Annotated in this window: 102 protein-coding genes (1 of these 102 only partly in view); 43 read left to right on the top strand and 59 right to left on the bottom strand. The window is 69.0% G+C overall.

Going from position 1 to position 114894, the window contains the following annotated elements:
* Positions 1-355 carry the 3' end of a ribonuclease D gene (locus tag ACT3S3_RS07625; protein WP_301443269.1) on the top strand. 1043 nt of this gene lie to the left of the window's left edge, so 355 of the gene's 1398 nt are visible here — the last part of the coding sequence; the start codon falls outside the window, past its left edge; the stop codon is at positions 353-355.
* Positions 356-701: 346 nt separating this feature from the next.
* On the opposite strand, the gene dxs is transcribed toward ACT3S3_RS07625, so the two are convergent.
* From dxs to dut, 5 genes are all read right to left on the bottom strand, one after another.
* Complete coding sequence (gene dxs, locus ACT3S3_RS07620; RefSeq protein WP_301444199.1) at positions 702-2675, bottom strand: 1-deoxy-D-xylulose-5-phosphate synthase; 1974 nt, start codon at positions 2673-2675, stop codon at positions 702-704.
* A 123-nt stretch (positions 2676-2798) separates the two neighbouring features.
* Positions 2799-4082, bottom strand: a complete 1284-nt coding sequence (locus ACT3S3_RS07615) for a class I SAM-dependent RNA methyltransferase (protein ID WP_444626558.1) — start codon at positions 4080-4082, stop codon at positions 2799-2801.
* A complete protein-coding gene (locus tag ACT3S3_RS07610) occupies positions 4079-4753 on the bottom strand; it encodes a DUF3159 domain-containing protein (protein WP_367620331.1) in 675 nt (224 codons plus the stop codon). The genes ACT3S3_RS07615 and ACT3S3_RS07610 overlap by 4 nt, the downstream gene beginning before the upstream one ends.
* Positions 4750-5535, bottom strand: a complete 786-nt coding sequence (locus ACT3S3_RS07605; protein ID WP_301444154.1) for a DUF3710 domain-containing protein — start codon at positions 5533-5535, stop codon at positions 4750-4752. Before ACT3S3_RS07605 ends, ACT3S3_RS07610 begins: the two co-directional genes overlap by 4 nt.
* A 62-nt stretch (positions 5536-5597) precedes the next feature.
* Positions 5598-6056, bottom strand: coding sequence for a dUTP diphosphatase (gene dut, locus ACT3S3_RS07600; RefSeq protein ID WP_441579476.1), 459 nt, complete (start codon positions 6054-6056; stop codon positions 5598-5600).
* Between the two features lie 66 nt (positions 6057-6122).
* Here dut and ACT3S3_RS07595 point away from each other — a divergent pair, with 66 nt between their 5' ends.
* Positions 6123-6686 (top strand): DUF3093 domain-containing protein, encoded by a 564-nt coding sequence (locus ACT3S3_RS07595; RefSeq protein WP_441579477.1) that lies wholly within the window; start codon positions 6123-6125, stop codon positions 6684-6686.
* Between the two features lie 30 nt (positions 6687-6716).
* Here ACT3S3_RS07595 and ACT3S3_RS07590 read toward each other — a convergent pair whose 3' ends face one another.
* Positions 6717-7016 (bottom strand): DUF4193 domain-containing protein, encoded by a 300-nt coding sequence (locus ACT3S3_RS07590; RefSeq protein ID WP_301443956.1) that lies wholly within the window; start codon positions 7014-7016, stop codon positions 6717-6719.
* A 345-nt stretch (positions 7017-7361) separates the two neighbouring features.
* A complete protein-coding gene (locus ACT3S3_RS07585; protein WP_444626565.1) occupies positions 7362-8300 on the bottom strand; it encodes an inositol monophosphatase family protein in 939 nt (312 codons plus the stop codon).
* A gap of 91 nt (positions 8301-8391) precedes the next feature.
* Here ACT3S3_RS07585 and ppgK point away from each other — a divergent pair, with 91 nt between their 5' ends.
* Positions 8392-9183, top strand: a complete 792-nt coding sequence (ppgK, locus tag ACT3S3_RS07580; protein ID WP_301443954.1) for a polyphosphate--glucose phosphotransferase — start codon at positions 8392-8394, stop codon at positions 9181-9183.
* A 102-nt stretch (positions 9184-9285) separates the two neighbouring features.
* Entirely contained in the window at positions 9286-10980 is a 1695-nt protein-coding gene (locus ACT3S3_RS07575; protein ID WP_444626557.1) for an RNA polymerase sigma factor, read from the top strand.
* 112 nt (positions 10981-11092) lie between these two features.
* On the opposite strand, the gene ACT3S3_RS07570 is transcribed toward ACT3S3_RS07575, so the two are convergent.
* Genes ACT3S3_RS07570 through ACT3S3_RS07560 form a run of 3 tightly spaced genes read right to left on the bottom strand, consistent with a single transcriptional unit; the run spans position 11093 to position 13479 of the window.
* The gene (locus tag ACT3S3_RS07570; RefSeq protein WP_301443510.1) at positions 11093-11461 is read right to left on the bottom strand and encodes a hypothetical protein; all 369 of its coding nucleotides are present in this window, start codon (positions 11459-11461) and stop codon (positions 11093-11095) included.
* 39 nt (positions 11462-11500) lie between these two features.
* Positions 11501-13240, bottom strand: a complete 1740-nt coding sequence (locus ACT3S3_RS07565) for a DEAD/DEAH box helicase (RefSeq protein ID WP_441579507.1) — start codon at positions 13238-13240, stop codon at positions 11501-11503.
* On the bottom strand, positions 13237-13479 hold the full coding sequence (locus ACT3S3_RS07560; RefSeq protein ID WP_301443508.1) for a DUF3039 domain-containing protein: 243 nt from the start codon (positions 13477-13479) through the stop codon (positions 13237-13239). The genes ACT3S3_RS07565 and ACT3S3_RS07560 overlap by 4 nt, the downstream gene beginning before the upstream one ends.
* Positions 13480-13591: 112 nt before the next feature.
* Between ACT3S3_RS07560 and ACT3S3_RS07555 the strand changes: the two genes are divergently transcribed.
* The 6 genes from ACT3S3_RS07555 (at position 13592) to galE (ending at position 19317) form a co-directional block, all read left to right on the top strand.
* Positions 13592-14041, top strand: coding sequence for a DUF3099 domain-containing protein (locus tag ACT3S3_RS07555; RefSeq protein ID WP_301443507.1), 450 nt, complete (start codon positions 13592-13594; stop codon positions 14039-14041).
* Positions 14031-15617: a DUF7782 domain-containing protein gene (locus ACT3S3_RS07550; RefSeq protein ID WP_441579509.1), complete on the top strand. Its 1587-nt coding sequence runs from the start codon at positions 14031-14033 to the stop codon at positions 15615-15617. The genes ACT3S3_RS07555 and ACT3S3_RS07550 overlap by 11 nt, the downstream gene beginning before the upstream one ends.
* A complete protein-coding gene (locus tag ACT3S3_RS07545; protein WP_301443505.1) occupies positions 15614-16117 on the top strand; it encodes a D-aminoacyl-tRNA deacylase in 504 nt (167 codons plus the stop codon). Before ACT3S3_RS07550 ends, ACT3S3_RS07545 begins: the two co-directional genes overlap by 4 nt.
* A gap of 203 nt (positions 16118-16320) precedes the next feature.
* Positions 16321-17478: a sigma-70 family RNA polymerase sigma factor gene (locus tag ACT3S3_RS07540; protein ID WP_444626555.1), complete on the top strand. Its 1158-nt coding sequence runs from the start codon at positions 16321-16323 to the stop codon at positions 17476-17478.
* A 144-nt stretch (positions 17479-17622) separates the two neighbouring features.
* Positions 17623-18312, top strand: a complete 690-nt coding sequence (locus ACT3S3_RS07535) for a metal-dependent transcriptional regulator (RefSeq protein ID WP_301442375.1) — start codon at positions 17623-17625, stop codon at positions 18310-18312.
* A gap of 6 nt (positions 18313-18318) precedes the next feature.
* Positions 18319-19317, top strand: coding sequence for a UDP-glucose 4-epimerase GalE (galE, locus tag ACT3S3_RS07530; protein ID WP_301442374.1), 999 nt, complete (start codon positions 18319-18321; stop codon positions 19315-19317).
* Here the strand turns inward: galE and ACT3S3_RS07525 are convergent.
* Positions 19274-20599, bottom strand: a complete 1326-nt coding sequence (locus ACT3S3_RS07525) for a DUF4192 family protein (protein WP_301442373.1) — start codon at positions 20597-20599, stop codon at positions 19274-19276. The two genes, galE and ACT3S3_RS07525, sit on opposite strands and share 44 nt — an antisense overlap.
* A gap of 162 nt (positions 20600-20761) precedes the next feature.
* Between ACT3S3_RS07525 and ACT3S3_RS07520 the strand changes: the two genes are divergently transcribed.
* Together ACT3S3_RS07520 and ACT3S3_RS07515 are read left to right on the top strand one after the other, a co-directional pair.
* Positions 20762-21817 carry a PAC2 family protein gene (locus ACT3S3_RS07520; protein ID WP_444626553.1) on the top strand — a complete coding sequence of 352 codons (1056 nt, stop codon included), beginning with the start codon at positions 20762-20764 and terminating at the stop codon, positions 21815-21817.
* 8 nt (positions 21818-21825) lie between these two features.
* Complete coding sequence (locus ACT3S3_RS07515) at positions 21826-24381, top strand: DEAD/DEAH box helicase (RefSeq protein WP_301442371.1); 2556 nt, start codon at positions 21826-21828, stop codon at positions 24379-24381.
* On the opposite strand, the gene ACT3S3_RS07510 is transcribed toward ACT3S3_RS07515, so the two are convergent.
* Positions 24378-25352, bottom strand: a complete 975-nt coding sequence (locus ACT3S3_RS07510) for a hydrogen peroxide-inducible genes activator (protein ID WP_301442370.1) — start codon at positions 25350-25352, stop codon at positions 24378-24380. The two genes, ACT3S3_RS07515 and ACT3S3_RS07510, sit on opposite strands and share 4 nt — an antisense overlap.
* 183 nt (positions 25353-25535) lie before the next feature.
* Between ACT3S3_RS07510 and ACT3S3_RS07505 the strand changes: the two genes are divergently transcribed.
* The 3 genes from ACT3S3_RS07505 to hrpA all read left to right on the top strand — a co-directional run bounded on the left by ACT3S3_RS07505 (position 25536) and on the right by hrpA (position 30872).
* Positions 25536-26132 (top strand): peroxiredoxin, encoded by a 597-nt coding sequence (locus ACT3S3_RS07505; protein ID WP_301442369.1) that lies wholly within the window; start codon positions 25536-25538, stop codon positions 26130-26132.
* 1 nt (position 26133) lies between these two features.
* Positions 26134-26658, top strand: a complete 525-nt coding sequence (locus ACT3S3_RS07500; RefSeq protein WP_301442368.1) for a carboxymuconolactone decarboxylase family protein — start codon at positions 26134-26136, stop codon at positions 26656-26658.
* 98 nt (positions 26659-26756) lie between these two features.
* Positions 26757-30872 carry an ATP-dependent RNA helicase HrpA gene (gene hrpA, locus ACT3S3_RS07495; protein WP_301442367.1) on the top strand — a complete coding sequence of 1372 codons (4116 nt, stop codon included), beginning with the start codon at positions 26757-26759 and terminating at the stop codon, positions 30870-30872.
* A 13-nt stretch (positions 30873-30885) separates the two neighbouring features.
* Here hrpA and nrdR read toward each other — a convergent pair whose 3' ends face one another.
* Together nrdR and ACT3S3_RS07485 are read right to left on the bottom strand one after the other, a co-directional pair.
* The gene (nrdR, locus tag ACT3S3_RS07490; protein WP_301442366.1) at positions 30886-31347 is read right to left on the bottom strand and encodes a transcriptional regulator NrdR; all 462 of its coding nucleotides are present in this window, start codon (positions 31345-31347) and stop codon (positions 30886-30888) included.
* A 93-nt stretch (positions 31348-31440) separates the two neighbouring features.
* Positions 31441-31722: a hypothetical protein gene (locus ACT3S3_RS07485; protein WP_301442365.1), complete on the bottom strand. Its 282-nt coding sequence runs from the start codon at positions 31720-31722 to the stop codon at positions 31441-31443.
* Between the two features lie 512 nt (positions 31723-32234).
* On the opposite strand from ACT3S3_RS07485, the gene lexA reads away from it, so the two are divergent.
* Positions 32235-32984 (top strand): transcriptional repressor LexA, encoded by a 750-nt coding sequence (gene lexA, locus ACT3S3_RS07480; RefSeq protein WP_301442364.1) that lies wholly within the window; start codon positions 32235-32237, stop codon positions 32982-32984.
* An 88-nt stretch (positions 32985-33072) separates the two neighbouring features.
* Here lexA and ptsP read toward each other — a convergent pair whose 3' ends face one another.
* A complete protein-coding gene (gene ptsP / locus ACT3S3_RS07475; RefSeq protein WP_301442363.1) occupies positions 33073-34791 on the bottom strand; it encodes a phosphoenolpyruvate--protein phosphotransferase in 1719 nt (572 codons plus the stop codon).
* Positions 34792-35031: 240 nt separating this feature from the next.
* Here ptsP and ACT3S3_RS07470 point away from each other — a divergent pair, with 240 nt between their 5' ends.
* Positions 35032-35820 (top strand): DeoR/GlpR family DNA-binding transcription regulator, encoded by a 789-nt coding sequence (locus tag ACT3S3_RS07470; RefSeq protein ID WP_441579561.1) that lies wholly within the window; start codon positions 35032-35034, stop codon positions 35818-35820.
* Positions 35821-35954: 134 nt separating this feature from the next.
* Positions 35955-36224 (top strand): HPr family phosphocarrier protein, encoded by a 270-nt coding sequence (locus ACT3S3_RS07465; RefSeq protein ID WP_441579562.1) that lies wholly within the window; start codon positions 35955-35957, stop codon positions 36222-36224.
* 94 nt (positions 36225-36318) lie between these two features.
* On the opposite strand, the gene ACT3S3_RS07460 is transcribed toward ACT3S3_RS07465, so the two are convergent.
* Positions 36319-37662, bottom strand: a complete 1344-nt coding sequence (locus ACT3S3_RS07460) for a uracil-xanthine permease family protein (protein WP_301443578.1) — start codon at positions 37660-37662, stop codon at positions 36319-36321.
* Between the two features lie 19 nt (positions 37663-37681).
* Positions 37682-39136, bottom strand: coding sequence for a GTPase HflX (hflX, locus tag ACT3S3_RS07455; RefSeq protein WP_301443573.1), 1455 nt, complete (start codon positions 39134-39136; stop codon positions 37682-37684).
* Between the two features lie 48 nt (positions 39137-39184).
* On the opposite strand from hflX, the gene ACT3S3_RS07450 reads away from it, so the two are divergent.
* Positions 39185-39961, top strand: coding sequence for a hypothetical protein (locus ACT3S3_RS07450; RefSeq protein ID WP_301443574.1), 777 nt, complete (start codon positions 39185-39187; stop codon positions 39959-39961).
* Positions 39954-40457 (top strand): hypothetical protein, encoded by a 504-nt coding sequence (locus ACT3S3_RS07445; protein ID WP_444626552.1) that lies wholly within the window; start codon positions 39954-39956, stop codon positions 40455-40457. Before ACT3S3_RS07450 ends, ACT3S3_RS07445 begins: the two co-directional genes overlap by 8 nt.
* Positions 40458-40477: 20 nt before the next feature.
* Here ACT3S3_RS07445 and dapF read toward each other — a convergent pair whose 3' ends face one another.
* Positions 40478-41416 carry a diaminopimelate epimerase gene (gene dapF, locus ACT3S3_RS07440; protein WP_301443576.1) on the bottom strand — a complete coding sequence of 313 codons (939 nt, stop codon included), beginning with the start codon at positions 41414-41416 and terminating at the stop codon, positions 40478-40480.
* Positions 41417-41465: 49 nt separating this feature from the next.
* Positions 41466-42389: a tRNA (adenosine(37)-N6)-dimethylallyltransferase MiaA gene (gene miaA / locus ACT3S3_RS07435; protein WP_301443577.1), complete on the bottom strand. Its 924-nt coding sequence runs from the start codon at positions 42387-42389 to the stop codon at positions 41466-41468.
* A 68-nt stretch (positions 42390-42457) separates the two neighbouring features.
* On the opposite strand from miaA, the gene ACT3S3_RS07430 reads away from it, so the two are divergent.
* Positions 42458-43765 carry a DUF349 domain-containing protein gene (locus ACT3S3_RS07430; RefSeq protein ID WP_441582080.1) on the top strand — a complete coding sequence of 436 codons (1308 nt, stop codon included), beginning with the start codon at positions 42458-42460 and terminating at the stop codon, positions 43763-43765.
* A 101-nt stretch (positions 43766-43866) separates the two neighbouring features.
* Here ACT3S3_RS07430 and ACT3S3_RS07425 read toward each other — a convergent pair whose 3' ends face one another.
* Together ACT3S3_RS07425 and miaB are read right to left on the bottom strand one after the other, a co-directional pair.
* Positions 43867-44610, bottom strand: a complete 744-nt coding sequence (locus tag ACT3S3_RS07425; RefSeq protein WP_301443262.1) for an Rv2732c family membrane protein — start codon at positions 44608-44610, stop codon at positions 43867-43869.
* A gap of 13 nt (positions 44611-44623) precedes the next feature.
* The gene (miaB, locus tag ACT3S3_RS07420) at positions 44624-46171 is read right to left on the bottom strand and encodes a tRNA (N6-isopentenyl adenosine(37)-C2)-methylthiotransferase MiaB (RefSeq protein ID WP_444626551.1); all 1548 of its coding nucleotides are present in this window, start codon (positions 46169-46171) and stop codon (positions 44624-44626) included.
* A gap of 209 nt (positions 46172-46380) precedes the next feature.
* Here miaB and gluA point away from each other — a divergent pair, with 209 nt between their 5' ends.
* From gluA to ACT3S3_RS07400, 4 genes are read left to right on the top strand one after another with little or no spacing between them, the layout of a single operon-like run.
* The gene (gluA, locus tag ACT3S3_RS07415; RefSeq protein WP_301443268.1) at positions 46381-47109 is read left to right on the top strand and encodes a glutamate ABC transporter ATP-binding protein GluA; all 729 of its coding nucleotides are present in this window, start codon (positions 46381-46383) and stop codon (positions 47107-47109) included.
* 13 nt (positions 47110-47122) lie between these two features.
* Complete coding sequence (locus ACT3S3_RS07410; protein ID WP_301443264.1) at positions 47123-48049, top strand: glutamate ABC transporter substrate-binding protein; 927 nt, start codon at positions 47123-47125, stop codon at positions 48047-48049.
* A gap of 31 nt (positions 48050-48080) precedes the next feature.
* Positions 48081-48770 carry an amino acid ABC transporter permease gene (locus ACT3S3_RS07405; RefSeq protein WP_301443265.1) on the top strand — a complete coding sequence of 230 codons (690 nt, stop codon included), beginning with the start codon at positions 48081-48083 and terminating at the stop codon, positions 48768-48770.
* The gene (locus ACT3S3_RS07400; RefSeq protein WP_301443266.1) at positions 48770-49708 is read left to right on the top strand and encodes an amino acid ABC transporter permease; all 939 of its coding nucleotides are present in this window, start codon (positions 48770-48772) and stop codon (positions 49706-49708) included. The genes ACT3S3_RS07405 and ACT3S3_RS07400 overlap by 1 nt, the downstream gene beginning before the upstream one ends.
* On the opposite strand, the gene ACT3S3_RS07395 is transcribed toward ACT3S3_RS07400, so the two are convergent.
* The 3 genes from ACT3S3_RS07395 to ACT3S3_RS07385 all read right to left on the bottom strand — a co-directional run bounded on the left by ACT3S3_RS07395 (position 49705) and on the right by ACT3S3_RS07385 (position 51996).
* A complete protein-coding gene (locus ACT3S3_RS07395) occupies positions 49705-50352 on the bottom strand; it encodes a regulatory protein RecX (RefSeq protein WP_444626549.1) in 648 nt (215 codons plus the stop codon). The genes ACT3S3_RS07400 and ACT3S3_RS07395 overlap by 4 nt on opposite strands.
* A 14-nt stretch (positions 50353-50366) precedes the next feature.
* Positions 50367-51524 (bottom strand): recombinase RecA, encoded by a 1158-nt coding sequence (gene recA / locus ACT3S3_RS07390; protein WP_444626548.1) that lies wholly within the window; start codon positions 51522-51524, stop codon positions 50367-50369.
* Between the two features lie 265 nt (positions 51525-51789).
* Positions 51790-51996: a DUF3046 domain-containing protein gene (locus ACT3S3_RS07385; protein WP_444617203.1), complete on the bottom strand. Its 207-nt coding sequence runs from the start codon at positions 51994-51996 to the stop codon at positions 51790-51792.
* Positions 51997-52177: 181 nt separating this feature from the next.
* Between ACT3S3_RS07385 and ACT3S3_RS07380 the strand changes: the two genes are divergently transcribed.
* The 3 genes from ACT3S3_RS07380 to ACT3S3_RS07370 are packed head-to-tail and all read left to right on the top strand — an operon-like array spanning position 52178 to position 54047.
* Positions 52178-52732: a biotin transporter BioY gene (locus tag ACT3S3_RS07380; protein WP_444626563.1), complete on the top strand. Its 555-nt coding sequence runs from the start codon at positions 52178-52180 to the stop codon at positions 52730-52732.
* Positions 52729-53421, top strand: coding sequence for an energy-coupling factor ABC transporter ATP-binding protein (locus ACT3S3_RS07375; protein ID WP_301443435.1), 693 nt, complete (start codon positions 52729-52731; stop codon positions 53419-53421). The genes ACT3S3_RS07380 and ACT3S3_RS07375 overlap by 4 nt, the downstream gene beginning before the upstream one ends.
* Positions 53418-54047, top strand: coding sequence for an energy-coupling factor transporter transmembrane component T family protein (locus ACT3S3_RS07370; protein WP_301443436.1), 630 nt, complete (start codon positions 53418-53420; stop codon positions 54045-54047). Before ACT3S3_RS07375 ends, ACT3S3_RS07370 begins: the two co-directional genes overlap by 4 nt.
* Positions 54048-54059: 12 nt before the next feature.
* Here ACT3S3_RS07370 and ACT3S3_RS07365 read toward each other — a convergent pair whose 3' ends face one another.
* The 16 genes from ACT3S3_RS07365 to ACT3S3_RS07290 form a co-directional block, all read right to left on the bottom strand.
* The gene (locus tag ACT3S3_RS07365; protein ID WP_301443437.1) at positions 54060-54794 is read right to left on the bottom strand and encodes a DUF1707 SHOCT-like domain-containing protein; all 735 of its coding nucleotides are present in this window, start codon (positions 54792-54794) and stop codon (positions 54060-54062) included.
* A 10-nt stretch (positions 54795-54804) separates the two neighbouring features.
* Entirely contained in the window at positions 54805-55650 is an 846-nt protein-coding gene (locus ACT3S3_RS07360; protein WP_301443438.1) for a PspA/IM30 family protein, read from the bottom strand.
* Positions 55651-55731: 81 nt separating this feature from the next.
* The gene (locus ACT3S3_RS07355) at positions 55732-56109 is read right to left on the bottom strand and encodes a helix-turn-helix domain-containing protein (RefSeq protein WP_301443439.1); all 378 of its coding nucleotides are present in this window, start codon (positions 56107-56109) and stop codon (positions 55732-55734) included.
* A 103-nt stretch (positions 56110-56212) separates the two neighbouring features.
* Positions 56213-56788 carry a CinA family protein gene (locus ACT3S3_RS07350; protein ID WP_301443440.1) on the bottom strand — a complete coding sequence of 192 codons (576 nt, stop codon included), beginning with the start codon at positions 56786-56788 and terminating at the stop codon, positions 56213-56215.
* On the bottom strand, positions 56781-57407 hold the full coding sequence (gene pgsA, locus ACT3S3_RS07345; protein ID WP_301443442.1) for a CDP-diacylglycerol--glycerol-3-phosphate 3-phosphatidyltransferase: 627 nt from the start codon (positions 57405-57407) through the stop codon (positions 56781-56783). The genes ACT3S3_RS07350 and pgsA overlap by 8 nt, the downstream gene beginning before the upstream one ends.
* Positions 57408-57518: 111 nt before the next feature.
* Entirely contained in the window at positions 57519-58607 is a 1089-nt protein-coding gene (locus tag ACT3S3_RS07340) for a TerC family protein (RefSeq protein WP_444626544.1), read from the bottom strand.
* Positions 58608-58817: 210 nt separating this feature from the next.
* Positions 58818-62354: a DNA translocase FtsK 4TM domain-containing protein gene (locus ACT3S3_RS07335; protein WP_444626542.1), complete on the bottom strand. Its 3537-nt coding sequence runs from the start codon at positions 62352-62354 to the stop codon at positions 58818-58820.
* Positions 62355-62444: 90 nt separating this feature from the next.
* Complete coding sequence (locus tag ACT3S3_RS07330; protein WP_444626541.1) at positions 62445-63059, bottom strand: TIGR03085 family metal-binding protein; 615 nt, start codon at positions 63057-63059, stop codon at positions 62445-62447.
* A gap of 77 nt (positions 63060-63136) precedes the next feature.
* On the bottom strand, positions 63137-65350 hold the full coding sequence (locus ACT3S3_RS07325) for a ribonuclease J (RefSeq protein ID WP_444626539.1): 2214 nt from the start codon (positions 65348-65350) through the stop codon (positions 63137-63139).
* 7 nt (positions 65351-65357) lie between these two features.
* Positions 65358-66260, bottom strand: a complete 903-nt coding sequence (gene dapA / locus ACT3S3_RS07320; protein WP_444626538.1) for a 4-hydroxy-tetrahydrodipicolinate synthase — start codon at positions 66258-66260, stop codon at positions 65358-65360.
* Between the two features lie 66 nt (positions 66261-66326).
* Positions 66327-67085 carry an FAD-dependent thymidylate synthase gene (gene thyX / locus ACT3S3_RS07315; RefSeq protein ID WP_301444239.1) on the bottom strand — a complete coding sequence of 253 codons (759 nt, stop codon included), beginning with the start codon at positions 67083-67085 and terminating at the stop codon, positions 66327-66329.
* Between the two features lie 21 nt (positions 67086-67106).
* A complete protein-coding gene (dapB, locus tag ACT3S3_RS07310; protein ID WP_441582087.1) occupies positions 67107-67874 on the bottom strand; it encodes a 4-hydroxy-tetrahydrodipicolinate reductase in 768 nt (255 codons plus the stop codon).
* Between the two features lie 66 nt (positions 67875-67940).
* The gene (locus ACT3S3_RS07305; RefSeq protein WP_444626561.1) at positions 67941-70232 is read right to left on the bottom strand and encodes a polyribonucleotide nucleotidyltransferase; all 2292 of its coding nucleotides are present in this window, start codon (positions 70230-70232) and stop codon (positions 67941-67943) included.
* A gap of 342 nt (positions 70233-70574) precedes the next feature.
* The gene (locus ACT3S3_RS07300) at positions 70575-71123 is read right to left on the bottom strand and encodes a hypothetical protein (protein ID WP_444626537.1); all 549 of its coding nucleotides are present in this window, start codon (positions 71121-71123) and stop codon (positions 70575-70577) included.
* Positions 71124-71759: 636 nt separating this feature from the next.
* Positions 71760-72029, bottom strand: coding sequence for a 30S ribosomal protein S15 (gene rpsO / locus ACT3S3_RS07295; protein WP_441578739.1), 270 nt, complete (start codon positions 72027-72029; stop codon positions 71760-71762).
* A gap of 99 nt (positions 72030-72128) precedes the next feature.
* Positions 72129-73148, bottom strand: a complete 1020-nt coding sequence (locus tag ACT3S3_RS07290; protein ID WP_301444026.1) for a bifunctional riboflavin kinase/FAD synthetase — start codon at positions 73146-73148, stop codon at positions 72129-72131.
* Between the two features lie 46 nt (positions 73149-73194).
* Here ACT3S3_RS07290 and truB point away from each other — a divergent pair, with 46 nt between their 5' ends.
* Positions 73195-74145, top strand: coding sequence for a tRNA pseudouridine(55) synthase TruB (gene truB / locus ACT3S3_RS07285; protein WP_444626535.1), 951 nt, complete (start codon positions 73195-73197; stop codon positions 74143-74145).
* A 145-nt stretch (positions 74146-74290) separates the two neighbouring features.
* Entirely contained in the window at positions 74291-75082 is a 792-nt protein-coding gene (locus ACT3S3_RS07280) for an L-threonylcarbamoyladenylate synthase (protein WP_301444024.1), read from the top strand.
* A 28-nt stretch (positions 75083-75110) separates the two neighbouring features.
* Here ACT3S3_RS07280 and ACT3S3_RS07275 read toward each other — a convergent pair whose 3' ends face one another.
* From ACT3S3_RS07275 to rimP, 8 genes are all read right to left on the bottom strand, one after another.
* Positions 75111-75869, bottom strand: coding sequence for a 4'-phosphopantetheinyl transferase family protein (locus ACT3S3_RS07275; protein ID WP_444626533.1), 759 nt, complete (start codon positions 75867-75869; stop codon positions 75111-75113).
* Positions 75866-76753: a metallophosphoesterase family protein gene (locus ACT3S3_RS07270; RefSeq protein WP_301443634.1), complete on the bottom strand. Its 888-nt coding sequence runs from the start codon at positions 76751-76753 to the stop codon at positions 75866-75868. Before ACT3S3_RS07270 ends, ACT3S3_RS07275 begins: the two co-directional genes overlap by 4 nt.
* A 36-nt stretch (positions 76754-76789) precedes the next feature.
* Entirely contained in the window at positions 76790-78139 is a 1350-nt protein-coding gene (locus tag ACT3S3_RS07265; protein WP_444626531.1) for an MATE family efflux transporter, read from the bottom strand.
* Complete coding sequence (gene rbfA / locus ACT3S3_RS07260; protein WP_301443632.1) at positions 78136-78579, bottom strand: 30S ribosome-binding factor RbfA; 444 nt, start codon at positions 78577-78579, stop codon at positions 78136-78138. Before rbfA ends, ACT3S3_RS07265 begins: the two co-directional genes overlap by 4 nt.
* Positions 78580-78770: 191 nt before the next feature.
* Positions 78771-81719 carry a translation initiation factor IF-2 gene (infB, locus tag ACT3S3_RS07255; RefSeq protein ID WP_444626529.1) on the bottom strand — a complete coding sequence of 983 codons (2949 nt, stop codon included), beginning with the start codon at positions 81717-81719 and terminating at the stop codon, positions 78771-78773.
* Positions 81720-81844: 125 nt separating this feature from the next.
* Positions 81845-82255 (bottom strand): YlxR family protein, encoded by a 411-nt coding sequence (locus tag ACT3S3_RS07250; protein ID WP_367620333.1) that lies wholly within the window; start codon positions 82253-82255, stop codon positions 81845-81847.
* Positions 82256-82387: 132 nt separating this feature from the next.
* Positions 82388-83497 carry a transcription termination factor NusA gene (gene nusA, locus ACT3S3_RS07245; protein ID WP_441578731.1) on the bottom strand — a complete coding sequence of 370 codons (1110 nt, stop codon included), beginning with the start codon at positions 83495-83497 and terminating at the stop codon, positions 82388-82390.
* Complete coding sequence (gene rimP / locus ACT3S3_RS07240; protein ID WP_301444236.1) at positions 83494-84051, bottom strand: ribosome maturation factor RimP; 558 nt, start codon at positions 84049-84051, stop codon at positions 83494-83496. The genes nusA and rimP overlap by 4 nt, the downstream gene beginning before the upstream one ends.
* 42 nt (positions 84052-84093) lie before the next feature.
* Between rimP and ACT3S3_RS07235 the strand changes: the two genes are divergently transcribed.
* Entirely contained in the window at positions 84094-85062 is a 969-nt protein-coding gene (locus tag ACT3S3_RS07235; RefSeq protein ID WP_444626527.1) for a hypothetical protein, read from the top strand.
* Between the two features lie 326 nt (positions 85063-85388).
* Here the strand turns inward: ACT3S3_RS07235 and ACT3S3_RS07230 are convergent, their stop codons facing one another.
* Positions 85389-87143 carry a proline--tRNA ligase gene (locus tag ACT3S3_RS07230; protein ID WP_301443741.1) on the bottom strand — a complete coding sequence of 585 codons (1755 nt, stop codon included), beginning with the start codon at positions 87141-87143 and terminating at the stop codon, positions 85389-85391.
* 51 nt (positions 87144-87194) lie between these two features.
* On the opposite strand from ACT3S3_RS07230, the gene yaaA reads away from it, so the two are divergent.
* Positions 87195-87974, top strand: a complete 780-nt coding sequence (yaaA, locus tag ACT3S3_RS07225) for a peroxide stress protein YaaA (RefSeq protein ID WP_301443742.1) — start codon at positions 87195-87197, stop codon at positions 87972-87974.
* Positions 87975-88015: 41 nt separating this feature from the next.
* On the opposite strand, the gene cobA is transcribed toward yaaA, so the two are convergent.
* Together cobA and mqo are read right to left on the bottom strand one after the other, a co-directional pair.
* Positions 88016-89029 (bottom strand): uroporphyrinogen-III C-methyltransferase, encoded by a 1014-nt coding sequence (gene cobA / locus ACT3S3_RS07220; RefSeq protein ID WP_444626525.1) that lies wholly within the window; start codon positions 89027-89029, stop codon positions 88016-88018.
* Positions 89030-89051: 22 nt separating this feature from the next.
* The gene (mqo, locus tag ACT3S3_RS07215; RefSeq protein WP_444614701.1) at positions 89052-90554 is read right to left on the bottom strand and encodes a malate dehydrogenase (quinone); all 1503 of its coding nucleotides are present in this window, start codon (positions 90552-90554) and stop codon (positions 89052-89054) included.
* 202 nt (positions 90555-90756) lie between these two features.
* Between mqo and ACT3S3_RS07210 the strand changes: the two genes are divergently transcribed.
* From ACT3S3_RS07210 to ACT3S3_RS07200, 3 genes are all read left to right on the top strand, one after another.
* Complete coding sequence (locus tag ACT3S3_RS07210) at positions 90757-91908, top strand: alpha/beta hydrolase (RefSeq protein ID WP_444626523.1); 1152 nt, start codon at positions 90757-90759, stop codon at positions 91906-91908.
* A gap of 213 nt (positions 91909-92121) precedes the next feature.
* Positions 92122-93567 carry a mycothione reductase gene (gene mtr / locus ACT3S3_RS07205; protein WP_444626521.1) on the top strand — a complete coding sequence of 482 codons (1446 nt, stop codon included), beginning with the start codon at positions 92122-92124 and terminating at the stop codon, positions 93565-93567.
* A gap of 64 nt (positions 93568-93631) precedes the next feature.
* Positions 93632-94483: an SDR family oxidoreductase gene (locus tag ACT3S3_RS07200; RefSeq protein WP_444626520.1), complete on the top strand. Its 852-nt coding sequence runs from the start codon at positions 93632-93634 to the stop codon at positions 94481-94483.
* Between the two features lie 102 nt (positions 94484-94585).
* Here ACT3S3_RS07200 and ACT3S3_RS07195 read toward each other — a convergent pair whose 3' ends face one another.
* From ACT3S3_RS07195 to ACT3S3_RS07175, 5 genes are all read right to left on the bottom strand, one after another.
* Positions 94586-94789 (bottom strand): hypothetical protein, encoded by a 204-nt coding sequence (locus tag ACT3S3_RS07195; RefSeq protein ID WP_301442902.1) that lies wholly within the window; start codon positions 94787-94789, stop codon positions 94586-94588.
* A gap of 114 nt (positions 94790-94903) precedes the next feature.
* Positions 94904-95938: an ABC transporter substrate-binding protein gene (locus tag ACT3S3_RS07190; RefSeq protein ID WP_444626518.1), complete on the bottom strand. Its 1035-nt coding sequence runs from the start codon at positions 95936-95938 to the stop codon at positions 94904-94906.
* The gene (locus tag ACT3S3_RS07185; RefSeq protein ID WP_444626516.1) at positions 95932-96708 is read right to left on the bottom strand and encodes an ABC transporter ATP-binding protein; all 777 of its coding nucleotides are present in this window, start codon (positions 96706-96708) and stop codon (positions 95932-95934) included. Before ACT3S3_RS07185 ends, ACT3S3_RS07190 begins: the two co-directional genes overlap by 7 nt.
* A complete protein-coding gene (locus ACT3S3_RS07180) occupies positions 96705-97472 on the bottom strand; it encodes an ABC transporter permease (protein WP_444626514.1) in 768 nt (255 codons plus the stop codon). Before ACT3S3_RS07180 ends, ACT3S3_RS07185 begins: the two co-directional genes overlap by 4 nt.
* The gene (locus ACT3S3_RS07175; RefSeq protein WP_444626512.1) at positions 97469-98557 is read right to left on the bottom strand and encodes a LacI family DNA-binding transcriptional regulator; all 1089 of its coding nucleotides are present in this window, start codon (positions 98555-98557) and stop codon (positions 97469-97471) included. Before ACT3S3_RS07175 ends, ACT3S3_RS07180 begins: the two co-directional genes overlap by 4 nt.
* A gap of 131 nt (positions 98558-98688) precedes the next feature.
* On the opposite strand from ACT3S3_RS07175, the gene ACT3S3_RS07170 reads away from it, so the two are divergent.
* Together ACT3S3_RS07170 and ACT3S3_RS07165 are read left to right on the top strand one after the other, a co-directional pair.
* Complete coding sequence (locus ACT3S3_RS07170) at positions 98689-99939, top strand: aryl-sulfate sulfotransferase (RefSeq protein WP_444626510.1); 1251 nt, start codon at positions 98689-98691, stop codon at positions 99937-99939.
* 69 nt (positions 99940-100008) lie between these two features.
* Positions 100009-101388, top strand: coding sequence for an acetamidase/formamidase family protein (locus tag ACT3S3_RS07165; protein ID WP_444626508.1), 1380 nt, complete (start codon positions 100009-100011; stop codon positions 101386-101388).
* 41 nt (positions 101389-101429) lie between these two features.
* On the opposite strand, the gene ACT3S3_RS07160 is transcribed toward ACT3S3_RS07165, so the two are convergent.
* The 3 genes from ACT3S3_RS07160 to ACT3S3_RS07150 form a co-directional block, all read right to left on the bottom strand.
* Positions 101430-102245: a TM2 domain-containing protein gene (locus ACT3S3_RS07160; RefSeq protein ID WP_444626506.1), complete on the bottom strand. Its 816-nt coding sequence runs from the start codon at positions 102243-102245 to the stop codon at positions 101430-101432.
* A gap of 68 nt (positions 102246-102313) precedes the next feature.
* Entirely contained in the window at positions 102314-102874 is a 561-nt protein-coding gene (locus ACT3S3_RS07155) for a putative molybdenum carrier protein (RefSeq protein ID WP_444626504.1), read from the bottom strand.
* Positions 102871-103164, bottom strand: coding sequence for a helix-turn-helix transcriptional regulator (locus tag ACT3S3_RS07150; protein ID WP_444626503.1), 294 nt, complete (start codon positions 103162-103164; stop codon positions 102871-102873). Before ACT3S3_RS07150 ends, ACT3S3_RS07155 begins: the two co-directional genes overlap by 4 nt.
* 195 nt (positions 103165-103359) lie before the next feature.
* Here ACT3S3_RS07150 and ACT3S3_RS07145 point away from each other — a divergent pair, with 195 nt between their 5' ends.
* From ACT3S3_RS07145 to ACT3S3_RS07120, 6 genes are all read left to right on the top strand, one after another.
* Positions 103360-106938 (top strand): DUF4011 domain-containing protein, encoded by a 3579-nt coding sequence (locus tag ACT3S3_RS07145; RefSeq protein ID WP_444626501.1) that lies wholly within the window; start codon positions 103360-103362, stop codon positions 106936-106938.
* On the top strand, positions 106935-109772 hold the full coding sequence (pglZ, locus tag ACT3S3_RS07140) for a BREX-2 system phosphatase PglZ (RefSeq protein ID WP_444626499.1): 2838 nt from the start codon (positions 106935-106937) through the stop codon (positions 109770-109772). The genes ACT3S3_RS07145 and pglZ overlap by 4 nt, the downstream gene beginning before the upstream one ends.
* An 11-nt stretch (positions 109773-109783) precedes the next feature.
* A complete protein-coding gene (brxD, locus tag ACT3S3_RS07135; RefSeq protein ID WP_444626497.1) occupies positions 109784-111091 on the top strand; it encodes a BREX system ATP-binding protein BrxD in 1308 nt (435 codons plus the stop codon).
* Between the two features lie 103 nt (positions 111092-111194).
* Complete coding sequence (locus tag ACT3S3_RS07130) at positions 111195-111497, top strand: type II toxin-antitoxin system RelE/ParE family toxin (protein ID WP_444626495.1); 303 nt, start codon at positions 111195-111197, stop codon at positions 111495-111497.
* A 62-nt stretch (positions 111498-111559) separates the two neighbouring features.
* Positions 111560-112654 carry a HigA family addiction module antitoxin gene (locus tag ACT3S3_RS07125; protein WP_444626493.1) on the top strand — a complete coding sequence of 365 codons (1095 nt, stop codon included), beginning with the start codon at positions 111560-111562 and terminating at the stop codon, positions 112652-112654.
* Positions 112655-114894: DEAD/DEAH box helicase (locus tag ACT3S3_RS07120; protein ID WP_444626491.1), on the top strand; the 2240-nt coding region annotated here is incomplete at its 3' end.

The raw sequence follows: 114894 nt of genomic DNA, 5'->3' as shown, positions 1-114894 counted from the left end.
CCGCGAGGCACTGTCGGACGTCTCGGAGTCCACCGGCATCAGGACCGAAGACCTGCTGACCGTGCGCTCACTGCGCTCGGTGGCCTGGGAGACCTCGCGCGCCGTCGCTGACGGTTTGCTGGCCGATGCGGCCTCGGAACACCTCGACGAGCCCGGTGACGATCAGGTTATTGACCTGGACACCGTTCTGGATGCCGACCCGGTCGGCGCAACGGTGGACGTTGCGGTCGCCGACCCGGTGGGTGCACTGGAGGACGCGCTGGGCCGCGCTCTCGAGTCGAGGGAATGCCGTGCCTGGCAGCGTGACCTCCTGGTCGACGCCTTCCTGCCCGTGCTCGCGGGGCAAGTCACCTGAGCCGGCTTCCCCCCCCCCCCCGGCACCCGACTCCCGACCTGCCCCCTATCCCCTGCCCTCTGCCCCTCGCACAGGGGCAAATAGTCGCCCCTCCAGGTAGCATTTCGGGTCGAAATCCTACCTGGAGGGGTGATCGCTCGACGGGGGCGGACCGGGGCGGACGACTGCGCACAGTGGGGGACCTCAGCGTCGCACCGCCGACCCCCTCCACTCCAGCGTGTAGACACATCACCCCTCCAGGCAGCATTTCAGGCCGAAAGCCTGCCTGGAGGGGTGATCGCTCCACCGTGGAAAGGGCGAGGGAAGAGCGCGGGAAGGGGGCGGGGCGAAGAGCTAGCGCAAGTCGCTAGCTCAGGTCGCCGGCCTCGGCGCGGCGGTGGGCCTCCTGGGACGCCCAGTCGCGCACCTGCTCCACCACCGAATCGACGTCCAGGCCGACCTCGGCGAGGACCTCACCACGCGAACCGTGGGCGAGGTAGCGCTGGTCGACGCCCAGGTAGCGCACCGGGGTGGGCACCGAGGCCTCCGAGGCAGCGCGGGCGAGCATCTGGCCCGCACCGCCGTGCACGCCGTTGTCCTCGACGGTGATGACCAGGTCGTTGTCGCGAGCCAGTTCGACGACGGAGTCCGCGACCGGGGTGACCCACAGCGGGTCGATGACCGCCGCCGCGTGTCCGTCGGCCGAGAGTGCCTCCGCCGCGGCGAACGCCTGGGCGGTCAAGGGACCGTAGTTGACGATGAGGACGCGCAGTGACTTTCCACCGCCGAACACGCCACCGTCAGACCCGGCCGACCCGTCAGACCCAGCATCATCAGCACCCCCGGAGGTCTCGGCGAGCACGTCGTAGTCGGCGGTGGAGTACACCGCGTCGACGTCCTTCGGGACTGCTCCCTTGGAGAACCTGACCACCGAGGGCCCGTCGGAGATCCCGACACAGCGGTCGAGCGCCTCGACCAGGCGTGCACCGTCGCGCGGGGCGGCGACGTGGATCCCCGGGACGATGCCGGCGATGGAGAGGTCCCACATCCCGTTGTGGCTCGCCCCGTCCGACCCGGTGATCCCGGCCCGGTCGAGGACGAAGGTCACGGGCATGTGCAGCAGGCCGACGTCCATCAGCATCTGGTCGAAGGCCCGGTTGAGGAAGGTGGAGTACACCGCGACGACCGGGTGCAACCCGCCGAGGGCCAGCCCGGCGGCGGAGGTCACGGCGTGCTGCTCGGCGATGCCCACGTCGAAGGTGCGCTCCGGGAAGACCTCGCCGAAGCGGGCCAGACCGGTGGGCCCGGCCATCGCGGCGGTGATGGCGACGACGTCCTCGCGGCGCCTGCCGATCTCGATGAGCTCGTCGGCGAAGACGTCCGTCCAGCCGCGGGCGCTGACCTGCACGGCGCGTCCGGTGAGCGGGTCGATGACGCCGGTGGAGTGCATCTGGTCGGCCTCGTCGTTCTCCGCGGGGCCGTAGCCGTTGCCCTTCTTGGTGACGATGTGCACGATGATCGGTCCGCCGTAGTCGCGGGCGTAGGTCAGGGCGGCCTCGACCGAGCGCACGTCGTGGCCGTCGACGGGGCCGACGTACTTCAGCCCGAGGTTGCTGAACAGCTCCTGCGGGATGACGGCGTGCTTCACGCCCTCCTTGAAGCTGTGCAGCAGCTTGAAGGCGTGGTCGCCGACGGCACCGAGGCGGCCGAGGGAGTTCTTGCCCTGCTCCATGACCTTGTCGTAGGCCGGCTGCATGCGCATGCCGGCGAGGCTGTGGGCGAGCCCGCCGATCGTCGGCGAGTAGGACCGGCCGTTGTCGTTCACGATGACGGTCAAGGGCCTGTCCTTGCCCTCGGCAATGTTGTTCAAGGCCTCCCAGGCCATGCCACCGGTGAGTGCACCGTCGCCGATGACCGCGGCCACCCGGCGGTCGGACTGGCCGGTGAGCTCGAAGGCCTTCGCCAGCCCGTCCGCGTAGGACAGCGACGCCGAGGCGTGCGAGGACTCGGTCCAGTCGTGCGGGCTCTCGGCCCGGTCGGGGTAGCCGGACAGCCCGTCACGCTGCCGGAGGGTGTCGAACAGGTTGCGCCGCCCGGTGAGGATCTTGTGCACGTAGGACTGGTGTCCGGTGTCGAAGATGATCGGGTCCGACGGCGAGTCGAAGACCCGGTGCAGGGCGATCGTGAGCTCCACGACCCCGAGGTTGGGCCCCAGGTGCCCGCCGGTGGCCGAGACCTTGGCGATGAGGAACTCCCGGATCTCCCCGGCGAGGGTCTCCAGCTGGCCAGGCGTCAGCGTCCGGAGGTCCGCCGGTGACGATATCTTTTCGAGAATCGACATACCCGTTCTCACTTCTCCGTCCCAGTCGTCGGACGAACGACTACCTACGCTTCACACTTGCTGCCTGAGTCACAGGCACTGCGACCATCTTACGGGCAGTGCCCGGGTTCACATCATCGGACCTCAACAATTCCCGTGACCGGGGGTTCTGACGTACCTCACGAGGACCTCGACGTGGTGGGTGAGCCCGAACGCGTCGACCACCTCCACCGCCTCCGGCTCGTAGCCGTGGGCGAGGAAGGACGCCGCGTCGCGCGCGGCGGTCGCGGGGTCGCAGCCGATGTGCAGCACCACGGCGGGTTCCCTGGCGGCGATCGCCTCGACGACCTCGCGTCCGGCTCCGGTGCGCGGCGGGTCGAGGACCACGACCGACGGTGCGCGCAGCGTCCCGATGGCCGAGCCCACGTCGGCGGTGACGAAGGAGACGTCCCGCCCTGCGAGGCCGGTGCGTCCTGCGCCGGTCGCCGGCGAGGCGATGTCCACGCAGTCCACCGCGATCCCGGGCGCTGCCGACAGCATCGCCGCGGCCAGGACGCCGGCACCGCCGTAGAGGTCCCAGCCGACCGTGGCGTCCTGCGCGGTGTTGCGTGCGACCCAGGCGGCGTAGTGGGCGGACGCACCGGCGTGCGCCTGCCAGAACGACTCCACCGGCACCGGGCAGGCGCGGTCACCGATGGTGCGCGTCACGTTCCCGTCACCGGCCAGGACACTACGGGGTGCGGCGGCAGGACGCTTGGCGCCGCGACGCCGACGGCGTGTGTGTGCACGCGGCGGCCGCGGCGGGACCTCGACGATCCCGCGCACCCCGTCGTCACCGAGCGCGACGCAGACCTCCGCGCCCGGGGTCAGCTCGTGGGCGGCGAGTTCCTCAGCCAAGCCCTCGGCCAGGCCCGGGGCCCACTGGGCACAGACACCGGAACCGTCCGCCCCCAGGGCGACGACCCCGTTGCTGCCCCGGCGACGCAGCCCGACCTGGCCGGACGCGTCGACGCCGAGGCGCACGCGGGTGCGGTAGCCGGTGAACGGCGTGAGCGACCGGGACTCCAGCACCTGCGGGCCCAACTCGATCCCGCCGATGCGCTGGAACTGCTCGACGACCACCTGCCGCTTGAACTCCACCGAGCCCTGCGCGTCGACGAAGTCGAGGTCGCAGCAGCCCGCGCCGGCGGCCGCGGCGGCACACACCGGGGCGACCCGGTGCGGCGAGGGCACGGCGATCGCGTCGGCGTCGACGACCTCACCCGTGAGGAAACGTGCCTTGTCCTTCGCCTCGTCGAGGGCCACCGGGACGCCCTGCTCGCCCGGCAACGCACCGCGCACGAACACCGCGCGGCCGTCGACCCGGGCGACGGACGTCCCGCCGTGTGCCGGGCCGAGGACGTCGACCGTCTGCATGCCCCCGCTCATGCCGCACGCTCCGAGGCGTCGGCCTTCTTCACGGCCCACACCGTGACCAGCACGACCACCGCGGTCAGCGGCAGCCCCATGATGATGCGCGCCACGCCGAGGGCGCCGACCGCGTCATCCTGGACGTAGAGCCACTGCTGCACGACGAAACGTCCGAAGAACACCACCGACCAGGCCAGCGTGGCGATGCTGTACACGCGCACCGCCGTGCGGTTGCTGCGCCAGCGGTGCCCGGAACCGTTGACACCGTTCCAGATCACCGCGACCAGCGGCCAGCGCACGACGACCGAGCCCAGGAAGACGATCCCGGCGACCAGCGAGTACCAGATGCCGTAGGCGAAGTAGCCCTTGGCGTCGCCGAGCCACCAGGCGATCACCGCGCAGATGCCCACGCCCATCAGACCGGAGACCGCCGGCATCAGGGTCTCCTTGCGCGCCAGGCGCCACAGGAACACCACCACCGACACCGCGACGGCGGCGATCAGGGCGGCGGTCAGACCCCACCGGGAGTTCACCGGCACGAGCACCAGCACCGGCAGCACCGAGGCGACGAGCCCCGACAGTCCGCCGAGCTGCTCGAGGACGGTGGGTGTGGCGTCCTCGGTCTCCACCGTGTGCTCGGTGTCGACCGTGTCTTCTTCGGCCGGGGTGCGGCCGTCGTCGTGCGTCACTGTGTGTCCCCGTCGGCGGCGTCCTTCTGACGCTGTTCGACAACCTTGCGCAGTTCGGCGGCCATCGCCGCGGGGATCGTCACCGGCAGCGCCTGGCCGACCGGGTGCGGCTCGGTGCCGCGGTAGACGAACGTCCGGGAGATCACCTCGTAGGCGAGTTCCGCGAGTTGGTCTGCCTTGTCCGCCGGGCCGGCCAACGTCATCCGCAGCATCCACCGCGGACCGTCCACACCGATCACCCGCATGGTGCCGGCCTTCATCGTCCCGATGATCTCGGTGCCCCACAGGTTCCGGCCCCACTCGACCTGCAGGCCGTCGCCGTTCATGCCCGCAGTGACCTCGGAGATGTTCTCCTCCCACTGCCGGCCGGTGCGCGGGGCGGCGAGGGCGACGGGGGTGAGCCGTCCGAACGGGGTGAGGATGTGGATCATCTGCGGCCCCTTGGGCCCCATCTCCACCTGCACCTCCCCGTCGTGCGGCACCGGCACGCGCACAGAGCCGAGGTCCAGCCCGCTCTTGGCGAAGTCGGAGTAGTCGAAGGTGGTGTAGTCCACGCTGTCGCCGTCGAACGGGCCGAAGTCGCCGTTGACCGGGTCGTAGGACGCACTGGGGCCGGCGACGGCGGGGTCGCCGCCCGCCGGCGCGGCGTCCGGTGCGTCCTGCGCGTCCGGCACAGCGCCCGCAGCATCCGGCGCGTCCTGCGTCGGCGCCGTCGGCACCTGCGCGTCCGTCGCGGCGGTAGCGGTGGAATCTTCGTCACTCTTCTTGTTGAACGGCCACATGGCTCGGACTCTCCTCAAATCTCGACGTAACGGGTGTACAGCTCAGGACGTGGGAAAACGGGTCAGGCCCCGGTGGAACCGTGGCCCCCGGCGCCGCGGGCGGTCTCACCGAGGGCGTCGACGTCGGCGACCTCCTCGACGTCGCACAGCGACACCTCCTGGACGAGCAGCTGCGCGATGCGGTCTCCGCGGTGGATGACGACCGAGGTGTCCCGGTCCAGGTTGATCAGACAGACCTTCACCTCGCCACGGTAGTCCGCGTCGATGGTCCCGGGGGCGTTGACGATGGAAACCCCCTGCTTCCAGGCCAGTCCGCTACGCGGGTGCACCAGTCCCACGGTGCCCACCGGCAGGGCGAGGGCCACGCCGGTGCCCACCAGCGCCCGCTCACCCGGGGCAAGTGTGAGGTCCTCGGCGCTGGACAGGTCCAGGCCCGCGTCACTGGGGTGGGCGCGGCTCGGGAGGGGGAGGTCGGGGTCGAGTCGCGCGATGCGCAACGGTGCGTCGTGACTGTCGGTCATGCCCGTGAAGTCTACCGGCGCGGTCCGGTTACTGACCTAACGGCCCGCAGGATAGACTAAGGGATCGTGAGCGAGCCCGAGCCGACAGGAGATGACGTGCCACAGGAACCCGGAGAGAGCCGTGCCGGTCAGGCCGGCGATGCCGGCGAGGCAGGCAGGGTCCGTGCGGACGTCCTCTACCGCGAGCGTCAGCGCGTCCCGATGTCCTGGTGGCTCATCGGCCTCGGGGTGACCACCCTGGTCGGGTTCCAGGGGCAGATGGGCCGCGAGTGGTACTGGGGCGTCGTGGTCGGCGCGGTCGTCCTCGCGGCGGTCGTGTGGGCGCTCCTGCACCTGTCCAGCAATGAGCTCGTCGTGGAGCGCGACGAGAGCGGCGAGACCTGGCTGCACGCCGGGGAGGCGTCGCTGCCGATGTCGGTGGTCAGCCGCAGCCTCCCGGTGCCGCCCAGTGCCCGCAGTGCGGCGATGGGCCGGCAGCTCGACCCCGCCGCCTTCCTCTACCACCGCCCCTGGATCCCCTCCATGGCGATGCTGGTCCTCGACGACCCGGACGACCCCACCCCCTACTGGCTGGTCTCCACCAACGAGCCCGAGCAGCTGCTCGACGCCCTCGGCACCCCCCGCGCCTGACCGGGCGACCCCCGCCCGGTCACTCCCCGGTCACTCGCAGTCGATGCAGACGAGGTTGCCCTTGCCGTCGTCCTCGGCGATCCGGGTGCGGTGCTGCACGAGGAAGCAGACCGAACAGGTGAACTCGTCGTCCTGACGGGGCACCACCGACCCGCTGAGCTCCTCGCCGGACAGGTCCGCCATCGGCACGTCGATCGGCTCGACGATGTCGCCGTCGTCGTTGTCGTCGACGGCGGGCTCCGCCTTCTCCGCGGCCTTCAGCCCCTCGAGGGAGTCGGTCTCGATCTCGTCCTCCGAGCGGGTGCGGGGGGAATCGTAGTCAGTCGCCATGATGATGCTCCTAGGGTCGTCCGTTATCCGACCGTCACCGGTTGCGGCGGTGGATAAGGCTGTGCTGTTTCTTGGCTGTTGCTGGTGTGCAGTCGTGCAGGTGTGGTCTCACGTGTCGGCGAGGTTGCGGTGCCCGTCGAGTCACCGGCTCAGCCTCACCCAACGACCGGGGTTTACCCTGCCGGCAACGACGTGTCGGCGACGGATATTCCCGACGTTTGACGCGCATAGTAAAGCAGCGGGGAACCATTGTCACGTTGCCTATCGGCACGACCGGTGGAGCACCACCCGAGAACGCCTACCGTGCCCCCGGAAAAGGGGGCCGTACGGCCGTCCGTGCCCCCGTCAGGGAACGTCCACGGGCGCCGGGAAGATGGTCGCCAGGACGCGTTCAGCGAGGTCGTCGACGATTCCGGGGACCGCGGCAAGAACACCCACCCCCTCGTCGTACCCCCGCTCCAGCGGGGGCATGTGCACCACCGCCCCCGCACGCGCGGCGATGAGGCTCCCGGCGGCATGGTCCCAGGGCCCCAGCCCGTGCTCGTAGTAGGCGTCCAACGCACCGTCCGCCACCGCACACAGGTCCAGGGCGGCCGAACCGATGCGCCGGATGTCCCGGATCTCCGGCAGCAGGTCGCCGAGCAACCCGGCCTGGGCGCGACGGCGCGAGGCGAGGTAGGAGAACCCCGTGCCGACCAGCGCCGACGACAGCGACGACAGTTCCGGTAACGCCGACCGCTCGCGGTCTGCCGTGCCTGCCGTGTCCGCCTCGTCGATGACCAGGTCGCCGCCGGTGCACGCCGAGTACACCCGCTTACGGGCGATGTCGGCGACGGCGCCGGCGACCGGGACCCCGTCGACACACGCCGCCATGCTGACCGCACTGGCGGGGATGCCGTAGACGAGGTTGACCGTGCCGTCGACAGGGTCCACGACCCACGTCACACGGTCCTGCGCCAGCACGCCACCGTCCTCCTCCCCCAGCACGGCGTCGTACGGTGCGAGCTCGCCGAGGCGCCGGCGGATCAGCCGTTCACTCGACCGGTCGATGGCCGTCACCGGGTCGACCTCGGAGGACTTCGTCGCCTCGACCCGGATGCGCCCGTCGCCCCCGGCACTGCGTGTCCGCGCCTCGGCCACGTGCAGCGCCGCCTCGGACGCCACCGTCACCGCGACCCGACGCAGCTCGTCCGGCGTGCGTCCTGCAAGTGCGCGGCCCGCCGAGGGCGGGGGGACGTCCGTGGTGGTCCGGTCCAGTCTGATCTGTTCACCCATGGGCCCCATCCTGCCAGCAGGCCCGCGGGGCTGGCGGTGCACCCACGGCGTCGGTTCGGCGCACTGTCCGGTGTCCGCGGCTGCGGTAGCATGGGTACCCATGACAGACACAGCCAGCAATGGGCAGGAGTCGACCGCATTCGGGGTCGACATCGGGGGCAGTGGCATCAAGGGCGCACTGGTGGACCTGGGCACCGGAGAGTTCATCGGCGACCGCATCCGCATCGACACTCCCCGGCCCGCCACCCCGGAGGCCGTGGCGGACACGGTCGCCGACCTGCTCGACGAGGCCGGCTGGACGGGGCCCGTCGGCGTGACCGTGCCCGCCGTGGTGCGCGGCCAGGTCGCCCGGACGGCCGCGAACATCGACCCCGCGTGGATCGGCACGGACTGCCAGGAGCTCTTCGGCGGCCGGCTGACGGTCGACGGCTCGCCGCGCGCGGTCAGCGTCCTCAACGACGCCGACGCCGCCGGCATCGCCGAGACCGCCTACGGCAGCTCGGCGGATGGTGAGGACGGGACCGTCCTGTTCCTGACCTTCGGCACCGGCATCGGTTCGGCGTTGATCTACAACGGCACCCTGTTCCCCAACTCCGAGCTCGGCCACCTGAACTTCCCGGCCATGGACGCCGAGAAGTGGGCGTCGTCGGCGGTGCGCGACAACGAGAAGCTCAGCTACAAGGAGTGGGCCCGCCGGGTCGACCGGGTGCTCCACGAGTACGTGCGCATCCTCAACCCGTCGCGGATCATCGTCGGCGGCGGTATCTCCAAGAAGCACCACAAGTGGGTTCCTGAACTCACCGTGGACGTGGACGTGGTGCCCGCCACCCTGCTCAACCGGGCCGGGATCGTCGGGGCCGCGTTGGCCGTGACCCACGGAATGCGGCCCTGAACGCTGAAATTCAGCCCAACTGGGTTATAATGGGGGGTCGATTGTGCTCCTGACAAAGGACCACGCACTGCAAGTCCCCTGACCCCGCAAGAAAGGTCTTTCGTGGCGGCCCACACCAGTTCCACCTCCGGTAGCGACACCGAGGGCACCGACGCTCCCGGAACCCCGGCATCGTCGGCCGGTCGAAGGGTGGCCAAGAAGACCACCGCGAAGAAGGCCGTCCGTACGGCCACCCGCAAAGCAGCGTCGCCGGTGACTCCGGCGGCACAGCCGGCACCGGCCGCGAGCCCTGCCGCTGACGCCTCCCCCGCGGCGTCCACCGCCGGCGTCAACGCAGCGTCCCCGCAGGCCACGTCCGCCGAAGATGCGCCGAAGAAGACCGCCGCGAAGAAGGCGGCCACCAAGACCGCCAAGAAGACCGCGGCGAAGAAGACGGCCGCGAAGAAGACGACCCGCAAGTCCACGCGCAAGGCGGCGACCAAGACGGCCGCCCCCGCGTCCGGCGCCAAGGGTGCGTCCGCCACCAAGGACGCCGACCCGGCGGCCGGGGACGCGACCCTCGACAAGACCGCCACCGACGGCGTCACCGAGGACTCCGACGACGAGGACATCGACGGCCTCCCCGGCGACATCGAGATCGACGAGGACGACGTTGACGACGTTGACGACGTTGACGATGTCGATGACGTCGACGACGTCGAAGAGGCCTCGGACGGCGACGAGGACGCCGCCTCCCCCGCGGTCGTCACCCCCGCCGGCGCGGTCACCGACGGTGACGACGACGAGGAGGACGACAAGCCCGAGGCCGGCAGCTTCGTCTGGGACGAGGACGAGTCCGCCGCACTGCGCCAGGCCCGCAAGGACGCCGAGCTCACCGCCTCCGCCGACTCCGTGCGCGCCTACCTCAAGCAGATCGGCAAGGTCGCGCTGCTCAACGCCGAGCAGGAGGTCTCCCTGGCCAAGCGCATCGAGGCCGGCCTGTACGCCCACCACAAGATGGACGAGCTCAAGGCGAGCGGCGAGAAGGTGTCGCCGATGCAGCGCCGCGACTTCCGCGAGATCGAGCGCGACGGCCGCAAGGCCAAGAACCACCTGCTCGAGGCCAACCTGCGACTCGTGGTCTCCCTGGCCAAGCGCTACACCGGACGTGGCATGGCGTTCCTGGACCTCATCCAGGAGGGCAACCTCGGCCTGATCCGCGCGGTGGAGAAGTTCGACTACACCAAGGGCTACAAGTTCTCCACGTACGCCACCTGGTGGATCCGTCAGGCCATCACCCGTGCGATGGCCGACCAGGCCCGCACCATCCGCATCCCGGTGCACATGGTGGAGGTCATCAACAAGCTCGGCCGCATCCAGCGCGAGCTGCTGCAGGACCTCGGCCGCGAGCCCACCCCGGACGAGCTGGCCCGCGAGATGGACATCACCGTGGACAAGGTGCTGGAGATCCAGCAGTACGCCCGCGAGCCGATCTCCCTGGACCAGACCATCGGCGACGAGGGCGACAGCCAGCTCGGCGACTTCATCGAGGACTCCGAGGCCGTCATCGCCGTCGACGCGGTCAGTTTCACCCTGCTGCAGGACCAGCTGCAGGACGTGCTGCACACGCTCTCCGAGCGCGAGGCCGGCGTGGTCAAGCTGCGCTTCGGGCTCACCGACGGCATGCCGCGCACCCTCGACGAGATCGGGCAGGTCTACGGGGTCACCCGTGAGCGCATCCGTCAGATCGAGTCGAAGACGATGTCGAAGCTGCGCCACCCGTCGCGCTCCCAGGTGCTGCGCGACTACCTCGACTAGTCCGGCCGCGGCTCGGTCCGGACCGGCCCCGACACCACAGAACCCCTCCCGCCGTTCACGCGGCCGGAGGGGTTCGGTGTCTGTCCCGTCGGTGTCTGTCCCGTCGGGGTCTCTAGTCCTCGCCCCTGTTCTCCATGCAGGCGCGCACCTCGTCGGCGTCGTTCGACGAGCAGTCCTGCAACGTCTGCGCCGTGCTGTTGGTCACCACGCCGGACAGGGCCACCGCCACGATCGCCACGACCACCGCCGCCATCGGGTAGCCGCGCCCCAGACGCGGGGAACGTACCGCCACGATCAGCGCGACCAGGGCGATGGCCAGGACGACCACGCTGATGATCAGCCCGAGCCACGGGAACAGCGCGGCCGGCAGCGCGAGCACCGCCAGCACGATCGCCACCAGGCCGAGCCTCCCCTGTACCCGGGGCTGCTCCCCCGCCCCGTCTCGTCCGGTCGGTCGTGCTGCTCCCGTATTCTTCGCCATGCGGTCCAGCCTATCGGACGCCCCCTCGCGTCCCCACGCTCACCAGTCGCGCAGGTAGGCGATCCGGTCGTGCAGCTGCTCGGCGGTGCACAGCGCCGTCGGCGGGCCGCCGCAGTTACGGCGCACCTCGTTGTGGATCGCACCGTGCGGACGCCCGGTACGCTGCGACTTCGCGCCGACGAGGGCGTTGAGCTTCTTCCTCAGGCCCGGCAGCTCCTCGCTGGCGACCTTCTTCGTCTCGGCCTCCCCCGACTCCCCGGCGGAGTCCTTGCCGGAGTCCTTGCCGGCGGCGGCCGTCTCGGCCGCCTGCCTGGCCGCCTTGTCCCGGTTGTCCAGCTGGGAGGACTGCCGGGCACGCAGCAGCGTCCTCATCTGCTCGGCGTCCAGCAGGCCGGGCAGGCCGAGGTACTCCTGCTCCTCTGCGGAGCCGGTCATCGTGGCGGTGCCGTAGGTGGAGCCGTCGAAGATGAGGCTCTCCAGCTCCGCCTCGGCACCGAGGGTCTCGTAGCCGCCGAGCTCGTCCGGCTCGGACTCCTCCTTGTTGGCCTGGGCGAGCAGCTCGTCGTCCCAGCCCTCGTTGGGCCGGTCGGGCTTGCCGAGCACGTGGTTGCGCTGGCGTTCCATGTTGGACGCCAGGTCGAGCAGCACCGGCACGCTCGGCAGGAACACGCTGGCGGACTCGCCGGGGCGCCGCGAACGCACGAAACGTCCGATCGCCTGGGCGAAGAACAGCGGGGTGGACGCCGAGGTGGCGTACACGCCCACCGCCAGGCGTGGCACGTCCACGCCCTCGGAGACCATGCGCACCGCGACCATCCACAGGTCGGTGGAGTCGGAGAACTCCTTGATCCGGTCACTGGAGCCCTGCTCGTCGGAGAGCACCACGGTGACCTTCGTGCCGGTGAGCTTCTCCAGCATCGCGGCATAGGCGCGCGCGGTGGTGGTGTCGGTGGCGATGACCAGGCCGCCGGCGTCCGGGATCGACTCGCGCAGCTGCATCAGGCGGGTGTGCGCTGAGCTGAGCACCGCGGGGATCCACTCGCCCTTCGGGTCCAGGGCCGTCTTCCAGGCGCGCGCGGTCTGCTCCGCGTTCAACGGGGTGCCCAGGCGAGCCTCGTACTCCTCACCGGCGCTGTCTCGCCACCGGGCCTGCCCGGAGTAGGCCAGGAAGACCACCGGACGCACCACGCCGTCGGCCAGCGCGTCGGAGTAGCCGTAGGTGTAGTCGGACTGGGAGACCAACGACCCGTCGACGTCCTTGTACTCCACGAAGGGGATCACCGAGTCATCGGAGCGGAAGGGCGTACCGGTCAGCGCCAGCCGGCGTTCGGCCTGCTCGTAGGCGAACCGCACGCCGTCGCCCCAGCTCTTCGCGTCACCGGCGTGGTGGATCTCGTCGAGGATGACCAGGGTCTTGCGCGCGGTGGCGACCTGGTAGTGCTTGGTGGGCTTCATGCCGACCTGGGCGTAGGTCACCGCCACCCCGTCGTGGGCGTTGTTGACCGCCGAGGAGTTGGTGAACTCGGCGTCGATGGAGATGCCCTGGCGCGCCGCGGCCTGGGACCACTGCGTCTTGAGGTGCTCGGTGGGCACCACGATCACCACGCGCTGCACCGTGCGCGCGTCGAGCAGCATCCGCGCGACCGTCAGCGCGAACGTGGTCTTGCCCGCGCCCGGGGTCGCGACGGCGAGGAAGTCCTGCGGGGCGGTGTCGATGTAACGTCGGAGTGCGGCCTGCTGCCAGGCACGGAGCGTGCCGTATGCGGTGGCCCCACTCACTTCTTGCGGAGTCCCTGGTAGATGCTCTCGCAGTCGGGGCAGACCGGCGAGCCGGGCTTTGCCTGCTTGGTCACCGGAAAGGTCTCGCCGCAGAGTGCGACGACCATGCGTCCGTTGATCGCGGAGTCGACGATCTTGTCCTTCTTCACGTAGTGGAAGAACTTCGGGGTGTCGTCCGAGGTCTGGTCATCGGTCCGGACGTCGGGCCGCTCAATCGTTGTCGTTCCAGGAGTAGTCACGTCACCATAATGCCCCGCCCCTGCCGTGTTTTCCAGCCGTGCCGGTCGCGTGGCAGGTCGGGTGGCCGCACCGTTGGTTGTGGTTCGCGACGACAGGACTACGGTTGTCCCCATGTCCAACCACTCTGCCCGTCGCCGTCGTGGGGACGACGTCTCGGTGATCACCGACGCCCGGCGGTCCCCGTTGGACGACTGGCGTCACCGCCGTCGGCTCTACGCGGGCCTGCAACTGTCGCGTATCCCGTTGCTGGGTGCGGCGGTCGGCGCCTACGCGTGGTTGCACAGTCCCGCCCTCGCCGCGGTGTTCGCGGTGATCTCGCTCCCGCTGCCGTGGGTGGCGGTGCTGCTGGCCAACGAGAAGAGCGACGACCGGGAGAAGGGCGAGCCGAAGGTGTACAAGCCGGCGCTGGCCCGGCAGTACCGTGCCGCGGCCGCCGGACCACAGCTGGACGGCCCGGCCCGTGAGGAACTCGAGGGCCCGGCGGCGACGGGGTACACGGTGATCGACGCCGAACCTGAAGACACAGTAGATAAGGAACAGACAGAGGATCATGACCGTTGACGCACACTCCCCGGCCCTCGGGGATCTCGTCCTGGCCCTGACCACCCTGGACTACGGCACGCCCCTGCTGTTGTCCGCCCTGGGACGCGAAGGCTACGCGGAGGCACTGGCCGGCAACCCCGGCGGCGCGGTATGGCACCTCAACGAGCGCGACCAGCGTGAGGTCTGCGACGCCCGCGGCGTCCTGCTCACGCGCGCGTTCTTCCTGCGCGAGCCGGTGCCGCGCACCGCGCTGGCGGACGTCCTGGGCGCCGCGCTCGTCGACGCCCTCATCGACGCCGGGGCCCTGTTGGCGCAAGACGCTCAGGACACACAGCCCACTGTGCGCGCGCACGTCGACGTGCGGCCCGTCACCCACGACGTCCACGGTGCCCACGGCGCCGAGGTGCTCGTGGTGTCCGACCCGGACGCCTCGCTGGAGGAGTTCACCCCCGGCGACGACCACGTCCCCGGCGTCGGGCAGGCTCCGTTGACCCTGTTCAACCAGGTCCCGTCCGGGCCGGTGGACAGGCTGCTCGACCTGGGCACCGGTTCCGGTGTGCTGGCGCTGATGCTGGACGCGCGGCACACCGTGGCCACCGACGTCCACGACCGTGCGCTCGGTTTCGCCCGGGCGTCGCTGCGCTCGAGCACCGGCAGGGAGGTCGACTGGCGTTGCGGCAGCTGGTTCGAGCCGGTCGAGGGCGAGGAATTCGACCGGATCGTCTCCAACCCACCGTTCGTCGTCGGGCCGGCGCAGGACGGCCAGATCTACCGTGACTCCGGCCTCGGGCTGGACGACGCCACCCGCACCGTGGTGCAGGGGGCCGCGGCCCACCTCTCCCCCGGTGGCACCGCGCACCTGCTCGGCGCGTGGGCCACCTCCCTGTCGGAGTCCGCGGCCAGCCGCGTCGCCGGCTGGATCCCCGCCGAGGGCGTCCGCGCCTGGGTCGTCCAGCGCGACGAGGTCTCCCCCTCCGTCTACGTGCGCACCTGGACCGCCGACGCCTCCCTCGACCTGCGCTCGCCGCAGGGGCGCAGGCGGGTGGCCGACTGGTTGTCCTACCTCAAGGAGCACGACATCGCCCGGATCGGGATGGGCTACGTGCACCTGCAGCGTATCGACGGGCCCTCCGAGGTCACCTTCGAGGCGCTGGACTCCCCCGACCTCGGTTTCTTCGGCGACGAGGTCGCCGAGTACTTCCTGCGCGCGGGGTGGCTGGCCGAACAGGACGGCGACGACCTCCTGGACGCCCGCTACCAGGTGCGTCCGGGCCTGGCCCGGGAATCCGTGGAGCTCTCCCGCAGCGGTGCCCAGGCCGACGACGGGTTCACCGAACCGGGTTTCGTCCCCGAGGTCGTCCGTGTCACCCGCACCGACGGTCCCGGTTTCAGCCATGACATCGACGCCCCGCTGTCGGCCGTGCTGGCCGGGCTCACGCCGGACGGGCTGACCCTGCGCGACACCGCCGAACTGTACTGCGCCGTCAACGACCTCGACGAGGAGGCGTTCACCGGGGCCCTGACCCCGCTCGTCGTGGACCTGGTGCGACACGGCGTGGTGCTGCCCGCCGAGTTGGTCGAGGTGCAGCGGTGAAGGCGGTCGTCAGCACGGTGAAGGACGCCAGCGTCACCGTGGACGGCGAGGTCGTCGGCGCGGTCGACGGCAACCGCGACGGCGCCGGGCGCGGCGCGTTGCTCGCGCTCGTCGGCGCCGGACGCGAGGACGGCCCGGACGCCTGGCGCACCGTGGCGCGCAAGATCGCCGAGCTGCGGCTGCTCGTCCCCGCCGGACAAACAGAAGACGCAGAAGACGCCGGTGCGTCCGGTACCGTGCGGCGCGATGCCGGCGCGCAGGACAACGGCGCCGAGGTCCTGGTGGTCAGCCAGTTCACGCTGATGGGGAGCACCGCCAAGGGCCGCAGGCCGTCCTGGTCGGCGGCCGCGCCCGGGCCGGACGCGGAGACCGCGATCAACCTGATCGTCGAGGAGCTGCGCCGGCGCGGACTGCGGGTGGAGACCGGCCGGTTCGGCGCGATGATGGACGTGGCGTCGACGAACGACGGGCCGTACACCGTGATCGTCGAAGCGTCCTGAGGACGGGCGACCTCCCCGCCCCACCACCCCCGGATGAGGGGTCCCGGAAGTACTTTTACCCGCGTACTCACCTGCGGTTTCCTGCGATCACACCGCGATCGTAATCTGCCCGTGACCAAGGACACGTAGCCCCGGAACATTTCGACGCGATCGCCCGTTGGACTGTGCAGAGCTTCCGACACCTAACCCAGGAGGTCAACCAGATGGGCACCCGCACGACGAAGAACTCCGGCACACCGGAGGAGAACGACATCCTGGAGACCACCCGTGACACCGGGGACGCCCCGGCGGAGATCGGGGACACCACCACGTCACACGCAGATACCACGCCCGGGGAGACCTCCGGCGAGGCGAGCACCGAAGCGACCGACGAGACGTCCACCGAGGATACGGCCGAGGACACCACCGAGGTCACGGAGGACAAGGGCCGTCGACGGGGCAACAACGAGAACCCCTCGGCCGACCTGGTCCGCGTCTACCTCAACGGCATCGGCAAGACCGCACTGCTCACCGCGGACGACGAGGTTGAGCTGTCCAAGCGGATCGAGGTCGGCCTCTACGCGGAGCACCTCCTGGAGAACGGTGACAAGCTGACCCGTGCCGCCAAGCGCGACATGAAGGTCCTGGCCCGTGAGGGTCGCGCCGCCCGCACGCACCTGCTGGAGGCCAACCTGCGTCTGGTGGTGTCGCTGGCCAAGCGCTACACCGGTCGCGGCATGCCGCTGCTGGACCTGATCCAGGAGGGCAACCTGGGGCTGATCCGCGCGATGGAGAAGTTCGACTACGCCAAGGGCTTCAAGTTCTCCACCTACGCGACCTGGTGGATCCGCCAGGCGATCACCCGCGGCATGGCCGACCAGTCGCGGACCATCCGACTGCCCGTGCACCTGGTCGAGCAGGTCAACAAGCTCTCCCGGATCAAGCGCGAGATGTACCAGCACCTGGGCCGTGAGGCCACGAACGAGGAGCTGGCCGACGAGTCCGGCATCGACGAGTCGAAGATCGAGATGCTGCTCAAGCAGTCCCGTGACCCGGTGAGCCTGGACATGCCCGTCGGCTCGGACGAGGAGGCGCCGCTGGGCGACTTCATCGAGGACTCCGAGGCCACCGACGCCGAGGCCGCCGTGGTCGCCTCGCTGCGCCACTCCGACGTGCGCGCTGTGCTCGACACCCTCGAGGAGCGCGAGCAGGACGTCATCAAACTGCGCTACGGCCTGGACGACGGGATGCCGCGCACCCTGGACCAGATCGGCCGCAGCTTCGGGCTGTCCCGCGAGCGCGTCCGCCAGATCGAGCGCGAGGTCATGACCAAGCTGCGCGAGGGCGACCGGGCCGCCCGACTGCGCGAGTACGCGGTCTAGAAGCGGCGGGCCGTACACCCGCCGGACCGCGCTCCCACCTGCCCGGTGAACCGTGTACGTTATAGGGCACCACTGTGTGAACAAACCCCTGAACGCGCCCGTCGTACTGCACGGTCGTGTTAGTCAGAGAAAGGCCATGGTCGAGTGAAGGACCTCGTCGATACCACCGAGATGTACCTCCGGACGATCTACGAACTGGAGGAGGAGGGCATTCCCCCGCTCCGCGCACGCATCGCCGAGCGTCTTGAGCAGTCCGGCCCGACCGTGAGCCAGACCGTGGCCCGCATGGAGCGCGACAACCTCCTGTGGATCGCGGACGACCGCTCCCTGAAGCTCACCGAGGAAGGCCGCGACCACGCGACCGCCGTGATGCGCAAGCACCGTCTCGCCGAGCGACTGCTGGTCGACGTCATCGGACTGCCCTGGGAGTCCGTCCACGACGAGGCCTGCCGCTGGGAGCACGTGATGGGTGACGAGGTCGAGAAGCGGCTGCTGGCCGTCCTCGACGACCACAGCACCTCCCCGTTCGGCAACCCGGTCCCCGGCCTGGAGAAGCTGGGCGAGGCGTCCATCGCCGACCCCGCCGACTCCCATCGCGCCTCGGACATCGACCTGAGCTCGCCGCGCAAGGCGACGATCGTCAGCTTCAACGAGATCGTCCAGGTCGAGCACAAGGTGATCGGCAAGCTGGGCCAGTACGACATCCGCCCGGGGACCTCGGTCACCATCCAGGACACCCCGGACGGTCTCACCCTGGAGAACCCGGAAGGTGCCAGCGTGGTCGTCCCCGAGGAGCTCGGGCACGCCATCCGTATCGTCCTCGAAGGGAACTAGTCGCTGATGGGACTCATTGACGGCGGGCACGTGCTCGTCACCGGCGGCGCCGGCTACGTCGGAAGCGTCTGCGCCACCGTGCTGGTCGAGCAGGGCTACCGGGTGACCGTCATCGACGATCTGTCAACCGGCAACCGTGAGGCCGTCCCCGCCGGGGCGACCTTCCTGGAGGGCGACGTCCTGGACCGCGCCCCGGAGGTCCTGGCCGACGACTGCGCGGCGGTCTTCCACTTCGCGGCGAAGTCCCTGGTGGGCGAGTCCGTGCAGGCCCCCGATATCTACTGGCACGGCAACGTGGTCACCTCGTTGAAGCTGCTGGACCTGATGCGGGACAACGGTGTCGACAACCTGGTCTTCTCCTCCACCGCCGCCTGCTACGGCGAACCCGCCTCGGTGCCGATCACCGAGGACATGCCCACCGCACCGACGAACCCCTACGGGGCGTCGAAGCTGTCGATCGACCAGATCATCACCTCCTACGCCGACGCCTACGGGCTGGGCGCGACGAGCCTGCGCTACTTCAACGTCGCCGGCGCGTACGGCTCCACCGGTGAGAACCGTGCCGTGGAGACCCACCTGATCCCCCTGGTCCTGCAGGTCGCCCTGGAGGCCCGGGAGCAGATCATGATCTTCGGCGACGACTGGCCCACCCCGGACGGCACCTGTGTCCGCGACTACATCCACATCAGGGACCTCGCGGACGCCCACCTGTTGGCCGCCCGGTCGAACACCTCCGGTGAGCACCGCATCTTCAACCTGGGTTCCGGCGACGGCTACAGCGTGCAGCAGGTCATCGACACCTGCCGCGAGGTCACCGGCCACCCGATCCCCGCGGTGACCGCACCTCGTCGTGCCGGTGATCCCGCGACCCTGATCGCCTCGTCCGCCCGCGCGGTGGACGCGTTGGGGTGGACCCCGACGCGCAGCGACCTGGGCACGATCGTCCGGGACGCCTGGGACTTCACCTCCCAGCTCGGCGATCGAGCGCACTTCGCACGGCGCTGACCGCCCTGCGGTCCACCAGCGACGCCAGCGTGCCCGCCCGGTCGGTGTCCTTCCCACCGGAGCGGGCGATCTGCGCGTCGATGTGTTCCATTCCCTGACCGACCACGCCGCCCACGAGTCTGGCGGCGGTCCCGTCTGCCACGCCCTCCCACAGCACCCCTGCCAGTGAGAGGGTCAGCAGGTCGTTGCGCAGCGCGCCCGCGTCGGTCGTCGGCTCCGGCGCCGGAGACGCCCCACCGTCGCTCCACATCTCCTCCGTGCAGCGCCGCGCCGCCCGGTGCCCCAGGGCGCCGTGGTTGCCGCACCACCCCAGGAAGGCGATGAGCAGCAACGCCCGGCCCCGGAGCGAACCCCGACCCAGGGTCGCGGCCTCCAACAGGATTCCGAGCACCACCCCCGACTGCCCTGCGGCGCCGAGGGCGACCAGCGTCGGGAACAACGACGCACTGGTGCAGAACTCGAACAACCGCTCAGCCGTTCCAGGGCGCTCCGCCAGCATCCGGCGCACCTCCCGGCGGGTGAGGGTGACCCGCTGGCGGCCCACCGGCATCCACCGGTCCACCGTCACGGCGATCTGCGCGACCGTCTCGCACACGTCCGCGGAGTTCCAGGGTCCCCCGTCCGACTTCGCGGCCGCTCCCGTCGTCCAGCTCGCCGGCAGGAGTGCCGCGAGGTCCTCGTCGTCCTCGGGATCGAGCTCCCGGTCCATCGACTCCGAGGTGCGCTGGGGGTCTCGCACCGTGGAGCACCCCGACGCCACGACGGGGCCCTCGGCGGGATCGTCCACGGTGCCCTCATGGACCACCGTCCACCCGCAGGCGGCGCCGGACGGTTCGACCTGACGCCACCGGGCGCCGGCGGTGATGCCGTCGGTGACGAACATGGCGTTGATCTTCACCGCGGCGTCGCCGAGGGTCAGCGCGGCACCGGCCAGCACATCCACCACGGCGCTGCGCAGTGGCCACGACCGTCGAGTGGTCACCACGACCATGGCGGAGGCCCCGGGCATGTCGTAGAGCGAGCGCGCCAGCGCCTCGGCGCCGGTCCGGGCCGCCCCCTCGACGAGGTCGGTGCGCACGACCGGGCCGAGGGACTCGAGCTGCTCACCGTGACTGCTCAGACCGACGAGCACGATGCTTTCGGTAGGCGTGAAGCCCAGCAGGGCGGGGACGGCGCCGATGAGTCCGCCGGGACCGCCGTCGATCACGACGGGGCCGTCCGTGGCGCCCGGGCGTGCGGGAATGTCGCGGGTTCTCGGGGTGTTGTGGTGTGTGGAAGTCATGGAGACATCCTCCACCGGAGGGCCGGTCACGACCCCTCCGTGCGACTGGTCCGACCAGGAGCGTGTGGATAAACCGGACCCTGTGGATATCCGCCGGGTCGACAGGCGCGACTGGTAGAGTAGATCCACTGCGTCGCACGTCAGTGAAGGGAGTACGCGCACATGTCCGACAGCAACCGTATGTACGAACTCGAGTACCCGGGCCCCTCGGCCCACTCCGTCGACGGTGAGGACGGACTCTCGATGGTCGTCGCGCTCCAGGGCTACGCCGATGCCGGTCGGGGCGTGCAACAGGCCAGCCAGCACCTGCTGCAGGCACTCGACCACGCCACCGTGGCAACCTTCAACGTCGACGAACTCATCGACTACCGCTCCCGGCGTCCCGGCGTCACCCTCGACAACGGGCGCGTCGTGGGCCGCGAGAGCCTGGCACTGACCCTGCACCGCATGGAGGACTCCGACGGTCGGCCGTTCATGCTCCTCTCCGGCCCCGAGCCGGACCTCCGCTGGGAGGCCTTCAGCCGGGCGGTGGCAGAACTCGCCGCACGTTCCGGTGTGGACCGGGTGGTGTCGATGTACGCCGCGCCGATGACGGTGCCGCACACCCGGCCGCTGATCGTCTCGGCGCACTCCTCCGACCCCTCGCTGACCGAAGGGCTGCACACCTGGGACTCGCGGATGATGGTCCCCGGGGCGGCGATGCTCGACGTGGAGCTGCTGCTGTCGCGCAAGGGACTGACCACCGTGGGGCTCACCGCGCACGTGCCCCACTACATCGCGGCCTCCGACTACCCGGAGGCGGCGTACGGTCTGCTGCACGCGCTGGAGTCCGTCAGCGACCTCAACCTCCCGCTGCGTGCCCTGGAAGCCGACATGGACAAGGTCCGCCAGCAGCTCGCCGACCAGGTCGACGACTCCACGGAGATCGCGTCCGTGGTCGGGGCCCTGGAGCGCCAGTACGACGAGGAGCAGTCGCGCCTGCGTCAACGCGACGACCGCCGCCGTGGCCTCGACAACGCCGGTGACGACGGCGACGCAGGTCAGAACGCCCTGCTGGCACCCGGTCAGGAGGTGCCGTCCGGCGAAGAGATCAGCGCCGAGGTCGAGCGCTTCCTCGCCGGCACCACCGACGATTTCGACGGCGACGACACCGGCGACGGCGAAGACCCCGACGACTCCGACGACCCCGACGACCCCGACTCCGACTCCGACAGGTAACTACCCAGGTGACGACCCCCGTATCCGACCCCACGCTCTCCGGACTCCTCCCCGATCTCGCCGAGGTTCCGGAGAGTCTCGTCGACGACGCCGTCCTCGAGTCCTTCCTCGCCTGGGCTCGCGACCGGGGGTTGAGCCCCTACCCCGCCCAGGAGGAGGCGGCGATGGCGCTGGCCTCCGGCGACAACGTCATCCTGGCGACACCGACCGGCTCGGGCAAGTCCCTCGTGGCGACCGCGGCACACTTCATCGCCCTGGCCCACGGGAAGCGCACCTTCTACACCGCGCCGATCAAGGCCCTGGTCAGTGAGAAGTTCTTCTCCCTGTGCGAGATCTTCGGCCCCGCCAACGTCGGCATGATGACCGGTGACGCCACCGTCAACGGCAAGGCACCGGTCATCTGCGCCACCGCCGAGGTCGTGGCGAACATCGCCCTGCGTGACGGTGCTGCGGCCGAGATCGACCAGGTGGTGATGGACGAGTTCCACTACTACTCCGAACCGGACCGCGGCTGGGCCTGGCAGGTCCCGCTGCTGAGCCTGCCCAAGGCACAGTTCCTGCTGATGAGCGCCACCCTGGGCGACACCGCCTGGCTGGAGAAGGACCTCACCCGCCGTACCGGACGGCCCACCACCCCGGTGACCGGCACCGTGCGCCCGGTGCCGCTGGACTTCGACTTCGTCTACACACCCGTCCACGAGACCCTCGAGGAGCTCGTCGACAAGGGCCGGGCGCCCGTCTACATCGTGCACTTCTCACAGCGTGAGGCCGTGGAACGCGCCCAGGCGCTGACGAGCATGAACTTCGTCGACAAGGAGCGCAAGGCCGCGATCGCCGAGGCGATCGGCGGCTTCCGGTTCACCTCCGCCTTCGGCAAGACGCTGTCCGGTCTGCTGCGCAAGGGCATCGGCATCCACCACGCCGGCATGCTGCCGAAGTACCGACGGCTCGTCGAGAAACTCGCCCAGCAGGGGCTGCTCACCGTGATCTCCGGGACCGACACACTGGGTGTGGGCATCAACGTGCCGATCCGCACGGTCCTGATGACCGGGCTGGCGAAGTACGACGGGATCAAGCACCGCATCCTGAAGTCCCGGGAGTTCCACCAGATCGCCGGACGAGCCGGACGCGCCGGCTACGACACCGAGGGCACGGTCATCGTCGAGGCCCCGGAACACGAGATCGAGAACTTCCGCCTCCGCGAGCGCGCCGGCTCGGACCCGAAGAAGCTGAAGAAGCTCCGCAAGAAGTCCGCCCCCGAGGGTCGGGCCACGTGGTCGAAGTCGACGTTCGAGCGTCTGACCACCGCCGAGCCGGAAGAACTCGTCAGCCAGTTCCAGATGTCGCACTCCATGCTGATCAACGTGATCGCCCGCGACCAGTGGACGTATGACGCGCTGAAGGGCCTGCTGCGCGACAACCACGACACGCGAGCGAAGCAGAACCGCGACATCCTGACCACCATCGACCTCTACCGGGGCCTGCTGCGCACCGACATCGTCGAGGAGTACGACGCCGACACCCCGTCCGGCAAGGACGCCAGGCTCACCCGCGAGTTGCAGCGTGACTTCGCGCTGAACCAGCCGCTGTCCCCTTTCGCCCTGGCGGCGTTCGACCTGCTGGACCCGGAGTCGGACAGCTACACCCTCGACGTGATCAGCACGGTCGAGGCGATCCTGGACAACCCGAACCAGATCCTGTCCGCCCAGCAGCGCGAAGCCCGCGGCCAGGAGATCGCGGCGCTGAAGGCCGAGGGCGTCGACTACACCGAACGCATGGCCCTCGTCGAGGACATCACCTGGCCGAAGCCGCTGGAGGAGGAACTCGAGCAGGCCTACGACATCTTCTGCGAGTCCAACCCGTGGGCGTCCGAGTTCGACCTCTCCCCGAAGTCGGTGGTCCGCGAGATGATCGAGAAGGCGATGACCTTCTCCGACCTCGTGGCGACCTACAACCTGGCGCGGTCGGAGGGAGTCGTGCTGCGGTACCTCACGGACGCCTGGCGCACGCTGTCGCACACCGTACCCCCGGAGCACCGCAGCGAGGAGCTCGAGGACATCGTGGTGTGGTTGGGCGAGCTCATCCGCCAGGTGGACTCCTCCCTGGTCGACGAGTGGTCGGCGATGGCCGACCCGGACGCCCCGGCGACCGAGGAACAGGTCGCCGAGCACGCCTTCGGCGTCGACGACCCCTCCCTGCTCAGCTCCAACCCCCGCGCGCTGCGGCGCATGGTGCGCAACCACTTCTTCCGCCACGTGGAGCTCTTCGCCTTCGAGAAGGAGGGCCAGCTGGCGGAGATGGACGACTACCTCACCGCCGCCCCCGACTGGCCGGCGGAGCTGGACGCGTACTTCGACGAGTACTCCGACATCGGCGTCGACGCCGCCGCCCGCTCACCCGAACTCATCCTGGTCAAGGAAGAGGGACGGCACTGGACGGTGCGGCAGATCCTGGACGACCCGGAGGGCGACCACGGGTGGGCCTTCGAGGGTGTGGTGGACCTCGACGCCTCCGACGAGGCCGGTGACGTGCGGCTCAGCGAGTTGCGCGTGGTCCGCGGCTAGCTTCTGGGTCCCAGGTTCGACTCCAGCACCTCACGGTTGCGGGCCAGCGCCGACTCGTAGGCCGACGCAACGACCGCCCCGATGGCGTGGAAGGCATCGGCACGGTTGGAGCTGGTGCGGTGGCTCAACGTCACCGTGCGTCCGGCGGTGGCCGCGCCTCCCTCGAAGGTGGCCAAGGTTAATCCGGGCCGGTCGCACTCTGCGGACACCGCGCTCAACGGAACCAGGGTCGATCCCAGGCCACCGATCACGCACTGCACCACCGTGGACAGGCTTGCCGCCCTGGTCACCGAGTGCGCCGGGTCGACCGTCAACGACACCGAGCGGCACAGGTCCAGGACCTGGTCGCGCAGGCAGTGGCCGTCGTCCAGCAGCAGGAAGTCCAGGTCCTGGAGGTCGTCGAGCGAGAGGTCGCGCCGCCCGGCGAGCGGGTGTCCCTCGGGCAGGACAACCACGAACTCCTCGCGGTACAGCTCGATCTGTTCGACTCCCGCACCGGAGACCGGCGACGCCACGACGACGGCGTCCAGTCCCCCGTTCTTCAGCGAGTCGATCAGGTTGGTCGTCTTGTCCTCGACGATCTTCGGTTCCAGATCCGGTGCCGTCGTCGGCAAGGACCGGAGGAACGCCGGCAGGACGAACGGGGCGATCGTGGGGATCATGCCCAGCGACATCGAGCCCGACAGCCCGCCCTGGGCCCCGCGCGCGTGGCCGGTGAAGCTGTCCATGCTGTCCAGCGTGGCTTGGGCGAACGGCAGCAGCTCGCGTCCGATCTCCGTGACGATGACCCGCCGGGTCGAGCGCTCGATGAGCTGGACACCCAGGCCGCTCTCGAGTGCCGCGAGCCCCTGCGACAGCGACGGCTGGGAGATCCCCAACTGTTGGGCGGCGACGCCGAAGTGTCCGTGCTCGGCAACGGTGGCGAAGGTCCTGAGTTGAGCGATCGTCGGCCGGTAATCCTTATTGACCATGCCTATGACTCTACATCACGATCCTTGCAGGACCCTATCTACGAGCGACCATAAGGCCTCCCTATCAAGCTCTCCCAATAAATCAGTTATACCTTTGCATCAGTTCTGATTTCATGGCATAATCGTTGTTGCTCAAGACGAAGCACGAGCGTCATATTTTCACGAAACCAGGAGGCATTCACCGTGTCCATTCTCACCGTCGGCGACCAGTTCCCCGAGTTCAACCTCACCGCCCTCAAGGGCGGGGACCTGCACGAGGCCAACGCCCAGCAGCCGGACGACTACTTCGAGGACGTGAACCTCGGCAAGTACCAGGGCAAGTGGAAGGTCGTCTTCTTCTACCCGAAGGACTTCACCTTCGTCTGCCCCACCGAGATCGCTGCATTCGGCAAGCTCGATGAGGAGTTCCAGGACCGCGACACCCAGATCCTCGGTGGCTCCACGGACAACGAGTTCGCGCACTTCAACTGGCGCGCGACCCACCCGGAGCTCAAGGGTGTCCCCTTCCCGATGTTCGCTGACGTCCGCCACGACCTGATCCGCGCCCTGGGCGTGGAGAACGCCGGCGGCGTGGCCGACCGCGCGACCTACATCGTCGACCCGGACAACGTGATCCAGTTCGTCTCCGTCACCCCGGACGCCGTCGGCCGCAACGTCGACGAGGTCCTGCGTGTGCTCGACGCCCTGCAGTCCGAGGAGGTCTGCGCCTGCAACTGGCAGGCCAACGACCCGACCAAGAACATCAACAAGATGGACGTCGTCCAGGAGGCGCTGAACTAATATGTCGATCGACAACCTGAAGTCGGGTCTCCCCGACTACGCCAAGGACCTGAAGCTCAACCTCAGCTCCCTCGCCCGCTCGACCGAGCTCACCGAGCAGCAGCTCTGGGGCACCTTCGTTGCCGCGGCCGCCGCGTCGCGCAACGACCAGGTTCTCTCCGAGATCTCCGACGAGGCCAAGGCGCACCTCTCCGACGAGGCGTACGACGCCGCGCTGGCCGCCGCCTCGATCATGGCGATGAACAACGTCGCCTACCGCGCCCGTGGCTGGCTCGGTGACGACTACGCCCAGGTCCGGATGGGCCTGCGGATGAACGTCATCAGCAAGCCGGGCATCGAGAAGGTCGACTTCGAGCTCTTCTCCCTCGCCGTGTCCACCATCAACGGATGTGACCACTGCACCATCGCTCACGAGAAGACCGTGCGCGACGAGGGACTGACCAAGGAGCAGGTCTTCGAGGCGGTCAAGGTCGCCGCCGTCGTCCAGGGCGTCGCCCAGGCGATCGAGATCGAGGACGCACGCTAGGACGCATCAGTCCGCCTGCGGATCCTCCGCTCTGCCGCGGCCCCGCCCCCTGGTGACAGGGGGCGGGGCCGCAGTCATGTCAGTGGTAGGATCACCGGGTGGTTTCCGAGGACAAGAACGCAAGTGGCACCCCACGTTCGGGCAGGAAGCGCGGACGCGGTAAGGGACGGGGACGAGGGTCGGGACGAGGTTCCGGCCGTCCCCCGCGCCAGACCCCACGGGCGAACCTGACGCAGAACCTCAACTTCCCGGAGTCCCTGCCCGTCTCCACGCGCCGCGACGAGATCATGGAGGCCGTGCGCGACAACCAGGTCGTGATCGTCGCCGGTGAGACCGGTTCCGGCAAGACGACCCAGCTGCCGAAGATGTGCCTGGAGCTCGGCCGGGGCGAGACCCGTCGAATCGGTCACACCCAGCCGCGACGTATCGCCGCGCGCAGTGTCGCCGACCGTATCGCCGACGAGTTGGGTGAGAAGGTCGGCGAACCCGGTAGCCGTGTGGGCTACAAGATCCGGTTCGACGACCACGTCAACGACTCCACCGCGGTGAAGTTGATGACCGACGGTATCCTGCTCGCCGAGATCCAACGCGACCGGATGCTGCGCGCCTACGACACGATCATCGTGGACGAGGCGCACGAGCGCAGCCTCAACATCGACTTCCTGCTCGGTTACCTGCGCGAGATCCTCCCGAAGCGACCCGACCTCAAGGTCATCATCACCTCGGCGACGATCGACCCGGAGTCCTTCGCCCGCCACTTCGCCGACGCCGACGGCAACCCTGCCCCGGTCATCGAGGTGTCCGGACGCACCTTCCCCGTCGAAGTGCGCTACCGCCCGCTCACCCGTACCGAGGACCGCACCGAGTCCGGCGGTGGGGTGCGTGAGATCGAGACGGACCCGTTGGACGGTCTTCTCGACGCCGCCCGCGAACTCATCGCCGAGGGGCCCGGCGACATCCTCTGCTTCTTCTCCGGGGAGCGGGAGATCCGCGACGCCGCGGACGCGCTGTCGGACCAGCAGTGGCGCGGGGTCGACGTCCTGCCCCTGTACGGACGTCTCTCCTCTGCAGAACAGCACCGGGTCTTCAGTACCGGGTCACGGCGTCGGATCGTCCTCGCCACGAACATCGCCGAGACGTCGCTGACGGTGCCGGGGATCAAGTACGTGATCGACACCGGCTACGCCCGGATCTCGCGTTACTCGCACCGCACGAAGGTGCAGCGCCTGCCCGTCGAGGAGATCAGCCAGGCGTCGGCGAAACAGCGATCGGGCCGTTGCGGACGTACCTCCGACGGCATCGCCGTGCGCCTGTACTCCGAGGAGAACTTCGAGGCACGGCCCGAGTTCACCGACCCGGAGATCCTGCGTACCCACCTCGCCAGCGTGATCCTGTCGATGACCGCCCTGGACCTCGGCGACATCCGGGAGTTCCCCTTCCTGCAGCCTCCGGACTCCAAGTCGGTGCGCGACGGCGTCCAGCTGTTGCGCGAACTCGGCGCACTGGCCAACGAGCCCAAGGAGAAGGACAAAGAGAAGGAGAAGGGCAAGGACGGCGGCCCGACTCTCACCGACATCGGGCGCGACATGGCGCGCATCCCCACCGATCCCCGTCTGGCGCGCATGTTGTCGGCCGCCCACGCCAACGGCGTTCTGGAACAGGTCGCCGTCATCGTGGCGGCACTGAGCATCCAGGACGTCCGCGAACGTCCTGCCGAGCACCAGGCCCGCGCCGACCAGCTCCACGCCCGGTTCGCCGCGAACTCCGACTTCATCTCGGTGCTGAAGCTCTGGAACTACCTCCAGGCCCAGCGCCGGGAGCTCTCCGGCAACAAGTTCCGCCGGCTCTGCCGCGACGAGTTCATCCACTACGTCCGCGTCCTGGAGTGGATGGATCTGGTCCGTCAGCTGCTCACGGTCATCCAGGAGCTGCGGTGGAAGATCCCCAACGTGCGCCACTTCCGTGAGCTGACCTTCGACCTCGGCGACCAGGACGCCGAGACGGCCACGAGTGGTCTCGGGAAGCGCGAGGCGACGTCCGTCGACGAGACCGAGGTCCACAAGTCGCTGCTGACGGGTCTGCTGACCAACGTCGGTATGCGCCAGGGCAACTCCCGCCAGTTCACCGGCACCCGCAACACCACATTCGTGATCCACCCGTCCTCGCATCTGTCGAAGAAACCGCCGCAGTGGGTCATGGCCGCTGAACTGGTGGAGACCTCCCAGGTGTTCGCCCGCACGGTCGCCCCGGTCGTCCCCGAGTGGCTCGAGGAGGTCGCCCCACACCTGATGCGCTACTCCTACGCGGAGCCGTTCTGGTCCAGCAAGCAGGGTGCGGCTCTGGCCATCGAGAAGGCGTCGATGCTCGGCCTGCCGGTCATCGCCGACCGCCGGGTCAACCTGTCGAAGACCGATCCGGAGGCAGCGCGCGACATGTTCATCCGCCACGCGCTCGTGGAGGGAGACTGGCGCAGCAACCACCGCTTCTTCCGCCACAACAGTGAGCTGCTGGACGAGGTCGGGCAGCTCGAGGACAAGGCACGACGCCGGGACATCGTCGTCGACGACGACACCCTCTACAGCTTCTACGATGCCCGCCTCCCGTCCTCGGTGGTGTCGGCCGCCCACTTCGACTCCTGGTGGAAGAAGGCCCGGCAAAACGACCCACACCTGCTCGACATGACCCCGGAGGCGCTCATCGGCTCCGACGGTGCCGCGGCAGAGGCCCGGGAGTTCCCGGACACGTGGCGCCAGGGGGCGATGCAGTTCGACCTCACGTACGTCTTCAGTCCCGGCGATCCAGCCGACGGCATCACGATGCGCATCCCGTTACCGTTGCTCGCCGGTGTCACCGACACCGACACCCGGTGGCTGGTGTCAGGCATGCGCGAGGAACTGTGCATCGCACTGATCCGCACGCTCCCCAAGCCGTTACGCACCTCGGTCGTGCCGGCCGGGCAGTTCGCCCGGGCCGCGCTGGAGCGCATGACCCCCTATGACGGCCCCGTCGACCAGGCGTTGGCTGATGCGTTGCGCTCGCTCGGCGGCACGGGGATCAGCCCCTCCGACTTCGACTGGGACCGGGTCCCGGGCCACCTGCGGATGACCTATGCCGCGGTGGACCGTCGGGGCAAGGTCATCGCGACCTCGAAGGACCTCGGTGAACTGCAGGACGACCTGGCCGGCGAGATCACCCAGTCCATCGCCTCCGCCACGGCACGCTCCTCCCGCGGGTCGAACGGCGCGTCCGGGGGCGCCGCCCCCACCCCGCAGGACTCCGCGTCCCATGGCCCGACGAAGAAGAAGGGCCGGGGACGACGCGGCGGAAACGGTGCAGGGGGTACCGGTGGTGTGCTCGCCCGTTCCGCGAGCTGGAGCAGCGACGGCATCGGGGTCATCCCCGAGTCCGTCGAGACCGTGGTGGACGGCCAGACCACGTCGGCCTACCCCGCGCTGGTCTCGGCGGGCAAGGACGGCGTCGTGCTGAAGGCCTTCCCCACCCCGCAGGCGGCGGCGGGCCAGCAGTTCTCCACGGTCCTGGAGATGATGGTGGCGGCCTGCCAGGTCTCCACGAAGCAGATGGTCAAGGGACTGCAGTTGCGCCAGCGTGTGGCGGTGGATACCTATCCGCACGGCGGCGCGGACGCTCTGGTGGACGACTGCCGGGTACTGGCCTGTCGAAACCTGCTCGAACAGTACGGTCCGGTGATCCGCGATCCGGAACGGTGCGCCGAGGCGGTCAGCGCCGCGAGGGACCGCGGCCCGGGACTGGTCCGCCAGATCTTCGTGGCGATCACCCCGGCGGTCCTTGCCGTGGCGGACATGTCGCAGGAGCTCTCGGCGTGGGACGGGGCTGCCATCGAGGACATGAAGGCGCAGCTGGAGTTCTTCCTCGGACCCCACCAGGTGGCCAAGAACGGCGTGGAACATCTTCGTCACGTACCCCGGTACGTTGCAGCGATGCAGTCGCGCCTGGAGATGATGGAGTCTGACCCGGACCGGGAGGAGGACCTCGACGACCAGGTCAGGGAGTGCCTCGAGGCGGTCGAGGAGGCCCGGCGCCGCCTGCCGGCGATTCGGGCGGCCTCGTCGCAGTTCAAGGATGTCCTCTGGCTGGTCGAGGAGTTCCGGGTGTCGCTGTACGCCCAGAACCTAGGTACGTCGCGTCCGGCGAGTGTCGCCCGGGTGCGTAAGGCACTGGCGAAGATCAGGTAGCCCCGGGGGAGGGCTACCCGGTCGCGTCGCTTCGCCGCTCCTGGAGCGCCCGGATCTCCTTCTCGAAATCCTCGGTCGACCGGAAGGACTTGTAGACCGAGGCGAACCGGAGGTAGGCGACCTCGTTGAGGTTGCGAAGGGGCTCCAGGATCGCCAGGCCGATGTCGTCGGCGGCGACCTGCGAGCCGTGGGAGGCACGCAGTGACTGCTCGACGTCGTGGGCCAGGATCTTCAGGTCGTCCCCGGAGACCTCGAGGCCCTGGCAGGCGCGACCGACTCCCCTGATCACCTTGTCGCGGCGGAACTCCTCGGTGACGCCACTTCGTTTGGTGACCAGCAGCACGGAACGTTCCAGGGTGGTGAACCGGGTCTTGCAGGAGAGGCATTCGCGGCGGCGGCGGATAGCGGAGCCTGATTCCACCGTGCGGGAGTCCACGACCCGGGAGTCCTCGGAACGGCAGGCTGGACAGAGCACGGTGTTCTCCCTTGCGGAGGTCGTCAGGACGGTAGGTGTTCCCACATGCTACCCCCGCCCCCGGGCGGAACCACCGTCGGCCGACGGGGCCGGTCAGTAGACCGGGATGACCACGTCCCGGTTGCTCACCCGGGAGTCCCCGTGGTCGCCGTCGCCACCCAGCTCGCTGACGTCGTTGAGCGAGGCGATCCTCGCCACCGCATCGCCGACGCTGGCCCCGTGCACGTGCTGCTCGGCGATCTCCGCCAGACTCTGGCCCTCGCTCACCGTGACGGTGGTCGTCCCGGTCGGGGTCACGGTGTCCTCCTGCGGGCCGGTGACCGCCGGCGAGACGGCGAGGAAAGCCACCAGTGTGGCCAGCGACAACACGGTCATGCCCGGGGAACCCACGACCATCGACGCACGACGCCGCATTCTTGCGTACCGGGAGGTCGGCTCGAACGGACGTTCAGCAATTCTGCCCTGACGGAGGTACCGCTTCCGTTGCACGACCGAGGGGGTCCGGACCGATCCTTCCCCCCAGGTGTTCGAGAAACCATCCATCTCCGACCCGGACCACTCCGGACGCCGATAGACGGGACGGCGGAGACCGGACCGACGACTTTCAACCGACATCGTGCTCATGACAACCCTCTTTCCGTGGAAGCAGACCGGATTCCCGGCTTCAGACAAGGACCATGACAGCACCGCGGACGGACATCGACTGATTCCGACGGCACATTCTTCGTCCGTGTGTTCGAAGTTCTGTATCTGCACCCGAAGGTAGCACGGGTGTTCGATGATGTCCACAGCCTTCCCGAATTTTTCGAACACCCTGACCAACGATGTCCGTTCGGTCATGTAAGGTCGGGGACACGACCGGTACAACGAGTCCAGGAGTGGGTCAGATGTCAGAGAAGCAGAAGTCCTCCGTGGGAACCACGGCAGGCAAGCGAAAGCGGGCGAAGGTCACCGAGGCAGGTGCCGCGCTCGACGCAAAGGGGAGGGAGAAGCTTTCCGACCGTCAACGGCGCATCATGGACGTGATCAAGGACGCGACCCGGTTCCGCGGATACCCGCCGAGCATCCGCGAGATCTGCGACGCGGTCGGGTTGAACTCGACCTCGTCGGTGTCCTACCACCTGCGCGAGCTCGAGCGTAAGGGGTACCTGCGCCGCGAGGACAACAAGCCGCGCGCGGTCGACATCAGGGACTTCGAGGACGAGGTCGACAACCGTCCGGGGCCGAAGCCCGCCAACGCCGGCGGTCCTGCGGGGATGCCGGAACCGTCCTTCGTCCCCGTCGTCGGCCAGATCGCCGCCGGTTCGCCCATCCTGGCCGAGGAGCACGTCGAGGCCCACTTCCCTCTCCCCCAGGAACTCGTCGGCGGCGGGGAGCTGTTCCTGCTCCAGGTTGTCGGTGAGTCCATGCGCGACGCGGGCATCTTCAACGGCGACTGGGTCGCCGTGCGCTCCCAGAAGGTCGCCGAACTCGGTGACTTCGTCGCCGCGATGATCGACGGGGAGGCGACGGTCAAGGAGTTCCAGAAGGACGACGCCGGCGTCTGGCTGCTCCCCCACAACGACCTGTTCGAACCCATCCCGGGTGACAACGCCGACATCCTCGGTCGTGTGGTCGCGGTGCTGCGAAAGATCTAGGCACCCCGCAAACCCCACGTAGATAGGCGAAACCCCCGGACAGTCTCCGTCAGAGGCCTCCGGGGGTTTCGCGTGGGTACAGGGTGCGCTAGAGCCCCAGCACGGCTGCGGCGGCGGCCTTGGCCTCCTCGGCACCGTCGGCGTCCAGCGCGGCGGCGGCCATCTCGCGGCACACCGCGAAGTCCACCTCGCCCAGCTGTGCACCCACCGCGGCGAGTGCGGGCGGTGCCGCGGACAGCGAGGTCACACCGAGACCGGCGAGCACGCAGCCCAGCACCGGGTCCGCGGCAGCCTCACCACAGACCCCCACGGCCGTCTTGGTCACCGCACCAGCGCGGCAGGTGGTGTGGACCAGGCGCAGCACCGCGGGCTGCCACGGGTCGGTCAGGTGTGCCAGCGACGCCGACATGCGGTCCGCCGCCATCGTGTACTGGGTCAGGTCGTTGGTGCCGATGGACACGAAGTCCAGGTAGGGCATCATCTTGTCCGCCATCAGCGCAGCCGCCGGAACCTCGATCATCGCGCCTGCCACGAGGCCACGCTCGTGGCACAGCTCGGCGAACCACTTCGCCTCGTAGACGGTGGCGACCATCGGCGCCATCACCCAGGTCTGGGCCGCGGAGTCCTCACGGCCGGACAGCTTCAGCGCCAACGCGATGCCGTCGAGCTGACGCTCGAGGAGCTTCTGGTTCGTCCGCGCGATCCGCAGACCGCGCACGCCGAGGGCGGGGTTCTCCTCGGTCTCCGCCATCACGTAGGGCACCGGCTTGTCCGAGCCGGCGTCGAGCGTCCGGATCACGACCTTGCCCTCCGGGAACGCGGAGAGGACCTCGGCGTAGCGCCGCGCCTGCTCCTCCACGGACGGCTCGGTGGTCTCGCTGAGGAAGCCGAGCTCGGTACGGAACAACCCGATCCCCTCGGCCACGGACTCCGCGGCCTGGCGGGCGGCCGCGCCGTCCTGAACGTTGGCCAGCAGCTGCACCCGGTGGCCGTCGGCGGTCTGTGCCGGGCCGTGCCAGCCACGGACCTTCGAGGCCAGCTCGGCGGCGGCGGTGACCCGTTTCTCCACCTCCGCCGGGTCCACGCCGGTCTCCACGGTCCCCGCCGCACCGTCCACCAGTACCTCGGTGCCGGCACTCACGCCGCGCAGGTTACTCCCCACCGCGACGATGCACGGCAGGTCGAGCTGGCGGGCGATGATCGCGGTGTGGCTCGTCGCACCACCCTTCTCGGTGACCACGGCGATGATCAGCTCAGGGTCCAGCGTGGCGGTGTCGGCCGGGGCGAGGTCGTCGGCGAACAGGATGTGGGGGGTGTCGACGTCCGGAATGCCGGGTTCGGGCTCCCCCCGCAGCTCGGCGATGACACGGTCGCGCACGTCCATCAGGTCGGTCACACGCTCGGCCATCACACCGCCGGCCTTCAGGAACATCTCCACGAAGTCGTCGGTGGCCTGACGGACCGCGTACAGGTTCGTCTGACCTCCGTTGACGGACTTCTTGACCTTCTTCGCCCAGGCACGGTCCTTGGCGATCGCCACCGTCGCCTCGAGCACCTGGCGGGCATTGCCCTCCACGGTCTGCGCGCGGGAGGTCAGGCGCTCCGAGACGGTGTCCACCGCGTCGACGAAGGCCTGGTACTCCGCCTCACGGTCGGCGTCCCCGACCGTCTTGTCCGGGCCGGGCAGCTCCGGACGGTCGGTGACCCACGTGACCGGTGCGAAGACGGTTCCGGGAACTACGGACTTGCCCTTCAGGACGACGGGCTCGCCGTCCGAGGGGGCTGCCGGGGGATTCGTGTCTGCCATAGTGTCTGGTCTCCCACAAATTTTCAGATCGCACGACCTGGTGGACGTCGATGCAACTACCAAGGTCATCTACCGAGGTCTTTTACCGAGGGTCCGACCCCGCGGGGTCGAGGTACGAACGTGATGGACAGGTTCGCCGACCACGATACCCTCTTTCACCCACCCCCCGGGGTCACCCGCCGGGCCATACCCACCCCCGAATCGGCGTTCATCCCTGCGCCACCCCATACAATGCACATCATGAACTCTGAGGAACGTCGCCGCCAGATCGCGTCACTGACCGCGGTCAACGGGCGTGTCACCGTCGTGGAGCTCGCAGAGCGGTTCGCGGTCACCCCTGAAACCATCCGCCGTGACCTCACGGTACTCGACAACGACGGTGCACTGCACCGCGTCCACGGCGGCGCCGTTCCCACCAACACCTTCCAGACCCGTGAGACCCCCATCGAGCTGCGCAGCACCACCTCGACCGAGGCCAAGATCAGGATCGGACGCGCCGCGGCCGACCTCCTGCCGCGCACCGGCACGGTGTTCCTCGACGCCGGCACCACCACCGCGATGCTGGCGCACGCCATCGCCGAGGCAGGACGCCCCGACGACAACCCCTACCGGGGGTTGACGGTGCTCACCAACTTCCTCCCCCTCGCCGTCCGCCTGTCGGCGGCGGGCCTGTCGGACGTCCAGCTCATCGGTGGTCACATCCGCCCCATCACCCAGGCTGTGGTCGGTGACATCGCGTTGCGCACCATCGGTGTCCACCACGCCGACCTCGCCTTCATCGGCACCAACGCCCTGTCCATGGACCACGGCCTGTCGACCGCGGACGCCGAGGAGGCCGCCGTGAAGCGCGCGATGATCGCCAACTCCGACCGGGTCGTCGCGATGTGCGACTCCACGAAGTTCGGCCGCGACTACCTCGTCAGTTTCGCCAACGTGCCGGAGATCGACGTGCTGGTGACCGACGACGCCGCGCCGCGCCAGTATCTAGAGGCCTTCTCCTCCGAGGACGTCAACGTCGTCACGGCATAAGAGGCGGGACGGTCGTGACGGCGCGATCCGGCACAGTTCGGCTACGCTGTCAGGGAGGGCACCACACGCCGGGCACTGCCGGCGGTCAGCGCCCGACCATCATGATCGACGACCTGATAAGGACATTCACAACCATGGCCTCCACTACCGTCACCGTCGGCTCCACCGTGGGCCTGCACGCACGTCCCGCCACCATCATCGCGGAGGCGGCTGCCAACTACGACGACGAGATCCTGCTCTCCCTGCCCGGGGAGGACGACGAGGAACCGTCGGACGCATCCTCCTCGCTGATGATCATGGCCCTGGGTGCCGAGCACGGTGACGAGGTGACCGTCTCGTCCGACAACGCCGAGGCCGTGGAGGCGATCGCCGCGCTGATCACCAAGAACCTCGACGAAGAGTAGGAACAGCGTCGACGGGGGCACCCGTCACCGCAGTCGAGTCCGGCCCCGACACCTGCACGGCAGGTGTCGGGGCCGGTTCTGTCTGGCGCGGCCTCTAGTTGTGGGAGAGGTAGTCCCGCACGGCGGGTTCGCGTCCCTCCCCGACGTTCTCGAACAGCCACCGCAGCAGCGGGTAGCCCACGATGATGCCCACCGAGCCCCAGGCGATGCCCTCGAGCTCGAGCGAGCCGATCTGCAGGGTGAGGTTGCCGATGCCGGCGATCAGGGCCACGGCCGCGGCGGACAGGTTCACCGGGTTGGTCAGGTTGACGTTGTTGTCCTGCCAGATGCGGATACCCAGCAGGCCGATCATGCCGTAGAGCACCATCGTGGCCCCGCCGAGCACGCCGGAGGGGATGGTGTTGATCACGGCACCGAACTTCGGGACGAAGGCCAGCACCATCGCGGTGACCGCGGCCACCCAGTAGGCGGCGGTGGAGTACACCTTCGTCGCCGCCATCACCCCGATGTTCTCGGCGTAGGTCGTGGTGCCGGACCCGCCGAAGCCGCCGGCCAGGGTGGTCGCCAGACCGTCACCGATCAGTGCGGGCCCGGCCTGGTCGTCCAGGTTGCGCTTGGTCATCCCTGCCACGGCCTTGACGTGTCCGACGTTCTCGGCGATGAGCACCACCACGACGGGCAGGGTCAGCAGGACCGCACTGACGTGGAACTCGGGGGTGTGGAAGTCCGGCAGACCGAACCACGCGGCGTCGGAGATGACCTCGCCGGCGTCGTCGGAGATGTTGCCGGTGACCACGGCGAACACCCAGCCGACGACGACACCGATGAGGATCGCCAGCCGGCCGACCATACCGCGTCCGGCGACGGTGATCACCAGGACGGCGAACAGGGTCACCGCGGCGACAAGGGGCTGCTCCTGGAAGTTCGCCGTCGCCGCCGGGGCCAGGTTCAGGCCGATCAGCGCGACGATCGCACCGGTGACCGCCGGGGGCATGACCGCGTCCAGCACGCGCCGTCCGGCGGCCTTGACCAGGACACCGACCAGGATCAGCACGATTCCGGCGACCATCACCCCGCCGAGCTGGGCGGCGAAGCCCTCCGCCTGGGTGGCGGTCAGCGGGGCGATGAAGGCGAAGGAGCTGCCCAGGTAGGACGGCACCCGGTTGCGGGTGATCAGCAGGAACAGGATCGTGCCGATACCGGAGAACAGCAGGGTGGTGTTCACCGGGAAGCCGGTGAGTGCGGGCACCAGCAGCGTGGCGCCGAACATGGCGATCACGTGCTGCATACCGATGCCCACGGTCCGTGGCCACGTCAGCCGCTCCTCGGGGGCGACGACCGCCCCGGGGCGGATCGTGCGGCCGTCCCCGTGGAGCGTCCACCCGAACAGCTTCCCCCGTTCAGGTTCCCCGCCGGGCGCTGACTTCTTCTCCTGCATCTCGTCCATTCGGACGAGCTTATTCTGTCGCCCTGTCGTCCGCGATACGCAGGTCCGCCAGTTCCGCGGCGATCACCCCGGGAAGGCGGACCTCCACGCGGGTGCCGAGCTCGGTGTACTCCTGGTTGAGCACCGTGCCGTACTCGTGCAGGCGGGAGACGACCTCCCCCCGGTCGAAGGGGACCTGCAGGACCACGTGCTCGTCCCGGGAATTCAGGAACAGTTCCAGCCGGCTCTCCAGGGCGGCGATCCCCTCCCCGGTGTGCGCGGAGACGAAGAGCACGTCGTCCAACCGGCTGCGCAGCTCTGCGAGCACCAGCGGGTCGGCCTGGTCGACCTTGTTGATCACCAGGATCTCCGGGGGCGCGGACTCGCCGGTGTCCTCGGCGATCTCGCCGATGACCTTGTTCACCGCGGCGATCTGCTCCATCGGGAAGGGGTCGGAGCCGTCGACGACGTGCAGCACGACGTCGGCGGCCATGACCTCCTCCAGGGTCGAGCGGAACGCCTCGACGAGCTGGGTGGGCAGGAAGCGGATGAACCCGACGGTGTCGGAGAACATCACCGCACGCCCGTCGGCCAGCTCGGCCCGCCGGGTCGTGGGGTCCAGGGTGGCGAACAGGGCGTCCTCCACGAGCACCCCCGCTCCGGTCAGCGCGTTGAGCAGCGAGGACTTGCCGGCGTTGGTGTACCCGGCGATAGCGACCTGGGCCATCGCCGAGGCGTCGCGGCGGCCACGCTGCACGTCGCGGGACTTCTTCATGCCCTGGATCTCGCGGCGCAGGCGCGCCATCTCGCTGCGCAGACGACGACGGTCCGCCTCGATCTTCGTCTCACCGGGGCCACGCAGACCCACACCGCCGTTGGAGCCCGCCCGGCCACCGGCCTGGCGCGACAGTGCGCCACCCCAGCCACGGACGCGGGTGATCAGGTACTCCAGCTGCGCCAGGGCGACCTGGGCCTTGCCCTCCTTGGACTTGGCGTGCTGGGCGAAGATGTCGAGGATGAGCATCGTCCGGTCGATGACCTTGACGTCGAGCGCCTTCTCCAGGGCGATCATCTGCCCGGGGCTGAGCTCGCCGTCGGCGACGACGGTGTCGGCGTTGGTCTCCACCACGATCTGGCGCAGCTCCTCGACCTTGCCGGAGCCGACGTAGGTGCCGGCGTCCGGCTTGTCGCGGCGCTGGTAGAGCATGTCGGTGATTTCCGAGCCCGCGGTCTCCGCCAGGGCGGCGAGCTCGGCGAGACGGGCCTCGATCTGGGCGGTGTTGCCCTCGGTCCACACCCCGACGAGCACCACGCGCTCCAGGCGCAGCTTGCGGTACTCGACGTCGTAGCCGTCGTCCTGCTCGGTGGAGTGGACGTTGGTGCCGCGGGTCAGGCGCCGCAGGCTGGAGCGTTGCTCGAGATCGAGCTCGCCGACGGACGTCTCAGCCGGTTCCGGCGTCTCAGGATTCTGTTGGTTGCTTGTCATTGCCCACCATCTTTCCACGATTCGGGGCCACGGAGTAGAGTCGCACCCATGATTCCGGAACTGAGAAGCGTGGGGTTGGAGTTCAGCCGCTGGCAGGACGCCCTGGAGGCGGCGTACGGGACGGGGGCTCTCCGGGTCACCGGGGAGGTCCGCGACGGCCAGGTCCTGCAGTACGACGACCCCAGCGGTGCCCGCCTGGTGATCCTCGCCGTGCCGCCCTACGGTTCCTTCGCCAGCTTCAGCGGGGGTGCGGAGACCTCCGCGCACCTCAGCATGGTCGACGACATCGTCGGTGTGCTCGACATCGTCGCCGACTCCCCCATGCTGCAGGTCCGCGCCGAGGGCGCCCCGGTGACGGCCTCGCTCACCGCGACCGTCGCCCAGGGCCCGCTGCTGTCCGAGGAGGGGACGCTGACCTATCAGCCGGTGCAGATCACCGCGCTCGCCGCAGACCTCGCGGTCTACCGCACGCGGGACGAGGCCGCACGCGCGGGCGTCCTGCGCGTCGGTTCGGTGGAGTCCACGGGCCTGTCGGACCTGAACTCCGGTGCGGTCGCCCCGCACGCCGGCGCGTCCATCGCCGTGGAGGTCGCCGCCGCGGAGCGTCGTACCGCCGCGCTGACCGGCCAGTCCTTCTGGGTGTGCACGGTGAACGCCCCCTTCGCGTTCACGGTCGTGGTGCCCGCGGGGGAGGAGGACGATCTGCCGGTCGGCACGATCCTCTCCGGCAACGTCCAGTTCACGACCACCGCCGTGGACCCGGCGTCCTGCTCCTCTGGCGGATGCGGCTGCGGGTCAGGAGGCTGCGGAGGATCCTGTGGCTAGAAGCATCTCCAAGGCGCTCGCCGGGGTGGTGGTCGTGGGAGCCCTGTCGTGGCTGCTGATCAGCACACTCGGCCGCTTGGGCGTGCTCATCACCGTGATCCTGGTGGTGGTCGCCGCCGTCGCCGTGGTCCGTCAGGACTCCGAGCGCGAGATCGCCGCGCTGAAACGCTCGATCGACCTCTCCGCCACCGACATCGCCACGATCCTGGACGACTGGGACGAGTTCCGGTTCTACAACGACCCCGCACGGGTCCGCGACCGGCAGCTGCACCGCCCCGAACTGTGCGCGGCACGGTCCGAGGTCTCCAGCGTGGCACGGTTCCACGCCGCGGCCGCGTCGTGCGAACGTTTCCTGCGCCACCTGCCGGAGCAGACGACGTCACTGTCCACCGTGGCAACCCTGACCGAGCTGCTGCACGAGACCGACCAGCGCGCGCTCAGCCTGCAACGGCTGTGGGAGCGCGCCCGTCAGGACTCGGTGCATTCCCGGTACTGACGGGGTTACCCCGGATAACCCTAGCCGCGCTCCACGGTGACCGAGGTGGTGAACACCAGCCGCGAGGGCCCGCGCAGCACCGCGGGCACCTGGTTGCCCTCTGCGTCCTGCCCCACCGTCACCGCGACCTCCCCGCCGGGGATGACCACGCGCACCGTCCGTGACCACGCACCGTCCTCACCCGACCGATCTGCAGCGTCCACAGCAGCCACGGCGGCCACAGCGGCGGCCACCGTCCCGGTGCCGCAGGACAGCGTCTCCCCCACACCCCGTTCGTGCACGCGCATGTGCACCGTGTCGTCCTGCAACGCGGTGACCAGCTCCAGGTTCACCCCGTCGGGGAAGACACCCTCGTCGTAGCCGGGTGCCTGGTCGACCGGCAGCGCGGCCAGCGCGTCCGGCGTCAGCCCGGGCACCACGCACGCCAGGTGCGGGTTGCCCATGTCCACGCCGACACCCTCGTAGGACGCCCCGGCGAGCGTGGCGCTGGAACGCCCGGTCACCCGCGGCACCCCCATGTCCACGCTGACCTCGGCGTCGGTGTCGTCCACCGAATGGATTCGCACGTCGCGGCGTCCGGCCCGCGTGCCGACCGGCACGGTGCCGTCGGCCGAGCGGTCGTCCTCGCCGACCAGCGACAACGCGCTCAGGGCGTGGGCGAACACCCGCACACCGTTGCCGCACATCTCCGCCACCGAACCGTCGGCGTTGCGGTAGTCCATGAACCAGTCGCCGTCGCGCACCCCCTCGGGACGCTGCTCCAACACCCCGGCGGCCAGCAGCGCACCGGTGGTGGCGATGCGGATCACCCCGTCCGCCCCGATGCCGCGGTGACGGTCGGCGAGCGACTGCACGAGCTCCTCGCTGAGGTCCACCGTCGCCTCCGGGTCCGGGACCAGGATGAAGTCATTGCCGGTGCCGTGACCCTTGATTAACTCGATCTGCCTGCGCTCAACCATGCCGCAGAGTCTAGTCGCCGTAGCACTCGGCCACGATCTACCGCATGAACTACCGCACGATCTCGTGCACGACCTCGCGGGTGACGTCCGGGTCGGCAGCGTCGAACCAGCGGATACGCGGGTCCCGCTTGAACCAGGCCCGCTGCCGCCGGGCGTAACGGCGCGTCCCGCTCACCGTGCGCTCCACGGCCTCGTCCAACGTGAGTTCGCCGGCGAGGTGGTCGAGCACCTGCGCGTAGCCGATCGCCTTACCCGCGGTGGAGTCACGCACCAGGCCCTGCGCCACCAGGCCACGGACCTCGTCGACGAGCCCGAGGTCGAACATCTGGTGGACGCGCGTCTCCAGACGGGGGTTCAGCCAGTCCGCCTGCGCGGCCAGACCGATGATCACCGTGTCCCAGCGCGTCGGCCGGTCACTCGGCGGCAGGGACGCGGCGAAGGGGCGCCCGGTGAGTTCGATGACCTCCAGGGCCCGCACGGTACGCCGGGAGTCCCGCACCTCGATCGTGTCCGCGGCCTGCGGGTCCTTCTCCGCGAGCTGACCGTGCAACGACTCAACCCCCACCCGGTCGAGTTCACGCTCCCACCGGGCACGCACCGCCGCATCGGTGGGCGGGAGCTCCCACTCGTCCAGGAGTGCCTGCAGGTACATCATCGACCCACCGACGATCACCGGGACCCGTCCCCGGGCGGCCACGTCCTCGACGTCGGCGATGGCGGCGTCGCGGTAGCGCGCGACCGAGGCGGTCTCGGTGACGTCCAGGACGTCGAACTGGTGGTGCGGGATCCCCCGTCGTTGCTCCGGCGGCAGCTTCGCCGTGCCGATGTCCATGCCGCGGTAGAGCTGCATGGAGTCGATGTTGACGACCTCCCCGTCGACGGCCTCCGCCAGCGCCAACGCCGTCTCCGACTTCCCCGACCCGGTGGGCCCCACGATCGCCACCGGGCGGGGGCGTGGTTGTGCTGCACTCATGTCGGAGCAGTCTACGGCGGGTCTGCCATAATGTCAGGTAGCCCACTCCACCGACCGAAGGACCCCCGATGAACGTCCCCAAGCCCGGACCCAAGCCAGGTGCCCGGCCCGGTGCCACGCCCGGACCCAAGCCAGGTGCCCGGCCCGGCGCCGCCTCTGCCGGCACCACCGTCGCCCCGTCCACGAAGGACGCCGCGGCGCACGGACGCATCGACGACGACGGGGTCGTGTGGCTGACGGTGGACGGCGCGGAGCGCCGTATCGGCGAGTGGAAGGCCGGCAGCGTCGAGGAGGGACTTGCCCACTACGCCCGCCGCTTCGCCGACCTCGCCACCGAGGTGGAGGTCCTCGCCGCGCGTCTGGGCACCCACCCGGAGGAGTTCGCCCGCGTGCGTACCGACGCGACCCGCCTGCAGGACGGCCTGGCCGACGCCGGTGTCCTGGGGGACCTCGCGCGGCTGGACCGTCGACTCACCGAGATCGTCACCACCGCCGGCCAGGTGGAGGAACGCCTGGCCGAGCGTCGCGGGGAACTCGTCGCCGAGGCCGAGCGCATCGCCGCCGACGGCGAGGACTGGAAGGCCGACGGCGACCGGCTGCGCGCCATCGGCGACCAGTGGAACGCCGCCGGCGGTGACAGGGCCGCCGACAAGGCCCTGGCCAGCCGGCTGCGCGCGGCCCGCGGGACGTTCAAGGAACGCCGCGACGGCCACTTCGCCGACCTCGACCGCCAGCGCGACAGCGTCCGGCGTCGCAAGGAGGACCTGGTCAAACGCGCCGAGGCACTGCAGAACTCCACGGACTGGAACGAGACCGCCCGGGCCTACCGCGACCTGATGGCCGAATGGAAGGCCGCCGGACGTGCCCGCCGCGCCGACGACGACCGGCTGTGGGCCCGGTTCCGCGGCGCGCAGGACGTCTTCTTCGGCGCCCGCGACGAGGACAACCGCCGCAAGGACGAGCAGTTCGCCGGCAACGCCGAAACCAAGCAGGCCCTCCTCGACGAGTACGACGGCCGCATCGACCCGCAGGTTGACCTCGACCGGGCCCGCGAAGTGCTGCGCGAGCTGCAGGAGAAGTGGGACGAGGTCGGCTACGTGCCGCGCGACCGGGTCAAGGAGTTCGACGAGAAGCTCGGTGCCCTGGAGTCCCGCGTCAGTGACTTCGCCGAGCGTCAGTGGCGCCAGACCGACCCCGAGGCCGAGGCACGCGTGGCCCAGTTCCAGGCCCGGGTCGACCAGCTCACCGCGGACGCCGAGGCCGCCGAGAAGGCCGGACGCCACAAGAAGGCCGAGGACCTGCGCGGCCAGGCCGAGCAGTGGCGCTCGTGGGCGGCGACCGCGGCAGAGGCCGCCGCCGACTCCGGACAGGACTAGGCACAGCTCCTGCCCGGTTCCCGTGGGACGGGTCTCCCCCACGCACGCAGCAACCCCGGAGGTCGGTCACACCGACCTCCGGGGTTGCTCGCTGGTTGGGGCTAGTCTTCGGTGTCCCCGGTGTCCTTGGCCACGTCGTGGCGTTGACGCCTGGCGCGGACCTTGTCGCGTCGGTCGTCGACGACCTCGGCCTCCTGCTGGGGCTCCAGGCCGGTGCGCAGTACGAGCTGGGCCGCCCTCGACTCCTCGTCACGCCCGGCCTCCTCACGGCGGCGGGCGGCGATGGCCTTCTGCACCGCACCACGGCGCAGCAACCGGCTCGACAGGGTGATGAAGATGAGCACCATCGCGATGAACCCGAGGATCAGACCGATCCCGGGGCCGTCGCCCGGCTCTGTCGGCGGACGGGACTGCCGCATCCCGATCGCCAGGACACCGTAGACCCAGCCGATACCGGTCAGCGTCCAGTTCACCCAGGTGACCAGCGCGGAGCGGGAGATCACCGTACCCAGGGTCAGCAGCACACCACCGACGAGCGCGAGCCAGGCGTAGACCCGCTCCGGCAGCGTGGTGACGAACGTCTGCGCCAGGTCGGAGAACAGCAGCACGTCGTAACCGTGGACCTCCCCGGAGTGCGGGAGGAAGAGCGAGACGAGGACGACCACCGCCCCGAACACCAGCACCGGCAGCGACGACCCCAGCACGATGGTTCCGGACGCGCGACGCTCCGCCACGGCGAGATCTCCGCCGGCGCTGCGCTCCAGCTCCTCGACGTGCTTGTTGAGGGCCTCCACGCGGCGCTTGTTCAGCGCCTCGCGGCTCTCCGGCTCCTGGGCCCTCTTCACTCCGTCAGTCTTCCTACTCACAACCGCAGCCTCCGTCCTGAACTCCCGATGTCGCCGGAGCGGCGGGTGCCGACGGCCTTCCGATCCCCGGCAGGCCGAGGCCGACGCCGGCTCCCGCCTGCCCGACCGGGCCCGTGGTGGGCACGGAACCGGCCTCCGCCATGTCCCCCGCCTTCGTCCGACGGTGCGAGTGCACACCGGAGTCGGCGATGAGGAAGTGCGGTGCCGAGGAGGTCACGGTGACCTCCACGACGTCCCCGGGACGCACGGCCTCGTCGCCCGGGGCGAAGTGGACGAGCCGCCCGTCGCGGGAGCGTCCGGACATGCGCTGCGTGCGGGCGTTCTTGCGTCCCCCACCGTCCTGCACGAGCAATTCGACGCGCCGGCCGACCTGGGCGGCGTTGTCCTCGCCGCTGATGCGCTCCTGGAGCCGTTCGAGACGCTCGTAGCGGTCCTGCACCACCGACTTGGGGATCTGGTCGGACAGGGACGCCGCCGGCGTCCCCGGGCGCGGGGAGTACTGGAAGGTGTAGGCGCTGGTGAAGCGGGACTCCTCGACGACCCGCAGGGTCTCCTGGAAGTCCTCCTCGGTCTCACCGGGGAAACCGACGATGAGGTCGGTGGTGATCACCGCGTCCGGCATGCGCTCACGGACCTTGTCGAGGATGCCGAGGAACTTCTTCGAGCGGTAGGACCGGCGCATGGCCTTGAGGATCCGGTCGGAGCCCGACTGCAGCGGCATGTGCAGCTGCGGGCAGACCACCGGGGTCTCGACCATCGCGTCGATGACGTCGTCGGTGAACTCCGCCGGGTGGGGGCTGGTGAAGCGCAGACGCTCGAGGCCCTCGATCTCACCGCAGGCGCGCAGCAGCTTCGAGAAGGCGCTGCGGTCACGTTCGACGAAGGGGTCGGAGAAGTTCACCCCGTAGGCGTTGACGTTCTGCCCGAGCAGCGTGACCTCGGTGACACCCTGGGCGACCAGGGCCTCGACCTCCGCCAGGACGTCGCCCGGGCGACGGTCCTGCTCCGCACCGCGCAGCGAGGGCACGATGCAGAACGTGCAGGTGTTGTTGCAGCCCACCGACACACTCACCCAGCCGGCGTAGGTCGACTCACGCTTGGCCGGCAGCACGGAGGGGAACTGTTCCAGCGAGTCGACGATCTCCACCTCGGCGCGCCGGTTGTGCTCGCTGCGCGACAGCAGGGTGGGCAGCGACCCCATGTTGTGCGTACCGAAGACCACGTCCACCCACGGGGCCTTGTCGACGACGGTCTGCTTGTCCTTCTGCGCCATGCAGCCGCCGACCGCGATCTGCATGCCCGGATGGCCGTCCTTGACCTCCTTGAGCTGGCCGAGCGTGCCGTAGAGCCGGTTGTCGGCGTTCTCCCGGACCGCGCAGGTGTTGAACACCACGACGTCCGGCGTCGAGCCACCACGCACCGGCACGTAGCCGGAGTCCTCGAGCAGTCCGGAGAGTCGCTCCGAGTCGTGGACGTTCATCTGGCAACCGAAGGTGCGGACCTCGTACGTTCGGTTGTTCCGGTTGTCAGGCCGGGTCATTTCTGCAGTACTACGGGATTCAACCACGGTCCCCGAGTGTAGTGCAGCACCCCCGCCAGGCCCTAAGAACACCCGCGTCAACGGCCCGGGAACTGCACATTCGCCGGTATTAACGGAATCGTAACGTGATACAAGCCTCAGCGGGTTCCCCGTCATGGCGCAACTAACACTAGACTTCTCGCATGACAGTTCAAGAGAATGCATCGAGCATGATCACCCTCACCGGGGTGAACAAGTATTTCGGAGACTTCCAGGCCCTGAAGGACATCAACCTGGACATCCCCTCAGGCCAGGTCGTGGTGGTGCTGGGGCCGTCCGGTTCCGGCAAGTCGACCCTGTGCCGGACGATCAACCGGTTGGAGACCATCGACACCGGGGAGATCCGGATCGACGGCGAACTCCTCCCCGAGGAGGGTAAGGACCTGGCCCGGCTGCGTTCCGAGGTCGGCATGGTCTTCCAGTCCTTCAACCTGTTCAGCCACATGACGATCCGCGACAACGTCACCCTGGCACCGGTGAAGGTGCGAAAGACCTCCAAGTCAGACGCATCGAAGGCCGCCGACCGCCTCCTGGACCGCGTCGGCATCGCCGTGCAGGCCGACAAGTACCCCGCCCAGCTCTCCGGCGGGCAGCAGCAGCGCGTGGCCATCGCCCGCGCCCTGGCGATGGAGCCGAAGGTCATGCTCTTCGATGAGCCGACCTCCGCCCTGGACCCCGAGATGATCAACGAGGTCCTCGACGTGATGGCCGGCCTCGCCGCCGAGGGCATGACCATGGTCGTGGTCACCCACGAGATGGGCTTCGCCCGCCGCGCCGCCGACCGGATCCTGTTCATGGCCGACGGCGCCATCGTCGAGGACACCGACCCGGAGACCTTCTTCACCAATCCCGAGTCCGACCGGGCCAAGGACTTCCTGGCGAAGATCGTCGGGCACTAGGGAGGGGAGGAAGATGAAAACCGAGAACAGAAAACCCCGGTCGGTCGCCCCGCGGCGGGCCGGCCTGCTGCGACGGGTCACCGCCGCGGTCCTCGTCGTCGCCGGTGCCGCCACCATGACCTCCTGCGGGAGCTCCGAGCCGCGTTCCCTGCTTGACGACATCGAGAACGGCAGCGTGACCCTGGGCACCAAGTTCGACCAGCCCGGACTCGGCGAGCGCACGCCGGACAAGGAGTTCGTCGGCATGGACGTCGACGTCTCCCGCTACGTCGTCGAGTTCATCGCCGACAAGAACGGGTGGGACGTACCCGAGATGGAGTGGCGCGAGACGCCGTCCTCCCAGCGCGAGACCCTGATCAACAACGGCGAGGTCAACATGATCGCCGCCACCTACTCCATCAACGCCGGACGCCTCGCCGCCGTCGACTTCGCCGGCCCCTACATGGTCACCCACCAGGGCCTGCTGATCGAGGCCGAGACCGGCATCACCGGACTGGAGGACGTCAAGGACGGCATGCGGCTGTGCTCGGTCTCCGGCTCCACCCCCGCGCAGAAGGTCAAGGAGGCCCTGCCCGGTGTGCAGCTCCAGGAGTTCGACACCTACGCCGCCTGCGCCGAGGGTGTGAAGCAGGGCGTGGTGGACGCCCTGACGACCGACGCGACGATCCTCGCCGGCTTCGCCCAGCGCTACAAGGAGCGTTACGACGACGACTTCCGCGTGATCCAGCTGCAGAACCCGGACGGCTCCTTCTGGACCGACGAGCACTACGGCATCGGCCTGCCCAAGGGCGACGGCGCCGACCGCGAGGCGGTCAACGAGGCCCTGGAGGAGATGTACGACTCCGGCGCCTTCGACCAGATCGTCAAGGACAACCTGGGCGAGGACTTCGAGATCGGGCCGAAGCCCGACATCGGCGACCTCTCGTTCACCGAAGACTAGAACCACACCTGAAAGGAAGGGAGGTACCGACATGAATCCCGATCTCTGGGCCGAGATGGGCCCACAACTGTTGTCCGTCTTCTGGATGACGATCAAACTCGCGTTCTGGTCTGCCATCGGTGCGCTGATCCTGGGGACGATCCTCACCGCGATGAGGGTCTGCCCGGTCGGCATCCTGCGTACGGTCGCCACGGTCTACATCAACACCGTGCGAAACACCCCGCTCACACTGATCGCACTGATCATGTCGCTGGGGCTCTACTACCAGCTGAACCTGCTGCTGGCCTCGAACTCCAGCCCCAACTTCATCGAACAACAGAACTTCCGCCTGGCGGTCCTGGCGTTCATCCTCTACACCTCGACCTTCGTGGCCGAGTCGCTGCGTTCCGGCATCAACACCGTGCCCTTCGGCCAGGCCGAGGCGGCGCGCTCCCTGGGGCTGAGCTTCACCCAGAACTTCCGGCACGTCGTGCTGCCCCAGGCCTTCCGCGGGGCCATCGTCCCGCTGGGCAACACGTTGATCGCCCTGATCAAGAACACGACCATCGCGTCGGTCATCGGCGTGGGTGAAGCCTCACTGCTGATGAAGACCATGACGGAGAACTACGCCAGTGACCTGTTCATCATCGCCGGCATCATTGCCGCCGGCTTCATCGTCCTCACCCTCCCGACCGGCCTGTTCTTCGGCTGGGCCGGCAAGCGTTGGGCGGTGAAGCGCTGATGTCCACACGTGCAACAGTCCTCTACGACGCCCCCGGCCCCAAGGCGGTCCGGTTCAACCGGGTGCTCACGGTCGTCACCGTGGTCCTCCTGCTGCTGATCCTGGCCTTCGTGCTGGTGAAGCTCAATGACGGCGGACAGCTCGACAAGGCCAAGTGGGAGATCTTCTTCTACGGCAACACCTGGACGACCTACATCCTGCCGGGTCTGTTCTGGACCTTCGCCTCGGCGATCCTCTCGATCGTCCTGTCCCTGGTCTTCGGCGCGGTGTTCGGTATCGCCCGACTGTCCACGATCGCCCCGGTGCGCTGGTTTGCCGGTGTGGTGGTCGAGTTCTTCCGCTCGATCCCGGTGCTCGTGCTGATGATCTTCACCTACGCCTTCTTCGGCCACTACGCCGTCTTCCCGTCGACCTACCTGGGCTTCGCGGCCGTCGTGACTTCGCTGACCCTGTACAACGGGTCGGTGATCGCCGAGATCCTGCGTTCCGGCATCGAGTCGCTGCCCAAGGGCCAGTCCGAGGCGGCCTCCGCGCTGGGCCTGTCCTGGGGTCAGATGATGCGCAAGATCCTGCTCCCCCAGGCGGTGGCGGCCATGCTGCCGGCGATCGTCTCGCAGATGGTCATCGCACTGAAGGACTCCGCGCTTGGTTACGGCGTGAACTTCGTCGAGGTCGTGCGTTCCGGCCGTCAGCTCGGTGAGTTCTACGGCGCGATGCTCCCGGCACTGCTCGTGGTGGCGGCGATCATGATCATCATCAACTTCGGGCTCTCGAAGTTGGCCGAGCGCATGGAGCAGCAGCTGCGTGCCGGTCGCGCCCGCCGCAACATCGCGGCCAAGGTCCCCCACCAGAAGGACCAGGGGCTCGAGACCAAGGACTCGGTGAATGTCGACTGGCATGCCGAAGGTCACAAGGACCTGAGGTCGACCACCGACTAGCGGTCCTCTCCCCCGAGTTCCTCGATCCTCAGGTCGAGGGCACGGCGGGCCCGGGTGAGGCTCCTGCCCTCCGGGAATCCCCGCCTGGCGGCCACCCCGACGATTCGTCGCAGGTGTCGCTCGTAGTCCCGACGGTCGGCGGGCACCGTGGTCACGGTGCCCGCCTTCTTCGTCACCAGGTTGTCGAGGATGGCCTCCTGGTCGGCTTCGTCGACCTGTGACAGCGCTTCCTCGATGAGGTGGCCTGCCACGCCTTTCGTCACGAGTTCGCGGCGCAGCACGCTGACGGACTTGCGCTGGTTGTGCTGACGCTGGCGTACCCACTCGTTGGCGAAGCGGGCGTCGTCCACCATGCCGTTGGCGATGCACCGCTCGACGACGAGCTCCACCAGGTCGGGGTCGACGGTCTCCCCGTCCGCGCCCGAGGTCTCGGCGAGGCGTCCCCTGAGTTCGGAGACCGAGCGGTCACGGTGGCTGATCAGCCGGGTGGCCTTCGACTTCAGCGGTGCGAGACGCTCCTCGAGACTCTCGTCGATGATCTCCTCACCGGTCTCGCCACGCTGCACCGCGGCGATGGCAGCCTGCAGCTGCTCGATCCGGTCGGACGTGCTGGAGTCGGACGTGCTGGAGTCGGACGCAGACACCGGAGTACTCCCGTCTAGTCGTCTTCCTCGTCATCGAACGTGGGGACCACGCTGATCGGCACGTTGTCCGGGTCCTCGATGCCCGGGACGTCCATGGCGGCGGACTCCGTCTCCGCCTCGGGGGCCTCGGTACCCTTGGCTGCGGCGTAGGGGCCGACCTGGAGGGTACGCATGATGCCGTCCTCGATCTCGGAGGACAGGTCCGGGTTGGCCTTGAGGAACTCGCGGGCCTTCTCCTTCCCCTGGCCCAGCTGGTCGCCCTTGTAGGTGTACCAGGAGCCCGACTTCTTCACGAGCCCGTTGTCCACGCCCAGGTCGATGATCGAGCCCTCTCGCGAGACACCCTCACCGTAGAGGATGTCGAACTCGGCGATCTTGAACGGCGGGGAGACCTTGTTCTTCACGATCTTCATCTTGGTGCGGTTACCCACCGCGTCCTGCCCGTCCTTCAACGTCTGGATACGGCGCACGTCACAGCGCACCGAGGCGTAGAACTTCAGGGCCTTACCACCGGTGGTGGTCTCCGGGGAGCCGAACATCACGCCGATCTTCTCGCGCAGCTGGTTGATGAAGATGGCGGTCGTGCCCGTCTGGTGCAGTGCACCGGTCATCTTGCGCAGCGCCTGGCTCATCAGCCGGGCCTGCAGACCGACGTGGCTGTCACCCATGTCGCCGTCGATCTCGGCCTTCGGGGTCAGCGCGGCCACGGAGTCGACGACGATGATGTCGATGGCGCCGGAACGCACGAGCATGTCGGCGATCTCGAGGGCCTGCTCACCGGTGTCCGGCTGCGAGACCAGGAGGTTGTCCGTGTCCACGCCCAGCTTCTTCGCGTAGTCCGGGTCCAGGGCGTGCTCGGCGTCGACGAAGGCGGCGATGCCGCCGGCCTTCTGCGCCTCGGCGATGGCGTGCAGCGCCACGGTCGTCTTACCCGAGGACTCCGGGCCGTAGATCTCGACGACACGTCCACGCGGGAAACCGCCGAGGCCCAGAGCCACGTTGATCGCGATGTTTCCCGAGGAGATCACCTGGATCGGGGGACGGTTGTCGTCGCCGAGACGCATCACCGCGCCCTTGCCGAAGTCCTTCTCGATCTGCGACATCGCCAGGTCGAGCGCCTTCTGGCGGTCAGCACCTGCGTTGCCGTTCCCGCTCTTCTTCTTGGTGGCCATGTGCCCTCATTTCCGTTCTCGTTCTCGGCGCTGCCGGTGTGCAGCGCCCCGTGGACCTCACCCTGAGACCTCTACCGGTACAGAAGTCCCCGTACAGGAGAGACTCGCCAGGCACCTCCCGGGGTTCCCTGGGGAGGCCGTCGGCGTCACTGACTATTTCTACCGCACCGAGTGGACACCACAGACAATACACGAACCTGTGTTCGAGAGAAGTCGACACGCCCCGACATTGTGGTGGCCCACCCCTCCCCGCACACAGGTGCCGTCACAGGTCCTCACCGAGCCGACGCTCGGAGGGGACCTCGAAGTCGTCGCACAGCGACAACCAGACCTCCCTGAGATCGTGCCCCTGTTCGATCAGTTCGGCGGGCGTCTCCCCGAGCCCCGCGAGGACGTGGCTCCCGGCGATCCAGCTACCGAACGAGTCGCCGAACTCTCCGTGGACCAACCGGTCGAACTCCGTACGTCGCATGGCCCATACGCTAACAGACGCACCCGTCCCACCCCGGTCTTGAACGGCGTACAAGCCACGGGCTAGAGTTCTTCACATGGTGAACTCATCAACCCGCCCGGCCGACACCGCCGACTCGGCCGATTCAGCCGCCCCGAACAATCGGGGCGGTCGACGGTCCACGGCCACCGACATCGCCCTGATGGCGACCTTCGCCGCCCTGATCATCGTGCTCGGCGCGGTGACGATCCCGGTCGGCTCCCTCGGTGTCCCGATCGTGCTGCAGAACATGGGCGTCGCCCTGACGGCGATGATCCTCGGCTGGAAGCGCGGCGGCCTCGCCGTGCTGCTCTTCATCTCCGTCGGCTTCCTCGGCGTGCCGAACATGGCCGGCTGGAAGCCCGCGTTGGCCGCCGTCGCCGGCCCCACGGTGGGCTACATCGTCGGTTACGTCGTCTCCGCCGTCGTCATCGGCGCCATCGCCCAGCTCGCACCGCGTCGCCATGCCGCACGCGTCGGTGTCTTCATCGTCGCCGGACTCGTCGGTGTCTGCGTGCAGTACCTGTGCGGCAGCATCGGCCTGATGCTGCGCGCGGGGATGGACTTCACCGGCGCACTGGTCTCCAACGCCCCGTTCATCCCGGGTGACATCGTCAAGATGGTGGTCGCGGCCCTCATCGCCGCCGCCGTCCTGCGGGCCGTCCCCGACCTCGCACCGTCCGCACGCCGACGGGACAAGTCCGGGGCCGCCGCATGACCGTCACCTACGACAGGGCCGGCGTCGTCGTCGACGGATCCACGCTCCTGCACCCGGTGACCCTGGATCTCACCGAGCAACGTGTCAGCGTCATCGGCGCCAACGGCTCCGGTAAGTCGACCCTGATCAGGATGATCAACGGCCTGACCCCCGCCACCTCCGGGACGGTGGAGGTCGACGGCGTCCCCGTCGGACGCCGCGGGCGCAAGGTACGCGGTGCCGTGGGTTTCCTCTTCTCCGACCCCGACAACCAGATCATCATGCCCAGCGTGGCCGAGGACGTCGCCTTCTCACTGCGCGGTTCCGGGTTGTCCCGTACGCAGATCGCCGAACGGGTCGCCGAGTCCCTGCGTGCGGTGGGGCTGGAGGGCAAGGACGAGCAGTCCCCGCACCTGCTGTCCGGCGGCGAGAAGCAGATGCTCGCGCTCGCCTCGATCACCGCACTGTCGCCACAGGTCGTCGTCGCCGACGAGCCGTCCTGCCTGCTCGACCTGGTCAACCGCAACCGGTTGCGCCGCACCCTGGACTCCCTGGAGCAGCAGGTCATCACCGTCACCCATGACCTGGAGCTCGCCGCCGACGCCGAGCGGACGATCTGCGTCGACGACGGCAGGATCGTCGACGACGGTGCCCCGGACGACGTGATCGCCGCCTACGTCCGCCGGATGTCGGAGGTGGGCTGCCGGTGATCAGCCCCTCCCGTGTGCCCCTCGGCGTCTACTCGCCGGGGACGTCCCCGGTCCACCGCGCAGCGCCCGGGGTGAAGCTGGCCGTGCTCAGCGTCTTCCTCGTGGCCTCCGCCGTGCTGGTCGACTCCTGGGTAGGGGGAACTGTCTGCATCGCCCTGGTCCTCCTCGTGGCACTCATCGCCCGCATCCCCCCACGGCTGCTGGTACGTCAGCTCAGCGGCGCACTGCCGTTACTGGTGTTCCTCGGGTTGATGCTGTGGTGGCGCACCGACTTCCAGCAGGCGGCGACCATGGTCACCGTCCTGTTCTCCGCCGTCGGCGGGGCGGTGGTGCTCACCCTCACCACCCGGGTGTCGGAGATGATGGCCACCTTCGAGCGGATGCTCGCCCCCTTCGCCCGGTTCGGTGTCCCGGTCGACCAGGTGAGCCTGGCGCTCACCCTCACGCTGCGACTGATCCCTCTGCAGGTCCAGGCGGTCAACGACGTGCTGGACGCCCGGCGTGCCCGAGGGTCACGCTCCGCAGCGGTGTCGCTGACCGCCTTCGGCGTGCCCGTCGTGGTCAGGACGATCCTGCGTGCCCGTTCCATTGCCGACGCACTGCGTGCGCGCGGCGCGGCGGACTGACGGCCCCCACCACTACGGCGCCGAGATCTCCCCGGCGGCCCGCCGCGGCACCGTCTTGACCTCGACGCCACCCATCACGGCGATGCCACGCACCCGCACCACGGGTGCGTCGGGCGGCAGATCACGTTCGCGTAGTCGGACCGACCTGGACCGGGCGCTGCCGAAGCCACCCATCAACCCGAACCCGTGCTCAACCACCCGGACGTCCTCCGGGACCAGGATCTGCACGCCGCCCATCACCGCGGTGACGGTGACGACGGTCTCCGGGGACTCGAAGACGGCATTCCTCAGGTCAAGCAGCGCGCCTCCCATCACGACGACCACCCGGTGGGCCCGAGCACAGGCCCACTCCCCCTTCTTGTCCACCCCGGACATCACCGCGACCGACCACGCCGAGCCCGGTACCCCGGTGAACCTGGCGTCGCCGGACGTGGCGAGTGCCGACCCCGGTCGACGGACGGGCGGGGCGCCCGCGTTGCGGCGGGACGTGCCCGCGACGACGGCCATCGGATCGACGACGAGGTCGTCGAGCAGTGCGGCGAGGTCCGCGCGCGAACCAACGCTCCACGCGGCCGCGCAACGTTCGTCAAACTCCCCCAGGTCGATCTGCCCGCGGGCGGTTGCCTCGGACAATTCAGCGAGGACGCGCTCCCTGTCCACGGTCGAGGCCCGCAGCGCATGTCCCCCGTCGCCACGGGCCTCCCCGCGTGCCTCCCTACGGGAGCTGTCGTCGGGCGGGGTCACCATGTGACGAAGCCTACTCCCCCCGGAGCTCGCGCATCTTCTGTGCGACGGCGTCGTTATTCACCGACTGTGCCTGGGGTTGCCCCTGGTTGATCGCCTGCTGCGAGCCCGAGCCGGACACGGCGTTCTGTCCGGAGTTTCCGCCACCCATCTCCGCACGCAGCTGCTCCAGGCGGGAGTGACCGGCCATGTGCACGCCGGCCTGCTCGACCTCTGCCATCCGGCCCTGCACGGAGTTCTCCGCCAGCTCGGCCTGCCCGAGGGCGTTGGAGTAACGGCGTTCGATCTTCTCGCGGACCTGGTCCAGGTTCGGCGAGTCCGCGCTGGCGGCCCGGTCCATGGACTGCAGCGAGTCCGCAACCTTCTCCTGCATCTTCGCCTGCTCGAGCTGGCTGAGCAGCTTGGTGCGCTCGGACACCTTCTGCTGCAGCTGCATCGAGTTGCGCTCCACGGCCTTCTTGGCCTGGTCCGCCTGCTGCAGCGACTGGTCGTGCAGCTGCTTCATGTCCTCGACCGACTGCTCGGCGGTGACGAGCTGGGCGGCGAAGGCCTCGGCGGCGTTCTCGTACTCCACGGCCTTCTGGTTGTCGCCCTCGGACCGGGCCTTGTCCGACAACGTCAGCGCCTGCTTGGTGTTGGACTGGAGCTTCTCGATCTCGGCGAGCTGACGGTTCAGCTTCATCTCCAGCTGACGCTGGTTGCCGATGACGGCCGCCGCCTGCTGCGACAACTGACGGTGCTGGTTCTGCGCCTCACGGATGGCCTGCTCGATCTGCACCTTCGGGTCGGCGTTCTCCTCGATCTTCGAGTCGAACAGCGCCATGAGGTACTTCCAGGCCTTAGAGAACGGGTTTGCCATGAGTCTGAACGTCTCCTTCGGACGGGGCGATGAGGTCGCAGGGTCGGTGCGTGACAGCTAGATGTCAACCACGAAAGTATATCAGCGCGCGGCGGCGGACACCGGCTCGACCGGGGTGGCGGCGGTCAGTTCCGCCGCGGCCGCGTCGAACGCCATCATCGCGGCGGCCTCGATGATCACCTGGGACACCCGGATCCCCAGGGCCACGCACACACTCGCCAGCAGCTCCGAGGAGACCTCCTTGCGGCCCCGCTCCAGCTCGGAGAGGTAGCCGGGGCTCACGTTGGCGGCCACGGCCAGTTCCCGCAGCGTGCGGTGGGAGTCCTCACGGAAGCCGCGCAACGTCGCGCCGAGGGCCTCACGCAGGAGCGGTTCGGCGAGCGTCGTGGACACCGCGTCCACGCCCGCCAGGTCGACGTCGGGTCGTTCTTTCTCGAGTACCGAAGTGTGCTTTGCCATTACCGTCTCCAACGGTTGGGGGTCCGTTTTTGTTCCCGCCAAGTCTAGACTACGACGACGGCGGCGTCCTGCCTTCGCGACGAGCCGGACGGGCCGGAGCGTCTCAGAAATCGTCGGCGACCGCGCTGAGCGCGTCCAGTGCGTCCACCGCGTCAATCGCGAGGGAGAGCGCGCGGGACGCGGCGGCAGCGCGTACGTCGCGTCGCGAGGGCCCCGCGGGTCCCGGGGAGCCGAGGTCAGCCTCCGTCAGTGACACGACGTGGTCGATGGCCTCCTCCCCGGCACGAGGGGCGGACCACACTGCCACGTAGACCTCACCGACCGGGTGTCCGTCCTGACTGTCCGGCCCGGCCACGCCCGTCACACCGAGGCCGATGTCAGCACCACAACGGGTGGCCGCACCGCGGGCGAGCTGCCGGGCGACGTCCGGGTCCACCGGTCCCCTGGCGTCCAGCAATTCCTCATCCACGCCGGCCAGGCTGGCCTTGAGGTCGGTGGCGTAGACCACGAGACCTCCACGCAGCACCGCCGAGGCGCCGGGGATGTCCGCCACCGTCGAGGCGATCGCCCCTGCCGTCAGGGACTCCGCGGTGGCCACCGTGAACCCGGCGGACGTCGCGGCGGTCACCAGTCGACGCGCCAGGATCCCCGGCAGCGCCGAGCCCCCTGCCTCAGGCATGTGCGGCACCTGGGGCGCCGTCGGCACCGGCACGGTTACGCGAATCCAGCAGGTACTGCACCCCGGTGACCACGGTCACCAGCACGGCCAGGCCCACGAGCGGGTACGTCAGCCAGTTCGTCCACTCCGGCAGCGGGGCGATCACCATGGCGACCGCGAGCGTCTGCAGGACCGTCTTCAACTTGCCGCCCTTGGAGGCCGGCACGACCTTGCCCCGACGGGCCAGGACCATGCGCCACACCGTGATACCCAGCTCACGGACCACGATCACCACCGTGACCCACCACCACAGGTCGCCGAGGATGTTCAGCGAGACCATCGCCGAGATCATCAACGCCTTGTCGGCGATGGGGTCGGCGAGCTTGCCGTAGTCGGTGATCACCTCGTAGCGCCGAGCGAGGAACCCGTCCAGCTGGTCGGTCGCCATCAGCACGCAGAAGGCCACCAGGGCCCACCACCGCAGGGCGTGGTCGAGGTCCCGCTCACCCTGCAACGGCCCTGCCGCGATGAGCAGCCACACGAACACCGGGATCAGGATGATCCGCACGGTGGTCAGGACGTTGGGGAGGTTGAACCGGTGGACGGCGCGACCGAACTGCGACCGCCGCGCACCGGTCATGGTGCCGTGGGGGCCGCGATCGTCACTGTTCTGCATCTCGTGCTGAGTCTCTTGCACCCTTCACATCCTACCCAGTACGGCCGTCGGGGGTAACACCGACGGGGCCCGACATCAGCGGTTGCCAGCGGACTCTACGGAGGTCCCGGAGTCTTCCTCGGTCGCGTCCGCCTCGCCGTCCGCCTCGCCGTCCGCCTCGCCGTCGTCCTTGCCCGCGTCGTGGCGCGACTTCAGCAGGCTGGCGATCACCGTCACGGCCAGGACGCCGACGATAACGATCAGCGACGTCACCGTCTCCACCTCGGGGGCACCCAGCACCGGCTCGCCACCGTTGATGAACGGCAGGCCGTTCTCGTGCAGGGCGTGCAGAATCAGCTTGGCACCGATGAAGGCCAGGATCACGCCCAGGCCGTAGGGCAGGTACACCAGGCGGTCGAGCAGTCCGTCCAGCAGGAAGTACATCTGTCGCAGACCCAGCAACGCGAAGGCGTTGGTGGTGAACACGATGTAGGGCTCCTGGGTGATGCCGTAGATCGCCGGGATGGAGTCCAGTGCGAACATCAGGTCCGTCATGCCGATCGCCACCAGGCAGACCAGCAGAGGCGTCACGGCGAACTTGCCGAGCCGACGCACGAACAGCTTGTCACCGTGGTACTCGTCGGCCACGGGAACGGCCTTGTTCAGCGTCTTGATCAGCTTCATGTCGCTGGGGTCCTTCTCCGGCTTGTCGGAGACCTCGTCGCGGACCACGCTGAACGCCGTCCACAGCAGCCAGATGCCGAAGATGTAGAACACGTCCGACCAGGCGTCGATGGCGGCGGCACCGAAGGCGATGAAGATACCGCGGAAGACCAGCGCCAGGGCGATACCGATCAGCAGCACCTTCTGCTGGTACTCCCGCGGCACCTTGAACGTGCCCATGATCAGGGCGAAGATGAAGAGGTTGTCCACACTCAACGCCTTCTCCGTGACGTAGCCGGTGAAGAACTCCACCCCGTGGACGTGGGGGTCGCCGGGCTCACCCCAGGTGAACCAGAGGAACACCCCGAAGCAGCAGGCCAGGGCGACGTAGAACAGGCTCCACCAGGCAGATTCCTTGATGGTGGGGGCGTGGGGGGTACGCACGTGGGCGTAGAAGTCGAAGACGAAGAATCCTGCGATCACCACGATGGTGATGATCCAGGTGAGGGCGTTAACTTCCATGACGGGTCGAAACCTCCGGTCGGCTAGGTGGACCGGAGGTCTCCCCCACCACCAGCAGTGTCACTCCTGGTGGCCGGCACGACCGGGGACCGATGACGGTCGCCGTGTTGACGATCAGTGCCGTGGGCGGGGTACTCCCCTCCTGACTTCTCAGGACTATACCAGAAGCCCGCCCCGGGTGTCCCTCCCGACGACGCGGGACGAGGAGCCCTAGAACACGCCGGCGGTACCGGACGGGTCGGCGCGCACCACGCGCGGCTCGTCCTGCGCCTGGACCACGGGGATCTCCCCGGTGGGGTCGCTGTCCTGGTCCGGGTAGCCGCCCGGGGTGTCACCGGCCGACGCACTGCCGGCAGCGGCGGTATCGGCGGTGGGGACGGCGGCGTAGTCGTCCTGCGCGTAGTCGTCCTCGCCGTACTCGTCGCCCCAGACATCGGCCTCGCCCTGCGCGTCCTTCGGCGCCTCGGCCGGGTCTGCCCCCTTGAGCATCCAGACGATGGTGTCCAGCTCCTCGGGCTTGACCAGCACGTCGCGGGCCTTGGACCCCTCGGACGGGCCGACGACCCCGTGGGTCTCCATGAGGTCCATCAGGCGTCCTGCCTTGGCGAAGCCGATGCGCAGCTTGCGCTGCAGCATGGAGGTCGAGCCGAACTGGCTGGTGACCACGAGCTCCACGGCCTGCAGCAGGTCCTCCAGGTCGTTGCCGATGTCCGGGTCGATGTCCTTCTTCGCCTCGGCGGCCTTGTCCTCGGTGACGCCGTCGGTGTAGTCGGGCTCGGCCTGGTCCTTGGCCGCGTCGACCACGGCCTGGACCTCCTCATCGGTGACGAACGCGCCCTGCATGCGCAGCGGCTTGCCCGCACCCTGCGGGATGAACAGCCCGTCGCCCATGCCGATGAGCTTCTCCGCACCACCCTGGTCCAGGATCACGCGGGAGTCGGTGAGCGACGACGTCGCGAAGGCCAGGCGGGAGGGCACGTTGGTCTTGATCAGGCCGGTGACCACGTCCACGGAGGGACGCTGCGTGGCGAGCACCAGGTGGATGCCCGCGGCACGGGCCTTCTGGGTGATGCGCACGATCGCGTCCTCGATCTCCTTGGGCGCGGTCATCATCAGGTCGGCGAGCTCGTCGACGACGCAGACGATGTACGGGTACGGGCGGTACTCGCGCTCGGAGCCGGCGGGCGTGGTGATCTCACCGGACTTCACCTTGCGGTTGAAGTCCTTGATGTGGCGCACGCGCGTGGACTTCATGTCCATGTAGCGCTGCTCCATCTCCTCGACCAGCCAGGTCAGGGCGGCGGCGGCCTTCTTCGGCTGCGTGATGATCGGGGTCACCAGGTGCGGGATGCCCTCGTAGGGGGTCAGCTCCACCATCTTCGGGTCGATGAGGATCAGGCGCACGTCCTCCGGTGTCGCGCGCGTCAGTACGGACACCAGCAGGGAGTTGACGAAGGCGGACTTACCGGAACCGGTGGAACCGGCGACGAGCAGGTGCGGCATCTTCTGGATCGAGTGCGCCACGAAGGTGCCCTCGATGTCCTTGCCCAGCCCGATGAGCATCGGGTCGGGGTCGTCGTGGACGTTGGGGGCGTTGAGCACGTCGCCGAGGCGGACCATCTCGCGGTCGCTGTTGGGCACCTCGATACCCACGGCGGACTTGCCCGGGATCGGGGTGAGCAGCCGCACGTTGTCGGTGGCCGCGGCGTAGGCGAGGTTGGACTGCAGATTGGTGATCTTGGAGACCTTCACACCCGGGCCGAGCTCGATCTCGTAGCGGGTCACGGTGGGTCCGCGGGAGAAGCCGGTGACCTGGGCGTCGATCTTGAACTCGGCGAAGACCTCGGTGATCGCCTCGATCATCCGGTCGTTGGCCTCACTGTGGGTCTTGGCGGCCTCACCGGGGACCAGCAGTTCGGTGGACGGCAGGAGGTACTCGGCCGAGGTCACGTCGGCCACGGGCGGGGTCTCCTCGACCCCGGACGTTCCGGACGCACCGGACGCCGCCGAGGCGCTCGCGGCGTCCGGGTCGGCGCCGGAGCGCGCGAGGATACGGCGGCGGGTCTCCTCGCGGTCGTCCGCGGCGGACTGCCCGGACGCCGCAGGCGCGGTGCGGGTCGCACCGGCTCCAGCCGCCGCAGCAGCGCCAGCTGCGCCAGCCGCGCCAGCCGCCGCAGCCGCCGCAGCCGCGGGTGCCGCCACCGGCGCCACCGCGGGCACCGGGCTCGCCGGCGCAGGGGTCTTGGGTGCGGGCGTCTTCGCGGCGGGGGCAGCAGAAGCTGCGGAGGATGAGTCCTCGCCGAAGAGGTCGTCGTCGATACCCGAGGTCGCGGCCGGGCGCGAGCCACGGGTGGCAGGTGCCGCACCACCGACGGTGGGCGCCTGGAGGTCGTCGTCCTCGACCGGGGCACCCGGGTCCGCCAGCTCCTGCGGGCTCTTGCCCCGGAACACCAGGGTCGCCTGGTCGTCGGAACTGGAGCTGGAGTTGGAGTTGGAGTCCACCGGGTAGTTGTCCATCGGCGACGGGCGGCGGGCCGCGCGGGTCTCGGCGGACGCAGCGGACCCAGCGGATGCAGGGGCGCGTCGCGTCCTGCTCATCGCGGAGGTGGAACGCGGGGCGCGGTCCTGGCGCACGGCGTCGTCGAGTTCGCGGTCGACGGAGGCGTACTCGTCGTAGTCCTCGTCGCCGTAGTCGTCATAGTCCCCGTAGCCGTCGTAGCCACCGTCGCCCTGGGAACCGGCCCGGCTGCGGGCACGGTAGCCCAGCCAGCCGGCGAGCGAGGACACGAGCTGGCGCACGGTCATGCCGGTGAGCTGCAGGCCGCCGTAGACGATGACCATCAGCAGCAGCGGGACCGCGACGTACTCACTGAAGCCCACGGCCATGGGTGTGCCGACGAACTGGCCCACGATGCCGCCGGCGGACGCCCGTCCCTCCACGGTGCCGGGCTGTCCGGCGAGGATGTGGATGATGCCCAGGACGGCCAGCACGATGATTCCGATGCCGGCGCCGAGGCGCAGCCGGGAGTGCTGGGTGGTGTCGACGCCGACCATGAGGATCCAGGCCGTGGCTGCCAGCAGCACCGGGACCAGCAGGGCGGCGGCACCGATGAGGTAGGTCAGCACGAAGTCGATGCCGCCGCCGACGGTGCCGCCGACGCCGAACCAGGACGTCCCGGCGACGATGAGCGCGAGGGCGAGGGCGCCGAGGGCCGGGCCGTCGGCGCCGCCTCCCACGCGTTCGCGCGGCGCGTCGCCGAGCTGGTCCCGGTCGTCGTCCTCGGTCACGTCGCTACCTGCGCCGGACGCCGTCCTGTCGTCCTCCACGTGCCTGTCCACTCCCTTCGGTGCGGTCTTCTTCTTGGTGCCAGCTTTCTTGGTGCCGGTATTCTTCCTGCCGCCGGAGGCCCTGTCGATCACGGTCGTGGGCAGTTCGGCGGCGTCGTGGCTGCCCTGGCCGCCGTCATCGCCGTAGGCGTCGTCCGGGGCGTCGGGCGTCTTCACCGACAACTTGCGTGCGAGCCCACCGATACCGCGGGACATGCCGCCGAACATCGACCCCACCGACGACCCCACGGCGCTGAACGCGCCGCCGGTTCGTTCGAAGTCGGTCGTGTCGTAGGACGGCATCCGTCTGGTCTGCGTCGCGGCGCGCTTGGGTGCGTTGCCGGACGGACGGGTGGAACGCCCAGTGGAGCGCCGGGAGGAGGTCCCGGGAGAGGTACGCGTGCGACTGGTCGTTGACATGCGCGCCAGTTTAGCCCGGCGACCCCACCATTAACAGTCGCAACACGCGTCACATCCGTGACATTTGCCGGGCGACCGACGAAACCCCACTTACAGGCTGACCCGGCGCACGTCCTCCTCATTGCCCTCCACGGTCACATCACAGGCCTTGATCCTTCCGTAAATCCACAGGAGAAGCTCGCCGGCCTCACCGGTCACGGTCACCCCGGGGGACGTGTTTCCCACGGTCACCGACTCCCCGGCACCGTCGGTACGCACCAGCGTGACCGACACCCCGGAGCTGCGGATCAGCCCGCGTGCCATCTGCGACACCGCGCGCCACAGCGTGTCCCTCGTGCCCGCGGGCAGGTCACGCGGGGTCCACTCCCCTCCCCCACGGCGGGCGTCCTCGTGGTGGACGAAATTCTCGCCCAGGTTGATGAACCGGTCGCCCAGCCGCATCGGGTTCCACACGGGCGGGCCGTTGCGGTAGAGCTCCACGAGCTCCTCGAAAGGACGCCCCTCGTAGCGGGAGGTCATCGAATCCAGGTGCCCGGCCAGCGGCGGCAGGAACATCCCGGCCATCGCGTCCGGACGGTACTCGCGCAGCACCAGGTGCACGGCGAGGTCACGGGTCGCCCACCCCTCGCACAGCGTGGGCTCATCGGGGCCCAGGGACAGCAGAAGGTCCGCCAGGGCCAGGCGTTCATCGTGGGAGACTGTCATGTCTCACGATGCTACGCCGGGTCCGGGCGGACCGTGTGCGGAGTACCGGTTGTACCGGTCGAGCCGGCTCTACCGGACTACAGGGAGGGGACGTGGTCCTCCGGGTCGAGCTCTTCGACGATCTCGCTCGTCATCGGGACCACGGTGGGCACGATGAACGGCTCGCGCTTCCACTTGTCCTTGACGAACTTCGCGACCTTGCGGCGCAGCGTCTGCGCCATACGGTACGGGTCGGTCTCGCCGGAGCCGGACTGGTCGAGCATCACGTTGTCGACCAGCTCGGCGACCTGACGCATCATGTCCTTCGACGCGTCGGAGAAGCCGCGGGCCTGGACCTGCGGATCCTCCAGCGGACGGCCGGTGCGGTTGTCCACGACCACGGTCACGGAGATCAGGCCGCCCTCGGACATCGCGGTGCGGTCCTCGAGCTCCTCGGCTCCCACGTCACCCATGGTGACGCCGTCGACGTAGAGGTTGCCGACCTGGATCTGGCCGACCACGGAGGCCTGACCGTTGACCAGGTCGACGACCACGCCGTTCTGCGCGAGCACGGTGTGGTCGCGGGCGACACCCGTGGAGATGGCCAGCTCGCGGTTGGCGCGCAGGTGGCGCCACTCGCCGTGCACCGGCATCGCGTTGCGCGGACGGGCGGCGTTGTACAGGAACAGCAGCTCACCGGAGTAGCCGTGGCCGGAGGTGTGCACCATGGCGTCCTTGCCGGTGATGACCTCGGCGCCGATCTGCGAGAGCATGTTGATGACGCCGAAGACGGCCTCCTCGTTGCCGGGGACCAGCGACGAGGACAGGACGATCAGGTCGCCCGGACGCACGGTGATCTGCCGGTGCTCGCGACGCGCCATGCGCGACAGCGCGGCCATCGGCTCACCCTGGGTACCGGTGGTGATCAGCACGACCTTGTGCGGTGCCATGCGGGCGGCCTCGTCCATCTGGACGATGGTGCCGCGCGGGGCGGTCAACAGGCCGAGACGCTCGGCGATCTCCATGTTGCGGATCATCGAACGGCCGTTGAAGGCGACCTTGCGGCCGGCGGCGACGGCGGCGTCGACCGCCATCTGCACGCGGGCGACGTTGGACGCGAAGGACGCGATGATCACGCGCTGCTTGGCCTCGGTGACGATACGGCGCAGGTTCGGGCCGATCGCCGCCTCCGACGGCGACACACCGGGGGTGGTCGCGTTGGTGGAGTCGCACAGGAACAGGTCGATGCCCTCGTCGCCGAAGCGCGACAGTGCCGGCAGGTCCGTGGGACGGCCGTCGGCCGGGGTCTGGTCCAGCTTCACGTCACCGGTGTGCACGATCATGCCGGCGCCGGTCTTCAGGGCGACACCGAGGCACTCCGGGATGGAGTGGCCGACGTTGAAGAAGCGGATGTCGAAGGGGCCACGGTTCTCGTGGGAGGTGTCGTCGACCTCGATCAGCTTCGGACGCAGACGGTGCTCCTGGCACTTCGCCGCGATGAGGGCGCAGGTGAACCGCGAGCCGAGGATCGGCAGGTCGGCCTTCTGCTTGAGCAGCCACGGGATCGCACCGATGTGGTCCTCGTGACCGTGGGTGACCACCAGGGCCTCGACGCGGTCCCACTTGTCGTCCAGGTAGGAGAAGTCCGGCAGGATCAGGTCCACGCCCGGCTCACCGGAGGACGGGAAGAGCACGCCGCAGTCGATGATGATGATGCGGTTGTGGTACTCGAAGACGGTCATGTTGCGGCCGATCTCGGAGATACCGCCGAGCGCGATGATGCGCATGCCGTCCTTCGGCGCTGCCGGCGGCTTGGGCAGACGCTGGGTGAGGTCGGCACCCTGCATCGTCTGCACGGTGCCACGGCGGCCGCCGCCCTGGTTTCCACCGTTGTTGCCGCCGTTGTTTCCACCACGGTTGCCACGGTTGCGGTTGTTGCCGCCACCGTTGTTGTTGCCGCTGTTGTTGTTGCGGTTGCCGCCAACGTTGCCACGGTTGCGGTTGTTGCCGCCACCGTTTCCACCGTTGCCGCCGCCGTTGTTGTTGCCGCCACCGTTGCCGGAGTTGCCACGGCCGCGGGAACGGCGCGAACGGGTGCGGTTGCCGCCACCGTTGTTGTTGCCACCCTGCTCGGCGGAGCCCGCCTGCTCGGTGTTGCCACCCTGCTCGGCGGAGCTGGCCTGCTCGGCCGCTGCGGCCTTGGCCTGGCCACCGTCGTTGAAGGTGGTGCTCACGTCCGCTGCGCTGGTGTCAGCGCTCGGCGGAGCGGCCTTCCGGGTCACCTTGCGTGCCCGGGAACGATTCTCAGTCATGTTGTCCTTAAATTCCTGCGTCACGCAGGTCCTCTGCCAGCCGGTCGTACTCGTCCGGCGTGGGTTCGATGATCGGGAGGCGCGGTGCGCCCACCTCGATTCCTTGAAGTTTGAGTGCCGCCTTGGCGAAAGCCACCCCTCCGAGCCGGGCCTGGGCACGGGTCAGCGGGGTCAGGCGGTTGGCGATCGTCCGGGCGCCGGTGATGTCACCGGCGTCGACGGCGTCGCGGAGTGCGCGCAGCTGCGGGGCCGCGACGTGTCCGATGACGGAAATCACGCCGGTCGCCCCCACGGCGAGCCACGGCACGTTCAACGGGTCATCCCCTGAGTACCACGCCAGGTCCGTCTCCTCCAGCAGCTGCATCGCCGCGGGCAGGTCGCCCTTGGCGTCCTTCACCGCCTGGATGTTGGGGTGGTCGGCGAGTCGACGAATCGTGTCGGACTCGATCGGGACCACGGTGCGGGACGGGATGTCATAGAGGCAGATAGGGGTGTCCACCGCATCAGCAACCATGCTGAAGTGCTGGTAGAGCCCCTCCTGACTCGGACGGGAGTAGTACGGGGTGACCACGAGCAGACCGTCCGCGCCAGCGTCGGCGGACGCCTTCGACAGCTCCACGGACTCCGCGGTGCTGTAGGTTCCGCTGCCGGCGACGAGCTTCACGCTGTCGCCGAGTTCGGCACGGACTGCCTTGAGCAGGTCGATCTTCTCCGAGGGGCGGACCGTGGGTGACTCACCCGTGGTGCCGCTCAGAACAAGAGCGTCGCAACCCTGGTCCACCAGGTGTCCCGCCAGGGATACGCCGGCGTCCAGGTCGATGCTGCCGTCCTTCGTGAAGGGCGTCACCATCGCCACAGAGACCGTGCCGAAGATCTCGGCGCCTGTTGTCGCTGTCATACCTGTGCTCATGTCAGCATAGGTTACCGCCCACGGGCCCCGATGTGTACCAGGACCCCCTCCGGCGCGCCGTGGCGCTCAGATGTCGGCCACGTAAGGGCTGGTCGCCATGGTCGTGCCGTCGCGAAGTTCGGTCACCGTGAAATCGTCGAAGATCTCCGGGCTGACCGTCCTGAGCAGCCCCAGGCACTCCACCGCCACCCGGCGGATCTCCGGGTCCGCGTGCTCGGCGGCGCGCATGCCGATGAAGTGACGCCAGGAGCGCATGTTGCCCGTCATCACGAAACGCGTCTCGGTGGCGTTGGGCAGCACCGCACGCGCCGCCTGACGCGCCTGCTTGGCACGCAGCACCGAGTTCGTCTCGCCCGAGGCACGCTCCTCGAGGGCCTCGAGGAGCTCGTCGTAGGCGTCGCGCGCCACGTCGGTGGCGTGCAGCAGCAGTTCGGCGACCTCTGGGTCCTCGGCGATGACGTCGGGCACCACCACCGCGGACTGCTCCTGCGGCACGTAACGCTGCGAGAGCTGGCTGAAGGAGAAGTGACGGTGGCGCATGATCTCGTGCGCACACGAGCGGGACACCCCACGCAGGTACACCCCCGCCGAGGCGTGCTCCAGGAGGCTCAGGTGCCCCACGTCCAGGATGTGCCGGACGTAGGCGTCGTTCGCCGCCGTGTGCGGGTTCGGACGGTCCCACGTCTCGTAGCAGGCGCGTCCGGCGAACTCCACGAGGTTCGAGGCGTCACCGCCGGTGGGCGACGGCTCCCAGGGCACGTCCTGCGGCGGGGTGAACGTGGTCTGGGAGATCAGGCGTGCGGAGAATTCCGCGCTGGTGGACATCGGTCCTCTGCTCCCCGCCCGCTACTCGGCCGGGACGCCGAGGGTGTCGAGGCCGAGGAACTTCTCCAGCCCGATGGTCAGCCCAGGGGTGGACGGCACCTTGTCCAGGCCCAGCAGCACGCCCGGGACGAAGGACTCACGGTCGTAGGAGTCCTGCTTGATGGTCAGGGTCTGACCGGCCGCACCCAGGATCACCTGTTCGTGGGCGACCATGCCCGTCATACGCACCGCGTGCACCGGCACGCCGTCGACGTCGGCGCCACGGGCACCGTCGAGCTCCTGGTCCGTGGCGTCCGGCTGCGCGCCGAGACCGGCGGCCTGCCGGGCGCGGGCGATGCCCTCGGCGGTGTGCACCGCCGTGCCGGACGGGGCGTCCTTCTTGTTCGGGTGGTGCAGTTCGATGACCTCGGCGGAGTCGAAGTACGGCGCGGCGATCTCCGCCAGCTTCATCGTCAGCACCGCCGAGATGGCGAAGTTCGGTGCCACGAGCACACCGGTGGACGGGTTGTCCGCCAGCCAGCCGCGCAGCGTGTCATAACGCTCCGGGGTCCAGCCGGTGGTGCCGACCACGGCGTGGATGCCGTGGCCCACACAGAACTCCAGGTTGCCCATGACGGCGTCGGGGACCGTGAAGTCGACGACGATCTCGGTGCCGCTGGTGACCAGGGCCTCGAGGTCGTCACCGTGGTCCAGGGCCGCGGAGAGCTCCAGCCCCTCGGTCTTCTCCACGGCGGCGACGACGGCGGTGCCGACCCGTCCGTGTGCTCCGAGAACTCCGACCTTCGTCATGTGCATATCCTCCTGGGTTGTTCGGTGTGTGGCTGGCAGTGGTGTGCCGGGGTGTGCCGGGGTGCCTTATTCGGCGTCGACGAGGACCAGGGAGATCTTGCCCCGGTTGTCGATGTCGGCGATCTCGACCTCGAGGGACTGGCCCACGGAGACCTCGTCCTCGACCTTCTCCACCCGGCGGTCACCGCCGAGGTTGGAGATGTGGACGAGGCCGTCGCGGCCCGGCAGCAGGGAGACGAACGCGCCGAAGGCGGTGGTCTTCACCACGGTGCCCAGGTAGCGGTCGCCGACCTTCGGCAGCTGCGGGTTGGCGATGGAGTTGACCTTGTCCAGCGCTGCCTCGGCGGCCTTGCCGTCGGCGGCGGAGATGAACACGGTGCCGTCGTCCTCGATGGAGATGTTGGCGCCGGTCTCCTCGGTGATCTGGTTGATCGTCTTGCCCTTCGGCCCGATCAGCTCACCGATCTTGTTCTGCGGGATGCTCACGGTGGTGATGCGCGGGGCGAACTCGCTCATCTCCTCCGGGCCGGCGATGGCCTCGCCCATGGTGGACAGGATCTCCAGGCGCGCACCACGTGCCTGCGACAGCGCGGCGACGAGGACGTCGGTGGGGATGCCGTCGACCTTCGTGTCGAGCTGCAGGGCGGTGACGTAGTCGGCGGTGCCGGCGACCTTGAAGTCCATGTCGCCGAAGGCGTCCTCGGCTCCGAGGATGTCGGTCAGGGTCACGTGGGTGTCCTTGCCGTCGACCTCACCGGTGACCAGGCCCATGGCGATACCCGCCACCGGGGCCTTCAGCGGCACGCCGGCGTTGTACAGCGACAGCGTCGAGGCGCAGACCGAGCCCATCGAGGTCGAGCCGTTGGAGCTCAGCGCCTCGGAGACCTGGCGGATGGCGTAGGGGAACTCCTCGCGGGACGGGATCACCGGCAGCAGGGCACGCTCGGCGAGCGCGCCGTGGCCGATCTCGCGGCGCTTCGGCGAACCGACGCGTCCGGTCTCACCGGTGGAGTACGGCGGGAAGTTGTAGTGGTGGATGTAGCGCTTGGAGTCCACCGGGCTGAGGCTGTCGATGGTCTGCTCCATCTTCAGCATGTCCAGGGTGGTGACACCCAGGATCTGGGTCTCGCCACGCTCGAACAGGGCGGAGCCGTGTGCGCGCGGGACGAGGTCGATCATCACGCCGAGGTCGCGGATGGCGGTCGCGTCGCGGCCGTCGATGCGGAAACCGTCGGTCAGGATGCGGCTGCGCACCAGCTGACGGGTGACCTCGTTGTGGGCGTTGCGGATCTCGGAGGAGCGTCCCTCGAACTGCGGCTCGAGGGCGTCGACGACCTCCGCCATGTCGGCGGAGAGCTGCTCGTCGCGCTCGGCCTTGTCGGCGATGGCCATGATGCCGGCCAGCTTGGTGGCGGACTCGGACTCCACGGCGGCGAAGACGTCCTCGCCGAAGGGCGGGAAGAGCTCGAAGTTGCGGGCCTGGGTGTCGACGGCGTCGGCCAGTGCGGCCTGTGCACCGCACAGCTCCGCGATGAACGGACGCGCGGCGTCGATACCCTGGGCGACGATGGCCTCGGTCGGTGCCGGGGCACCCTCGGCGACGCGCTCGACGACGTTGTCGGTCGCGCCGGCCTCGACCATCATGATGGCGACGTTCTCGCCCGGGGTGGGCTTGCGGCGGCTGCGGCCCGTACGGACCGGCTCGACGACGCGTCCGGCGACGACGAGCTCGAAGACGGCCTTCTCCTGCTGCTGACGGTTCGGGAAGGCGACCCACTGGCCCTCGGCGTGGTCCTCGTCGACGACGAGAGCCATGCGCACGCCACCGACCGGGCCGGAGACCGGCAGGCCGGAGAGCTGCGTGGAGGCGGAGGCGGCGTTGATGGCGACGACGTCGTACATGTCGTCGGGGTCCAGCGACATGACGGTCACCACGACCTGGACCTCGTTGCGGATGCCCTTGGCGAAGGTCGGACGCAGCGGGCGGTCGATCAGGCGGCAGGCCAGCACGGCCTCGGAGCCGGGGCGACCCTCGCGGCGGAAGAAGCTGCCGGGGATGCGTCCGGCGGCGTACATGCGCTCCTCGACGTCCACCGTCAGCGGGAAGAAGTCGAGGTTCTCCTTCGGCTTCTTCGAGGCGGTGGTGGTCGACAGCATCATGGTGTCGTCGTCGAGGTATGCGGTGACCGCACCGTCGGCCTGACGGGCCAGCAGCCCGGTCTCGAAGGAGACCGTGCGGGTACCGAAGTCACCGTTGTCGATGGTGGCGGTGGACTCCCAGACGCCGGAGTCCGGGTCGATGAGCTCCGCGGTGTGCGTCGGGGCGGGCTTGGTGGCCTTCTTCTCCGGAGCCTTCATTGCGGGGGCCTTCTTGGCCGGCGCCTTCGAGGTGGCGGTGGTGCCCGCGGTGGCCTTCGCGGGGGTCTTCTTGGCGGGGGCCTTCTTGGCCGGTGCCTTCTTCGCGGCCGTCTTCTTGGCCGGTGCCTTCTTCGCCGGGGCCTTCTTGGCCTGGGTGTCGTTCTCGTTCTGGGAAGTCACGTTGGTGTGTCTGCCTTCTACGTCTTTGATGTTCCCGGTGTCGATCATCGGTGCCGACGGTGGGAGCGGTCTTTCGTGATTCGGAAATCCTGGACAATTGCCGCAGATCACCTTACACCACGTCAGGCATGATTCGCTGCTCCGGCTCGTTCGCCGGGCCGGTCACCACGGCGCGGTGAGCCAGGGGTGCCACCGCCACACCTCCTGGTCGGTGCGCCGGCCCTCGCCTTGCGTGCGCAGACGACGAGTGCGGGTGTGGAGCATCCGGTAGCGCACGGTGTCGACGACCTCGTCCACCACATGCGCAAGCGCACCGCCGATACACCGGTCGGTGTAGCGCAACAGCGCCCACCCCCACCTCGTCGCCATGTTCCCCTTCCACCGGTCGACGACGAAGGTGCGTTCACCCGCCTTCGCCCCACCGGCACCGTGGAAGGCGAAGCTGTCGATCTCGACGAGCACCCTGGCCTCCGGGATCACGATGTCGAACCGGTAGCCGCGGATCTTGTGGTTGACCAGCACGCTGACACCGTCGATCCCCGCAGCCGCGAGTCCCTCCCTGATCGCAGTGACCGCCCGCGCCTCCAGGTTGCTGGCGGTGCCGGTGACGACCCCGTCGAGCAGCCCTGCCACCGCGCCCCGGCGGCTGCGCGACAGCGCAGCGATGTCGGACGCCAGGACGTCGTTTCCCTTCACCCCCCGGGTACGCACGCGCGAGCATCTCGCAGAGACCTTGCGCCGGGACGTCCTGCATCAGCTCGGCCGCGGTCTGCACCGGCGTGATCACGTCGAGCCCCTCGACGCGCCGCGTCCGGGGACGCGCGCGGGTCCGGACGTCCAACAGCGCTCCTCCGCTGCGGGCCCCGCCCCGCGGAAGGTAGGCCTGCGCCGGCCAGCTCATCTTCTCGCACCCCCCATAGATCGCGCCGGCCGTGGTCCCGCGGAGCACCAGGCCGTCGTGCCCGGCGGCGAGGGCCTGCAGCACCTGCATCTCGGAGACGTCCCCGGCCGCGTAGTACCCGCGGGCGAGCCGGATCAACTCCCCGTTCGCCACCTTCGTCGCAATCCCGTGGCGTGTGAGTCCCCGCGCCGACAGTTGCGCGGTGCTCCACACCGCATGATCCTTCCCCACCCCACCCATGGTCACCCTCCCCGGTACCGTGTCGTTCTGCACACGAACACTACGGCACTCCCCTGCCCCCGGGGGATGGTCCTGCGTAAAGTCTGCACATCTGCACCGACCGTGGCAGCGAGGGAACCGAAATGCAGGGATTGCGCCGGCCGCCCCCGTCACCACACGCGAAAAACCCCGCGGAATGAATCCGCGGGGTCACTGGGAGAGGTCGACTAGCGACGCAGGCCCAGGCGCTCGATCAGGGAACGGTAACGCTCGACGTTGTTCTCCTGCAGGTACTTCAGCAGTCGCTTGCGACGACCGACCAGCAGCAGCAGGCCGCGGCGGGAGTGGTGGTCGTGCTTGTGGAACTTGAGGTGCTCAGTGAGCTGACGAATACGCACGGTCATCAGCGCGACCTGCGCCTCGGGGGAGCCGGTGTCGGTCTCGTGGAGACCGAACTCCTTGAGGGTGTCAGCCTTCTGGTCCTTGGTCAGAGCCATGGTGATTCTCCTGATTGTTGTTTCAGTCCGCGCAAAAAGTAGACGTTCGACACGCCGTTGTGACTACCGCGAACCACAGTCACAGACCGACCGACACTATCATCCGCGCTCGGCCGGGACCAATCGTCGGGTGGCGGCAACGTCGTTGCCGATGGCGGTGACCAGTTCGTCCAGCCCGTCGTAGGTCTCCTGGCCACGGATGTGCTCGATGAAGCTGACGGTGACCTTGCGTCCGTACAGGTCGGCGTCGCGGTCCAGGACGAAGGCCTCCACGCTGCGGGTCTCGTCGCCGAAGGTGGGGTTGGTGCCCACGGAGATCGCCGCGGGCAGGTGCACGTCGACGGGCATGTCGCCGACGAGCGCGCCGGCGGGATCCTTCTGCGTCGGCAGGATGCGCAGGTCGCCGGCGTAGACGCCGTCGGAGGGCAGCGCCTGGCTGTCCGGGAAGTAGAGGTTGGCGGTCGGGAACCCCAACGCGGCCCCGCCGCGTCCTGCGCCGCGGGTGACCACGCCGCGCACGGTGAAGTTGCGGCCGATCGCGCCGGCGGCGGAGGCGACGTCGCCGGCCGCGAGACGTTCGCGGATCCAGGACGAGCACACGGTGTGGCCGTCGTCTCCCCCGTCCTCGTCACCGTCCTCGTCACCGTCGCGCAGCAGCCCGTGCACGACGACCTCCACGCCGTAGCGTTCCCCGAGCTCCTTCATCGTCTCGGCGGTGCCGGACGCCTGGCTGCCGAAGGTGAAGTTCTCCCCCACCACCACGGCGCGAGCCTTGAAGCGGTCCACGATGACGTTGCGGAAGTACTCCTCGGGGCTCCAGGAGATGATCTCGTCGTCGAAGGCGACCACGACCATGCCGTCGATGCCGTAGCGGGCGGCACTGACGGCGCGCTGTTCCACGGTGGCCAGCAGCGGCGGCACGCTCTTCGGCAGAAAGATCACCGTGGGGTGCGGGTCGAAGGTCATCATCAGCGCGGGGACGTCGAGCTCGCGAGCCTTGTCCACGGCGGTGCCGATGAGTTTCTGGTGCCCGCGGTGCACCCCGTCGAAGACACCGATCGTCACGACGCTTCCCTGGAGGTCCGAGGGAACCTCGTCCAGTCCATTCCAGATATCCACGGGCACAACACTACGACATCGTGGCCCACCACATAGACTGTGCTCCATGCCTGGAAGTGAATCGGCCGTGGGGCTCATCGCCCGCTCCGGCCTCGTCGTCGTGGACAAACCCGCCGGAATGACCAGCCATGACGTGGTCGCCCGCTGTCGCCGAGTATTCGGCACCCGGCGGGTGGGCCACTCCGGGACACTGGACCCGATGGCCACCGGTGTGCTGGTCATCGGGGTGGAACGCGGTACGAAGTTCCTCGCCCACGTGGTCACCCACGACAAGCGTTACGAGGCCACGGTGCGCCTCGGCGCCTCGACGGTGACCGACGACGTGGAGGGTGACGTGCTGACCACCGCCGCGCCGGACGCCCTGGCGTCGCTGACCGAGCAGCGTGTGCGCGAGGCCTTCGCCGCGCAGTCCGGTGAGATCATGCAACGCCCCAGCAGTGTCAGTTCGATCAAGGTCAACGGGCGTCGCGCCCACGAGCTGGTGCGCGAAGGCGTGGACGTGGTGCTGCCGGAGCGTCCGGTCACCGTGCACTCCCTCGACGTCACCGACGTGCGCCTCGGCGCACCCGACGGTGCTTGCGAGGTGGACGTCTCCGTGCACTGCTCCTCGGGCACCTACATCCGCTCCATCGCCCGCGACGTGGGCGAGGCGCTGGGCGTGGGCGGGCACCTCAGCGCGCTGCGCCGCACCAGCGTGGGCCCGTTCGACATCCGGGACGCCCGGACGCTGGACGCCCTGCTGCAGGTGCGCGACACCACCGACGCCGCCCCCGAGCTGTCCCTGGGGCTCGACGCGGCGATGTCGACCTGCTTCCCCGTACGCGAGGTCAGCGACGACGAGGGTGTGGCGTTGTCGCTGGGCAAGTGGCTGGAGCCGGAGGGCACCAAGGGTGTCTACGCCGCGGTCACGCCGGACGGCCGGGCGATCGCGCTGCTGGAGGAGAAGGGACGGCGCGCGGCCAGCGTGTTCGTAGCGCGTCCGGCGGGCATGGACTGAGCGCGACACCATTCGGCCCCCGATTCAGCGCGTCTCACGCCGGTACTCTACAATGCCAGAGTGTGAGACTGACTCTCCCGACCAGTGAGACGGACGGGGGTGCGGTGAAGATACAGCCAAACAGTTGGACGTCAGAGAGGAAGCCATGGCAGAGAACGAGAACTCCCGCCAGATCCAGTGGAACGGCGGACTGCAGCAGGAGGCCGTCGACCTGCTCCGCACGCCGGGCCACATCGTGGTCACCCCGACCAAGGTCGGCTACATCATCGCCACCAGCGACCGCGAGGGCCTGGAGCGCAAGTTCGCTGTCAAGCACCGTAAGCGCAACAAGCCCGGCGTGGTGCTGTGCGGTTCACTGGAGCAGCTCAAGGAGCTCGCCCAGCTGACCCCGGAGATCGAGAACTTCTACCGGACCTGCGCCGAGCGCGACATCCTCATGGGCTGCATCCTGCCGTGGAAGGACGGTGCGCAGGACAAGTACATGCCCGAGGGCGCCGGCGAGCTGGCCTCGGACACCCGCAACACCAGCTGCTTCGTCCTGAAGTTCGGCACCCCCGGCGAGAACATCGCCCGTGAGCTGTGGGAGAAGGACCGCCGCCTGGTCTTCGCCTCCTCCGCCAACCCGTCCGGCCAGGGCAACCGTGGCCTGATCGAGGGCATCGGCGACGAGATCGCCGGCGAGGCCGACCTGATCATCGAGGGCAACGACTACGTGGCCTCGATCCAGCCGGACAAGAGCATCGACACCCGCTACGAGCAGGGTGTGATGGTCTCCATGGTCGACGACGACGGCACCCTGGTCCCCGAGCAGAACGGTGAGCGCGGCGTGACCCCCTGCCCCACCCTGATCCGCAAGGGCATCTACAACGACGAGATCGTGCTGATCCTCGCCGACCAGTTCAACTCCTGGGACTTCCGCCAGGGCGGCTACTACTGATCCGTACCGGTCAGTTGGAAGACCCCGGTCAGTTGGGGATCGCGCAGACGGTGACCACGTAGCCGTCGCGGATCACCCAGTGACCGCTCAGGGAGGGCAGCGGGGTGGGCTGCGAGAGCACCCGGGCGTGCCAGCGGCCGCCGACCTCAGGGGACGAGGCGGCGGACGAGGCGGCGGCGAAGGTGTCGGCGACGTCGAGCTGCAGCTCGACCTCGTCGAAGTCCAGGAAGCGTCCCACCACGGGGAACCATGCCTTGTACACCGCCTCCTTGGCGCTGAACAGCACGGTGCCCAGCGAGCGTCCCGGGGCGCGCTGCGCGGCGCGCTGCAGTGAGCGGCGTTCGCGCGCGGAACTCACCGCGGACAACACGCCGTCCGGCAGGCGTTGGGCGACCTCGACGTCCAGCCCGAGGCTGCGCCACCGGTCGGTGCGCGCCACGAGTGCCACGCGCAGCCCGCGGGTGTGCGAGATCGTGCCGGTGACGTGGTCCGGGAACAGCGGCATCCCCTTGTCGCCGCGCAGGATCGGGCCGTCCACGCCGAGTCCGCGCAGTGCGCGGTGGGCGCACCAGCGGCCGTCGCCGAACTCGGACCTGCGCGAGTCCACCGCGGCGCCGACGATGCGGCGCTCGTCGTCGTCCAGTTCCTCGTAGTGGGCCAGGTCGATGAGGTCGCCGGGGTGGTACTCCACCAGGCCGGCGTCCGGCGGGACGATGTCCCGGGGCACCACCGGGGCGCGGTCGGAGTCGCCGAGGCCCACGGCGACGTAGGGGGCTGCGATGATCATCCCGCTTCCTCTCCGGTGTTGTCGGTCAGCACCGGGTACGGCCAGAGGTCCCGTTCGCGGCGCTGTTCGAGGGTCCGCTCGCGCTCCCGGGGGTAGCCCAGCGACACCTCGACATGACGGACACCGTCCACCTCGGTCACGACCGGGATGTGCAGGTGCCCGTAGACGACGGTCTCGGCACCGAAACGTACCGGCCAGTCCTGCGTGTGCCGGCTTCCCGACCACAACGCCACCTCCGGCAGCCGCAGACGCGAGGTCACCTCACGCACCAGCGGCCAGTGGTTGACCAGCACCGTCGGCCCCGAGACCTTCGACAGTCGCCGCACAGTGTAACCCAGCCGACGCTGGCACCAGAGCGGAACGTCCACATAGGGTGCGATGGCGACCTGGTCGGTGAACACCACCCCGTTGCCCTCGGCGGACGACAGCGCGGACTCCACGCTGACCAGCGGGTCGCGCCAGGAGTGGTCGTAGAGGGTGAACATGGGCACCACCGTGCGCCCGGCGAAGCGCGGGTAGGGGTCCTCCGGGGTGAGCACGCCCATCGCCTGGCAGCCCTTCACGAGCTCCTCGTACTTCTCCTCGGCGTGGACCTCGTCGGCGGCGCGGGAGAACAGCTCGTGGTTACCGGGCACCCAGATGACCTGGGCGAAGCGTTCGGAGAGTTCGCGCAGCACGTCCAGGATCGTGGAGGTGCGTTCGGCGACGTCGCCGGCGACGATCAACCAGTCGCCGGGATGACGCGGGCGCACGGTCTCGTCGACCAGTTCACGGTTGCCGCGGGCGGCCACGTGCAGGTCCGAGACGGCCCAGAGCGTGCGCGTGCGCCCGCCCGGGTTCGCTCCGGGTTTGCCGTCGGGGTTGCCGTCCGTCTCGTCCTCCACGCCAATCACCCTGACCACTCTAGTCACTTCAGTCTCTTACGTCACTCCAGGTGTCCGGGTCCACCGCCCGCTGCGGTAACGCCACACCACCGCGGCCAACCGGATCACGATGAAGGCCAGCAGCCCGCACCACACACCGGTCAACCCGAGGTCGAAGGCGAAGGACAACCACACGCCGGGCAGGAAACCCACCAGTACCGAAACTATCGACGCGGTCCGCAGGAACGCTACGTCCCCCGCGCCCAGCAGCACACCGTCGATGGCGAAGACGACTCCGCCGAGAGCGACCATCGCCACCAGGATCCACCACGGCCCCCACATCGTGGAGAGCACCGTGTCGTCCGTGGTGAACAACCGGGGGATGACGTGCGCCCCGGCCGCCAGCAGCCCGGCGAGCACCAGACCGGCACCCACGGAGAACCGCAGCACCTGGTTGCCCACCCGCCAGGCGGTCCGCACCGAGGCCGAGCCCAGCGCGGCACCGACGAGGGCCTGCGCGGCCACCGCCACCGAGTCCAGCACCAGCGTCAGGAAATTCCACAGCTGCAGCATCACCTGGTGGGCCGCCAGGGACGACTCCCCCATCCGTCCGGCCACTGCCGCGGCGGACAGGAACGCTACCTGGAAACTCATCGAGCGCAGGATCAGGTCGCGTCCCATCGACAGCTGCGGACGGATCACCGCCCAGCTCGGGGTGACCGGCCGCCCGTCGCCCTCGCGGCGCCAGGTGCGCACCAGGCACACCACGAAGCAGGACGCCGTGATCACCTCGCCGAGCACGTTGGCGTACGCCGAGCCGACCAGACCGAAACGGGCGACCGCCCACGGCACCGTGACGACCATCGGCAGCACGCCGGCCAGGGTGAAGTACAACGGGGCGCGGGTGTTCGCCACCCCGCGCAGCCAACCGTTGCCGGCCATGGTCAGCAGCGCCGGGATCACCGACAGCGAGGTCACGCGCAACCAGCGCGCCGCCTCGGCGGCGACGGGAGACCCCTCACCGCCACCGGTCAGCGCCGCGGTCACCGGGGTGGCGAAGACCGCCACCAGCACCGCCAGCACCGCGCCGACGGCCACCGCCACCCAGGACGCCTGGATCCCCTCGGACACGGCGCCGGGGGTGTCCCCGGCACCGTGCCTCCGCGCCGCCCGCGCCGTCGTCCCGTAGGACAGGAACGTCAGCTGGACGGTGACCTGCGCGAGCACCGTCGCGCCGGCCGCCAGGGCGGCGAGTTCGGACGCGCCGAGGCGTCCGACGACGGCGGTGTCCCACAACAGGTACAGCGGGGTGGCCGCCAACACCGCGAGGGCGGGCCACGCCAGACCGAGGATGGTCCGGGTGTCCGCCCTCACGTCGTTGGCCGAGCCGGGTGGGGTGGTGCTCACTCCTCCGGCTCGTCGGCCGACTTGTAGGGGTCCGCCTCGCCGGCCGGGGTGGCGCCTTCGGCCTGCGCGCGCACACGCGAGTCGATGTCGCGGGCCTTCGCGAGCAGCTCCTCCAGGTGCGCCGAGGCCTCCGGCACGGTGTCGAGTTCGAAGCGCAGCGTGGGGGTGAAGCGCACCGACAGCTGGTCGCCGACGATCTTGCGCAGCTGGCCGCGGGCGCGGTGCAGCGCCTCGGCGGCCGCGGCGGTGTCCGGCTCCTCGTCGACGGTTCGTCCGCGCACGGTGTAGAACACCGTGGCGTCGTGCAGGTCGCCGGTGACCCGGCAGTCCGTCACGGTGACGAACTCCAGCCGCGGGTCCTTCACGTCGCGCTCGATCGCCGAGGCGACGATGGTCATGATGCGCTTCGCCATACGGGCGGCGCGGGCGTGGTCAGCCATCTGGGGCTCCCCTTCTTCCTGGACGCTGTGGGTCCGGTGGACTTCTTACGGGTTGATTCTAGTCGGTGGCACGGCAGACACGACCAGACCCCGCCCCGCGGGGGACTCATGGGTGAGTCACCTCGACGGGACGGGGCCGGTGGTGCACCGGGGATCAGGGCTCCCGGCAGGCCCGAAGGCTGCGGCTGACTCTACTTGCCGTCCTTCTTGTCCTTCTTGACGTCCTCGCGCGGGACCTCGACCAGCTCGTAGGCCTGGATCGTGTCGCCGACCTGGATGTCCGGGTAGGACAGGACCATACCGCACTCGTAACCGTGGCTGACCTCGGTGACGTCGTCCTTCTCGCGGCGCAGGGACTCGATGGTGGCCTTCTCGGTCACCACGTTGCCGTCGCGGATCAGGCGGATCTGCGCGTTGCGGCGCATCTTGCCCGTCTGGACCATCGAACCGGCGATGAGACCGACGGCGGAGGCCTTGAACAGCTGACGGATCTCGGCGGTACCGACCTCGCGCTCCTCGTAGACCGGCTTGAGCATGCCCTTGAGAGCCTGCTCCACCTCGTCGATGGCGTCGTAGATGACCGAGTAGTACCGGATCTCCACGCCCTCGGAGTTGGCGACCTCGGTGGCCTTGCCCTCCGCACGGACGTTGAAGCCGATGATGATCGCGTCGGACGCGGCAGCCAGGTCGACGTTGGTCTGGGTGACAGCACCCACACCGCGGTCGATGATGTTCAGGCTGACCTCGTCGTCGACCTCGATCTGCAGCAGGGAGTCCTCCAGCGCCTCGACCGTACCGGCGTTGTCGCCCTTGAGGATGAGGTTGAGCTGGCTGGTCTCCTTGAGCACCTTGTCCAGGTCCTCCAGGCTGATCCGCTTGCGGGACCGGGCCTGCATCGCGTTGCGGCGACGGGCGTTGCGCTGGTCGGCGATCTGCCGGGCGGTCCGGTCGTCGTCCACGGCGAGCAGGTTGTCGCCTGCACCGGAGACGCTGGTGAGGCCCAGGACCTGCACCGGCATCGACGGGCCTGCGGCCTTGACGTCGTCGCCGTGCTCGTCGACCATGCGGCGCACACGACCGTGGGCGTCACCGACGACGATGGAGTCACCGACGCGCAGCGTACCGCGCTGGATGATGACGTTGGCGACCGGGCCACGACCGCGGTCCAGGTGCGCCTCGATGGCGACACCCTGGGCGGGCATGTCCGGGTTGGCGACGAGCTCGAGCGAGGCGTCGGCGGTCAGGACGACGGCCTCGAGGAGGTCCTCGATGTTCGTGCCCTGCTTGGCCGAGATGTCGACGAACATGGTGTCGCCGCCGTACTCCTCGGGGACCAGACCGTACTCGGTGAGCTGGCCACGGATCTTCTCCGGGGACGCGCCCTCCTTGTCGATCTTGTTCACCGCGACCACGACCGGGACGTCGGCGGCCTTGGCGTGGTTGATCGCCTCGACCGTCTGCGGCATCACGCCGTCGTCCGCGGCGACCACGAGGATCGCGATGTCCGTCGCCTTGGCACCACGGGCACGCATGGCGGTGAACGCCTCGTGACCGGGGGTGTCCAGCAGCGTGAGCAGACGCTCGTCACCGTTGACCTCGACCGGCACCTGGTAGGCACCGATGTGCTGGGTGATGCCGCCGGCCTCGCCGCCACCGACGTTGGTCTTGCGCACCGTGTCGAGCAGGCGGGTCTTACCGTGGTCGACGTGACCCATGACGGTGACCACCGGGGGACGGTGCTGGAGGTCCTCACGACCACCGACGTCCTCACCGAACTGCAGGTCGAAGGACTTCAGCAGCTCACGGTCCTCGTCCTCCGGGGAGACGACCTCCACGGAGTACGCCATCTCGTCACCGAGCAGCTTCAGCGTGTCGTCCGGGACAGAGGCGGTCGCGGTGACCATCTCGCCGAGGTTGAACATTGCCTGGACCAGTGCGGCCGGATCGGCGTTGATCTTCTCGGCGAAGTCGGACAGCGACGCGCCACGGCGCAGGCGAATCTTCGCGCCCTTGCCGTTCGGCAGCTTGACGCCACCGACCACGCTCGGGGCCTGCATCGCCTCGTACTCGTTACGCTTCTGCCGCTTCGACTTACGTCCGCGACGCGGTGCGCCACCGGGACGGCCGAAGGCACCTGCGGTACCGCCACGACGTCCGCCGCGTGCACCGCGGGGACCACCGGGTCCACCGGATCCGGTGCCGCCCTGGCCGCCACGGCCACGACCGCCGCCGCCACCGGTGCTGGCCTTCGCCGGCATCTGCCCGGGGCTCGGGTGGCTGGGCATCGAGGCGGGACTGGGACGACGCCCACCCGGCTTCGCTGCGCCGCTACCGCCCGGACGCGGTGCCGGACGACCGGTGGAACCACCGGGACGAGGCATGTCGGACTTGGAGCCCTGACCGCCCTGGCCACCCTGACCTGCCTGCGGGCGCGGTGCGGGACGCTCCGTGCCGGAGGAGAAGGGGTTGTTGGCCACGCGCGGGGCGCGTCCACCGGGCTTCGGGCCCGGCTTGGCACCCGGACGGGCACCGCCCGGCTTCGGCCCCGGGCGCGGGCCCGGCTTGGACGACGCGGCGTCCTGCGCGGAGGCGGGGGTCGCCTCGGCGGACTTCGCGGCGGGCTTGGGGGCGGGCTTCGCCGCACCCGGCTTCGGACGCTCTGCCGCCGGCTTCGCGGCAGGCTTCGCGGCCGGGGTGGTGGCTGCAGACGTGTCCTGCGCAGGAGCCTCGTCGGCCGGGGTGGCCGGACGTGCCTGGGCAGGGGTGGGCTTCGCGGCAGGCTTCGCACCGGGCTTGGCGGCACCGGGCTTCGCCGAGGTCGCGGGGCCCGGCTTGGCGCCGGGCTTTGCGGCACCGGGCTTCGCCGAGGTTGCGGGCCCCGGCTTCGCCGCTGCGGCGTCGCCGGACGCCTGGGCGGTCGGCTGACCGCTCAGGTCCGGCAGGGCTGCGCCGTCGGCGCCGTCCTGCTTGGACTCGGCGGACGCGCCGTAGTGGTTCTTCATCTTCTTGACGACCGGCGGTTCCACCGTCGAGGACGCCGACTTCACGAACTCACCCTGCTCCTTGAGCGTGGCGAGAAGTTCCTTGCTTGTCGTTCCGAGCTGCTTAGCCAGCTCATGGACACGTAGCTTTCCGGGCACTGCTCTCCTTCGTTATGTCGGAGTCGCAGGCCGGTGGCCCGTGGATCTTCACTCCACGAGGTCGACTACGTACGACTCCAGGTCAGTTGGACACTCATCGCTGATGCTGCTTCATCGTGCGCTCATCAGTAATCGGTTTCCTTTTCCTTCTCGGCCACCGGGCTGGTGGTCAGATGCGGTGACTGCCGACCCGTCGACGGCCCCGGCACGTTCCCACGTCCACCACGGGGGCGGGTGTTCAGGAACTCCAGTACAGGGGTCGTGTCCACGTCGGCGGACACTTTCAGCGCCCGGACAAAAGCCCGGCGCTGTACGGCGGTCTCGTACGCCTTGACGTCCGCGGTGATCCACGCACCACGGCCCGGCAGGCGCCGTCCGGGATCGGGCACGACACGAGTCGCGCCCTCTCCCCCACCGGTGACGTCCCTCACCGCGACACAGCGCAGGAGCGCGGACGCGGGACGGACGGCACGGGTGGCGATGCAGGTCCGCTGGGGACCCGCATCCGACGAGGCGGTGGTGACACGATCAGACACGTGCAACCTCCATTCTCCTCGCCGTCAGACCGATACACAGTCTAACGTGCGACAGCCCCGCGGGGCCAACCGCCACGACGACGGGGTGCCCCGCACGTCCCCCACCTGTGCGGACGCTGAATTACAGGCGTGTCAGACCTGCGCCACCGGGTCGCCGGGCTGGTTCCCGCTCTGCTCATCCGCGTCACGGTCGGCACTGTCGGCACTGTCGGCACGGTCCTGCCGGACGCCACGGTCGCCCTCCTCGCCGCCGTCGGGGTCGGACTCGGGGCGGATGTCGATCTTCCAGCCGGTCAACCGAGCGGCCAGGCGGGCGTTCTGGCCCTCCTTGCCGATCGCCAGCGACAGCTGGTGGTCCGGCACGATCGCGCGGGCGACCTGCATGTCGTGGTCGGTGACGTCCACACGCACCACCTTCGACGGTGCCAGGGCGTTGCCCACGTACACGTCCGGCTTGTCGGAGTGGTCGACGATGTCGATCTTCTCCCCGCCGAGCGCCTCCATGATCGCGGTGACACGCTGGCCGCGCGGGCCGATGCAGGCACCCTTGGCGTTGAGGCCGTTGACCGTGGAGGTCACGGCGATCTTCGAGCGGTGGCCGGCCTCACGGGCGATCGCGGTGATGTCCACCGACCCGTCGGCGACCTCCGGGACCTCGAGGGCGAACAGGCCACGCACCAGCTCCGGGTGCGTGCGCGACAGCAGGATCTGCACCCCGCGCTGCCCCTTGTTCACCGCGGTGACGAAGCACTTCACCCGGTCGCCGTGCTCCAGCTTCTCGCCGGGCATGTGCTCGGCGGCCAGGATCAGGCCGTCCTGCCCGTCGGCCTCGGTACCCAGGTGGACCACGGTGATGCCGCGGTCGTTGGCGCGGGCGTCACGGTTGACGACACCGGAGACCACCGTGCCCTCCAGATCCGCGTAGCGGGTGTACGTGGAGTCCGCCCGGGCGATGTTGATCTGCCCGCGGATCGCGTCGCGCACGGCCTTGGCCGCCGCCCGGCCGAAGTCCTCCGGGGTGTCGTCGAACTGCCCGGTGACGTTGCCGTCCTCGTCACGCTCCACACGCAGCACCGTGACGGTGCCGTCGGTCCGGTCGATCTCGACACGGGCCGGCCCGTCCACCTTGGTCAGCTCCCGGTAGGAGTCCAGCAGGGCCGCGGAGATCGCCCCCAGCAACGCGCTGCGGCGCACGTGCTCGATGTTCTCCAGGGCGGTCAGGGCACTCAGGTCAATTTTCACTTGTCGTCCTTCTGCGCGTGCAGCGCACGGTACTTCTCGGGATCAAGGCCCACCAGCTCACGTTGGTCCGCCGGGGGCTCGGAAAACTCAACTTCTACCAAAGCACCGGCCACCGAGGCCAATCCGCGGGGCTCGACGCGGGGGGCGGCCTTCTTGCCCTCGCCGTCCAGGACCAGCCACACGGTGTCGTCTTCCTGCTCCACCGCGGCGACGCGCGCGGCCTCACCGCCCACCGACACCAGGCGTCCGACGTTGCGACGGAAGTGCCGCAGCTGCGTCAGCGGCGTGTCCAGTCCCGGGGTGGTCACCTCGAAGGTGTACCCCGGGCCGAAGCGCAGCGCGCCGGACGTCTCACGCGCGTCGAACTCCGCCGACACCTCCCGACTGAGCTCCTCGAGCTGGTCGAGGTCCGGACGGTCGTCGGCGTCGACGGCGACACGCACCGCCGACTTCGCCCCCGCCCTGGTCACGGTGATCGATTCGAGGTCGAGGCCGAGCTGCGCGGCCAACGGGGAGATGACCTCGGCGAGGTCCTGTTCAGAAGGGAAAGCCATGCCGTGAAGACTATCACCGGTGCGGGATGGCACTATGGGACCGTGCACGCCAGCGATCCCACCCCGTCCCCCGCCCGACACCCCGGGCGCCTCGTCCGACCTGTCGTCGCCGTCGCCGCGACGTTGGCCATCGGGGCCACCGGTGGCGCGCTGACCGCCTGCTCCAGCGAACCGCCCCGCCCCGACCAGGGCCTGGAGTCGCTCGTGGCCCAGCTGGGCGAGTTGGAGGGCACCGACGCCGCCGGGGGGACGGCGATCTTCACCGAACAGGTCGACGCCCTCAACGACGAGATCGTGCGGCTGTGCGGCACCGACCGCGACGGGCAGCCGCCCGAGGGCTGTGAGCCGACCGGGGGAAGCACCGGGGAGGCGACGGACGTCAACGACGTCCGTGAGTTGATGCTGCGGCTCATCGAGCGCGAGGACGCCGACAGCGACACCGCCCCGGACGACGACGCCGAACGCGGCCGGGCCGTCCTGCTCACCGGGCTCTTCGCCGCACTGGCCACCCTCGACGACTCCACCGCCGGTGGCAGCGCCATCGACCAGGAGCTCCTCGACCTCGGCTTCGGCGGTATCGGTGAAGACGGCGAGGTCTCCGAGCAGACCGCGCAGACGCTGGCCCCGGCCACCGAACTGGTCAACCAGGCGGTGTACCTCTCCGGCGTGGTACTGCCGGTCGCCGGGTCCAACCGCTCCACGGTCACCACCGTGGCCAGCCGGATGCGCACCGTGCGCGACGAGCTCACCGGCGCCTCCGGGGTCGCCGCCGACGTCGGCTACAGCACCCCGGACGACTTCACCCCGCCCACGGACTCCTCCTCGGCCGCGGGCACCCTGCTCGAGGCCGTCCACGCCGTCACGGTCGCCCTGCGCGATGCCGTGGACGAGGTCGACGACGCCGACCGTGCCCTGGTCGCCACCCTGTGCGCCATGTCCGCACGTGCGGAGGCCGCCCTGGAGGACGCCCTGGGCCAGGATCCGCTCGACGTCAGCGTGCGCGGCGAGTAGGCGGTCCCGGTAGTCGCGGCTCCGCACAGGCGGTCACAGACGCGGGAAGGGCCCGCCGGGTGTTCCGGCAGGCCCTTCGCTCGTTCTGCTTCTTCTTGTCGGGGATCCGTCGGGCCCTGGTGCGTAGCTTCAGGTGCTCCTGAAGCTGCTCCGGGTCCATCTTCCGGCTCCCCGCGAGGCGGGAAACGTGTGACGTATTCCTGTCCGAGACTCTCACCTCCTCACGACTCGTGGCGTGCTGTGTGCACCTTGAGCGTACAGGTCGCCCCAGGGCCGCGCGAGCGACCTGAGGGCTCAAGGTGGGAGGGCCCGGACGGGCAGGACGTCTAGCCGCGGCGCTCCAGGAAGAGGTCCACCGCGGTGGTGTAGGCGATGTTGTCCACGTCGCCGGTGAGCCGGTTGCGCAGTTCCACGGTGCCCTCGGCGAAACCACGGCCGACCACGAACACCAGGGGCACGCCCAGCAGCTCGGCGTCCTTGAACTTCACGCCGGGGCTGACCTTCGGGCGGTCGTCGAACAGCACCTCCAGGCCGGCCTCTGCCAGCTTGGCGGTCAGGTTCTCGGCGGCCTCTCCGGCGGCGGCGTCCTTGTTGGCGATGACCACGTGCACGTCGTAGGGGGCGACCTCGCTGGGCCAGCGCAGACCCTTGTCGTCGTGCATCTGCTCGGCGAGCACCGCGATCAGCCGGGAGACACCCAGGCCGTAGGAGCCCATCGTGGGCACCGAACGCTTGCCGTTGACGTCCAGGATCTGCACGTCGAAGGCCTCGGTGTACTTGCGGCCGAGCTGGAAGATGTGCCCGATCTCGATACCGCGCTCCAGGGTGAGCGTGCCCATGCCCTCCGGTGCCTCGTCGCCCTCGCGCACGTTGGCGGCCTCGACGTAGCCGTCCGGGGTGAAGTCGCGTCCGGCGACCATGTTGACCACGTGGTGGTTGGCCTTGTCCGCCCCGGTGATCCAGGACGTGCCGGTCACGATGCGCGGATCGGCGAGCACGCGCACGTCGTTGTCCGCCAGGCCCCGCGGGCCGACGTAGCCCTTGGCCAGGAAGGGGTTGGCGGCGAAGTCCTTGTCGTCGGCGAGCTCCACCGTCGCCGGCTCCAGCGAGGCCTCCAGGCGCTTCATGTCGGCCTCGCGGTCACCGGGCAGCAGGACACCGGTGAGCTCCGGCTCGCCGCCGGGCTCGGTGACCTTGACCAGCAGGCACTTGAGCGTGTCGGTGAGCTGCACCTCCCGGCCGTCGACCGTGATGCCCTCGGTGCGTGCCCACTGCACGAGCGAGTCCATCGTCGGGGCGTCCGGCGTCTCGTACACCGTGGCCTCGGGCAGTCCGTCCACCTCACGCTCCTGCGGGTGCGGGGTCACGACGGCCTCGACGTTGGCGGCGTAGTCGCCGTCGGTGGCGCGCACGAAGGTGTCCTCGCCGTTCGGGGAGATCGCCAGGAACTCCTCGGAGGCCGAGCCACCCATCGCGCCGGACGTGGCCGCACAGATCGCGTACTCCACGCCCAGCCGGTCGAAGACCGCCTGGTAGGCGCGACGGTGCGCCTGGTAGGCCTGCTCAAGGCCCTCATCATCCATGGTGAAGGAGTAGGAGTCCTTCATGATGAACTCACGGCCGCGCAGGATGCCGGCACGCGGACGCTCCTCGTCGCGGTACTTGTTCTGGATCTGGTACAGGGTGACCGGGAAGTCCTTGTAGGAGTTGTACTCCCCCTTCACCAACGAGGTGAACAGCTCCTCGTGGGTCGGGCCCAGCAGGTAGTCCTGCCCCTTGCGGTCCTTGAGGCGGAACAGCGAGTTGCCGAACTCCTCCCAGCGACCCGACGCCTCGTAGGCCTCACGCGGCAGCAGCGCCGGCAGGCTGATCTCCTGGGCGCCGATGGCGGCCATCTCCTCGCGGACGACCTTCTCCACGTTGCGCAGCACCCGCAGGCCCAGCGGCAGCCAGGAGTACACGCCCGGAGCCGCCCGGCGGATATACCCGGCACGCACCAGAAGCTTGTGGCTGGGGACCTCTGCGTCCGCAGGGTCGTCGCGCAGGGTGCGCAGGAAAAGGGACGACATCCGGGTGATCATGACCGGTACTCTAGTTCAAAGCAGTATGTGTGTATCGCTAGGGTGTACCGCATGTTTATCCTGCTCCCCCCGTCCGAAACGAAGGCGTCCGGTGGCGACGGCCCGGCCCTGGATCTCGACTCCCTCTCATTTCCCTCACTGAACGAGATCCGGCGCCGCAACATCGCCGACCTCTCCGCCCTGGAACCGGACGCTGCGCTGGACGTTCTCGGTATTTCGGAGACCCTGCGCGGCGAGGCGGAGGCCAACACCCGGCTGCTGTCCGCCCCCACCGTCCCGGCCATCCGGCGCTACACCGGCGTGCTCTACGACGCCCTCGACGTGACCACCCTTTCGGTGCCCGCCAGGGCCCGCCTGGGGGTGGGGTCGGCGCTCTTCGGTGTGCTCTCCGCGGACGACCCGGTGCCGCACTACCGGCTCTCGTCCGGCACGAAGTTGCCGACCCGCGACGGGCAGGACGCCCCGGCCACGCCGCCGACGATGAAGGCACGCTGGGGTTCGGCGGTGACCGAGGCGCTGCGGCAGGTGCCCGGCACGGTGGTGGACCTGCGCTCCGGCGGCTACCGCCAGCTCGGACGCCTGCCCGGTGCGGTGACGGTGCGGGTGGAGTCCGTGCGGGAGGACGGCTCACGCAAGGTCGTCAGCCACTTCAACAAGCACTACAAGGGGCTACTGGCCCGCGAGCTGGCGTCGGCGGACGTGGATCTGGCCACCCCGGGGGACGTGGAGGGTGTCGCCGAGATCGCCCGCAACGCCGGGCTGACCGTCGAGGTCAACCAGGCGAACAGCGCCGGGAAGGCTCCGGCCGACTCGCTGACGCTGGTGGTGTGACCGCTCGCGGCCGGAGAGTGGTAACACTTCCGTGCGGCGGATCAGCTGGACTGCGCCGCTTCGTCGATGCGCCGGGCCGCGGCCTCGCCGACGACGATGATCGCCGGCGAGCCGAGTCCCTGCTCCTCGATGGTCGAGCCCAGGGTGTCCAGGGTCGCGGTGGTGGCGCGCTGCTGCGGGGTCGAGGCGTTCTCCACCACGACCGCCGGCGTTGACGCGTCGCGCCCGCGGGCCACCAGTTCCGCGGCGATCGCCCCGGCATTGCGCACGGCCATGATCAGCACCAGCGTGCCGGTCAGCCCCGCGACCGCCGGCCAGTTCACCAGCGACTTCGGGTGCCCCGGCGGCACGTGGCCGGACACGACCGTGACGTCGTGGTTCAGGCCGCGGTGGGTCAGGGAGAGCCCGGCCGCCGCCGGCGCGGAGGTCACCGAGGTCACCCCGGGGATCACCCGCACGGGCACACCGGCGTCCACGCAGGCCTGCACCTCCTCGTGGCCACGCCCGAAGATGTAGGGGTCCCCGCCCTTGAGACGCACCACCCGGTGACCGGCCAGCGCGCGCTCGACCATGAGCTCGTTGATGCGGTCCTGGGAGACCTGGCGGGAGTACGGGATCTTGGCCACGTCGATGACCTCCGCACCGCGCTCGGCGGCCTCCTCGGCCAGCGTCACCGCGCCGAGGTGGTCGGCCAGGACGACGTCGGCCTCCTGCACCGCGCGCACACCGGCGACGGTGACCAGGTCGGCATCCCCCGGGCCACCGCCGACGAGCGTGACGGTACCCGAAGCGCAGGCACTCGCGACGGTGGTCTCCCCCTCCCGCCGGTCGTCCACCGGGACGCCGTGTGCGGCGGCCCAGGCGACGGCGTCGGACGCTGCGTCCTGCGCGGTGGCCGCGGGTACGCGCACCAGCGCGAAATGCGCGTCCCCCGGTACGTCCCCGGCACGGCCCACCGTGGGGACGGCCCCCTGGTCACGAAGCAGCTCGGCGGTGACGGCCGCGTCCGGGCCGTCCACCACGAGCACCGGCACACCGGTCAACACAAGACTCATGGTCGTGCAGTCTAGTCCCCTGCTAGTCGCCGAGCTTCAGGGTCTTCTGGCTGCGCTCCCACTGCTCGTTGAACAGCGCGGTGTCCTTGGAGATGCGTCCGCCGTAGGAGGGGATCATCTCCTTGAGCTTCGGCGCCCAGTCGGCCATGCGGTTGCCGAAGCAGCGCTCCAGCACCTCGATCATCGCCGAGGGGGCGATGGAGGCGCCCGGGGAGGCACCCATCAGGCCGGCGATCGAGCCGTCACCGGAGTTGATCAGCGCGGTACCGAACTCCAGGGAACCGAACTTCGGCGCACCGATCGGCTTGATGACCTGGACGCGCTGACCGGCGGTGACCAGCTCCCAGTCCTTGCCGTCGACGTTGGGCATGTACTCGCGCAGCGACTCCACGCGGGCGGCCTGGTCCTTCAGCAGCTCCTCGACGAGGTACTTCGTGAGCCCCATCTCCTGGGCGGCGACACCCAGGTAGGACGGGATGTTGCCCGGGCGCAGGGACTTGAACAGGTCCAGCAGCGAACCGTTCTTCAGGAACTTCGGCGTCCAGCCGGCGTACGGGCCGAACAGCAGGCCCTTCTTGCCGTCGATGATGCGGGTGTCCAGGTGCGGCACCGACATCGGCGGGGCACCCTTGGCGGCCTTGCCGTACACCTTCGCCGAGTGCTGCTCGATGAGCTCCTCGTTGGTGCAGCGCAGCCACTCGCCGGAGATCGGGAAACCGGCGTAGCCGCGGATCTCCGGGATGCCGGCCTTCTGCAGCAGCGGCAGGGCCATTCCGCCGGCGCCGACGAACACGAAGTTCGCGTGCACGGTGGACTTGTCGCCGTTGTGCAGGTTCTTCACGGCGATCTTCCAGCCGGAGCCCTCGCGGGTGATGTTGGTGACCTCGTTGCCGTAGCGCACCTCCACGCCCTCGGCCGTGACGGCGTCGAGGTACTGGCGGGTCAGGGCACCGTAGTTGATGTCCGTGCCGGCGTCCGTCCAGGAGATCGCGACCGGCTCGTGGAAGTCACGGCCGTCGGCCATCAGCGGAAGCTTCTCGGAGAAGACCTCCTCCGAGTCGGTGTAGTGCATGTTCGGGAACAGCGGGTGGTCCTTCAGGGCCTCGTAGCGGGCCTTGATGTAGTCCACCTGTGCCGCGCCGTGGCCGAAGGAGGTGTGCGGGGTCTTGTTGATCCACTCGCTGGGCTCGCCCAGGGTGCCGTTCTCCACGAGGTAGGACCAGAACTGGCGGGAGGCCTGGAACTTCTCGTTGATGCCCACGGCCTTGGAGATGTCGATCTTGCCGTTGACCTCGGGCGTGTAGTTGAGCTCGCACAGGGCCGAGTGGCCGGTGCCGGCGTTGTTCCACGGCGAGGAGGACTCTGCCCCGGGGACGTCCATACGCTCGATGATCAGCTGGCTCCAGTCGGGCTGGAGCTGACGCAGCATCACGGACAGGGTGGTGGAGATGACACCGGCGCCGATGAGGGCGACGTCGACGTGATCATTCTGGGAAGGTGACACGTTAAGCTCAATCCTTTTCATCGCTGCTTGTTCGCCGCAACCCGGTGATCGTCCGGGCCGCCCCAAGGGCAGTCCCATAAACCACACGCGGCGTCCACAATGGTGCGATGATACGTCCCGGGTCGCTCGCCCGTACAACCCGCCCCCACCGCCGGCGCCGGGACCGGTCCTGCCCCCGCACGCCACGACGGGCCGCACCCGAGGGGCACTAGACTTGCCTTCCGTGAACGCCCTCAGCCACCAGAATCTCGCCAGCGTCCTGTCCCGGCCCCTCGGACAAAGCGTCCATGAACTGGCCTTCGAGCCCGATCTCCTGGGCGACGGGTACTCCCGCCACACCGTCGATTTCGGGATCGACCCGGACGAGGAGACCTCCGCCGGACGTGGGGGCGAACCAGGCACCGTGTGCGCCACCCTCGTCCGGTACCGCCCGCAGGACACACCGGAATGGGGGGAGCGTCCGGCGGTGCTGTTCGTCCACGGCATGACCGACTACTTCATCCAGACCCACGTCGCCGAACACTTCCACGGGCTCGGCTACGCCGTCTACGGCATCGACCTGCGCAAGTGCGGACGCTCCCACCGCGAGGGCCAGACCTGGCACCACGTGAGCTCGCAGTCCCTCTACGACGAGGACCTCGCCGTGGCGCTCTCGATGCTCAGTGCCGGCCACGGCAGCACCACCCTGGTGGGCCACTCCACCGGCGGGCTGGACGTGACGATGTTCGTCGCCCGGCTGCACGCCGCCTCCCGTCTCGGCGACCACGCCCGCGGCGTCCTGCACGACAGCGTGGACGCCGTCGTGCTCAACAGCCCGTGGCTGGACCTGCAGTTCGACGCCGCGACGAACTTCATCATCCGACGGCTCTTCCCGCTGGTCTCCGGCATCTGGCCGACGTGGCACGTGCCCGGGGGCATCAACCCCAGCTACGGCTACAGCCTGCACGTCTCGCGCAACGGCGAGTGGGACTACGACCTGGAGTACAAGCCGACCTCGCCGCGTCCCAAGCAGGTCAGCTGGCTGGTCGGGGTGAGCAAGGAGATCAACAAGCTGCACACCGGCGGGTTCTCCACCGGGGTGCCCACGCTGCTGCTGTGCTCCGACGCGCACGGCGCCGGCCGCATGGTGGCGGACAAGTCCGGCGCGTCCGGCGGGGCTGGCGGTTCGGGTGCGAAGGTGCCGGAGCCGAGCTCGTACGTGACCGACACCGTGCTGCGTCCGGCGCAGATGGTGGCCGCCGCACCGCTGGTCGACCCGTCCTGCGAGGTGCGCGTGGTGCCCGGGGCGATGCACGACATCTTCCTGTCCTCCCCCGCGGTGCGCGCCGACGCCTTCGCCGCGGTGGACGCCTGGCTCCCCGGCGCCGCGGAGTAGCGGAACCGTGGAGTAGCGGACCTGTGGAGTAGCGGACCTGTGGAGTAGCGGAGTAGCGGACCTGTGAAATTGTCGCCCGCCCAGGAAGGGTTTCGGGCCGATCGCCTACCTGGAAGGGTGATCGCGCAACATCCGCTCACCATCCGCGCAACATCCACGAGACAAGCAGGCGTCCTCGGGAGCGGTCACGCGCCGCTGCGTACCATCGGGGGAATGACTGAGACTCCAGAACACTTCGACCTGATCATCGTGGGCACCGGCTCGGGCAACTCCATCCCCGAGGAGCTCAACGACCGCCGGATCGCCATCGTGGAGAAAGGCATCTTCGGCGGGACCTGCATCAACGTCGGCTGCATCCCGACGAAGATGTACGTCTACGCCGCCGACGTCGCCCGCGAGCTGTCGGACGCCTCGCGCTACAACCTCTACCCCGTCGGCGGTGCCGCGGACGCCCCGGCACCGGTCGCCGGCTGGCGGGTCGACTGGGAGGCTCTGAAGGAGCGCGTCTTCGGTCGGCGTATCGACCCGATCTCCCGCGGCGGCGAGCAGTACCGCCGCGGCGAGGAGACGCCGAACATCACCTTGTTCAGCGATATCGCGTCCTTCACCGGCGAGCGCACCCTGCGCATCGGTGAGGGGCAGGACGCCCGGACGATCACCGGCGACCAGGTAATCCTGGCGACCGGCACGCGCACGTGGGTGCCGCCGGTGATCGAGGCGTCCGGCGTTCCTTATCGCACGAACATCGACGTGATGCGCATGGAGAACCTGCCGCGCACGATGGTGATCCTCGGCGGAGGGATCATCGCCGTGGAGTTCGCCCACATCTTCTCCGCGCTGGGGGTGGACGTGACGGTCGTCAACCGCTCCGAGCGTCTGCTGCGCCGCTTCGACGAGACGGTGTCCTCGCGCTTCACCGAGGCGTCCGGCTCACAGTGGACGAACGTGCTGGGACGCACCGTCACCGACGCACGCGCCGACGGCGGCCTGGTCACCCTCACGCTGGACGACGGCCGCGAGATCGCCGCCGACGAGCTGCTCCTCGCCCAGGGCCGGGTGCCGAACGGCGACCTGCTCAATGCGTCGGCCGGCGGTGTGGAACTGGCCGAGGACGGACGGATCCTCGTCGACGACTACGGGCGCACGTCCGCCGCCGGGGTGTGGGCGCTGGGCGACGCCGCCAACGAGCTGCAGCTCAAGCACGTGGCGAACCAGGAGGCCCGCGCGGTGTTCCACAACGTCGCTGCACCTGCCGCCGATCCTGCCGGGCTCGAGGCGTTCAAGCACGACAACGTGCCCGGCGGCATCTTCTCCCACCCGCAGATCGGGTACGTGGGCATGAGCGAGGACGAGGCACGCGCCTGGGCGTCCGCCAACGGCCGTACCGTCACGGTGAAGGTGCAGGAGTACTCCGACGTGGCCTACGGCTGGGCGATGGAGGACACCACCGGGTTCTGCAAGCTCATCGCCGACGCCGACTCGCACCGCCTCCTCGGCGCCCACATCATGGGCCCGCAGGCCGCCACGCTGATCCAGCTGCTGGTCACCGCCATCGAGTTCGACCTGGACCTGCAGGAGTTCGCCACGAAGCAGTACTGGCCGCACCCCTCGCTGAGCGAGCTGGTGGAGAACGCGGTGCTGGGTCTGGAGCTGCGGTAGGTTCGGCGGTAGGTTCGGCGGTAGGTTTGCAGCCGAAACCCTCGACTTCACAGGAGGCCCGACGATGCGGTGTGTGGTGACCGGAGCAGCGTCCGGGATAGGACGCGAGGTGGCGTTGCGCCTGGCGCGCGAGGGCCACGAGGTGGCCCTGGTCGACCGGGACGAGACGGGGTTGGACGCCACGGCGCGCGACGTCACCGGCATCCGCCCCGGCGCCCTGCTCGACGACCAGGTGCTCGACCTCACCGACATCGACGAGGTGCGCGCGTGGGCGTCGCGGGTCACCGGGGAGTTCGGCGCGCCGGACGAGGTGTTCCACGTCGCCGGCATCGCGATCTGGGGCGATCCGCGCACCCTGCCGCACGACAAGTGGGTCAAGGTCATCGACGTGAACCTGATGGGTACGGTGCACGTGGTCGAGGCGCTGGTCCCGGCGATGGCCGAGGCAGGGAAGATCGGTACCGGACGCCACGCGCGTCCACGCCGTTTGTGCTGCGTGTCCTCCGCAGCCGGCTTCATCGGCCTGCCGTGGCACGCGGCCTACGCCGCGTCCAAGGGCGGGGTGCTGGGCATGTGCGAGGTACTGCGCTTCGACCTGGCGCCGCACGGGGTGAGCGTGCACGTGGCCGTACCGGGTGCGGTGGACACACCGCTGGTGCGCACCATCGACGTCGACGGGGTGGACAAGTCCGCCAAGCGGGTGGCGAAGGTGACGAAGCTCTTCCAGGGGCATGCCGCGAGCCCCGCCGAGGCCGCGGACAGGATCGTGGACGGCACGCGCAAGGGCCGCTACATGGTCTACACCAGTGTCGAAATCCGGGTGGGCCGGTGGGCGCAGGTGAACATGCCGTGGGCGTACCGGGCGGTGATGAGGCTGCTGAACCGGGGCTTCCGCTGGGCGTCGCAGGGGTCTTAGAGGACAGGACGCGTGGCCGCCGCGCCTCCCCTACGCAGCGGGCAACCCCACAGGGTGGTGTGACCATCCTGTGGGGTTGCCCGCTGCGGTGGCGGCGCGAACCTAGTTCGAGGAACCGCCGGCGCTGCCGATGACGTCGGCGATGGAGCCGGAGACGTCCTGGTTGTGCTCGCCGCTGCCGATGGTGCCCTCGATGCCCGCGGCGGATCCGCCGACGGAGTCCAGGACCTGCTTGAAGCCCTGCCAGAGGCCGTGCAGGAGGGTGGAGATGCCGTCGCCGAGGGAGCTGACGATGCTGAGATCCATGAGAATCTACCTTTCGTGGTGTGTGCAGTAAATGCCGTTTACGGTGTCTCGTCTCAAAGCATAACCAATCGTTACCGGACCGTGACATTAATGGGGGTAATGCCACCCCCTGAACTAGAGCCTCCCGGGGTCGAGGACGCCGTCCACCTTCTCCCCCACGTCCTCGCCGCCACCTTCCTGACCAACACTGTCCGAGCCACCACTCTCCCGGATCCACTCGCCTTCCCTGACCATCATGTCGCGCAGTGCGGAGGAGTCCGAGGGGGCGTAGTCGTACTCGTCCCAGCGCTCCCGCACGGTGGCCTCGTCCACAACGCCGCCCCCGTCGCCGCCGGATCCTACGAGGCTCTCCGCCAGGATCGCGCGGGAACCCTCCGGGTCGTCGGCGATCGTGGCGGTGGCGTCACCGACGGCGTCGACCAGGCCGTCCACCTTCCCCGGCGCCTCGCGGAGCAGGGTGTCGGAGACCACCAGCAGCATGGTGCCGGTGTAGAGCTCCGGCGGCACCTCGATCTCCACGTAGTCGTCGCCGAGGGCCGTACGGGTCGGCTCGTAGAAGGTGTCGAACATCAGCCCGGCGTCGATGTCGCCATTCGCCAGGGAGGTGGCGAAGTCCGCCGGCCCGATGTTGACGATCTCGGCGTCGACGTCGTTCTCGGCGAGCAGTTCGTCGAGGATGAAGTTCATGTTGGTGCCCAGCGTGACCCCGACCTTCTTGCCGTCGAGCGAGCCGATGTCCTCGACACCGGAACTCCTGTTCCCGATGACCCGGTAGTTGTCGTAGCTGCTCAGCGCCGCGACCGCGGTCACGTCCTGGTCGCGCAGCGCGGCTGCCGCCAGCGGGAACTCGGTGAGGACGGCGGCGTCGACGCCCCCGCCGAGCAGTGCCTCGAGGGCGTCCCTGCCGCTGTCGAAGGGGGTCGTGGCGACGTCGAGCCCGTGGTCCTGCCAGTAGCCCTCCTCCCCCGCCACGGCGATCTGCGGGGCCGTCCAGCCCGCGGACCAGCCGAGTGAGACGTCGGCACCGTCCGGCGAGTCGTCCTGCGATCCGCCCGAGCAGGCGGACGTCGCTGCGAGGGAGGCCAGGGCGGCCACGGTGGCCAGGGCCAGAAGCGCCCGGCGTGGCCGGTGCGGTGACGTGTTCAGCATGGTGTCCTCAGGTTCTCTCTGACCGAGTGGTCGATGGTGCGCAGGATCGTCCTGCGCAGGCTGGCGTGGTCGTCACCGGGGTTGGTGGCGTCACGCGGGCGGGGTGTGGTCACGACGTGGTCGGCCACGACGGTCCCCGGGGACGGGGACATCACGTGCACCGTGTCGCTGAGCAGCAACGCCTCGTCGACGTCGTGGGTGACGAACAGGACCGTGGTCCTGCGCTCGGCCCACACCGAGGTGAGCAGTTCCTGGGTGTGGCGGCGGGTCGTGGCGTCGAGGGCGCCGAAGGGTTCGTCCATCAGCAGCAGGGCTGGCTCCGCCGCGAGCGCCCGTGCCAGGGCGACACGCTGCTGCATGCCCCCGGAGAGCCGGGACGGGTAGCTGTCGGCGTGCCCGGCCATACGTACGCTGTCCAGGTACTCCTCGGCGACGGCCCGGCGGTGTCGACGCCCCGGCACCAGCGGCTGCAACGCGACCTCGACGTTGGCCCGGGCGCTCAGCCAGGGGAACAGGGCGTACTGCTGGAAGACCACCCCGATGTCCGCCCCGGCACCGCGCACCACCCGTCCGTCGAGCGTGACCTGCCCGGCGTCCGGTGCGGTGAAACCGGCGGCGATGTTCAGCAGCGTGGACTTGCCGCACCCGCTGGGCCCCACGAGGCTGTGGAAGGACCCCGGCGCCAGCGACAGTGTCGTCTCCGCGAGTCCGGAGGTCGCGGTGAACTGCTTCGAGACTCCGGTGATCTCCACGGCTCCCGGGGCGTTCATGAGCGCTCCCACCGCAGCAGCTGTCGTCCGGTCGTGCTGATCAGCAGGTCCACCGCGGCGCCGAGCACGCCGAGGGTGACCAGTCCCACGAACATGGCGTCGGTGGCGAGGTACTGGCGGGACTCCTGGAGCTGGAAGCCGATCCCGGACGACGCACCGGTCAGTTCCGCGGCGATCAGGCTGATGAACGCCACCGAGGCACCGAGTCGCAGTCCCGTGACGATCGACGGGGAGGCCGCGGGCAGCACGACCACCAGGAACTGCCGTACCCGTCCGACCCCCAGGGAGGTCGCGGCACGCAGGTAGGTCTGCGGGACCGCGAGCGCGCCGGCATGGGTGTTCAGCCACACGGTCAGCCCCACGGCGTAGGCGATGACGGCGTACTTCGACTCCTCGCCGATGCCCAGCCACACGATCGCCACCGGTACCAGCGCGATGGCGGGCACCGGACGCAGCAGCACCAGAATCGGGCCGAGCAGCCTGCTGACCAGGGCGATCCTTCCGGTCGCGAGTCCGAGGACCACGCCCGCCCCGGCGCCCAGCGCGAATCCGACGACGACCCGGGTCAGTGACGGCACCACGTTGTCGGCGAGGTAGCCGTGGGCGTACAGCCCCCGTGCGGCCGCGGCGACGGTGGACGGGCCGGGGAACATCTGTGGGTCGTCGACGACGACCGCGGCGAGCTGCCAGGCCAGCAGGAACAGTGCCAGCGAACCGGCGAACCACGCCGCGGGGACGAGCCGGGTGATGTGTCGTGTACTCACCGGTCACCTCCCGGGGCCACCGTCGTCGCACCCTGCTCCAGGGTGAAGCGCACGGGGGCGGGCGGGCCGTCGGCCCGTCCGGCTCCCCGGATGAGCGCCAGGGCGTTGGAAGCCACGGCGTCCAGGTCCTGCCGGACGCTGGTGAGCGGGAAGAACTCGTGTCCGGTCACCGGTCCGCCGTCGAAGGTGACGACGGAGACGCCACCGGGGACTCCAACGGGGACGTCGCGTCCTGCGTCCGTCAGCGCCCGCAGGACGGCCCCCGCCTGACCGTAGGTACCGACGACGAAGGCGTCCGCCACCGGCGCACCGGTGCCGGACGCCTGAAGGTGGTCGGTGACGGCCCGGTAGGCGTCCGCGGCCGTGAGGTCGGTGGGGATGCGCGACGCCGCGGCGTCCTGCGCGCCGAGTGCCGTGCGGAACCCGTCGTAGCGACGCTGCACCGTGTCACGTCGCACCCCTCCGGTCTCCTCGTCGGTGAACCCGCCCACGAAGACCGGACGCGTCGCGCCGGCGGCGAGGACGTGCCTGGTCGCCAACGCGCCGGCGTGGACATGGTCGGCGGAGACCACACCACCGCCGTGCACACCGGAACTGTCCAGGCCGCGGGTGTTGTTCACCCACACCACCGGGACCCGGGCCGCGACACAGACCGCCTCGGTCGCCGCGGCGTCCCCCTCGCCCAGCACGATGATGCCGGAGACGCCCGCGTCGATCAGCCGGGACGCGGCCTCCGCCTCCTTCGCCGGGTCGAAGTCGGTGTTGGCGAACAGCACGAGGTGGTCGTGACGTCCTGCCACGCGTTCGACCGCGTCGGCCACGCGGGAGAAGAAGGGCATGGTCACGTGGGGCACGAGCAGTCCGAGCATGGCGGTGGCCGCGCCGGTGCGCAGCGCGCGTGCGGTGCGGTCGGGGCGGTAGTCGAGGTCGACGAGCGCGGCCTCGATACGGGCGCGCAGGGCGTCCGACACCGGGCGCGGGCTCCCGCTCACCACGTAGCTCACCGCCGTGGTGGACGCGCCCGCGTGGGCTGCGACGTCGGCCAGGGTCACGCGGCGGCGCGTTCCCCGGGGTGTGTTCGGCATGGTCGTTCTCCTTGCAGTCTGCCGGTGGGACGCCGCCCAATGTAGGGGCAGGCCGACAGGGTGTGAAACGTTTCACTCACCACGATCCAATCGATTCACGCTGCTGCCCGCGCTGTGTAGCTTGCGGGCACATGACACATCACAGAACCACCGGAGTGACCGTCCACGACCCCGCCTACGCCGGCGACGGCTACGTGCTCTTCGCCGCCCCCGACGGCGTGACCCGCCTGATCGACGACCTGGGCACGGTCGTGCGCAGCTGGGACCACCCCGGCGTGCCTTCCCGCGTGATCGACCCCGCGCTCGTCGGCGGGGAGAAGGGCCGGATCGGCCTGCAGCTCACACACCTGGACCCCGCCACCGAGGACCGCGGCGGCATCTACCCGAACCGCACCGTGGGCGAGGTCTCGTGGGACGGTGAGGTGCGCTGGGAATGGGGCACGCAGGCTCCCGGCGGTGCCGCCCGGCAGAACCACGACTGGCAGGTGCTCGACAACGGCAACCGGCTCTACCTGGTCACCGTCCCCCGGGTCGTGGAGGCTCTCGGCCCCGACACCGTGGGCGACCAGGGGCTCGTCGAGGTCGACCCCGGGGGGAACACCGTGTGGCGCTGGCTGCTCGGCGACCACGTCGACGAACTCGGACTCGACGACCGTGGCCTGGCGGACCTGCGGGCGAGCGCCCGGCGGCATCCGGACACCCCGTGGGGCTACGCGGAGCTGAACACCGCCAACGTGATCGGCCCCAACCACCTGCACGGCGGGGACCCCGCCTCCCCCTTCACCCCGGGCAACGTGATCATCAGCTCACGCAAGGCGAACGTGGTCGCCGTCGTCGACCGGGCCGGCGGCGGTGACCGGATCCTGTGGCGGCTCGGGCCCTACTTCGACAGCGCCCCCGGCGACCACCACGAGCGCATCCTGCACCGCAGCGTCCCCCGCCCGCTGGACCAGATCTCCGGGCAGCACAATCCCCACCTCATCGCCGAGGGACTCCCCGGGGCCGGCAACCTGCTCATCTTCGACAACCAGGGAGGCGCCGGGTACCCGCCGGCGGCGTTGGGCATCTACCCGGGCTCACGCGTGCTCGAGATCGACCCGCTGACCCGCCAGATCGTGTGGCAGTACACCGCCGAGGACTCCGGGCGCCAACCGTGGGAGTTCTTCAGCGCCTTCGTCAGCAACGCCCAACGCCTGCCCGACGGCACCACGTTGATCACCGAAGGCATGCACGGGCGGATCTTCCGCGTCACCCCGGGCGGACGCATCGTGTGGGAGTACGTGTCCCCCTACTCCGGACCGGCCGCCCCCGGCAGCGACACCGAGAGCTTCCTCGTCTACCGCGCCCAGCACGTGCCCCCGGAGTGGGTGCCGGTGGGCTGAGCGGAGCGCAATGCCGGGGACACCTCGGTGAAATACGGTGTCAACACCCCGCCGATACCGTCGGTATACATGACGTTTACACCTGGTTCCCCCTCCCCCGCCACCACCGCCGACCGCCTGTCCCGCACCTTCGGGCGCCGCCGTTTCCTGCAGATCGCCTCGGCCCTCGGCGCCGTGGGCGCCACCGGCGCCGCGACCGGCCTGACCGCATGCGGGCAGGACGCACCGGGCGCCGCAGCGTCCCCCGGAGCGTCCGGCACGGCGTCCCCCGGAGCGTCCGGCGAGATCCTGCAGCCGGGCACCGGCTCGCTGCAGGCCGACCACTACCTGCCCTCGGAGGTCGACAAGGTGCTGTGGGGCTACCTGCCGTCCACGGACAGTGAACCGGTGCTGCGCATGCGCTCGGGGCAGACCGTCACCGTGGACACCGTCAGCCACGAGGGGATCATGGAGGACCAGGGACGCGACCCGGACGCCTGGTTCGGTGAGCAGGGCGTGGACCGCGCCGAGGTCCTCGACGACGCGCGAGACATCGCCGCCAACTACGACCGCACACCGCGCGACTTCGACAAGGACGGCCCCCACGTGGTCACCGGCCCCATCTTCGTCGAGGGCGCCGAACCCGGCGACGTCCTCAAGGTCGAGACCCTGGAGACGGCCCTGCGCGTGCCCTACGGTGTGGTGTCCAGCAGGCACGGCAAGGGCGCGTTGCGTCAGCTCCCCGACGGCGGTGCCCCGGACGGCATCAGCCTCGACGAGGTCATGCCGCCGGTCGGTGCCGACGGCACCGGTGAGAACATCTCGGTGTTCACCCGCGCACACGACGGTCGCGGTGTCATGACCTCCGGGGAGCTCGAGCTGAGCTTCCCGCTGCGCCCGTTCATGGGGATGATGGGCGTGGCTACCACCGACGGCGGCGGCCCCACCGACGACAGCCGCAACTCCATCCCCCCGACGCTCGGCGGCGGCAACATCGACATCCGGCACCTCGCGGTGGGCTCGGCGCTCTACCTGCCGGTCTTCGCCGACGGCGCCCTATTCTACACGGGCGACCCGCACCACGGCATGGGCGACGGCGAGGTCGCGTTGACCGCCATGGAGGGCTCGCTGCGCACCACGTTCCGTCTCACGGTGTGCAAGAAGGGTGACCGCTCGACCCCCTCGGTCGCGTTCTCCTACCCCTTCGGCGAGACCGGGGACGCCTGGATCCCCATCGGCCTCTCCGACCCTGACGGTCTGGTCAACGGTTCCGACCGCGACCTGAACGTGGCGATGCGCCGGGCGGTGGTCAACGCCCTGGACTTCCTGGAGACCGACCTCGGCATCGAGCGGGCCGTGGCCTACGCCTACCTGTCCGCCGCCTCCGACTTCGCCCTGTCGCAGGTCGTGGACATCACCACCGGCGTGCACGGGCTGATCTACAAGGACGGGCTCCCCGCGTTGGGGTGAGCGGCGCCGCAGGTCAGGTGGCCAGCTCCGGTGACCTCAAGTCAGGACAGCTGGTAGCCCTCGGCGTCGCGGGCGTAGCGTCCGCTGCCGACGAGGATCAGGACGAACTCCACCATGGTCCAGACCCACAGCGCGAACATCATCGCGGAGCTGAGGAGGATGAGCAGCACTCCCGCGCCGAGCAGGGTCTCGTCGTTGTCGTAGTACACGCTGCCGGTCATGGTCGTGTAGGTCTCGCTGCTGGCGACGATGAGGCCGTAGCCGCCGATCATGATCACCCACGAGACGAGCAGGATGACCAGCTGCGCGATGGCCCTGCCCTTGTTGCCGATGTAGAAGTTGTGGGCGCCGAAGCCGCCGAGGAAGAACGCGAACAGTGCCGCGGCGACCTTCGACTTCCGCGACGCCGGCGGCGAGGCGTAGCCGGCCTGCCCGGGGTAGCCGCCCGGGTAGGACGCACCGGCCGGGTAGGCGCCGGGCTGGGTGGGTCCGCCCGGGTAGGGCTGGACGCCCGGGGCGGCCTGCGTGGGCTGGGCGGAGTGCGCAGCCTGGGAATCGCCGCTGCCGGGGTAGCCCGGGTATCCCGGGACCGACTGCTCCTGGCCGTAGCTCTGGTTGTAGCCCTGAGCGTAGGACTGACCGTAACCCTGGCCGTAACCCTGCCCGTAGGCCTGGGCCTGCTGGTCGGCGGAGGATTCGGGGGTTTCAGGGGTCTCCATGCCGGACCAGCGGCCCTTGGGCGCCTCGGGAGTCTCAGGGGTCTCAGGGGTCTCAGGGGTCTCGGGCACCTGCGGCGCGTCGGAATTGTCGGACGAATCCGGGAACGGGTTGTCCGAGGGCTTGGAGGAGTCGGTCACGGTGCTCTCCATCGTGGTGTTGACGACATAACGGGTTTAAGACTGTGGGAAGCTTACCTTGTGTCCCCTCACCGAGGTTGACCGGCATTAATAATCTCGTGAACCAGCCCGGACGACGTCGCGTAAGCTCCCGCCCACTCGCTCTCCCGCGGCCCGGCGACGTTGAGCACCAGGGCCCTCCCCGCAGCCGCCCGCAACCCGCGCAGCCAGGTGACTGCATCCTGCGCTCCCCCGGCGCCGACCACCAGACAGGGCCGGTCGTAACCGGCGGCGAGCCGCTCGGTGAGCGCGGTCCCCGGGGAGGACGCCCCGGTGCCGGTGAGGATCAGCGTCACGTCACTGTCGCGGACGTTCCATTCCGTGCGCTGGGCGGGATCTGCCGAGAGGGTTTCCGACAGTTCCGGGTAGTCCACCAGCAGGCCTGGGGCGCTGGGACGGTCCTCCGCCCAACCGCCGGCCGGACACCAGCCGGTGGTCGCGACCCCGGCGGCCCTGGCCGCGTCGAGCGCTCCGCTGTCCACCCCGGACTGTCCGCCGGAACGGATGACGGAGAGGAATTCGTGGGGGCTGGGCAACCCCCGGCGCAAAAGCCCATTCATCTCGACCAGCCGGGTGACATTCGGACTCACGGCTTCGCCAGCCCGTCGACGATGAGGCCAATGTCGACGAAGTCGTCGTACGAGTTAGGTGCCGCGACCGATTCGGGATCCATCACCACGCTCACCTCGAGGGTGCTGAGAACCCGGTAGACCATGTCCAACGGGGCAGTCCACTTGTCCCCCAACTCGAAGGCGTTCAGCCACTGCCGTCCCACGTTCGCCTTCTCGGCGAGTGCGGACTGGGTGATCCCCTTCTCCAGGCGGACTTCACGGAGCTCCGGGCCGAGGTCGTCGGGATGATGGACAGTCACTGTCGTCATTCGACGACAATAGCAATTGTCGCCGCACGGCGACACCCCGGTGCCCCTCGTTCGGGTCGCAAGAATCACCTCAATCGGCGTCGCGTCGATAATCCGGCACCGGAACCACTATTTTTCCCAACAGATACACTATGGGAAAACATGACCGGCGTTGTGCCGCCATACAGCGCTCCGCCACAGCAGAAAAGACCCCGGATGCCTTCCACCTCGCTCTACAACCGCGTCGACCTCACAGTCGGCGGCGTGTCCGTCTCCGTCTACTACATGGGAGTCACCAACTACGCGCTCGCGAACAACCGTATTCCCGTCGTCCAGCACATTTTCGTCGACTCCGACGAAGAGCTCGCGGATCCGACACCCGTCGGAGAGATCTCCGTGCACGCAAGCGTCGACGGCGATCAACTTTTCACCAGTGGCCCCATCACCCTGCCCTCCATGGACCCAGGAACGACCAATTTCCTGGAGCCCTACGACCTCACCCGCGTCCCCGTGGCAAGGACACTCGAGTCGACCGAGGCGCGTGGCGGCGAGTTGACGATCTCGGTCAAGCTGGGCGACGAACTCGCCCAGGAGACCGTCGACCTCCAGGTCCTGGCGCCGGACGAATGGTTCAACTCTCCGCTGTACTACGAGTCCCTGGCTGCCTTCGTCCAACCGAACTCGGCTAGCGTCACCCCGCTGCTGAGTACGGTCGGCGATCTGTTGGAAGAGCACACCGGCAGTTCGTCGATAGACGGCTACCAGGCAGGAGCTGTCCGCGTCACCGAGATCGCCGCAGCGGTTTTCGAGGCACTCCGGGGTCACGATATCCGCTACATCAATCCCCCTGCCTCCTTCGAACAGACCGGCCAAAGGGTCAGGAGGTCCTCCGAAGTTCTCACCACGAGACTAGGAACCTGCATCGACCTCTCGGTCGCTTTCGGAGCGGTGGCTGAGCAATGCGGACTGCACCCGGTCGTCATCATGATTCCCGGACATGCCATGGCCGGGGTCCTGATGACCGCGGATCCCTTGCCCACCCCGGTGATCACAGAACCCACGGTGATCAACAACTACATCCGCAGCGGTCGACTTCTGCCGATCGATGCTGTCTTCTATGACAAATCCGCCGGCTCGGCCTTCCGGGAAGTGGTTGAACGATCCCGGAAAACCCTCGAGGACACTGTCGTCCACGGCGTCATCGACGTTTACGGCTCCCACCGGGACGGAATCCACCCGTTCAGCGACAGCTCGATCGGTTCGTCCGCCGCGGCAACCACGGCTGACGCCACTGCTACGGAAACCAGGTCGGTGGCCGGTTCCGTCGGTAGCACGACGACGGGGACATGGACCCTCCCCGACCTCGGGACGAACTCAGACGACGGCGCCTACAGTGACACCGATGACCCGAGTCCCGCGCGCGTTCAGAAGTGGAAACGTGAGCTTCTCGACCTGTCTCTGCGCAACCGCCTGCTGAACATGCGTACGGGACCCGAGGTCCTTGACTTCACACTTGCCCCAGGCACCTTGGCAGACCTGGACGACATGATCCACGACGGCCAGAAGATCGCCGTCCACCCTGTCGACGACGTCAGCGACAACCGCCGTCTCCAAGGCATCAGGAAAATGACGGACCTGCCCTCAGAGCAGGTCGCCGATGACCTCACGGCACGGAATCGGGTGTACGCCGATCTATCGGACGCCCGCTACAGCTCGTGGTTCCGTACCCTCAACCGCCAGGTGCGCACCTACACCGAGGAGACCGGGGCTTCGAACCTGTACCTCACCCTCGGCGCCATGGTCCACCAGAACTCCGCAGGTTCTACCGCACTGGCACCGTTGTTCCTCATCCCGGTGAAGATCGTCGGAGGCCGGGGCAACGCCCGCTTTCAGGTCCAGGTGGACACCACCCAGGAGGCCACCCCGAACCACAGTCTCGTCGAATGGCTCCGGCAGGTACACAACGTCACCATCGATGACCTCGCCCGGCCGAAACTCGATGAATCCGGGCTGGACATCACGCACGCCTTGACCGCCATCTCGGCCTCCCTCATCGAGGCGAACCTCCCCTACACCGTGGTCGAGTCCTCCCGGCTGATCATCGCGAAGTTCTCGACCTATGGCATGTGGAAAGACCTCCGGGACAACTGGGAGACGTTCCTGGACCGCCCGGTCTTCAAGCATCTGACGATGCATGCCGGCAACGACTTCGCCGACCCAGCGGAGAAAGCCACAGGAGTTCCGGCGGAACGGGTCGTCGTGAGAACCGTGAACGTGGCCGCCGACGACCGTGAGGCCATCCGCCAGATGCTCAAGCAGCGCCAGGCGTCCCTGACCAACCAGCTGTCCCTCTGGCTCAACAGCGTCTACGGCGTGGACAAGGGCGAGGAGTTCGCCATCGGCCAGGAGCCGTTGAAGTCGCTGGACCCCGCGCTGAACGTCTCCAAGCAGACGGGCATGTCCCTGTCGGACGCCACCGACAAGCTCATCTCCGGGCTCTTCACCCAGAAGTACCCTGATCACCCCGACTACGACACCGACCGGTCCATCTCCCGCGCCGACGCCGGCAAGGTCGTGGACGTGCTGCGTGCCGCCGCCGCCCACAAGGACGGCCGCGCCGACATCCCCGCCGACGCCCGTAAGATCTGCCGTACCGTCCTGCCCGCCCTGGACTTCGCCACCGTGCACGAGTCGCACCTGGTGTTCTCCGCGGACAACGCCGGGTCCACCATCACCACCGGTATCCCCCAGGCACTGCGCGCCGCCGGGCACAACCTGGAGGAGTCGGTCAGCGTACTCGCCGTCCAGAACGCCGTGGCCTCGCTGAACCCGCACGCCGGGCTGACCGACCTCACCCGCGACCTGTACGTGTGCGCGTGGGCGGCGATGACCAACCGCTCCTGGGTGGACCACTCCCGCGAGATCGAGGCCCCGACCTTCCGCAACCTCGACTACCGCATGGAACTGCGGCCCGTCGTGCTGCCGGACCGTGCCGCCTGGGACACCGCCCTGGAGGTCGCAGGCCAGCTCTTCGGCACCCTCGTGGGCAGCCACTGCACCGCGGCGAACCTGCGCTCCCTGCAGTCCGCCGTCACCGAGGCCGTCGACGAGCACCGGCTCGACGCCGCCCGCTACAGCGAGACCCTCGGCGCCGTCTCCGGGCAGCTCGGGGCCAACGCCGCCACCAAGCGTTCCCGGCTGGCGGACGAGACCAGCAACCTGCTGGCCGCCCTGTACCGTGACCGGGCCGATGCGCTGGCCATCGTGGACCATCTCGCCGGCGCCCGCACCGCACCAGACAAGATCCTCGGGGCCACGATCTCCGAGGCGACCGCGGGTGTGAGCAGTGCGAAGCAGGCGGCGGCGTCCCTGAAGCTGCTGACCGCCAACGGGTCGACCCCGCTGTCCGTCCCCGCCCGCTACGCCGCCTCCCACCAGGGCGGTGACGACAAGGGCGCCCGCCTCATCCTGGAGAACCTGGGCAATGCCCTGGCCGAGCACGAGTTCACCGCGCCGGTGACCAAGGCCGTGGAACGCTTCTTCGCCGAGCGCTCGACCTGGGAGGCCGCGATCATCGTGGAGTCCACCGCGCCTGCGCCCATACCCGAGCCTGAGTCTGAGCCGGCCCAGCCGGAGCAGATCGAGCCGGAACCGGAACCGCGACCCGAAACCACCCCGGGCCACCTGCTCGACGAGGAGATCACCACCGCCAATGTGACGTCCTTCGGGGCAAGGCTCTCCGACCTGCTGCGCGACAACCCCAAGGTCCGCGTGACCGTGGAGGTCATTGAATGAACATCCCGCGGCTGCAGGTCCGGCAACGAGACATCGACGAACAGATCGACCTGCTCACCACCAAGAAGTACGACGGGGCCGTGGTGATCATCCAGAGCCCCGACCCCTGGGGCGGCCCCGCCGAGTACAGGCGAGCCAACGGTATCGCCGTCGCCGTGCACCAGGCCAACACCCCGCTGGCGGTGCGATGGTCACTGACCAGACTGGATGCGGAAGTGCCCTGGCATTTCATCATCACACCCCTGGGCGATGCCGACCTGGTCGCCGACCTACGCGACCGGCTGACCCCCTACGGCGCGGTCCAGGTCGTGGACCCGAGCCGCAGCCTGCTGGGGGCGTTCTCCGCCACCCGCATCCTGCCGGGCACCATCTCAGTCGGCGACATTCCCGACACCCTGACCTTCCTGGACTCGCGCGGCGGCGGGATCACCCCCGCACCCGCCGGAGTGCTCACCCCGGACCACCTCGCCGCCCAGTTGCTGACCACCGGGCTGGGGCTCAAGGCCCTGAACGCCGACGGTGTACGCGACATCACCCTCACCGACGTCCTCGAGTGGTCGGCGGCACCTGATGCCGTGTCCCGGTGGAACGACTGTGCCACCGTACTCCCCGAGCCCGTGCACACCGCAGCCGTGAACTGGCTCGCCCGCACCCTCGGCTCCCGTGCCAGCGCGGCGATGCGCTACCTCACGACGAACGGGCCCGACGGGCTGCTCGCCTGGGGTCTGATCACCGAGATCCTCGTCGTCGACCCTGCCGCGTCCGAGGAGGAGTCCCGGATCCGCCACGACGCCACCGTGTCCTTCCGTTCGCGTACCGGCACGGCCACCACCGCCGAGGAACGCGAGGGCTGGTCCACCGCGGCAGTCTCCGCCGTCACCCGCGCCGAGCGGTCCAGGGACTCGATGGAGGCGGTGATCCGCACCGCAGAGCGCGAGATCACCGGTTCCCGGCTGGATGCTGCTGCGCTGCTGCACCGGTCCTCGGTGTGCCCCGGTGGCTTCGCCGCGCGTATCGAACGCATCGCCACGGCCCTCGAATCCCTTGCCGCACCTGCCACGAACGAGCAGCCCCAGCGCTGCGCCTACGCGGCGATCCGTTCCGCCCACGCCCACCGCGACGCCGGCGACCCCGAACGCAACAGGGACATCGTCAGCGCCGAGGCCGCCCTGAGGATCTGGCAGTGGGAACACGGTGCCGGTGGCTCCACGGATGCCCTCCCGTCCACCCTCACGGGATGGCTGCACACCCAACGCACCTCCCTGAGCTGGCTGAACGTGTGCATCAACGCAGCATGGCGCGAACAGAGTTCCCCCGCCCTGCACCAGGTCACCCGGCGCATCGCCGAGCGTGCCCGGGCCCGCGTCCAGGAACTCGACCGTACCTTCGCCGCCGTGGCGTCCCGCTCCGGCGCCTCCCGCGGGCTGGCCGGATCGACCCTGCTCGTCGAGGACGTCCTCGACCGGATCGTGCGCCCCCTGCTCGTCGACGGCGGCGCAACCCGTCCCGTCCTGCTGCTCGTCCTTGACGGCATGTCCACCGCAGCGGCCGACCAGCTGCTCGGATCGATCGACAAGAGCTACCACGGCCGGTGGCAGGAGATGGCCACGGAGGACGAGGAACTCGCCACCGCACTGGCGATCTACCCCACCGTGACCACGAAGTCGCGCGCCAGCCTGCTCTCCGGCACTACCGCGACAGGTGGTCAGGACGTGGAGAAGCGCGGGCTCACCGAGTGGTACCGGGAAGCCACCAAGGGCCTGCGCAACCCTGGCAGCGCCACGCTGCTGCACAAGGGTGGCCTCGAGGTGGAGGCAGGCGACGGTGTGACCCGCATGATCGAAGACACGGCGGGTCAGCCGTTGGTCGCCGCGGTGCTGAACACCATCGACGACGCCCTGGACAAGTCCGACCCGATCGACCGGCAATGGTCCGTGCCGGACATCACCCACCTGCACTCGCTGCTGCAGGCTGCCGCGCGTGCCGGGCGCACCGTGGTGCTGGTATCCGACCACGGTCACATCGTGGACCGGCGCCAGAGCGCCCCGTCCCAGGCAGGTGGCAACAGCGCCCGGTGGCGCTACCCAGCCGCCGACGGCTTCGAGAGCTCGGAAGTCACAGACGTCACCGACCAGGAGGTCGCCGTGCACGGTGACCGCGTCCTCACCGACGACCACCGTGCCGTCCTCGCCGTCGACGAGGACCTGCGCTACACCGCGCGCAAGGCCGGCTACCACGGCGGACTCGCCCTGGCCGAAGCGTCCATCCCCGTGATCGTGCTCAGCCAGGAGCCGGACCAGCTGCAGGAACGCACCCGCGACACCATGCCTCTGGTGCAGATGGACGACACCATGCGCCACCCGTCCTGGTGGGAGCTGCGCGAGGACTTCGTGACCATCAGCGCCGGCACCCGCGACACCGGTGTCGAAGCCCCTGCCGCGACGACCACGAAGAAGACCGACCCGCAGGACGGGCTGTTCAGCATCGACGTCGCCCCCACGACATCTCGTCCCGTGCTCTTCAACGGGTTGGAGAGCAACCCCGGTTTCCAGGCTCAGGTCGACGACGTCCAGCTGCGTGACCAGGACGCAGCCAGCATCGCCGGCATCCTGCGCACCATGGGCGCGAACAACAACACGATTCCGCGGGTGCAGCTGCAGAAGATCATGGGACTGAGCAACATCCAGTTCCGCGGCGCACTGACCAAGCTGAAACGTATCCTGAACATCGACGGTGTCGAGGTGCTCTCCAACCGGGGCAGCGACATCACGTTGAACGCCGAACAGCTCATCCAGCAGTTCGGCCTTGACCGACGCACCACGACAGGACGGTAACGGAGAACACCATGGGACGGCATTCCAGTGACGGGCTCTCACCTGCCAGGAGACGCAATATCCTGGGCGCCCTGCGCCGCGGCACCGTGCCGGCCGAAGGGCTCGACCAGCTCGCAGTGGGCCTGGACCACCTGGGGCCGGTGATCGAGGAGGAGCTGTCCTCCGTGGCCGGTGGTGCCGGGATGTTCAAGGCGATCCGTGGTGAGTACGGCGCCGGCAAGACCTTCGCCGCCCGGTGGATCGAGCAGCACGCCCTGCAGGCCGGCTTCGCCGTCGCCGAGGTGCAGATCTCGGAGACGGACACTCCCCTGCACAAGTTGGAGACCGTGTACCGGCGAACCACCGAGGAGATGCGGACGACCGCCTCCCCCACCCGTGCATTCCGTGACGTGCTGGACGCCTGGTTGGCGGCGGTCGACCTGGACGCGGAGAGCTCCGGGCGCGACCGAGGCGACGTCATCGACGAGCGGTTGTCCTCGGTGGCCCAGGTGGCCCCGGTGTTCCCGCTTGCACTGCGCGGCTACCTGCGCGCGGTGGAGGACGACGACGTGGAGATGGCCGACGGCCTGGCCGCGTGGCTCGGTGGGCAGAGCAACGTGAGCGCCTCGGTGAAGCGGTACGCCGGTATCAAGGGTGAGCTGGACAAGTTCACCGCCACCGGGTTCCTTCGTGGTCTTGTCGAGATCCTGCGTGGCTCCGGGCAGTCCGGCCTGCTCCTGGTCCTCGACGAGGTCGAGACGCTGCAGCGCATGCGCACGGACACCAGGGAGAAGTCACTGAATGCGCTGCGGCAGTGGCTCGACGAGATCAGCAACGACCGCTACCCCGGCTTGTACCTGCTGATCACCGGGACGACGGCCTTCTTCGAGGGCGGGCAGGGCGTGAAGCGGCTGCAGCCGCTCTACGACCGACTGCGGGTGGACTTCTCCGGCGATCCGCGGTGGGACAACCCGCGTGACGTGCAGGTCCGCCTGCAGAGTTTCGACCATGAGCGCCTGGTGGCGGTGGGTTGCCGGGTCCGCGACATCTTCGTCGATGGCCTGGCTCCGGAGGTGGCCTCCCGAGTCGGTTCCGCCGTGGACGATGCCTACATCGCCGACCTCGCGGACGCCGTGGCCGGCGAGCTCGGTGGTCGGGTCGGTGTAGCTCCGCGCATCTTCCTGCGCACCGTCGTCGACGTGCTCGACCGCGTGGAACTGCACGCGGACTTCGATCCGCGGGCGGACTACACGGTGAAGGTGGCGGATGGGGAACCTGGCGCTCGAACCGCTGCCCCGGCAGATGCTTCGCTCGCAGATCCCGACGCGATCAGCTTCTAGCTCCTCTGGCCGTCTCAGCTGGACCTTGACGACCCTTGACGAACCTAGCCAAGTCACATACAGTCAATCACCGTAAGGGTGATGTCGAGCATGTAGGATGAGGATGCGCATAGAGTACGCCGACGAGTCCCTACGACGGGCAGCCACCGAGCGAGAGTTCCGACCGACGAAGTGGGGACCTGAGCTGCTCAAGGCGTACCGCAAGAAAATCTACTTCCTCGCCCAGGCCACAGATGACCGCGACCTCTACAACTACAGGGCCCTGCACTTCGAGAAGCTCTCGGGCGATCGCAAAGGTACCTCTTCGATTCGCCTGAACAGCCAGTACAGACTCATCCTTCGCTTCAGAACCGATGCCGACGGCAGAACGGTCATCATCCTCGAGTTGTCGGACCACTACAAGTAGCCGCACTCCCCCCCGCCACCACAATCATCTACCGTGAAAACCACTCAGAGCTGGTGAACATCATGACTGACACCCACCTCGCCGAAGTCTTCCCCGCCGGCGAGTACCTCGCCGACGAACTCGAGATCCGTGGCTGGAGCTACGCAGATTTCGCCGACATCATCGACCGACCGACTCAGCTCGTCTCCGATATCGTCAACGGGAAGAAGGAGATCACGCGGGCCACAGCTGCACAGATCGCCACCGCCCTCGGTACGAGCCCCGAGCTCTGGCTCAACCTCCAGAACGCCTACCTCCTCCACGAGCAGAACGAAGACCCCGAGATGGCAGCGAGCTTGAGCGACGTCGAACGTCGTTCCCGCCTACGCACCATCGCCCCGATAAGACTCCTCGTCGAGCGAGGTTATGTGAGGAACGGTAGCCCGGAGGAGCAGGAACAGGACATCCGAACTCTTCTCGGCCCCAATGCACTCGACGGCGACGCCGACATCCAGTTCGCTGCGCGGCGGAGCAACGAGGATGAGAGCGTGAGCACCAGGCAACGATCCTGGGCTGCGTGCGTCCGGCTGAAGGCCCGGGACATCGAAGCTTCGACCTACGACAGTGCTGCACTCCGCAGACTGGCCGAATCTCTGACCCACCGGTTGCGTGAACCCGGTGCGCTGGCCGACTTCCAACGGGAATTCGCCGCGGTCGGGGTCCGGCTCGTCTACGTGGAGTCGTTCCCCCACAGCAAACTGGACGGATGCGCCTTCATCGACGAGGGAAAACCGGTCATCGGACTCTCCGGACGTGGAAAGCGTCTCGACAAGGTCTTCTTCACGCTGATGCACGAAGTCGCCCACCTCCTCCTTGGACACGTAGGAGGACCTGACCAGGCCCTGATCGAGCAGCTCGGAACTGAAGATCCGCAATCATCCACATCAACCGCCGAGAGAGCAGCCGATTCTCTGGCGGCGGACCTCATCCTCCCCTCCGGCACGCCGGAGCCTACTGGTCGCATCAATCGTCGATGGATCGACGACCACGCCAAGGCGCTGGATGTCGCCCCCATCGTCCTGATCGGGAGGTTGCAGAACGAGGGGATCCTGCAGTGGACCACCTCGCTGTCGCGAAACCCACCGAACGCGACAGAAGACTTGGAGCAGTGGACCTAGATGTCTTCCAACGTCGGTTTCAACCGCCTACACCCGACCCTCCAGCACCATGTGGTCTCCACCCTCGGATGGCCCGGTCTGCGCCCACTTCAAGAAGAGTCGGTAGCCCCGCTGGTGGAGGGCCAGGATGCGCTCCTGCTCGCCCCGACCGCGGGCGGCAAGACTGAGGCAGCGTCCTTCCCCGTCCTGTCCCGGATGGCGAGTGAAGACTGGCACGGGGTGTCCGTCTTGTACATCTGCCCGCTGAAGGCACTGCTCAACAACCTCGAGGAGCGCCTGCGGCTCTACGGATCATGGATGGGGCGAACCGTCGGTGTCTGGCACGGGGACGTGAGTACCTCGGTACGGCGTCGCATGCAGACCACCGAGCGACCCGACATCCTCCTGACGACGCCTGAATCGCTGGAGTCGATGATGGTCTCCACCGGGGTCAACCACCGAGAGTTCCTCGGCGACGTGCAGACCGTCATCATCGACGAGGTCCACGCCTTCGCCGGGGACGACCGCGGATGGCATCTCTCAGCCGTCCTCGCCCGGCTCGAGCATGCCGTCGGCCGGCCCTTTCAGCGCATCGGGATGTCCGCCACCGTCGGCAACCCCGAGCACCTATTGGAGTGGTTGCAGGGTGGCGCCCGTGCGGCGGCAGACCGCACCGGAGCAGTCATTGCCCCCGGCGTCATCCTGCCCGGCGCCGGAGAGTCCCCTGCTCTGGCTGCGGATGCCCCGGAGATCCGGGTTGACCGGCTTCAGGACATGTCACAGGTCGCAACCCTGCTTTCCCGACTGCATGTCGGTGAGAAGAGACTGGTGTTCGTGGACTCCCGGAAGAACGTGGAGGTCCTGGGCAATCTGCTCGATGAACTGGATGTGAAGGTCTTCCTGTCCCACTCCTCCTTGTCCGCGTCCGAGCGCGCCCGGTCGGAGGCCGCCTTCGCCGACGAGACCGACTGCATCATCGTGGCGACGTCGACCCTGGAACTCGGCATCGACATCGGCAACCTCGACAGGGTGATCCAGGTCGGCGCACCGCGCACTGTCTCGTCGTTCCTGCAACGGCTCGGAAGAACCGGTCGCCGCGCCGGCACGTCCCGCAACTGCCTGTTCATCGCCCTGCCGTCGGAAGGGACCCGTGGCGACGTGGACACGATGCTCCTCCAGACGATGGGGCTGCTCTCCGCGTGGGCGGAGGGATTCGTCGAGCCCGTCGAACCACCGCCCGTTCCCCTCCACATCGCCGCGCAGCAGCTGCTTGCCGCCGCGCTGTCCGCTGGTGCCATCAACACCAGCTCCTGGCGTGAGATCTGGGCCGGCACTCAGCTGATGGATCCCGAGGTGCTCGAATGCGATGCCCAGGAGATCCTTGACCATCTCATCGAGACAGGCATGCTCGAGACTGACGGAGAGATGGCATTCATCGGTGAGGCGGCAGAGAAGGCTTTCGGCCGCCGCCACTTCATGTCCATCCTTTCTGCCTTCACGTCGCCTCCCCTGTTCACTGTTCTCGACGGCCGCACCGAGATCGGCATGGTCGAGGACAGACTGATCGCCTCCATGCAGGAGGGCGACGACGGTTTCGGCGGCGGGCAATCCGCCATGGTCATCGCCTTGGCCGGGCGAAACTGGAAAATCAACCACATCGACTACAACCGCAAGGTCGTGCATGTAGAGCCGTCAACGACTGCGGGTATGGCCCGGTGGGGTTCATCGGGGCCGTCGTTCGGGTACGCCGTGTCCCAGGGCATGCGCAGGGTGATCCTCGGCGAAGACGTGGCAGGCCTACATCTGACCTCGCGCGCGGCAGAAGCTCTCGCTGACGTCCGTCAGTGGTGGTCGCCAACCGTTGGCGCCACTTCCGAGGCCATCTACCTGCCGAATGGGCACGGAAACAAGGACCAGGCGGAATGGTGGGACTGGGCGGGGACCGGCCGGAATCACCAACTCATCGCCGCCCTCGGCGCTTCCGCCTCCCGTGGATTCGATCCGGCGGCGGCAGCCGACGCTACCGCGCCAGGGTCTCAGCTTGCGCCTCTGGACCAGTCTGGTCGATACGACCGGCTACGCGTATTCCCCGATGAATCTCCGGCGACCATCCGCGAAAGGATCGACTGGTACGACGGTATGCCTGCGCAGCAGCGCCCGATGCCTTACGTTAGCCCAAAGGCGGTGTACGGGCTGAAGTTCAATGCTGCACTGCCGGACGAGGTAGCCCGGAAAATTCTCGCTAGGAGGATGGAGACATG

Source organism: Corynebacterium sp. AOP40-4SA-5 (assembly GCF_052377355.1).
Lineage (GTDB): Bacteria > Actinomycetota > Actinomycetes > Mycobacteriales > Mycobacteriaceae > Corynebacterium.
The sequence above is the reverse complement of the archived record's forward strand: the minus strand, read 5'-3'. Positions and strand labels throughout refer to the sequence as shown.

Coding starts and splice junctions, on each gene's coding strand:
- dxs (WP_301444199.1), bottom strand. CDS start 2,675: ATGTCGATTCTCGAAAAGATATCGTCACCGGCGGACCTCCGGACGCTG.
- ACT3S3_RS07615 (WP_444626558.1), bottom strand. CDS start 4,082: ATGAGCGGGGGCATGCAGACGGTCGACGTCCTCGGCCCGGCACACGGC.
- ACT3S3_RS07605 (WP_301444154.1), bottom strand. CDS start 5,535: ATGTGGCCGTTCAACAAGAAGAGTGACGAAGATTCCACCGCTACCGCC.
- dut (WP_441579476.1), bottom strand. CDS start 6,056: ATGACCGACAGTCACGACGCACCGTTGCGCATCGCGCGACTCGACCCC.
- ACT3S3_RS07590 (WP_301443956.1), bottom strand. CDS start 7,016: ATGGCGACTGACTACGATTCCCCCCGCACCCGCTCGGAGGACGAGATC.
- ACT3S3_RS07585 (WP_444626565.1), bottom strand. CDS start 8,300: ATGGGGCCCATGGGTGAACAGATCAGACTGGACCGGACCACCACGGAC.
- ppgK (WP_301443954.1), top strand. CDS start 8,392: ATGACAGACACAGCCAGCAATGGGCAGGAGTCGACCGCATTCGGGGTC.
- ACT3S3_RS07570 (WP_301443510.1), bottom strand. CDS start 11,461: ATGGCGAAGAATACGGGAGCAGCACGACCGACCGGACGAGACGGGGCG.
- ACT3S3_RS07555 (WP_301443507.1), top strand. CDS start 13,592: ATGTCCAACCACTCTGCCCGTCGCCGTCGTGGGGACGACGTCTCGGTG.
- ACT3S3_RS07550 (WP_441579509.1), top strand. CDS start 14,031: ATGACCGTTGACGCACACTCCCCGGCCCTCGGGGATCTCGTCCTGGCC.
- ACT3S3_RS07540 (WP_444626555.1), top strand. CDS start 16,321: ATGGGCACCCGCACGACGAAGAACTCCGGCACACCGGAGGAGAACGAC.
- galE (WP_301442374.1), top strand. CDS start 18,319: ATGGGACTCATTGACGGCGGGCACGTGCTCGTCACCGGCGGCGCCGGC.
- ACT3S3_RS07525 (WP_301442373.1), bottom strand. CDS start 20,599: ATGACTTCCACACACCACAACACCCCGAGAACCCGCGACATTCCCGCA.
- ACT3S3_RS07520 (WP_444626553.1), top strand. CDS start 20,762: ATGTCCGACAGCAACCGTATGTACGAACTCGAGTACCCGGGCCCCTCG.
- ACT3S3_RS07510 (WP_301442370.1), bottom strand. CDS start 25,352: ATGGTCAATAAGGATTACCGGCCGACGATCGCTCAACTCAGGACCTTC.
- ACT3S3_RS07500 (WP_301442368.1), top strand. CDS start 26,134: ATGTCGATCGACAACCTGAAGTCGGGTCTCCCCGACTACGCCAAGGAC.
- ACT3S3_RS07485 (WP_301442365.1), bottom strand. CDS start 31,722: ATGACCGTGTTGTCGCTGGCCACACTGGTGGCTTTCCTCGCCGTCTCG.
- lexA (WP_301442364.1), top strand. CDS start 32,235: ATGTCAGAGAAGCAGAAGTCCTCCGTGGGAACCACGGCAGGCAAGCGA.
- ptsP (WP_301442363.1), bottom strand. CDS start 34,791: ATGGCAGACACGAATCCCCCGGCAGCCCCCTCGGACGGCGAGCCCGTC.
- ACT3S3_RS07470 (WP_441579561.1), top strand. CDS start 35,032: ATGAACTCTGAGGAACGTCGCCGCCAGATCGCGTCACTGACCGCGGTC.
- ACT3S3_RS07465 (WP_441579562.1), top strand. CDS start 35,955: ATGGCCTCCACTACCGTCACCGTCGGCTCCACCGTGGGCCTGCACGCA.
- ACT3S3_RS07460 (WP_301443578.1), bottom strand. CDS start 37,662: ATGCAGGAGAAGAAGTCAGCGCCCGGCGGGGAACCTGAACGGGGGAAG.
- hflX (WP_301443573.1), bottom strand. CDS start 39,136: ATGACAAGCAACCAACAGAATCCTGAGACGCCGGAACCGGCTGAGACG.
- ACT3S3_RS07450 (WP_301443574.1), top strand. CDS start 39,185: ATGATTCCGGAACTGAGAAGCGTGGGGTTGGAGTTCAGCCGCTGGCAG.
- dapF (WP_301443576.1), bottom strand. CDS start 41,416: ATGGTTGAGCGCAGGCAGATCGAGTTAATCAAGGGTCACGGCACCGGC.
- miaA (WP_301443577.1), bottom strand. CDS start 42,389: ATGAGTGCAGCACAACCACGCCCCCGCCCGGTGGCGATCGTGGGGCCC.
- ACT3S3_RS07430 (WP_441582080.1), top strand. CDS start 42,458: ATGAACGTCCCCAAGCCCGGACCCAAGCCAGGTGCCCGGCCCGGTGCC.
- miaB (WP_444626551.1), bottom strand. CDS start 46,171: ATGACCCGGCCTGACAACCGGAACAACCGAACGTACGAGGTCCGCACC.
- gluA (WP_301443268.1), top strand. CDS start 46,381: ATGATCACCCTCACCGGGGTGAACAAGTATTTCGGAGACTTCCAGGCC.
- ACT3S3_RS07410 (WP_301443264.1), top strand. CDS start 47,123: ATGAAAACCGAGAACAGAAAACCCCGGTCGGTCGCCCCGCGGCGGGCC.
- ACT3S3_RS07405 (WP_301443265.1), top strand. CDS start 48,081: ATGAATCCCGATCTCTGGGCCGAGATGGGCCCACAACTGTTGTCCGTC.
- ACT3S3_RS07400 (WP_301443266.1), top strand. CDS start 48,770: ATGTCCACACGTGCAACAGTCCTCTACGACGCCCCCGGCCCCAAGGCG.
- recA (WP_444626548.1), bottom strand. CDS start 51,524: ATGGCCACCAAGAAGAAGAGCGGGAACGGCAACGCAGGTGCTGACCGC.
- ACT3S3_RS07385 (WP_444617203.1), bottom strand. CDS start 51,996: ATGCGACGTACGGAGTTCGACCGGTTGGTCCACGGAGAGTTCGGCGAC.
- ACT3S3_RS07380 (WP_444626563.1), top strand. CDS start 52,178: ATGGCGACCTTCGCCGCCCTGATCATCGTGCTCGGCGCGGTGACGATC.
- ACT3S3_RS07375 (WP_301443435.1), top strand. CDS start 52,729: ATGACCGTCACCTACGACAGGGCCGGCGTCGTCGTCGACGGATCCACG.
- ACT3S3_RS07365 (WP_301443437.1), bottom strand. CDS start 54,794: ATGGTGACCCCGCCCGACGACAGCTCCCGTAGGGAGGCACGCGGGGAG.
- ACT3S3_RS07360 (WP_301443438.1), bottom strand. CDS start 55,650: ATGGCAAACCCGTTCTCTAAGGCCTGGAAGTACCTCATGGCGCTGTTC.
- ACT3S3_RS07355 (WP_301443439.1), bottom strand. CDS start 56,109: ATGGCAAAGCACACTTCGGTACTCGAGAAAGAACGACCCGACGTCGAC.
- ACT3S3_RS07350 (WP_301443440.1), bottom strand. CDS start 56,788: ATGCCTGAGGCAGGGGGCTCGGCGCTGCCGGGGATCCTGGCGCGTCGA.
- pgsA (WP_301443442.1), bottom strand. CDS start 57,407: ATGACCGGTGCGCGGCGGTCGCAGTTCGGTCGCGCCGTCCACCGGTTC.
- ACT3S3_RS07340 (WP_444626544.1), bottom strand. CDS start 58,607: ATGGAAGTTAACGCCCTCACCTGGATCATCACCATCGTGGTGATCGCA.
- ACT3S3_RS07335 (WP_444626542.1), bottom strand. CDS start 62,354: ATGTCAACGACCAGTCGCACGCGTACCTCTCCCGGGACCTCCTCCCGG.
- ACT3S3_RS07330 (WP_444626541.1), bottom strand. CDS start 63,059: ATGACAGTCTCCCACGATGAACGCCTGGCCCTGGCGGACCTTCTGCTG.
- ACT3S3_RS07325 (WP_444626539.1), bottom strand. CDS start 65,350: ATGACTGAGAATCGTTCCCGGGCACGCAAGGTGACCCGGAAGGCCGCT.
- dapA (WP_444626538.1), bottom strand. CDS start 66,260: ATGAGCACAGGTATGACAGCGACAACAGGCGCCGAGATCTTCGGCACG.
- thyX (WP_301444239.1), bottom strand. CDS start 67,085: ATGTCCACCAGCGCGGAATTCTCCGCACGCCTGATCTCCCAGACCACG.
- dapB (WP_441582087.1), bottom strand. CDS start 67,874: ATGACGAAGGTCGGAGTTCTCGGAGCACACGGACGGGTCGGCACCGCC.
- ACT3S3_RS07305 (WP_444626561.1), bottom strand. CDS start 70,232: ATGAAGGCTCCGGAGAAGAAGGCCACCAAGCCCGCCCCGACGCACACC.
- rpsO (WP_441578739.1), bottom strand. CDS start 72,029: ATGGCTCTGACCAAGGACCAGAAGGCTGACACCCTCAAGGAGTTCGGT.
- truB (WP_444626535.1), top strand. CDS start 73,195: ATGCCTGGAAGTGAATCGGCCGTGGGGCTCATCGCCCGCTCCGGCCTC.
- ACT3S3_RS07280 (WP_301444024.1), top strand. CDS start 74,291: ATGGCAGAGAACGAGAACTCCCGCCAGATCCAGTGGAACGGCGGACTG.
- ACT3S3_RS07275 (WP_444626533.1), bottom strand. CDS start 75,869: ATGATCATCGCAGCCCCCTACGTCGCCGTGGGCCTCGGCGACTCCGAC.
- rbfA (WP_301443632.1), bottom strand. CDS start 78,579: ATGGCTGACCACGCCCGCGCCGCCCGTATGGCGAAGCGCATCATGACC.
- rimP (WP_301444236.1), bottom strand. CDS start 84,051: ATGGCTTTCCCTTCTGAACAGGACCTCGCCGAGGTCATCTCCCCGTTG.
- ACT3S3_RS07230 (WP_301443741.1), bottom strand. CDS start 87,143: ATGATCACCCGGATGTCGTCCCTTTTCCTGCGCACCCTGCGCGACGAC.
- yaaA (WP_301443742.1), top strand. CDS start 87,195: ATGTTTATCCTGCTCCCCCCGTCCGAAACGAAGGCGTCCGGTGGCGAC.
- cobA (WP_444626525.1), bottom strand. CDS start 89,029: ATGAGTCTTGTGTTGACCGGTGTGCCGGTGCTCGTGGTGGACGGCCCG.
- mqo (WP_444614701.1), bottom strand. CDS start 90,554: ATGAAAAGGATTGAGCTTAACGTGTCACCTTCCCAGAATGATCACGTC.
- mtr (WP_444626521.1), top strand. CDS start 92,122: ATGACTGAGACTCCAGAACACTTCGACCTGATCATCGTGGGCACCGGC.
- ACT3S3_RS07200 (WP_444626520.1), top strand. CDS start 93,632: ATGCGGTGTGTGGTGACCGGAGCAGCGTCCGGGATAGGACGCGAGGTG.
- ACT3S3_RS07195 (WP_301442902.1), bottom strand. CDS start 94,789: ATGGATCTCAGCATCGTCAGCTCCCTCGGCGACGGCATCTCCACCCTC.
- ACT3S3_RS07190 (WP_444626518.1), bottom strand. CDS start 95,938: ATGCTGAACACGTCACCGCACCGGCCACGCCGGGCGCTTCTGGCCCTG.
- ACT3S3_RS07185 (WP_444626516.1), bottom strand. CDS start 96,708: ATGAACGCCCCGGGAGCCGTGGAGATCACCGGAGTCTCGAAGCAGTTC.
- ACT3S3_RS07175 (WP_444626512.1), bottom strand. CDS start 98,557: ATGCCGAACACACCCCGGGGAACGCGCCGCCGCGTGACCCTGGCCGAC.
- ACT3S3_RS07170 (WP_444626510.1), top strand. CDS start 98,689: ATGACACATCACAGAACCACCGGAGTGACCGTCCACGACCCCGCCTAC.
- ACT3S3_RS07165 (WP_444626508.1), top strand. CDS start 100,009: ATGACGTTTACACCTGGTTCCCCCTCCCCCGCCACCACCGCCGACCGC.
- ACT3S3_RS07150 (WP_444626503.1), bottom strand. CDS start 103,164: ATGACGACAGTGACTGTCCATCATCCCGACGACCTCGGCCCGGAGCTC.
- ACT3S3_RS07145 (WP_444626501.1), top strand. CDS start 103,360: ATGCCTTCCACCTCGCTCTACAACCGCGTCGACCTCACAGTCGGCGGC.
- pglZ (WP_444626499.1), top strand. CDS start 106,935: ATGAACATCCCGCGGCTGCAGGTCCGGCAACGAGACATCGACGAACAG.
- brxD (WP_444626497.1), top strand. CDS start 109,784: ATGGGACGGCATTCCAGTGACGGGCTCTCACCTGCCAGGAGACGCAAT.
- ACT3S3_RS07130 (WP_444626495.1), top strand. CDS start 111,195: ATGCGCATAGAGTACGCCGACGAGTCCCTACGACGGGCAGCCACCGAG.
- ACT3S3_RS07125 (WP_444626493.1), top strand. CDS start 111,560: ATGACTGACACCCACCTCGCCGAAGTCTTCCCCGCCGGCGAGTACCTC.